This window comes from Brenneria sp. L3-3C-1 (assembly GCF_016456245.1).
Lineage (GTDB): Bacteria > Pseudomonadota > Gammaproteobacteria > Enterobacterales > Enterobacteriaceae > Brenneria.
In genome coordinates this window covers 1-115,343 of the sequence record NZ_JAEMHF010000011.1, presented here as the reverse complement: position 1 = coordinate 115,343, position 115,343 = coordinate 1, and the positions used below count along the sequence as shown (strand labels likewise).

General features: G+C 53.5%; 98 protein-coding genes, 1 rRNA gene and 1 pseudogene (1 of these 100 running past the window's edge). 54 read left to right on the top strand and 46 right to left on the bottom strand.

What is annotated here, in order from left to right:
* A protein-coding gene (codA, locus tag JG725_RS17930) for a cytosine deaminase (protein WP_199379216.1) crosses the window boundary here: on the bottom strand, nt 1-954 show its 5' portion. Its footprint begins 291 nt before the window's first position; the window shows 954 of its 1,245 coding nt (coding positions 1-954); the start codon lies at nt 952-954; its stop codon lies beyond the left edge, outside the window.
* A 205-nt stretch (nt 955-1,159) separates the two neighbouring features.
* Here codA and JG725_RS17925 point away from each other — a divergent pair, with 205 nt between their 5' ends.
* Together JG725_RS17925 and JG725_RS17920 are read left to right on the top strand one after the other, a co-directional pair.
* A complete protein-coding gene (locus JG725_RS17925) occupies nt 1,160-2,725 on the top strand; it encodes a PTS transporter subunit EIIC (RefSeq protein ID WP_172291155.1) in 1,566 nt (521 codons plus the stop codon).
* An 11-nt stretch (nt 2,726-2,736) separates the two neighbouring features.
* The gene (locus tag JG725_RS17920; RefSeq protein ID WP_172291156.1) at nt 2,737-4,086 is read left to right on the top strand and encodes an adenylosuccinate lyase family protein; all 1,350 of its coding nucleotides are present in this window, start codon (nt 2,737-2,739) and stop codon (nt 4,084-4,086) included.
* Nucleotides 4,087-4,202: 116 nt separating this feature from the next.
* Here JG725_RS17920 and JG725_RS17915 read toward each other — a convergent pair whose 3' ends face one another.
* The 5 genes from JG725_RS17915 to JG725_RS17895 form a co-directional block, all read right to left on the bottom strand.
* Nucleotides 4,203-4,655 (bottom strand): spore coat protein U domain-containing protein, encoded by a 453-nt coding sequence (locus JG725_RS17915; RefSeq protein WP_199379214.1) that lies wholly within the window; start codon nt 4,653-4,655, stop codon nt 4,203-4,205.
* On the bottom strand, nt 4,652-6,997 hold the full coding sequence (locus JG725_RS17910; RefSeq protein WP_233356475.1) for a fimbria/pilus outer membrane usher protein: 2,346 nt from the start codon (nt 6,995-6,997) through the stop codon (nt 4,652-4,654). The genes JG725_RS17915 and JG725_RS17910 overlap by 4 nt, the downstream gene beginning before the upstream one ends.
* A complete protein-coding gene (locus JG725_RS17905) occupies nt 6,994-7,686 on the bottom strand; it encodes a molecular chaperone (protein WP_172291158.1) in 693 nt (230 codons plus the stop codon). Before JG725_RS17905 ends, JG725_RS17910 begins: the two co-directional genes overlap by 4 nt.
* 50 nt (nt 7,687-7,736) lie before the next feature.
* Nucleotides 7,737-8,240 carry a spore coat U domain-containing protein gene (locus tag JG725_RS17900; protein WP_172291247.1) on the bottom strand — a complete coding sequence of 168 codons (504 nt, stop codon included), beginning with the start codon at nt 8,238-8,240 and terminating at the stop codon, nt 7,737-7,739.
* Between the two features lie 230 nt (nt 8,241-8,470).
* Nucleotides 8,471-9,583 (bottom strand): helix-turn-helix domain-containing protein, encoded by a 1,113-nt coding sequence (locus JG725_RS17895; RefSeq protein ID WP_199379212.1) that lies wholly within the window; start codon nt 9,581-9,583, stop codon nt 8,471-8,473.
* A 377-nt stretch (nt 9,584-9,960) separates the two neighbouring features.
* Between JG725_RS17895 and JG725_RS17890 the strand changes: the two genes are divergently transcribed.
* Nucleotides 9,961-10,371, top strand: coding sequence for an H-NS family nucleoid-associated regulatory protein (locus tag JG725_RS17890; protein WP_172291160.1), 411 nt, complete (start codon nt 9,961-9,963; stop codon nt 10,369-10,371).
* Between the two features lie 68 nt (nt 10,372-10,439).
* On the opposite strand, the gene JG725_RS17885 is transcribed toward JG725_RS17890, so the two are convergent.
* Together JG725_RS17885 and JG725_RS17880 are read right to left on the bottom strand one after the other, a co-directional pair.
* Nucleotides 10,440-11,987 (bottom strand): PRD domain-containing protein, encoded by a 1,548-nt coding sequence (locus tag JG725_RS17885; protein WP_199379210.1) that lies wholly within the window; start codon nt 11,985-11,987, stop codon nt 10,440-10,442.
* A 188-nt stretch (nt 11,988-12,175) separates the two neighbouring features.
* Nucleotides 12,176-13,732, bottom strand: a complete 1,557-nt coding sequence (locus JG725_RS17880; RefSeq protein ID WP_199379208.1) for a methyl-accepting chemotaxis protein — start codon at nt 13,730-13,732, stop codon at nt 12,176-12,178.
* A 605-nt stretch (nt 13,733-14,337) separates the two neighbouring features.
* On the opposite strand from JG725_RS17880, the gene nsrR reads away from it, so the two are divergent.
* The 4 genes from nsrR (at nt 14,338) to JG725_RS17860 (ending at nt 18,493) form a co-directional block, all read left to right on the top strand.
* Nucleotides 14,338-14,763 carry a nitric oxide-sensing transcriptional repressor NsrR gene (gene nsrR / locus JG725_RS17875; RefSeq protein ID WP_172291163.1) on the top strand — a complete coding sequence of 142 codons (426 nt, stop codon included), beginning with the start codon at nt 14,338-14,340 and terminating at the stop codon, nt 14,761-14,763.
* 41 nt (nt 14,764-14,804) lie between these two features.
* Nucleotides 14,805-17,234, top strand: a complete 2,430-nt coding sequence (rnr, locus tag JG725_RS17870) for a ribonuclease R (RefSeq protein WP_172291164.1) — start codon at nt 14,805-14,807, stop codon at nt 17,232-17,234.
* 57 nt (nt 17,235-17,291) lie between these two features.
* Nucleotides 17,292-18,023 (top strand): 23S rRNA (guanosine(2251)-2'-O)-methyltransferase RlmB, encoded by a 732-nt coding sequence (gene rlmB / locus JG725_RS17865; protein WP_172291165.1) that lies wholly within the window; start codon nt 17,292-17,294, stop codon nt 18,021-18,023.
* A gap of 71 nt (nt 18,024-18,094) precedes the next feature.
* Nucleotides 18,095-18,493, top strand: a complete 399-nt coding sequence (locus JG725_RS17860; RefSeq protein WP_172291166.1) for a DUF350 domain-containing protein — start codon at nt 18,095-18,097, stop codon at nt 18,491-18,493.
* 81 nt (nt 18,494-18,574) lie between these two features.
* Here the strand turns inward: JG725_RS17860 and bsmA are convergent, their stop codons facing one another.
* Nucleotides 18,575-18,874 carry a biofilm peroxide resistance protein BsmA gene (gene bsmA, locus JG725_RS17855; RefSeq protein WP_199379206.1) on the bottom strand — a complete coding sequence of 100 codons (300 nt, stop codon included), beginning with the start codon at nt 18,872-18,874 and terminating at the stop codon, nt 18,575-18,577.
* Between the two features lie 233 nt (nt 18,875-19,107).
* On the opposite strand from bsmA, the gene yjfP reads away from it, so the two are divergent.
* Entirely contained in the window at nt 19,108-19,863 is a 756-nt protein-coding gene (gene yjfP / locus JG725_RS17850) for an esterase (RefSeq protein ID WP_199379204.1), read from the top strand.
* Nucleotides 19,864-20,509: 646 nt separating this feature from the next.
* On the opposite strand, the gene JG725_RS17845 is transcribed toward yjfP, so the two are convergent.
* Nucleotides 20,510-21,253: a DUF4225 domain-containing protein gene (locus JG725_RS17845; RefSeq protein ID WP_199379202.1), complete on the bottom strand. Its 744-nt coding sequence runs from the start codon at nt 21,251-21,253 to the stop codon at nt 20,510-20,512.
* Between the two features lies 1 nt (nt 21,254).
* Nucleotides 21,255-21,722 (bottom strand): Hcp family type VI secretion system effector, encoded by a 468-nt coding sequence (locus tag JG725_RS17840; RefSeq protein WP_199379200.1) that lies wholly within the window; start codon nt 21,720-21,722, stop codon nt 21,255-21,257.
* Between the two features lie 434 nt (nt 21,723-22,156).
* On the opposite strand from JG725_RS17840, the gene rpsF reads away from it, so the two are divergent.
* Genes rpsF through rplI form a run of 4 tightly spaced genes read left to right on the top strand, consistent with a single transcriptional unit; the run spans nt 22,157 to nt 23,601 of the window.
* On the top strand, nt 22,157-22,549 hold the full coding sequence (rpsF, locus tag JG725_RS17835; protein ID WP_172291171.1) for a 30S ribosomal protein S6: 393 nt from the start codon (nt 22,157-22,159) through the stop codon (nt 22,547-22,549).
* A gap of 5 nt (nt 22,550-22,554) precedes the next feature.
* Nucleotides 22,555-22,875, top strand: a complete 321-nt coding sequence (gene priB / locus JG725_RS17830; RefSeq protein ID WP_199379198.1) for a primosomal replication protein N — start codon at nt 22,555-22,557, stop codon at nt 22,873-22,875.
* A 4-nt stretch (nt 22,876-22,879) separates the two neighbouring features.
* Nucleotides 22,880-23,107, top strand: coding sequence for a 30S ribosomal protein S18 (gene rpsR / locus JG725_RS17825; protein ID WP_005974788.1), 228 nt, complete (start codon nt 22,880-22,882; stop codon nt 23,105-23,107).
* Between the two features lie 41 nt (nt 23,108-23,148).
* Nucleotides 23,149-23,601, top strand: a complete 453-nt coding sequence (gene rplI, locus JG725_RS17820) for a 50S ribosomal protein L9 (RefSeq protein WP_172291173.1) — start codon at nt 23,149-23,151, stop codon at nt 23,599-23,601.
* 99 nt (nt 23,602-23,700) lie between these two features.
* Here rplI and JG725_RS17815 read toward each other — a convergent pair whose 3' ends face one another.
* Nucleotides 23,701-24,399: a LysM-like peptidoglycan-binding domain-containing protein gene (locus JG725_RS17815; protein ID WP_172291174.1), complete on the bottom strand. Its 699-nt coding sequence runs from the start codon at nt 24,397-24,399 to the stop codon at nt 23,701-23,703.
* 258 nt (nt 24,400-24,657) lie between these two features.
* On the opposite strand from JG725_RS17815, the gene fklB reads away from it, so the two are divergent.
* Nucleotides 24,658-25,278, top strand: a complete 621-nt coding sequence (fklB, locus tag JG725_RS17810; protein WP_172291175.1) for an FKBP-type peptidyl-prolyl cis-trans isomerase — start codon at nt 24,658-24,660, stop codon at nt 25,276-25,278.
* Nucleotides 25,279-25,349: 71 nt separating this feature from the next.
* On the opposite strand, the gene JG725_RS17805 is transcribed toward fklB, so the two are convergent.
* The 10 genes from JG725_RS17805 to JG725_RS17760 all read right to left on the bottom strand — a co-directional run bounded on the left by JG725_RS17805 (nt 25,350) and on the right by JG725_RS17760 (nt 36,772).
* Nucleotides 25,350-27,014, bottom strand: a complete 1,665-nt coding sequence (locus JG725_RS17805) for an alpha-keto acid decarboxylase family protein (protein ID WP_199379196.1) — start codon at nt 27,012-27,014, stop codon at nt 25,350-25,352.
* Nucleotides 27,015-27,246: 232 nt separating this feature from the next.
* Nucleotides 27,247-28,989 (bottom strand): nitrilase-related carbon-nitrogen hydrolase, encoded by a 1,743-nt coding sequence (locus JG725_RS17800; protein WP_172291177.1) that lies wholly within the window; start codon nt 28,987-28,989, stop codon nt 27,247-27,249.
* Between the two features lie 162 nt (nt 28,990-29,151).
* Nucleotides 29,152-29,784: an ANTAR domain-containing response regulator gene (locus JG725_RS17795; protein ID WP_172291178.1), complete on the bottom strand. Its 633-nt coding sequence runs from the start codon at nt 29,782-29,784 to the stop codon at nt 29,152-29,154.
* Nucleotides 29,774-30,940 carry a transporter substrate-binding domain-containing protein gene (locus tag JG725_RS17790; protein WP_199379194.1) on the bottom strand — a complete coding sequence of 389 codons (1,167 nt, stop codon included), beginning with the start codon at nt 30,938-30,940 and terminating at the stop codon, nt 29,774-29,776. Before JG725_RS17790 ends, JG725_RS17795 begins: the two co-directional genes overlap by 11 nt.
* Nucleotides 30,941-31,006: 66 nt before the next feature.
* Nucleotides 31,007-31,999, bottom strand: a complete 993-nt coding sequence (locus JG725_RS17785) for an acetamidase/formamidase family protein (RefSeq protein WP_172291180.1) — start codon at nt 31,997-31,999, stop codon at nt 31,007-31,009.
* A gap of 56 nt (nt 32,000-32,055) precedes the next feature.
* Complete coding sequence (locus JG725_RS17780; RefSeq protein ID WP_172291181.1) at nt 32,056-32,778, bottom strand: ABC transporter ATP-binding protein; 723 nt, start codon at nt 32,776-32,778, stop codon at nt 32,056-32,058.
* Nucleotides 32,775-33,500, bottom strand: coding sequence for an ABC transporter ATP-binding protein (locus tag JG725_RS17775; RefSeq protein WP_172291182.1), 726 nt, complete (start codon nt 33,498-33,500; stop codon nt 32,775-32,777). The genes JG725_RS17780 and JG725_RS17775 overlap by 4 nt, the downstream gene beginning before the upstream one ends.
* The gene (locus JG725_RS17770) at nt 33,500-34,528 is read right to left on the bottom strand and encodes a branched-chain amino acid ABC transporter permease (protein ID WP_370541772.1); all 1,029 of its coding nucleotides are present in this window, start codon (nt 34,526-34,528) and stop codon (nt 33,500-33,502) included. The genes JG725_RS17775 and JG725_RS17770 overlap by 1 nt, the downstream gene beginning before the upstream one ends.
* A 36-nt stretch (nt 34,529-34,564) precedes the next feature.
* Nucleotides 34,565-35,428 carry a branched-chain amino acid ABC transporter permease gene (locus tag JG725_RS17765; protein ID WP_172291248.1) on the bottom strand — a complete coding sequence of 288 codons (864 nt, stop codon included), beginning with the start codon at nt 35,426-35,428 and terminating at the stop codon, nt 34,565-34,567.
* Nucleotides 35,429-35,527: 99 nt separating this feature from the next.
* Entirely contained in the window at nt 35,528-36,772 is a 1,245-nt protein-coding gene (locus tag JG725_RS17760; RefSeq protein WP_172291184.1) for an urea ABC transporter substrate-binding protein, read from the bottom strand.
* 658 nt (nt 36,773-37,430) lie between these two features.
* Here JG725_RS17760 and JG725_RS17755 point away from each other — a divergent pair.
* The gene (locus JG725_RS17755) at nt 37,431-37,829 is read left to right on the top strand and encodes a DUF2502 domain-containing protein (RefSeq protein ID WP_199379193.1); all 399 of its coding nucleotides are present in this window, start codon (nt 37,431-37,433) and stop codon (nt 37,827-37,829) included.
* A gap of 145 nt (nt 37,830-37,974) precedes the next feature.
* Here JG725_RS17755 and JG725_RS17750 read toward each other — a convergent pair whose 3' ends face one another.
* Complete coding sequence (locus JG725_RS17750; protein WP_199379191.1) at nt 37,975-39,927, bottom strand: bifunctional 2',3'-cyclic-nucleotide 2'-phosphodiesterase/3'-nucleotidase; 1,953 nt, start codon at nt 39,925-39,927, stop codon at nt 37,975-37,977.
* Between the two features lie 209 nt (nt 39,928-40,136).
* On the opposite strand from JG725_RS17750, the gene cysQ reads away from it, so the two are divergent.
* Nucleotides 40,137-40,877 carry a 3'(2'),5'-bisphosphate nucleotidase CysQ gene (cysQ, locus tag JG725_RS17745; RefSeq protein ID WP_172291187.1) on the top strand — a complete coding sequence of 247 codons (741 nt, stop codon included), beginning with the start codon at nt 40,137-40,139 and terminating at the stop codon, nt 40,875-40,877.
* Between the two features lie 343 nt (nt 40,878-41,220).
* On the top strand, nt 41,221-41,427 hold the full coding sequence (locus JG725_RS17740) for a DUF1107 domain-containing protein (RefSeq protein WP_172291188.1): 207 nt from the start codon (nt 41,221-41,223) through the stop codon (nt 41,425-41,427).
* Nucleotides 41,428-41,563: 136 nt separating this feature from the next.
* Here JG725_RS17740 and JG725_RS17735 read toward each other — a convergent pair whose 3' ends face one another.
* Nucleotides 41,564-42,886, bottom strand: coding sequence for a hemolysin family protein (locus JG725_RS17735; RefSeq protein WP_172291189.1), 1,323 nt, complete (start codon nt 42,884-42,886; stop codon nt 41,564-41,566).
* 264 nt (nt 42,887-43,150) lie between these two features.
* Entirely contained in the window at nt 43,151-43,792 is a 642-nt protein-coding gene (gene msrA, locus JG725_RS17730) for a peptide-methionine (S)-S-oxide reductase MsrA (protein WP_172291190.1), read from the bottom strand.
* 304 nt (nt 43,793-44,096) lie between these two features.
* On the opposite strand from msrA, the gene JG725_RS17725 reads away from it, so the two are divergent.
* Genes JG725_RS17725 through JG725_RS17715 form a run of 3 tightly spaced genes read left to right on the top strand, consistent with a single transcriptional unit; the run spans nt 44,097 to nt 50,172 of the window.
* Nucleotides 44,097-45,872, top strand: coding sequence for an autotransporter assembly complex family protein (locus tag JG725_RS17725; RefSeq protein WP_370541771.1), 1,776 nt, complete (start codon nt 44,097-44,099; stop codon nt 45,870-45,872).
* Nucleotides 45,872-49,822: a translocation/assembly module TamB domain-containing protein gene (locus JG725_RS17720; RefSeq protein WP_199379189.1), complete on the top strand. Its 3,951-nt coding sequence runs from the start codon at nt 45,872-45,874 to the stop codon at nt 49,820-49,822. Before JG725_RS17725 ends, JG725_RS17720 begins: the two co-directional genes overlap by 1 nt.
* A 2-nt stretch (nt 49,823-49,824) precedes the next feature.
* Nucleotides 49,825-50,172 carry a gamma-glutamylcyclotransferase gene (locus tag JG725_RS17715; RefSeq protein ID WP_199379187.1) on the top strand — a complete coding sequence of 116 codons (348 nt, stop codon included), beginning with the start codon at nt 49,825-49,827 and terminating at the stop codon, nt 50,170-50,172.
* A 260-nt stretch (nt 50,173-50,432) separates the two neighbouring features.
* Here JG725_RS17715 and ppa read toward each other — a convergent pair whose 3' ends face one another.
* Together ppa and plsY are read right to left on the bottom strand one after the other, a co-directional pair.
* Nucleotides 50,433-50,960 carry an inorganic diphosphatase gene (ppa, locus tag JG725_RS17710; protein ID WP_172291193.1) on the bottom strand — a complete coding sequence of 176 codons (528 nt, stop codon included), beginning with the start codon at nt 50,958-50,960 and terminating at the stop codon, nt 50,433-50,435.
* Nucleotides 50,961-51,110: 150 nt separating this feature from the next.
* On the bottom strand, nt 51,111-51,734 hold the full coding sequence (gene plsY / locus JG725_RS17705; protein WP_172291194.1) for a glycerol-3-phosphate 1-O-acyltransferase PlsY: 624 nt from the start codon (nt 51,732-51,734) through the stop codon (nt 51,111-51,113).
* A gap of 107 nt (nt 51,735-51,841) precedes the next feature.
* Here plsY and folB point away from each other — a divergent pair, with 107 nt between their 5' ends.
* Together folB and bacA are read left to right on the top strand one after the other, a co-directional pair.
* A complete protein-coding gene (gene folB, locus JG725_RS17700) occupies nt 51,842-52,195 on the top strand; it encodes a bifunctional dihydroneopterin aldolase/7,8-dihydroneopterin epimerase (RefSeq protein ID WP_199379185.1) in 354 nt (117 codons plus the stop codon).
* 267 nt (nt 52,196-52,462) lie between these two features.
* Nucleotides 52,463-53,281 carry an undecaprenyl-diphosphate phosphatase gene (gene bacA / locus JG725_RS17695; RefSeq protein ID WP_199379183.1) on the top strand — a complete coding sequence of 273 codons (819 nt, stop codon included), beginning with the start codon at nt 52,463-52,465 and terminating at the stop codon, nt 53,279-53,281.
* Between the two features lie 60 nt (nt 53,282-53,341).
* Here bacA and JG725_RS17690 read toward each other — a convergent pair whose 3' ends face one another.
* On the bottom strand, nt 53,342-54,589 hold the full coding sequence (locus tag JG725_RS17690; RefSeq protein WP_199379182.1) for a multifunctional CCA addition/repair protein: 1,248 nt from the start codon (nt 54,587-54,589) through the stop codon (nt 53,342-53,344).
* Between the two features lie 106 nt (nt 54,590-54,695).
* Nucleotides 54,696-55,316, bottom strand: coding sequence for a TIGR04211 family SH3 domain-containing protein (locus JG725_RS17685; RefSeq protein ID WP_172291198.1), 621 nt, complete (start codon nt 55,314-55,316; stop codon nt 54,696-54,698).
* 300 nt (nt 55,317-55,616) lie between these two features.
* Between JG725_RS17685 and JG725_RS17680 the strand changes: the two genes are divergently transcribed.
* The 5 genes from JG725_RS17680 (at nt 55,617) to JG725_RS17660 (ending at nt 63,693) form a co-directional block, all read left to right on the top strand.
* Nucleotides 55,617-56,951, top strand: coding sequence for an inorganic triphosphatase (locus JG725_RS17680; RefSeq protein ID WP_199379180.1), 1,335 nt, complete (start codon nt 55,617-55,619; stop codon nt 56,949-56,951).
* Between the two features lie 53 nt (nt 56,952-57,004).
* Nucleotides 57,005-59,857, top strand: a complete 2,853-nt coding sequence (gene glnE, locus JG725_RS17675) for a bifunctional [glutamate--ammonia ligase]-adenylyl-L-tyrosine phosphorylase/[glutamate--ammonia-ligase] adenylyltransferase (protein WP_199379178.1) — start codon at nt 57,005-57,007, stop codon at nt 59,855-59,857.
* Between the two features lie 103 nt (nt 59,858-59,960).
* Nucleotides 59,961-61,394: a bifunctional D-glycero-beta-D-manno-heptose-7-phosphate kinase/D-glycero-beta-D-manno-heptose 1-phosphate adenylyltransferase HldE gene (gene hldE, locus JG725_RS17670; RefSeq protein WP_172291201.1), complete on the top strand. Its 1,434-nt coding sequence runs from the start codon at nt 59,961-59,963 to the stop codon at nt 61,392-61,394.
* Between the two features lie 15 nt (nt 61,395-61,409).
* Nucleotides 61,410-63,464: an NAD-dependent DNA ligase LigA gene (gene ligA / locus JG725_RS17665; protein ID WP_199379176.1), complete on the top strand. Its 2,055-nt coding sequence runs from the start codon at nt 61,410-61,412 to the stop codon at nt 63,462-63,464.
* Nucleotides 63,465-63,468: 4 nt separating this feature from the next.
* Nucleotides 63,469-63,693: a DUF3820 family protein gene (locus JG725_RS17660; RefSeq protein WP_172291203.1), complete on the top strand. Its 225-nt coding sequence runs from the start codon at nt 63,469-63,471 to the stop codon at nt 63,691-63,693.
* 32 nt (nt 63,694-63,725) lie between these two features.
* On the opposite strand, the gene JG725_RS17655 is transcribed toward JG725_RS17660, so the two are convergent.
* From JG725_RS17655 to garD, 3 genes are all read right to left on the bottom strand, one after another.
* On the bottom strand, nt 63,726-64,079 hold the full coding sequence (locus JG725_RS17655; RefSeq protein ID WP_172291204.1) for a FlxA-like family protein: 354 nt from the start codon (nt 64,077-64,079) through the stop codon (nt 63,726-63,728).
* A gap of 148 nt (nt 64,080-64,227) precedes the next feature.
* On the bottom strand, nt 64,228-65,763 hold the full coding sequence (locus JG725_RS17650) for a PAS domain-containing methyl-accepting chemotaxis protein (RefSeq protein ID WP_199379174.1): 1,536 nt from the start codon (nt 65,761-65,763) through the stop codon (nt 64,228-64,230).
* A gap of 518 nt (nt 65,764-66,281) precedes the next feature.
* Nucleotides 66,282-67,847 (bottom strand): galactarate dehydratase, encoded by a 1,566-nt coding sequence (garD, locus tag JG725_RS17645; protein ID WP_172291206.1) that lies wholly within the window; start codon nt 67,845-67,847, stop codon nt 66,282-66,284.
* A 485-nt stretch (nt 67,848-68,332) separates the two neighbouring features.
* Here garD and JG725_RS17640 point away from each other — a divergent pair, with 485 nt between their 5' ends.
* From JG725_RS17640 to JG725_RS17625, 4 genes are all read left to right on the top strand, one after another.
* Nucleotides 68,333-69,670, top strand: a complete 1,338-nt coding sequence (locus tag JG725_RS17640; RefSeq protein WP_172291207.1) for an MFS transporter — start codon at nt 68,333-68,335, stop codon at nt 69,668-69,670.
* 62 nt (nt 69,671-69,732) lie between these two features.
* Entirely contained in the window at nt 69,733-70,503 is a 771-nt protein-coding gene (garL, locus tag JG725_RS17635) for a 2-dehydro-3-deoxyglucarate aldolase (RefSeq protein ID WP_199379172.1), read from the top strand.
* Nucleotides 70,504-70,527: 24 nt separating this feature from the next.
* Nucleotides 70,528-71,439 carry a 2-hydroxy-3-oxopropionate reductase gene (garR, locus tag JG725_RS17630; RefSeq protein WP_330528040.1) on the top strand — a complete coding sequence of 304 codons (912 nt, stop codon included), beginning with the start codon at nt 70,528-70,530 and terminating at the stop codon, nt 71,437-71,439.
* A gap of 136 nt (nt 71,440-71,575) precedes the next feature.
* Complete coding sequence (locus JG725_RS17625; RefSeq protein ID WP_172291210.1) at nt 71,576-72,718, top strand: glycerate kinase; 1,143 nt, start codon at nt 71,576-71,578, stop codon at nt 72,716-72,718.
* A 59-nt stretch (nt 72,719-72,777) separates the two neighbouring features.
* Here JG725_RS17625 and barA read toward each other — a convergent pair whose 3' ends face one another.
* Nucleotides 72,778-75,555: a two-component sensor histidine kinase BarA gene (barA, locus tag JG725_RS17620; protein ID WP_172291211.1), complete on the bottom strand. Its 2,778-nt coding sequence runs from the start codon at nt 75,553-75,555 to the stop codon at nt 72,778-72,780.
* A 62-nt stretch (nt 75,556-75,617) separates the two neighbouring features.
* Between barA and rlmD the strand changes: the two genes are divergently transcribed.
* The 5 genes from rlmD to eno all read left to right on the top strand — a co-directional run bounded on the left by rlmD (nt 75,618) and on the right by eno (nt 83,530).
* Nucleotides 75,618-76,952, top strand: a complete 1,335-nt coding sequence (gene rlmD, locus JG725_RS17615) for a 23S rRNA (uracil(1939)-C(5))-methyltransferase RlmD (RefSeq protein ID WP_172291212.1) — start codon at nt 75,618-75,620, stop codon at nt 76,950-76,952.
* A 9-nt stretch (nt 76,953-76,961) separates the two neighbouring features.
* Nucleotides 76,962-79,193, top strand: a complete 2,232-nt coding sequence (gene relA / locus JG725_RS17610) for a GTP diphosphokinase (RefSeq protein WP_172291213.1) — start codon at nt 76,962-76,964, stop codon at nt 79,191-79,193.
* Between the two features lie 394 nt (nt 79,194-79,587).
* Complete coding sequence (gene mazG, locus JG725_RS17605; RefSeq protein ID WP_172291214.1) at nt 79,588-80,385, top strand: nucleoside triphosphate pyrophosphohydrolase; 798 nt, start codon at nt 79,588-79,590, stop codon at nt 80,383-80,385.
* Between the two features lie 126 nt (nt 80,386-80,511).
* Complete coding sequence (pyrG, locus tag JG725_RS17600; RefSeq protein WP_172291215.1) at nt 80,512-82,149, top strand: glutamine hydrolyzing CTP synthase; 1,638 nt, start codon at nt 80,512-80,514, stop codon at nt 82,147-82,149.
* Nucleotides 82,150-82,231: 82 nt separating this feature from the next.
* Nucleotides 82,232-83,530 carry a phosphopyruvate hydratase gene (gene eno, locus JG725_RS17595; protein WP_172291216.1) on the top strand — a complete coding sequence of 433 codons (1,299 nt, stop codon included), beginning with the start codon at nt 82,232-82,234 and terminating at the stop codon, nt 83,528-83,530.
* A 297-nt stretch (nt 83,531-83,827) separates the two neighbouring features.
* Here the strand turns inward: eno and JG725_RS17590 are convergent, their stop codons facing one another.
* Both JG725_RS17590 and JG725_RS17585 read right to left on the bottom strand, forming a co-directional pair.
* Nucleotides 83,828-84,571 (bottom strand): isopentenyl transferase family protein, encoded by a 744-nt coding sequence (locus JG725_RS17590; protein ID WP_172291217.1) that lies wholly within the window; start codon nt 84,569-84,571, stop codon nt 83,828-83,830.
* Complete coding sequence (locus tag JG725_RS17585) at nt 84,568-85,068, bottom strand: hypothetical protein (RefSeq protein WP_172291218.1); 501 nt, start codon at nt 85,066-85,068, stop codon at nt 84,568-84,570. The genes JG725_RS17590 and JG725_RS17585 overlap by 4 nt, the downstream gene beginning before the upstream one ends.
* Before the next feature lie 443 nt (nt 85,069-85,511).
* On the opposite strand from JG725_RS17585, the pseudogene JG725_RS17580 reads away from it, so the two are divergent.
* Nucleotides 85,512-87,078 (top strand): annotated as a pseudogene (locus tag JG725_RS17580) (MFS transporter).
* Nucleotides 87,079-87,121: 43 nt separating this feature from the next.
* On the top strand, nt 87,122-88,261 hold the full coding sequence (locus JG725_RS17575; protein WP_172291220.1) for a glycoside hydrolase family 105 protein: 1,140 nt from the start codon (nt 87,122-87,124) through the stop codon (nt 88,259-88,261).
* 63 nt (nt 88,262-88,324) lie between these two features.
* Here the strand turns inward: JG725_RS17575 and JG725_RS17570 are convergent, their stop codons facing one another.
* Nucleotides 88,325-89,305 (bottom strand): MBL fold metallo-hydrolase, encoded by a 981-nt coding sequence (locus tag JG725_RS17570; protein WP_199379170.1) that lies wholly within the window; start codon nt 89,303-89,305, stop codon nt 88,325-88,327.
* 200 nt (nt 89,306-89,505) lie between these two features.
* Between JG725_RS17570 and queE the strand changes: the two genes are divergently transcribed.
* Complete coding sequence (gene queE, locus JG725_RS17565) at nt 89,506-90,177, top strand: 7-carboxy-7-deazaguanine synthase QueE (protein WP_172291222.1); 672 nt, start codon at nt 89,506-89,508, stop codon at nt 90,175-90,177.
* A 64-nt stretch (nt 90,178-90,241) separates the two neighbouring features.
* Here the strand turns inward: queE and queD are convergent, their stop codons facing one another.
* Entirely contained in the window at nt 90,242-90,604 is a 363-nt protein-coding gene (gene queD, locus JG725_RS17560) for a 6-carboxytetrahydropterin synthase QueD (protein ID WP_172291223.1), read from the bottom strand.
* 416 nt (nt 90,605-91,020) lie between these two features.
* On the opposite strand from queD, the gene cysJ reads away from it, so the two are divergent.
* From cysJ to cysC, 7 genes are all read left to right on the top strand, one after another.
* Nucleotides 91,021-92,853 carry an NADPH-dependent assimilatory sulfite reductase flavoprotein subunit gene (gene cysJ, locus JG725_RS17555; protein WP_199379168.1) on the top strand — a complete coding sequence of 611 codons (1,833 nt, stop codon included), beginning with the start codon at nt 91,021-91,023 and terminating at the stop codon, nt 92,851-92,853.
* On the top strand, nt 92,853-94,604 hold the full coding sequence (cysI, locus tag JG725_RS17550) for an assimilatory sulfite reductase (NADPH) hemoprotein subunit (RefSeq protein ID WP_199379166.1): 1,752 nt from the start codon (nt 92,853-92,855) through the stop codon (nt 94,602-94,604). Before cysJ ends, cysI begins: the two co-directional genes overlap by 1 nt.
* Before the next feature lie 12 nt (nt 94,605-94,616).
* Nucleotides 94,617-95,351 carry a phosphoadenylyl-sulfate reductase gene (locus tag JG725_RS17545; RefSeq protein WP_199379164.1) on the top strand — a complete coding sequence of 245 codons (735 nt, stop codon included), beginning with the start codon at nt 94,617-94,619 and terminating at the stop codon, nt 95,349-95,351.
* Nucleotides 95,352-95,490: 139 nt separating this feature from the next.
* Nucleotides 95,491-96,933: a siroheme synthase CysG gene (cysG, locus tag JG725_RS17540; RefSeq protein ID WP_199379162.1), complete on the top strand. Its 1,443-nt coding sequence runs from the start codon at nt 95,491-95,493 to the stop codon at nt 96,931-96,933.
* A gap of 9 nt (nt 96,934-96,942) precedes the next feature.
* Complete coding sequence (cysD, locus tag JG725_RS17535; RefSeq protein ID WP_172291228.1) at nt 96,943-97,851, top strand: sulfate adenylyltransferase subunit CysD; 909 nt, start codon at nt 96,943-96,945, stop codon at nt 97,849-97,851.
* A gap of 11 nt (nt 97,852-97,862) precedes the next feature.
* Nucleotides 97,863-99,305, top strand: a complete 1,443-nt coding sequence (gene cysN, locus JG725_RS17530) for a sulfate adenylyltransferase subunit CysN (protein ID WP_172291229.1) — start codon at nt 97,863-97,865, stop codon at nt 99,303-99,305.
* Nucleotide 99,306: 1 nt separating this feature from the next.
* Nucleotides 99,307-99,930, top strand: a complete 624-nt coding sequence (gene cysC / locus JG725_RS17525; protein WP_172291230.1) for an adenylyl-sulfate kinase — start codon at nt 99,307-99,309, stop codon at nt 99,928-99,930.
* 63 nt (nt 99,931-99,993) lie between these two features.
* On the opposite strand, the gene JG725_RS17520 is transcribed toward cysC, so the two are convergent.
* The 3 genes from JG725_RS17520 to JG725_RS17510 all read right to left on the bottom strand — a co-directional run bounded on the left by JG725_RS17520 (nt 99,994) and on the right by JG725_RS17510 (nt 102,448).
* On the bottom strand, nt 99,994-100,716 hold the full coding sequence (locus tag JG725_RS17520; RefSeq protein WP_172291231.1) for an amino acid ABC transporter ATP-binding protein: 723 nt from the start codon (nt 100,714-100,716) through the stop codon (nt 99,994-99,996).
* Complete coding sequence (locus tag JG725_RS17515) at nt 100,703-101,467, bottom strand: amino acid ABC transporter permease (protein ID WP_172291232.1); 765 nt, start codon at nt 101,465-101,467, stop codon at nt 100,703-100,705. The genes JG725_RS17520 and JG725_RS17515 overlap by 14 nt, the downstream gene beginning before the upstream one ends.
* A 210-nt stretch (nt 101,468-101,677) precedes the next feature.
* Nucleotides 101,678-102,448 (bottom strand): basic amino acid ABC transporter substrate-binding protein, encoded by a 771-nt coding sequence (locus JG725_RS17510; protein WP_172291233.1) that lies wholly within the window; start codon nt 102,446-102,448, stop codon nt 101,678-101,680.
* A gap of 186 nt (nt 102,449-102,634) precedes the next feature.
* On the opposite strand from JG725_RS17510, the gene ftsB reads away from it, so the two are divergent.
* From ftsB to rpoS, 7 genes are all read left to right on the top strand, one after another.
* Entirely contained in the window at nt 102,635-102,961 is a 327-nt protein-coding gene (ftsB, locus tag JG725_RS17505; RefSeq protein WP_172291234.1) for a cell division protein FtsB, read from the top strand.
* Nucleotides 102,962-102,964: 3 nt separating this feature from the next.
* Nucleotides 102,965-103,681: a 2-C-methyl-D-erythritol 4-phosphate cytidylyltransferase gene (gene ispD, locus JG725_RS17500; RefSeq protein ID WP_172291235.1), complete on the top strand. Its 717-nt coding sequence runs from the start codon at nt 102,965-102,967 to the stop codon at nt 103,679-103,681.
* A 20-nt stretch (nt 103,682-103,701) separates the two neighbouring features.
* Nucleotides 103,702-104,199 (top strand): 2-C-methyl-D-erythritol 2,4-cyclodiphosphate synthase, encoded by a 498-nt coding sequence (ispF, locus tag JG725_RS17495; protein WP_172291236.1) that lies wholly within the window; start codon nt 103,702-103,704, stop codon nt 104,197-104,199.
* Nucleotides 104,200-104,201: 2 nt separating this feature from the next.
* The gene (gene truD / locus JG725_RS17490; protein ID WP_216660551.1) at nt 104,202-105,248 is read left to right on the top strand and encodes a tRNA pseudouridine(13) synthase TruD; all 1,047 of its coding nucleotides are present in this window, start codon (nt 104,202-104,204) and stop codon (nt 105,246-105,248) included.
* A gap of 127 nt (nt 105,249-105,375) precedes the next feature.
* Nucleotides 105,376-106,002 carry a protein-L-isoaspartate(D-aspartate) O-methyltransferase gene (locus JG725_RS17485; protein ID WP_172291237.1) on the top strand — a complete coding sequence of 209 codons (627 nt, stop codon included), beginning with the start codon at nt 105,376-105,378 and terminating at the stop codon, nt 106,000-106,002.
* Between the two features lie 276 nt (nt 106,003-106,278).
* A complete protein-coding gene (gene nlpD, locus JG725_RS17480) occupies nt 106,279-107,286 on the top strand; it encodes a murein hydrolase activator NlpD (protein WP_172291251.1) in 1,008 nt (335 codons plus the stop codon).
* Nucleotides 107,287-107,339: 53 nt separating this feature from the next.
* Entirely contained in the window at nt 107,340-108,332 is a 993-nt protein-coding gene (rpoS, locus tag JG725_RS17475) for an RNA polymerase sigma factor RpoS (RefSeq protein ID WP_172291238.1), read from the top strand.
* 103 nt (nt 108,333-108,435) lie between these two features.
* Here rpoS and proS read toward each other — a convergent pair whose 3' ends face one another.
* The 6 genes from proS to metN form a co-directional block, all read right to left on the bottom strand.
* Nucleotides 108,436-110,154, bottom strand: a complete 1,719-nt coding sequence (gene proS / locus JG725_RS17470; protein WP_172291239.1) for a proline--tRNA ligase — start codon at nt 110,152-110,154, stop codon at nt 108,436-108,438.
* 158 nt (nt 110,155-110,312) lie between these two features.
* Nucleotides 110,313-111,056 carry a tRNA (N6-threonylcarbamoyladenosine(37)-N6)-methyltransferase TrmO gene (gene tsaA, locus JG725_RS17465; protein ID WP_199379160.1) on the bottom strand — a complete coding sequence of 248 codons (744 nt, stop codon included), beginning with the start codon at nt 111,054-111,056 and terminating at the stop codon, nt 110,313-110,315.
* Nucleotides 111,053-111,466 carry an Rcs stress response system protein RcsF gene (rcsF, locus tag JG725_RS17460; protein WP_199379158.1) on the bottom strand — a complete coding sequence of 138 codons (414 nt, stop codon included), beginning with the start codon at nt 111,464-111,466 and terminating at the stop codon, nt 111,053-111,055. Before rcsF ends, tsaA begins: the two co-directional genes overlap by 4 nt.
* 117 nt (nt 111,467-111,583) lie before the next feature.
* Nucleotides 111,584-112,399 (bottom strand): MetQ/NlpA family lipoprotein, encoded by an 816-nt coding sequence (locus tag JG725_RS17455; RefSeq protein WP_172291242.1) that lies wholly within the window; start codon nt 112,397-112,399, stop codon nt 111,584-111,586.
* A 63-nt stretch (nt 112,400-112,462) separates the two neighbouring features.
* Nucleotides 112,463-113,116 (bottom strand): methionine ABC transporter permease MetI, encoded by a 654-nt coding sequence (locus JG725_RS17450; protein WP_172291243.1) that lies wholly within the window; start codon nt 113,114-113,116, stop codon nt 112,463-112,465.
* Nucleotides 113,109-114,140, bottom strand: a complete 1,032-nt coding sequence (metN, locus tag JG725_RS17445; RefSeq protein ID WP_172291244.1) for a methionine ABC transporter ATP-binding protein MetN — start codon at nt 114,138-114,140, stop codon at nt 113,109-113,111. Before metN ends, JG725_RS17450 begins: the two co-directional genes overlap by 8 nt.
* Before the next feature lie 180 nt (nt 114,141-114,320).
* Here metN and gmhB point away from each other — a divergent pair, with 180 nt between their 5' ends.
* On the top strand, nt 114,321-114,884 hold the full coding sequence (gmhB, locus tag JG725_RS17440) for a D-glycero-beta-D-manno-heptose 1,7-bisphosphate 7-phosphatase (RefSeq protein ID WP_172291245.1): 564 nt from the start codon (nt 114,321-114,323) through the stop codon (nt 114,882-114,884).
* 392 nt (nt 114,885-115,276) lie between these two features.
* Nucleotides 115,277-115,343, top strand: a 16S ribosomal RNA gene (locus tag JG725_RS17435); the annotation flags it as partial.

The window sequence follows — 115,343 nt, the reverse complement described above, 5'->3', positions numbered from 1 at the left end:
GGGATACCACGGATCTTTGATGGAATCCTGTCCGAAACAGACATTCATGCCCGCCCGATCCAACTCGGCCACCCGCGTAACGCCGCGTCGTTTGGGAAAGGTATCGAAGCGTCCCTGAAGATGAATGCTTTCCGTCGGGCAGGAAACAAAGTTGATGCCGGACAGGTTGAGTAAACGGAACAGCTTGGAGCAATAGGCGTTATCATAGGAACCCATCGCCACCGTATGGCTGGCCGTAACCCGGTGCCCCATCTGCCGGACTCTGGCTTCTTCCGCCAGCACTTCCAGAAAACGTGACTGCGCATCGTCGGTTTCATCGCAGTGCACGTCCACCAGACACCCGGTGCGTTCGGCCAGATCCATCAGAAACCTGATCGAACTGACGCCCTGCTCGCGGGTATTTTCGAAATGAGGAATACCGCCGACGACATCGGCGCCCATTTCAATGGCGCGTTCCATCAACCGGCGTCCGTCGGCAAATGATTCGATGCCTTCCTGCGGAAAGGCGACAATTTGCAAATCAATCAGATTGCGCGCCTCCTGCTTCACCTCCAGCATGGCTTGCAGCGCCGCCAGACTGGGATCGGTGACGTCAATGTGCGTTCGTACATGCTGAATACCGTGATCCCGCAGCATACCGATGGCGGTGTGCGCCCGGCGTTTGGTGTCGTCATGGGTGATGGTCGCCTTACGCTGGCTCCAGCGTTCAATGCCTTCAAACAGCGTGCCGCTCATGTTCCATTGCGGATCGCCGGCCGTCAGAACGGCATCCAGATGAATATGCGGCTCGACCAGCGGGGGAATAACCAACTGGCCGCCGGCATCGATCGCATCCTGATGTTCCGCGGCGGGCAATAACGCGGGCTGCGTCTCAATGGCCGCGATCAGGCCGCGATCAAGGGTAATGCTGAAGAGTCCGCTTTGCTGGCGAAGGACGGCATTGATTATTTTCATAAGAACTCCTGCTGTTTTGCCGGGTAAATTAGGCGACTGATGCACTAACAATATGCACATTATCGCGCAATGCGCTAAAAATTGTGAGTGATGTCATTATTTTCACGGGCAAAAGATGAGCTTTAAATCAGTCGGTATTTGACCTTGATGGCCTGTTTGTCGTTAGTGTCTTATAAGCCTGTAAATCCACACCAGGGATCTTATTATGAACGCCAATTTTAAAAACGAAATACAAACATTTGGACGCTCACTATTATTACCCATTGCAGTATTAGCGCCCGTCGGGATGTTAATGGGTATTTGCAGCGCGTTGGGACAGGCCTATATGATCGATAAGCTGCCTTTTTTAGGTAATGCTTATTTCAAGGCTATTCTGTCGTCCGTTGGTTCAATCAGTAGCGTGGTTTTTCAAAATATCCCGCTGCTGTTTGCCATGGGCGTCGCTTATGGCATGTCAAAAAAAGAAAAAGGGATTGCGGTTTTCTCATCGGTAATTGCTTATATGACATTGCTGATATCCATGCATGTCCATTTAAAACTGATGGGGCAATTGGTTGAAGGCAATATGGCTTTTGTCGGGCAGGGGATGGTGCTAGGGATCCAGACGCTGAAAATAGAGGCGTTGGGGGGCATTATCGCCGGCTTGCTGGCGGCGAAAGTCACCGATCGTTATTATCGCTTGCAGTTGCCGCTGGCCTTTGCGTTTTTCAGCGGTAAAAAGTCCGTGGCGATTATATCCATCGCCTTTACGATCCCCGTCGGGCTGCTGATCCCGTTCATCTGGGATGTGTTTACGGCGGGAATGAAAAGTATTTCAACCGTGATGATGGCGCCTCATATTGGTTCGGGGATCTATATGACGCTTAACCGGCTGCTGATCCCGTTTGGTTTGCATCATGTCCTCAGTTCCACCGTACGCTTTACCGAGGCGGGCGGAACCTATTTAATCGACGGGCAAACCTATGTCGGTATTTTGCCGGCGATGAATAAAATTCTTTTTGAGTTAGGCCCCAACCATCCGGCGTGGAATGAATTTATGCCGACGTTGTCGAGTTACCTTGCCTCGTCGCAAATGCTGACCACCTTATTCCGCGTGCCCGCCATTGGTCTGGCGATGTATCACATGGCGTATTTCAAGAATAAGAAATTTGCCAAAGGGATGATATTGACCGTGGTGCTTACCGCTTTCCTCGGCAACATCACCGAACCGCTTGAATTCTCCTTCCTGTTTATTGCGCCGAAACTGTTTATTGTCTATTCGATATTGTGCGGATTATTAACCATACCTCTGCAAATATTAGACGTCTCCATCGGCTATATTCGCGGTACTATTTTTGACTTCGGTATTTTCGGCCTGATGTATGAAAATACCCACTGGGTAAATCTGATCGTGCTCGGCAGTATCAACTTTGTGGTGTTTTATTTCTTCTTCCGCTGGGCAATTGGCAAGTTCGATATCAAAACGCCCGGTCGTGAAAATGAGATGGCGGACAGCACGCTATTAAATAACAAGGAATATGACAAGGTAGCCCAGTTGGTGATTGAGGGATTGGGCGGCAAAAGTAATATCAAACGGGTGGAAAATTGCGTTTCCCGTCTGCGCGTCGATCTCTACGATCAAAAACTGCTACGGATGGAGTCGCTTAAAGAGTCGGGATCGCTGGGGACGTTTATTCCGTCCAGCAACCATATTCACGTTGTTTTCGGGCCGCATGTCGAGTTTGTCCGTAACGCGGTAGACGATGTTCTGGCTGGAAATAACCAAGGTTAAGGGGAATAAACATGCGCGCACTGTATGACTCAAAAAGTAAAACCATTGACGATAAAGGAATGAAAAGTCTGTTTACCCATGAGGCGCGGGTACAGTCATGGCTTGATATTGAAGCCGCGCTGGCGCTGGCGCAGGCCAAAGCGGGGATGATCCCGCAACAGGCGGCGGAGAATATTGCCGCCAACTGTAAGCTGGAACGTATTGATTTGGCGGAGATCGAGCGTCTGTTGCAACAAATCGGCCACGGCTTTGTTCCGGTGATAAAGGTGCTGGTCAATGCCTGCGACGCCGAAAGCGGCAAGTATGTGCACTATGGCGTGACGACGCAGAATATCCAGCAAACGGCGCATTTGTATATCGTTAAGCAGTTCCATGAGCGACTGTTGCAGTTTGTGGACAGCGTGCTGCTCAACCTTGCCCGGCTGGCGAAAACGCATAAAGACACCTTGATGGCGGGGCGCACCCATGGCAAACATGCGTTGCCGATTACCTATGGCTATAAGGTCTCGGTGTGGATTTATGAACTACTGGGCGCGGTAGAGCGTATGCAGGAAGCGGAGAAACGGGTATTTACCGTGATGATGGGCGGCGCGGTCGGCGCTTTCCATGCCACCGGCGAACCCGGTCGTCGGGTACAGGATCTGGTGGCGGAGGCGCTGGGAATGCATGCAATGGCGATCCCGTCGCGTAATGCCCGGGTGTATCGGGCTGAATACATCTCGAATCTGTGTCTGTTGGCCACCACGCTGCATAAAATCGCCGAAGAGGTTTATCAGACCTCCAGCGAAGAGTTCGGCGAGGTTTCCGAAGCCTTTGCCAAAGGGACGGTCGGCAGCAGCACCATGCCGCAAAAGGTTAATCCCAAGCTGGCGAAAGGGATCATTGCCAATGCGCAAAGGCTGTATGCGGTATTGACCTCATCGCTGTATGTCTGCCCGCGTCCGTTCGAAGCGGATAGCTCCGCCTACTTTATTTTTGATGCCAATCTTCAGGAAAGTATTGAGCTGATGGCGGAAATTATCCTGCGGGCCGAAGAGCTGACCCGGACGTTGGTGATCAACAAGGAGCGGATGCGGCAGAATGTGGGGTTGACGCATGGGCTGATCAATAGTGAAAAAATCATGATGAAGCTGGTGGATAAACTGGGTAAGGATCCGGCCCACGAGTTGGTTTATCAGGTGGCGATGCGCAGTACCCATGAAAATATTGCCTACCATGAGGCGCTGGCGAGCAATCCGGTTATCGCGGCGAATTTCACCACGCAGGAGATTGCCGAACTGTTGGATCCGGCGGCCTATACCGGATTATGCGCGGTACTGGCGGAAGAGATGGCCGAACAGGTATTCAAGCGGATAGCGTAAGTCAGCGTGATTTTTTTCCGTAAACGGCATCAGGGGGGCAACGCTAAATAGCTTTGCTCCACTTTAGCCAGACCGTGCTGATTGCCTCAATAAGAGGACTTATTCGCGCACTGTACTTAATACACCAGATTGATGGTACGGGTATCGAGATACGTTCCTGGAACATCCTGAAAAGAGGGAGCCATACTGGCGTAAACCGTATAAGTGCGAGTTTCACTTGTATCGGCGACCAGCGTGTAGCTATCTGTCAGCGTTCCGGTGCTGCTGTCCCAGATTTGCTGGTTATTGCCCGATGTATAGAGCTGATAATGTGTAGTGTGATTTCCATTGGTCATTTGACGCTGGCCGCCCGTTTCGGCGCCATCAATCATTATCTGATAGCTAATGGCGCTGTCTGTGTCAGTGTCTGCCTGACATTTCACCGTGAAAGTAGCCGTACTTTGCAGTGATGTGCCGGTAATCCCTTCTATGGCGCCGAAATTTAATGCTGTCGTGCTGATCGCACAGCTATAGGCCAGCACTTCCACAGGAAGCAAGGTGAGAAGACACAATAATGTGGTTAATCTCATGGTTTTTCTCCGGTAAGGCAGGTCAATGGCCCGATCTCGGGGATCGTGTTGGGTTGAGGGTGATAATCAAAGGCGACGTGACAGGCGGGGTGCTCATTTCGCTGTACGCTAAGCGTGTTATGCGTGGCAAGGTTTTCAAAGAAAATAATGCCGTCATAGCCAATCACCTGTTGCATACCATTTTCATTCAGGATGGCGGTACTGCCCAGCGGCATAGGCTGATGGTTGGAATCAACCAACCTGATAGTGGCGCTGTTACTGCGGTGAACGGGAAATTTGGCCAGTACGCCGGCACGATCGCGGGGGGTGAGGTGGAGCTCGGTGTAACGCAGCGAGACATCCATCGGCACATCGTTGGGATCAATCGACAAATGATTATTTTCATAGGCGTTGAGCGCTTCAATAAACATCACGCCATTACGATCGGTCTTACCCAGAGGCCGATTTTCCTGTAATACGGTGATGCCGGATAATCCATCGGTATCGACTACGCCGAAGCTGTCATGAATAGTATTCGAGGCGAAAAAATGGCCGCCAAGGGTCGAAATTGCCCCTTGAGCGCTGGCGCGCACCGCATTTCCTTCCTTGCTTCGTTCGATCTCGGTACCCATCAAACCCCATGGCGATTTGTAATCTAACGCCATATTTTGTCGCGCTCGGCTTCCACTCTGATTGGCGATTTTCCAGCCGACATCGCCACGTTGTACCGCGGATTGCCGTGCCTGTACGGTTTGATAGTGATTACCGTTGCTTATACTGCTATTGGCGCTGATGGTGGCTCTGCGGCCAAAGGGGATGGAGAAGCCAATAAAAATACCGCTACCTTGTTGATTGTCGAAATCATGCAACACCGTGATATAACCATAAGAATCAAACGGTAATGAAGCAGAGTAGGTCGCTGAAAGCGTTGAAGTGGCAATGCGTTCCGATGTTAAATCATAGTCGTTATAAAAAGTGACCATTCTCTTGGCATAAATCAGGCTAAATGAACCCTTGCCGGGTGACACGGGAAATCCAATGCTGGCGCGTAGCGTGGTGCCAGGCATCGTGTCGTCGTTGGCGGCGGCAATATCATAAAAATGTTTATCAGCCTGTAGGATACTGATGCCATAGCTCATGGCAGGTAGAATATGGGAAAAGCCCAGCCCGTATTGGCTCCCCTGCCGGTTACCGAAATGGCTGGTCGCTAATGAAGATGAGAGGATGCCGTAGCGGCTGATTAACAGATCGGCGCCGATCCCGCCCATAGCCAGTTTTTCAGTACCTTCAAGATGGCTGGACAGCGTCAGCCCGCTGGTTATGCCTCGACGATAGCTCAGTGCAGCCGCGCTCTGCGTATAGTCACTGGAACGAGTGGCATAACGGCGGCGTACCAATCCGGTTTCCACGCCCAATGAGTCCAACCCTTTTTCGAGTAATGAGGCACCGGTATAAAAAGGCAGCGTCTGTTGGATTTGCCGACCGTTGGCGCTTTTAACCACCATAGCGATTTCCCCACCGCCACTTGTCACTGGTAACTGGGTAACTTCAAAGGGACCCGGTTCTACCCGGCTGGACAATTGATGTATACCGTTGACATAGATATCAACGGATGAAGGCACCGCGACCTCACCGGTAATTCCCGGGCGGGGAAACGTCACCAGATCCGGACGCAGGCTAAAATTGGTGGTCATCTGCATACCCGCCATGCGGATAGGGCGGGTCCAGGGTAAACCACTATTGATAAAATCGCCGACATTGTAGGTGCGCAGCTTTTCCACATCAGAAACGCTATATGTGCTATTCAGCCGCACGGTTCGGCGAAGATAAGGATTATTCGTCCGTATTCCGCTGGTTGAAAATACGCCATGATTGCCAAACAACCGTAAATCACCCGTCGTGCTATCACTCAATTGCCCGGCATAGTGGGTCATTTGAGTGTCATAATTCAATACCGCGCCATTATCACTGTGTGGAACTGAACCACTGTCTGGCTTTTGGGGAGCGTTCAACTGTTGCGCCACCAGATTCTGATTGGGGATTTGCAGATGGAGCGTTTGTGTTTCATTGTCTAATTGATAACGCCAGCCCTGAATAGTGCTTAGGTTGATTAATTCATCGTTCGTGGCGTTCTGAGAGGGCGGTAAACTCAGCCCTAACCGGGTGAGTTGCGTAACGGTAACAAACAGCTCTCCGTTATCCTCGACAAAATCATCAATGCCTTCACGCTGTTGTCCGTTTACTACCACGCTGAGCAACAGGTTTTGTCTGGCCGAGGATTCAGCCCAGGCGATGCCATTTAATCCTGGGCAGAACAGGCCGATGATGCTCAACAATAATCCCAACGGGCGAACAACATTCAATCTGTGATACCCACATTCAGCCACTGATCGGCATGACTTGTCGGGCTGGCGTTTTTCAGGTGTAAGCGCCTGCCGGGGGTTAACCGATGCAGACGATCGTCGATCAGCCAGTGGCGCTCGCTGCCGGCAAGAATATAAGGCAGACCCGGTCCCTTAAGTTTAAGCGCGATATTGCCGTCGGTATTCAGCGAAATGTTTGTCAACATGGCGTGCTGTTGACCATGATTGACGGCGATCAATACGGCCTGATCCTGACGTTTCTCAACCCGCCAGCGAATATCCGCAGTGGATAATGCCTGTGGTTGGGAAAACACCGGGATGGTAAAACGTAACGCCAGCTCGACTTTATTTCTATTGTTATCCGGGATTTGGTCAAAGATCACCCGATAAGCTTCTTCTGTTTGGCCCGCGGATTCACGTAATAACAAGCGGATGGTTTGGGATTGACCTGGAGCAATGGTCGCGAAAGGAGGGCTGATCGACAGTCTGGTCGTATCTTGGTAAGTATCACTGTTAACCGTTTGTGTCCAGGCATAACTGCGGATCTGGACCTGGGTGTTTTTATCGGAATGATTGGTTAGCGTGAAGCTGGCGGCCCGTTTATTCGCTGACAGTGTTTGACTGATCGGTACAATGGATAGCGCTTGCGCAAAGGTCTGTAGTGCAATGCACCACAGACCTGCAATCATTAGCGCCCTGAATATTAATCTATTACGGGGCATAATCGCTAACCTTTGTATTAGTAGTTAATGGTAACTGCGATAGTATCCGAGTAGGTGCCAACGGCGGAGGTGAGCTGATTCGCAGCAATCTCGCCGTAAACCGTCAACGTTTGTGTCGCCCCGGAACCTGTTCCGGCCACCGTATCCGTATCAATGGTATTGCCCCAGTTGGTGGTATGCGCAGCTTCCTGATACAACCCGTAGTTCAGTGTTGACCCGGCAACCGAGCCAGTTAAGGCACGCAAGGCTGTGGTGGCCCCGACGGCCGTCCCTGCGCCAAGACCCACCGTATAAGGTGCCGCATTAGAGCAAAGAATCGACAAGGTTGCGGTGGAATCAACGGCGACGCCTGAATAATCAGGGAAGGCGAGAGGCGTGGTTGAGATCGTACAGGCGGCGACCACGGTTGCACTGACCGCCATCGTGTCTGTTGCCGTAGCGGCAAGCGCTTGAGTAGAAAGCGCACCGCTGAGACACAGTGAAGATAATACTGTCATTTTAATCAATAGATTGTTGGACATGAGGATGCCTTGAAAACGCAAAAGAAAACTGAATGGATTTGGCGTAAAAACAAGGAGGCCATTTCTCACGTTTAGTCTAACCGTTATTTAAGAGGACATTGGGACTATACCGCTCCATACCCGGCCTTATGTACTGCAAAAACGGCCAATACCCATGATGCGTAATTAAGGTAATAAAAGATAAACGTTGGAAAAATGGCGTATCGTCTTTTTCCGATTTATTGCTTGCATCAGGAATGCTCAATTGCAGGTTGATATTGTAAATAGAGTAATATCGATAGTTTTTTCTGTTTTTCGGGATTTATGTTGGCTAAAAAAGCACATAGCCATCCAGGTAGATTGACGGCATTAAATAAATCGCTATAGACCGGATTGAGCCCGATAAAGTGTTCTTTATATTTTACCTCCCGATATTGATGAGGGGAGGTGCCGATAAATTTTCTGAATATTCTGGCTAATTGTTGTCCATCCCGCAATCCGCAGCGGCGGGCGATTTTATCGATAGGTAAGTTGCTATTAATCAATGCCTGTCGTGAGAGTTCAAGACGCAATAATAATAAAAATAAAGAGGGAGAATATCCCATTTGTAGTTTGAAGTGACGTCGAAAATTGCGTTCGCTCATGGCTAAATAACAGGCGGATTGGGCCGTATTTAAATCTTCATCAATATGAGTAAGCCACCAAAGTATAATGCGATGAGCGATAGATTGCGTGTGCGTGAAAACAGAATCTAACAGACACGAGGCATTATCCAGATGAGGCGGTTTTAAGGCGCCGGTAGTAAGGCCATCAGTGGTGATTTCCCCTCGATCTGAACGCAATAACAGTTGGGCCATTTCTTTTATATTGACGTGCTCACTGGCGGTATAGAATTTACCATCTTGTTGGAGGTCGGCATTCTGTTTTACGCGCAGCGTCGGATAGCATGCTATCAACCTGGCTATCAGTGATGAGTGGGTCGTGACCGTTCGTTGATTCAATACGCCGGAGGCCGCCAGCCAGAAGATGCCGGTGCCAAGAGCGATGACGCATCGTGATTGAAAGCAGATCTTACGCAACCAGTGGATAATCGAATCTGGCGGCGTTGAGATCGCCTGTTGAGGACCATGAGCGATAATGAGTATATCAATGTCTGCTTGCCGGGAAACTTGCACGGCTTGAGTTTCTACATTCATTAAGGTCGTTGAAGGGGAGGTGATCGAACCGCCGTATAAGGAGTAAATTCGAGTCACATAATGTATTTTTTCCCCGGGTGAATTTGGTTGATTTTTGTTAAGTGTTGTCAGAATTTCCAATAAGTTAATGACGTCCCCTAGAAAACAATCCGTGTAAGCCAGGATCACGATTTTCCTGATATCCACCTCAGCGCTGGATGATAAGCACGGGTTAGTTTTTGCAGGCCATAAAAGCCTACTATTCGCGTTCATGATAGAATGCTATTTTTTATAATATTCATTTTCAACAGAGTCCCAGAGTGTGTTCATGTGACACGGCACTGCCATTTCTGGACAGATAACTACATTTACTGTAGCAGAGTTATGAAATTAAGCGGTGTGACTAGGGGGAAGGGATTGTTGGTTGCCGTAAAGGATACTTATTGTATTTTGCATACGGGTGTGTTCTAAATCTTATCGAAAGAAAAACAGCCGCAACTTATTCGACATTAATAAGAAAAATTTCATATACCAATAATGTTTTTACAACTATCAGGATAGAAAAAATGACCGAAGCGCTAAAAATATTAAATAACATTCGTACACTGCGTGCTCAGGCTCGTGAGCTTGATCTGGCAACACTGGAAGAAATGCTGGAGAAGCTGACCGCTATTGTGGAAGATCGCCGTGAGGAAGAAGCCTCAATTCAAAAAGAACAGGCTGAACGTCAGGCCAAGCTTGAAGTCTTCCGCGCCAAGTTGCTGGAAGAAGGTATTGATCCTGTCGAACTTCTTGAAGTCATATCACAAAAATCGGCAAAATCCGCAAAGGTTAAACGTGAACCTCGTCCTGCCAGATATAAATATATTGATGAAAATGGCGATGAGAAAACCTGGACTGGTCAGGGACGTACTCCCAAGGCTATCAAAGAAGCACTTGATAATGGCAAGGTCTTGGAAGATTTTGAGATCCGATAACAAAAAGTCAGTAATCAGGAACGTTTCTCATCAGGAAACTTCCCTTTTAGTTATGAATAAAAATGTTATCAGATAAAAAAATCGGGGTAGCGCTGTTCCAGCCACAGACGGCGCTGTTGTTGATCCATTTCCTCGGTTTCCTGCAAAAACGCCTCAAGGGGAATTTTCTTTCTCGCCCGGGAAAGCCCTTGCTGGCTCAATAAGGCGATGTCGTCCCGGGTAAGATAAAAATTCACTTTGATATAATCCAGCCGGTAATATTTCAGATAGTTGGATATTTTATTGGTAAAGGTAATGAGTAAATCGCAGGGTAACTGGTTGAGCCGCTGTAGTTCGTTAATATTGACGCAGTCGACAATATCAATATGGAAATGGGATTTAAGCACCTCTTTGAAATAACCCACTTTGCTTTCAGATGAATTGGTTACGATGATAATGCGTTTTTTCGGTTCGCTGTAGAGGCGGTTTTGCAACTCGTATTTTTTCAGGATCAATACCAGCGTGGCCAGATGAATGGGGGAAAACGTCGTCTGGTAGTGCTGTTCGATCGGCGCGGTCGCCTGACAAACGCCGGTATATAACGTGGCATAACGGGTTTGTACGTCGTGCAGCTTTTTATCATCGAAATAGAGGTTGAATTTATTCTGTACGATGGCGGAATAAATAAACTGATACAGTTCGGAAAAGAAGTCATGGGTATTCTGAATTCGCGCCCGTAGTAAATGGGATAGGGTCGAACATAATTGCCGAACATGTTGGATCAGCGTGGGATCGTACACATTGAAAGGACGCCGGGTAAAGGTTAACGATGAAATCAGCAGGTTCAGAAACTGATTTTCATGCTGCTGTTCCAGCAGGGAAAAATCCAGCGACTGAATAAAATCAAGCTGGCGACCGGATGGGATCACATGGCCGCGCCGGATGCGGTGCAACGCAATGCTCATGTAGACCAGAAAGTATTTCTTGCTGTTATAACCCAGTTGCACCACCGGCTTCAGCCGCTGTTGGTAAAGGGCGGCGGCGGTCTCTATTTCAGGGGCGCACTGGGTTAAAAACTGCAAGGCAATGGATTTATTTATCGGTTCATTGGCAGTGTGGGGAACCAGGAGTTGGTTTTCTCCTATTTCCACCGTTTTCAAAATAATCAGGCAGATGGCGATACGCAGCAGGATTTCATCGCCGTCCAGCCGCGAGCCGAGTTTGGGAATACCGGTGATGGTGAGTTTGTTGGCCTGTAAAAAGCCGAGCAGCGCCTGATTGTCGTTTTTCAGCGTGGTGGGGCTGACGTGAAATTTCCGGTAATACTCGCTTTTATTCACCACATCTTGCAGACAGAGCGCCACGCTCAAATCCCGAATACGCTCTTCCGCCGTGGTGATATAACGGTTGAATTTAATGTGGTCGAGAAAATCAATATATTCCCGATAGGACATCGCCGTGGTAATGAACTGATTATCAATGTGCAGATGATAGGCGGGATGAAGTTGCTCATTGATCTCTTTCATCGTCCGTTTCAGCGTGGACAATGTCTTGCCAAATTTGGTTATCACCTCATCAATGGCCAGCGGGCTATATTCCTGCGCATATTTCAGAAAAGCGAGATCAAAGCTGTTCATCGTACTCTCATCGGGGGGATTAATCGGCGATTATCATCGGCGTGGCTTGATATAAAGGATAATTCACCTGGGGTATTTTGCCCTAAAAACGAAAGTAAAAACCATGATGCAGGCCGGATAATCGAATTTGTCCGGGAGCATTCGGGGGGCGGTCCCGAATGCTCCCGCGCCGTTATACCTGAAGCCGTTTATACCTGAAACAGCGCCATTGAACGCATAAGCTGCTGGGATTGCTCTTCCAGCGACTGCGTGGTGGCCGAGGAGGCCTTAACCAACTGGGCATTTTGCTGCGCCACTTTATCGATTTGCGTGAATGCGATATTCACCTGTTCAATACCCCGATGCTGCTCTTGCGTGGCGTTGGAGATATCCTTCATCAGCCGGGTAATGCGCATGATCTCTTCCGTCACCTCATCCATGGTTGCGCCGGCCCGCGAAGCCAGTTCCAGCCCTTCCGACACCCGTTCCTGTGAATCCAGTATCAGCGAGCGGATCTCTTTCGCCGCCTGAGCGCTGTGCTGGGCCAGATTGCGGACTTCCCCGGCGACCACGGCAAAGCCGCGTCCCTGTTCGCCCGCGCGGGCAGACTCTACCGACGCATTGAGCGCCAGAATGTTGGTTTGGAAAGCAATACCGTCAATCACGCCGAGAATGTCATTAATCCGTTTGGCGCTGGTGGCGATTTCCTGCATTTTCTCAATCACATAGCAGACGGATTCATTGCTGAGATCGCAGATGTCCGAGGCGTTGTTGGCGACCTGATGAGCCTGTTCGGCGTGCTCGGCATTCAGCTTCACCGTCGCGCTCAACTGCTCCATGCTGGCGGCCGTCTGCTCCAGCGCCGCAACGGACTCTTCCGTGCGCTGGGAAAGATGGGTGTTTTCCTCAAATAACTCGCGGCTGCCAAGATCGATCTGCGTACTGGCGTCACGAACCTGGCTGACCGAATCCAGCAATGCCCCTTGCATCCGGCCAATCGCGTCGCCGAGGCGACCCAGTTCGTTACTGCCGCCCTGCAACAGACGGCGCGTCAAATCGCCGTTGGCGACGTGCTCCAGTTGTTCAATAGCCTGTTCCAACGGTTTTAACAGCATATGCCGCAGCGCAACCCAGCCAAGCATCGCCAGCGCCACGGATAACAGGCAGGAGATGGCGATGAGCAGCAGCATTATCCGTTCATTGCCTTCGGACTGCGCCAGTCCCTGTTCAGAAAGCTGCTGCGCGTGCAGCCGGAAGTCCTGAATGGATTTATCAAAGGCGGCGCTCAGCGGGCCGAGCTGTTTTTCGAGTACCTCGTAGTATTCGTCGGTGTACTGTTTCTGAAGTGAACTCAGTACCGGCATCATGCCTTGTTCGAGATAAGCCTGATAGGTTTTCGCTACCTCCTGCGCCAGCCCATGCCTTTGGGTATCGGACTCAACCGACGCCATGACGCGATCGATTTCCTTCCGGGACTGGAGTAGAGCTGTTTCCACTTCTTCGGTTTCCTGCGTTCCCGCTTCAAGCTGGCCCATTTCAATTTTTCTCACCGCCAGCGTCGCCGAGGCTCTGGCCCTTAGCGTCTGGTTATATCCATTCATCAGACTGCCAAGCTCGATTCCCTGAGTTTGGTTCAGTACCAGCAGCGATTCCCTGTCTTTTTTAAGCGCCAGAATCCCCATGCCGCTGACGATAAGCAGCAGCAGGGTGGTGGATAACAGTAATGTCAGTAATCCGGCGCGAATGGAGATGTTTTTCAAGCCCATGGTTTCCTTATTCCTTGTGTGTGCAGCGTAAAGTGACAAAAGTCGTAAACTTTATCGCCCCATGGTATGACGCGTTTTTATGAGGCGATGAATAAAACAGAACATCACAGAAAATACGGGATCGGTGTAGTGCGAGCATCGTTGATGACTGTAAAACAAAGATAAAGTTAAAAATATATGTCAGCGCAGAAAATCCGTTAAACCAGCTTTGGTTAAGGGGTAAAGCGCCCGGCTTCATCACAGAATGGGCATCATCACCCTGAACCTTAGCGTTGTGCTCATGCTAAAAATCGGCTTAAAAACGATAATCCTTAGAGCAATGGTGTTGATATTTTTTCCGATTAGCGCTGATTTCTACTACTCTGTCGGGAGACTGACCGTTGGGAGACGGCGAGGCGCCTTCGGCTACCGCTTTTCAGCGGTATATACCGGTATTGTCGCTAAATAATTAGCCGTAGCGTTTGCGGCTGGTTTATTATCTGCGGATAAGATCAGTATTGTGTGTCTGCGGTGCGGTTCGGCGATGGGCCGGCGGCATCCTGACCTGTTTCTTCGGGCGTATTCGCTACGTCGTACAATGATACCCACCGGTATCCGAGGTTTATGTGCAGTTAACAAGTTTCACGGATTATGGCCTGCGGGCGCTGATTTATATGGCGTCTTTACCCGATGGCAAAATGACCAGCATTTCAGAAGTGACGGAAGTGTATGGCGTGTCGCGCAATCACATGGTCAAAATCATCAATCAACTGAGCCGAGGCGGATTTGTCAGGGCCGTGCGCGGCAAAAATGGCGGGATACGATTGGGGAAACCCGCAAGGTCAATCCGGGTTGGCGATGTGGTGCGTGAGCTGGAGCCGCTCTCGTTAGTTAACTGTAGCAGTGAGTTTTGCCACATTACCCCTGCCTGCCGACTCAAACAAGTGCTCCAGCAGGCGGTGCAGAGCTTTCTGCACGAGCTGGATCAATACACGCTGGCCGATATGGTCAAAGAAAACCCACCGCTCTACAAATTATTGTTGGTTGAATGAATTCTGTTCAGCCTCCTGCTGATGACAACGGAGGAACCGCAATGTCACAAGACCCGTTTCTGGAACGAGAAGCAGAAAAATACGAATCCCCCATACCGAGTCGTGAATATATTCTGGCGCATATCGCCAAACGCGATACCCCGATTAACCGGGAAGAACTGGCTGCCGATCTTCAGTTAACCAGCGAAGAGCAACTCGAAGCGTTACGTCGCCGCCTGCGGGCGATGGAACGTGACGGTCAACTGATTTTTACCCGCCGTCAATGTTACGCGCTGCCGGAAAAACTGGATCTGCTGCGCGGCACGGTGATCGGCCATCGCGACGGTTTTGGCTTCCTGCGCGTGGAAGGGCGCAAAGACGATCTGTATTTGTCCGCCGAAGAAATGAAACGCGCCATTCATGGCGATGTGGTGCTGGCCCAGCCGTTGGGCGCAGACCGCAAAGGACGGCGCGAAGGCCGCATCGTGCGCGTGTTGGAGCCGCGTACCGGGCAGATTGTCGGGCGCTACTTTGTCGATGCCGGCGTCGGTTTCGTCGTTCCGGACGACAGCCGCTTAAGCTTTGATATCCTTATTCCGAAAGAAGAGATCAACGGCGCCAGGATGGGGTTTGTGGTGGTGGTGGAACTTACCCAGCGCGCCACGCGACGCACGAAAGCCGTCGGGAAAATCGTCGAGATCCTCGGCGATAACATGGGCACCAGTCTGGCGGTGGACATCGCTTTGCGCACCCACGACATCCCGCATACCTGGCCGCCAAAAGTCGAAGAGCAGGTCAAAGATCTGTCCGAAGAGGTGCCTGAAGAGGCGAAAAAAGGTCGGGTGGATTTGCGTAAGCTGCCGCTGGTGACCATTGACGGCGAAGACGCCCGCGATTTCGATGATGCCGTGTACTGTGAGAAAAAACGCGGCGGCGGCTGGCGACTGTGGGTGGCGATTGCCGACGTCAGCTATTATGTGCGTCCCAATACGCCGCTGGACAACGAAGCGCGCGCGCGCGGCACCTCGGTGTATTTCCCGTCGCAGGTGGTGCCGATGCTGCCGGAAGTGCTGTCGAACGGGCTATGTTCGCTTAACCCGCAGGTTGACCGCCTGTGTATGGTCTGCGAGATGACCGTGTCGGGGCTGGGAAAACTCACCTCGTACAAGTTTTATGAAGCGGTAATGCGTTCGCACGCCCGTCTGACCTACACCAAAGTGTGGAACATTCTGCTGGGCGATCAGGAACTGCGCGCACACTACCAGCCGTTGGTGGGCGGACTGGAAGAGCTGCACAAGATGTTTCGGGTGTTGGAACGGGCGCGTGATATTCGCGGGGGCATCGCGTTTGAAACCGAAGAAGCGAAATTCATTTTCAATGCCGAGCGACGGATTGAACGGGTCGAGGCGGTGGTGCGCAACGATGCGCATAAGCTGATTGAGGAGTGCATGATTCTGGCGAATATCGCGGCGGCGAGATTTGTCGAGAAAAATGAGGAGCCGGCGTTATTCCGCGTCCACGATCGGCCGAGTGAAGATCATGTCCTGGCTTTGCGCAGCGTGTTGGGCGAACTGGGACTGACGTTAAAAGGCGGAATGAAGCCGCAGCCGAAAGATTACGCCGATCTGATGCTGGAGATCGCCGGTCGTCCCGATCGTGAAATGCTGCAAACCATGCTGCTGCGTTCGATGAAGCAGGCGGTGTACGATCCGGAAAACCGCGGGCATTTCGGTCTGGCGTTGACCTCTTACGGTCACTTTACCTCGCCTATTCGCCGTTACCCTGACCTGTCGTTGCACCGCTCAATCAAGTATCTGCTCAGTTCCCGTAAAGAACGCTGGACGCCGACCGGCGGCTGGCACAGCGATATGAACGAGATGCTGCAACTGGGGATGCACTGTTCGATGACCGAGCGCCGTGCCGATGAGGCGACGCGGGATGTGGCCGACTGGCTGAAATGCGACTTTATGCAGGATCACGTCGGCGAGGTGTTCACGGGGATCATCGCCAGCGTGACCGGTTTTGGTTTCTTTGTGCGGCTGAACGATTTGTTTATCGACGGGCTGGTGCATGTCTCCACGCTGGATAACGACTACTATCGTTATGATAATATCGGGCAGCGTTTGATCGGCGAATCACGTGGTCAGGTTTATCGTCTGGGCGATGAAGTGGAAATCCGTGTTGAAGCCGTCCATATGGATGAGCGCAATATCGATTTTGCGCTGGTCTCCAGTACACGTAAGCCGCGTGGCGAAGGCAAGACCGCGCGCGATCGGGCCAAGAAGCCGGATAACCGCGAAGCCAGACCGAGTCGCCGCCGTAGCGCCAAGCCCGCGGCGAACTTCGAACCGGATGCCGCTTTCCGCAAAGAGGGCGATCGTAAGGCTAAGCCGGCTACGGCAAAAGCGAAGCCAAAAAAGAACGCCGAGAAAACGCGTAAGATTGCATCGGCAACCAAAGCCAAACGCGCGAAGAAGAAGTCCGCGGAGTAAGGCAACTATGAGGGCCGTTTATCGCGGCCCGGTATTTACCCTGTTTGAAGAGTATCAATGAGCGAAATTATTTACGGTATTCATGCTGTCAAAGCGTTACTGGAGCGGGATCCTCAGCGCTTTCTGGAAGTTTTCATCCTCAAAGGCCGCGACGATCGCCGCGTGCAGCCGCTGGTGGCTGAATTGGAAACGCAAGGGATTGTGGTTCAGGTGGCTAACCGGCAATGGCTGGACAGCCAGGTCGAGGGGGCGGTGCATCAGGGGATTGTCGCCAGAGTGAAAGAAGGGAGGCAGTACCAAGAAAACGATCTGCCGGCGTTGCTGGATAGCCTGGATAAACCTTTTCTGCTGGTGCTGGATGGCGTCACCGATCCGCATAATCTGGGCGCTTGCCTGCGTAGCGCCGATGCGGCGGGAGTCCATGCGGTGATTGTCCCGCGCGATCGTTCCGCGCAGCTTAATGCCACCGCGAAGAAAGTCGCCTGTGGCGCGGCTGAAAATGTCCCGTTGATCCGCGTGACCAATCTGGCCCGTACTCTGCGGGTGTTGCAGGATCACCGTATCTGGATCGTCGGCACGGCGGGAGAAGCGGACCATACGCTGTACCAAAGCACGCTGAACGGCCCGCTGGCGCTGGTGATGGGGGCGGAAGGCGAAGGTATGCGCCGTTTAACCCGCGAGCATTGCGATGAGTTGATCAGCATCCCGATGGCGGGCAGCGTCTCTTCATTGAACGTTTCCGTCGCCACCGGCGTATGCCTGTTTGAAGCGGTGCGTCAGCGCGGCTGACGGCCGGTCGTGGTCCGTCGCGCCACGTTATCGTTATTCAGAACAACGACAACCCGAAGGAAATTTACCGCATGACAATCGTTACCGCTTTACTTGCTTTTGCTTCTTACTTTTTCATTGGGTTTGTCATGGTGCTGGCATTCCTGTTTATTTATACCCGCGTTACGCCGCATGATGAGTGGACGCTGATTAAAGCCAATAATAGCGCTGCGGCGGTGGGCTTTGCCGGCGCGCTGATCGGCTATGTCATCCCGCTGGCCAGTGCGGCGGTCAATTCTGTCAGCCTGTTGGACTACATCACCTGGGGGATTGTGGCGCTGGTGATCCAACTGCTGATTTATGGCGCCGTGCGCCTGTACCTGCCGGGACTCAGTCAGCATATCCGCGATAATGAAGTGGCCTCGGGCGTGTTTCTCTGCGCTGCGTCATTGAGCGGCGGGATCCTGAATGCGGCATGTATGTCTTATTGAGGCGGTGCCGGTAGGGTATAACAGCGTGAGCGGGGGTGATAACATCATGGTTATTGCCCCCTGTGCTTTATAAGAGAAATATCAGCGATATAACACCGCGCGGGAGAACCAGGTGCCTGGAAGCGTTGTTTTTTCAGATTTCATCACAATGGTGTAGTAACGGGCGCCTTTTTCATCCGCCCGGCGCTGAATCGCCCGATCCGCATCATCCGGGCTACCGCGCACGGTGACGGATACCGTTCCGATTTTTTTCAGTGCGGCGGTTTGTGCGTAGTTAATCAATTGAGCCTGTTCTGTCGGCGGCGGCAACGGCGCGCCGGAAAGCGTGCCGCATGCGGTAACGAACAGCGAGAAAATCATCGCCGGTAAAGCTTTCAGCATTGCACGCCTCTCCGTGACCTCTATCAGTCCGCTGAGTGTAACGCGCTTTATCTGTCGGGGGTAGAAGGGCATTCCGTTAATGGCTGTATTCGCAGGCTTTGCACTACGCCACATTGCAATTTTTGCGCTAAAACCTTGCGAATTTGTGTTTAAAAAGAATGTATTTTTGATGCTATGGTGTTTTTGCTGTGGCAGATGTTCAAAACATGAGATGACGAGTAGAGAAACAGGACATGGTTGAAATTTCACTGGATACCGTTAATGGTATTGATGTTTTGCATGCCGCTCCGGGGGGAAAACACTCGGTTCCCTTGCCGACCATTTTTTTCTTTCACGGCTATCTGTCTTCAAAAGAGGTCTATTCCTATTTTGGCTATGCGCTGGCGGAGGCGGGCTTCAGGGTGATTTTGCCGGATGCCGCCATGCACGGCGCGCGTTTTGATGGCGATGAGGCCCGGCGGCTGCGTCATTTCTGGGATATTCTTCAGTCCAACGTTCATGAACTGCCCGGTTATGTGGATGCCTATCGGCAGCGCGGGTTGATTGCCAACGAACGCATTGGCGTGTGCGGCGCTTCTCTGGGCGGAATGAGCGCGCTGGGGTGTATGGCGCGTTACCCCTGGATCTCCGCCGTCGCGGCCTTTATGGGATCGGGGTATTTTTCAACGCTGTCGCGCGCGTTGTATCCACCGGCGACGGCTGGCGAGAAAGGGACAGAGGAAATATTACAGCAACTGTCGGCGACGCTTGCCGAGTATGATGTTTCCTCTCGTCTGGACGCCCTGGCCGATCGCCCTTTGCTGTTATGGCATGGCGACGCCGACGATGTGGTGCCGGCGCAGGAGAGCGCGCGTTTATATCAGGCGCTGAAAGCAGGCCGCCAGGATCGCAATCTGACTTATCTGACCGAGGCCGGCGTGACGCACCGTATCACGCCGGCGGCGTTACAGGCGGGAGTTGATTTTTTCCGGCGTCATCTGACCGAATAACCGGCGTGTATCACTTATTGAAAGATAAATCTGGCAGCAGACAACTGCCAGAAGACGTTAAAGGTTTCTTTTATTTTCTAAATAATATAAAAATAGACATACAAAAAAAGAGATATAGTTAACGCTTACGTTTGAATTTATAGGAATATCGAGAAGTGTAAAAAAAAGTGCGTTTTTTAAGTCATATCTGAAAGCGATTAGATGATACGAACCAAGTAAAATAAAATAAGTCTGCTTTTGTAAAATAGAGCAAAACAGATTATGGATATGGCTATGTATACATAGACAGGCCAATTATATGAGTGAATTATTATATTATTCATTTTTTTATTTTATATTCATCCTGTATGTAAATATTAGATAACCTTCCAAAAATATTTAAACATTTCTCTTGTGTTCCAGGTAATATAAATATATACCTACTCCCCAAAAAAACAAAGATAGATATCTAACCTCTGTACCATCATAAATGAAAATATCGAGGTAACTGAAGAGAAATGACTCTGTTATTCCATACTTAAAAGTAATTAAGTGAAAAGACGATAACAATACTAAAGCAACTCTGCTTCTGCGAAATAAGATAAAGCAAAGGATGGATATCAGTAGATATACATAAACAGGCCAGGTGGAAGATATGATGATGATACTATTCATTTTTGTATAATATGTAAATATCAGTGAGCGTAACAGAATCTACTGTGAATTCAGTGGGTAAAGATACTGGCCCCATAGTCTTCCAATTCCGAACAAAATCACTATTAATATATCTAAAAAGTCGGAAAGTATCTTCTCTTACAACATTTCTGAATAATCCATAAGCGGAGATCCCTAAATCAACGCTGACATAGGCTAAATCTGCATGGTTTCCGTTTTGGCCTATTGATTGAGCAATAGCGCGATAGGCGTCCCGCGTCCAGCCCGAGCGGTTTTCCCTAAACAACAGGTAATAGCCGTTTTCATACAGATTATTTAAGCCGTGAGAGACATTTAGCGAGCCAAAGCTGGCGCATAGATAACCCATTGAGGCGCCACAGACGGCAATACCGGCCATAACCTGTGTTCCCCCGCCGATAAAGCCAACCTGCTTTAATATGATATTAAAAGCTTGTGCTTTTTTCTCTTTTTCAAAAACATAATACTGCATCATCTTTTGCGTCGATAAACCAAATTTTTGTTTTTGCAGATTTTTTATTTCTTTATCGATAACGCTAATGGCTGCGTCTTCCGTCAGGCAAAAGTTAACCACCTCATAGTCTAATTGACTTGTCAGCGCGGCGATTTCCTTTAGAAACCCCCGGCGGGCCTCAAAGCCGTGGATGTATAGCAGCGCCAGCTCATTAGTCAGCCGGTTCAATTGCGCTATTTTCCTTTCCAGAGCGATGGCTGACATCTTATCGCCAAAAACAATAGGCGCTGGTGCCCGCTTTGCAGTGTTCCCACTCTATACAAGCGTATTTAAATGAGGCGCTTTCCTGCGGCGGCATTTCATTTTGCGTCATTGAATGCGGAGCCGATAGCTTTAATTCGACAATCCGGGCATCCCGCAGTTTTATCACAAAGTACTTCTCCATTCCGCCGGTTTCAGAAATCCGATAGAACGCGAATTCACATTGCAATACTTCATAGTTACTTAGCGCCATCGCTAGCAAGGGGGAGGATTTATCGATCGGTTTTCTTATTTCCAGAGGATGGAGCGAAACGTTGTCATGGTGTTCAAGGGCGCTGATTAAATCATAAATAAAAACTTCATCTTCATGGCCTTGCTGATATTTATTACCGATTGATGGCAGGCTACCGCAGCCGGAAGAAATCAGCCCCTGTTTATTGCCGTTAATTGAAGCGTAAATTAAATTCGCCATGTTAAAGTCCGTTTTAATGAGCGTTTCTAAAAATATCCTTATTCTGAAACCAGGATGTTATCTGCAAAAATATGGCTTGTAAAGAGTCGTTGAGCAGTAAAAATACATTATAAATTAATAATTAAATAGCTAATTAATATGTTTTTATTGGCGCTGGCGTTAAGCGTTACCGATTATTTTAATGAGAATAAATTATGTCTTTTAATTAAGCGAATAACTTATCTTTATTAATAATATTAGCGGGTTCGTCTACTACTGACTGACCCGCTTCGTTTACAACCGCGTTGCTAAGCCAAACGCCGTCTTGCTATTGCCGCGGCGGGGCACTATACTTACGCGTCATTTTTTCAGCCGCACACACATACACGTTCCTTGCTTCCATGGGCCGCGGTTGACCCTGACAGGAGGCTGAATAATCCGTAAGGAGCAATTCGATGCGTCATTACGAAATCGTTTTTATGGTTCATCCTGACCAAAGCGAACAGGTTCCGGGCATGATCGAGCGCTACACCGGTGCTATCACGGGTGCAGAAGGCACGATTCATCGTCTGGAAGACTGGGGCCGCCGTCAACTGGCTTACCCGATCAACAAACTGCACAAAGCGCATTACGTTCTGCTGAACGTTGAAGCGCCGCAGGAAGTGATCGATGAGCTGGAAACAAACTTCCGCTTCAACGACGCCGTTATCCGTAGCATGATTATGCGCGTTAAACACGCGGTAACCGAAGCATCTCCGATGGTTAAAGCGAAAGACGAACGCCGTGAGCGTCGTGAAGATTTCGCCGATGCCGGCGATGATGCGGATGCTGGGGATTCTGAAGAGTAATTGTCGTGGTGACGACCAATCGTCTGGTGTTGTCGGGCACGGTGTGCAAGACCCCCATTCGTAAAGTCAGTCCTTCGGGTATTCCTCACTGCCAGTTTGTGCTTGAGCACCGATCAACGCAGGAGGAAGCCGGATTTAGCCGGCAAGCATGGTGTCGTATGCCCGTGATTGTCAGTGGACCAACGTCACAAGCATTTACCCACAGTATAACGGTCGGCACGCAACTCACGGTGCACGGGTTTATTAGCTGCCATCAAGGGCGCAATGGCCTGAGTAAAGTGGTGTTACATGCCGAGCAGATTGAATTGATAGATTCTGGAGACTAGCCAAATGGCACGTTATTTCCGTCGTCGCAAGTTCTGCCGTTTCACCGCGGAAGGCGTTGTAGAGATCGACTATAAAGACATCGCTACGCTGAAAAACTACATCACTGAAAGCGGCAAGATTGTTCCGAGCCGTATCACCGGTACTCGTGCAAAATACCAGCGTCAGCTGGCTCGCGCTATCAAGCGTGCGCGTTACTTGTCTTTGTTGCCGTACACCGATCGTCATCAGTAATCGGCCGCTGTCTATTAACAAGACTTTGAGAGGATAAGGTAATGCAAGTTATTCTGCTTGATAAAGTAGCAAACCTGGGTAGCCTGGGCGATCAGGTAAACGTTAAAGCGGGTTATGCTCGTAACTTTCTGGTTCCGCAGGGCAAAGCCGTGCCGGCAACCAAGAAAAACGTTGAGTTCTTCGAAGCACGCCGTGCCGAACTGGAAGCCAAACTGGCTGAGGTTCTGGCCGCTGCTGAAGCTCGCGCCGCCAAGATCGCTGAACTGACCAGCGTCACCATCGCGTCTAAAGCAGGCGACGAAGGTAAATTGTTCGGTTCCATCGGTACTCGCGATATCGCTGATGCGGTAACGGCTGCGGGTGTCGAGATCGCGAAGAGCGAAGTTCGTTTACCGAACGGCGTTCTGCGTACTTTGGGTGAGCACGAAGTGAGCTTCCAGGTACACAGCGATGTGTTCGCTACGCTGAATGTCGTTGTCGTTGCTGAAGCGTAATTAACGCTAGTCGTTATTAACACTTTAGTTAACGCGTGAAACGCCGGCCTTGTGCCGGCGTTTTGCATTTCTGCGGCGGCTGAAACGAAACGATAAACATCAGCGGGTGCGGGTAAACGCCCCATCGGCGTTACGGGTGAATCTGACAACCTGATTATCCGTGGTTTCTATTTCCAGCACCGCCACTGCGCCTTGCGTATTCAACTGCAATTTGACTTCCTGACCCACTCGCAGATTGCTGAGCGGTTTATCATCGCCTTCCACCTGGGCCATGGCGAAAACGTCGCCGACCGGTAGATTGTTATCGCGAAACAGCTGCGCCAATGTCTGGCCGGAGGCAACTTCATAGTTGCGCCAGGGAATTTCCGTATTCTGCGGCTCAGGTTGAACTGGAGGCGCGGGCGGGATGGCGGGCGGTTGCTCTGCCGGCGGCCTGTTGTCAATAATTTCCGCCTGCATCGGCGCGGGTTGCTCACTGGCGACAGGCAGCGGTTGCGGGGATTGTACCGGGGGCGGACTGTAAGGCCACAGCAGCGTCAGCAGTAAGACGCCGATAGCCACCAGGATCCAGCGGCGATGGAAGAGAGGAAGCGGCTCCATCCAACGGTAACCGTCAGGCAGATGCCAGACTTTGTTGAACGCGGCTTTAATCCGCTGGCCGGATGATGATGGCAATGGACGATTCTCCCCCTCATCGCCGGATAGCGCTGGGGGCCGATGAACAAAACGCTGGCAGAGGCGTAATAACGCTTGATAACCCCAGGTAACTTTCCGCTTCCTGGGCGCAATTCTGCCCATGGTGACCTCTCTTGCGACGCTATAATAATAGAAATACGCTTTAGTATATCGGTAACAAACGGATCATGACCAGCTAACTCTTTGATGCTTAAGGTAACGGCAGTACAGAATTCTCTGATTTTATAGTATAGGTCAGCCAGCCCGGACTATGCCGCTTATCGAAAGATAAAAGTTCTTGATCCGCACTCAGGATTTTACCCTAATCTCTGGCGCTGTTATGCTGCGCTTTCGGTTTTTTACAGTTTAAAAGGAACATCCATGACAACCCCTTCTTTTGATAGCGTGGAAGCGCAGGCAAGTTACGGCATCGGTTTACAGGTCGGTCAACAATTACAGGAGTCTGGTCTTGAAGGTTTGATCCCTGAAGCGCTGGTTGCCGGTTTGCGCGATGCGCTGGAAGGCAATGCGCCGGCCGTACCTGTGGATGTGGTTCACCGGGCGTTGCGTGATGTTCACGAGCGTGCGGACGCCGTGCGCCGTGAGCGCCAGCAGACATTGGCCGTTGAAGGGCAGCAGTTCCTGGCTGAAAATGCTCAAAAAGAAGGTGTGAGCAGCACAGAGTCAGGTTTGCAGTTCCGAGTACTGACGCAAGGCGAAGGGGCGATTCCCGCCCGTCAGGATCGCGTGCGCGTTCATTACACCGGCCGGCTGATTGACGGCAGCGTGTTTGATAGTTCGGTGGCGCGCGGTCAACCCGCTGAGTTTCCGGTTAATGGCGTGATCCCCGGCTGGATTGAGGCTTTAACCCTGATGCCGGTCGGCTCCAAATGGGAGCTGTATATTCCGCACGATCTGGCTTACGGCGAACGGGGCGCCGGCGCGTCGATCCCGCCGTTCAGCGCCTTGATTTTTGAAGTTGAGCTGTTGGAAATTCTTTAAGCTTAATAAGATAAAAGCAAAGGCGCTGCTGAGCGCCTTTTTGTCATCAAGCAGAAAAAGAACCGCCACGATTAATGCACGCTGTTGCGTTGTTCAAGCGAGCGGGACACGGCCTGTAGCAATTCCGGCATGTCCATTTTAGGCAAAATGACCTCAACCAGCGACAGGCGGGGGGTTTTGTTTATATCATGCAGCGTCTGAGCCAGTTGCGCCGGCGATGTTGTTTGCCGGGAGAGGATGTTATCGTTGCCGCCCAGCGCGGCAGGCAGTAGCGTCCAGTTCCAGGCCGCGATGTCATTATAGCGTTGCTGCGGGCCGTGTACCGCTCGTTCGATGGTATACCCCTGATTATTGAGTACAAAGATCGCCATCTTAAGATCGTTGCGGATGATGGAGCCAAGTTCCTGCGCCGTGAGCTGGAGCGAACCGTCGCCGATCAGCAGCACGACTCGCCGTTCCGGGGCGGCCATTTGCGCGCCGAAAGCGGCGGGTAATGTATAGCCGATAGATCCCCACAATGTCTGCGTGATAAATTGGCAACCTTGCGGCAAAGTCAGCGCGGCGGCGCCGAAGCAGGCGGTTCCCTGTTCGGCGACGATAATATCGCCGGGACGAAGGAACCCCTGAATTTGTTGCCAGAACTCACGTTGTTCGAGTTTATCCTTGTTATCCGAAGCCGGGAGCGCCGGTGGCGTCATCGCCGGATGTCGCCAGCGAGATGAAAACGCCGAGGTTATCTTCATTAAGGCTTCTATCGCGGTCAGCATAGGGATATTGGAAAAGGTTTTATGTCCCACTCGGGCGACAGCCGGCTGAATATCAATACTTTTTTCCGTGGGGATCCGCTGGCTGAATCCGGCGGTAATGGTATCGGTAAAACGCACGCCGACACAGACGATCACATCCGCATCCTCAATCAGCGATCTTATTTTTTCACCGCTGGCGCGACCGGCATAGGTGCCGGTGAAGCAGGGATGCTGTTCGTTCAGGGTGCTTTTACCCATCAGTAAGGTTGAGTGTGGGAAAGTCATACCATCCAGCCAGCGTTGCAACGGTTTTGCGGCGCCGAAACGTTCCGCAAGAAAATCCGCCAGCAGCGAGAGTGAATTGGCCGTGCTGAGCATCTCTGTAGCCGCATTCGTGAAGGCTTGCAGAGATTCGTCGGAACATTCGGGTTCTGGCATCGGCAAGGGATACGGGCGATTTTCGGTTGGCGCGGAAGCCACATCCAGCGGGAGTAATAAGTAAACTGGTCGGTGTTGGCGGAGCGCTTCTCCAACCACCCGGTCGATTTCCGTGGTTGCGTTGGTGAGGGTAAGACTGGCGGATGCGGCGGTGACTTCCTGCGCCATGCGCAGAAAGTGGCCGAACTCGCCATCTCCCAATGTATGGTGTAGCAATTCACCTTTATGCTGCGATAGGAGATCGGGCGCGAAAGCGATATGAATAACCGGTACGTATTCCGCGTAACTGCCGGCAGTGCCATTAATCGCGCTGAGTTCGCCGACGCCAAAGGTGGTCAGCAGGGCCGCGGCGGGTTTGCATCGCGCATATCCGTCGGCGGCATAAGCTGCGTTCAGTTCGTTGGCGCATCCAACCCAGGTGATATGCTTATGGTTAAGAACGCGATCGAGAAATTGCAGATTGTAATCGCCCGGTACGCCGAAAAGATGGTTGATCCCGGCTTGAGCAAGACGATCCAGTAAATAATCACCTATCGTATAGCGGCTGAGCATTGTTTCCCCCGCGTGTAATGACATTCTCCACTTGCAAGTATTAGCGATATGTTAAAAAAAACTAATATTTTTCCTTTATGAAAATGGCAATAAAGCGTTACATCCGGCGAAAACTTACGGGTAAGCGGCATGTCTGATGATTATGTTTAATGAGTCGCCGGTACGCCTCGTCTGAGTTGCCTGGGCGTTACGTTGAATGAGGCGCTCGGCGAGCGCCTCGCAAGATCGCGGATTAGCGGTGGTCAATCAGCATTGGCCGGTAATGATGTACCTGGCGCATTGCCACCAGATCCTTGCGCCTGACCGCATTTGTCGGCGTCGGACTACCGGCTGGCGAAGCGGTATCGATGGTCAGCGTAGCAATGCCCGATTCCTGCCATAGCACCTGTTCGTGCCGGGGAAACGTGAAGGTTTCCGGCCCGAAGACCCCGCTGTATCCGCCATGCCGATGCGCGCTATCCACGCTGTTGGCAAAGGCCAGATACAGGTTGTTTTCACCGGCCCGGGTGCGGAACAAATGCCAATGCAGGGGATCGGCGCCTACCGGAATCGGGTAACTCTGGGGAACCCGGCTACCGGCGTGACCGCTGACGAAACCGTCGCTGAGCGCAGCGGAACAGGCCACGATGTCGCAGCCCAGCAACGCGAGAATACGGGCGGACTCGGGAAACAGCGCATCGTGTCCCAACAGCAGGCCTATCCGGCCTACCGCCGTATCAAATACCCGCCACTGTTCGCCGGGGATCGCCCATGCCTGATGGGCAAGTGGCAGATGCATCTGCCGGTAGTGGCCGATCATGCCTTCCGGCCCCAGCAACACCTGGGTGTTGTAGTATTTCTGTTCCTGCTGTTCAGCCATGCCGACGACCAGATAAACCCGTAGCGTCATCGCTAAGCGGATCAGCGACTGTAGCGCTGGCGCATCCAGCGTTTGGGCGTGCGTTTCCGGTGCGGCGTATCCTGTCAGCGCCATTTCAGGAAAAACCACCAGTTCGCTGTGTTGTTGGCTGACGGCCTCCCGCGCCAGCGCCACGATCCGGGCGAGGTTGTCCTCAAGGCGATCGGTGGGGGCAAACTGACAGACGGTAATACGGCTTGATTTCCCCGCCGGCAAGGGATGGTGGCCGTACAGGCCGAAGAAGTCGGCGGGATTCCACAGAAAGCTGTCGCTAAGCAGCGCATGATAATCCTGCGGTCGGCGCTGAGTGAAAACCGGTTCACCCAAAACCTGACGCTGGCGGCTTAGCCGGATATCAATCTCGCCATAGGCAATGCCGTCGCCGTTATCCACCACGTCAATCAGCGTGCCGTCCGGAGCAATAATGGCGCTGCCGCCGCTGAATTGCACACCGCGTTCCAGTCCCCAGCGGTTGCTTTCCAGCAGATAGCAGCCATTTTCCATGGCGCGGCTGATCCAGTAAGGGGCGGGCGTGCGTTCCGCCAGCCAATTGCTGATGTGACAGATGATATCCGCGCCGTCCAGCGCCAGCAGCCTGGCGGTTTCGGGGAAATGGATGTCCATGCAGATCAGCATGCCGATCTTGCCGAGCGGCGTCTCAAAAACCTGGTGCCCGACGTCCCCCGCCGCCGCCCACTTGGGTTCGGAAATATAGGGATGACTTTTGCGGTGGCGGCCAATCACCCCTTGCGGGCCGATCAGCAGCGCGCTGTTGTAATACAGTTGGGTTTGAGCATCCACCTCCGGCATACCCAGCACGATATAACATTGATAGCGCTGCGCCAGCTCGCTAAAACGCGCCGATGTTTCGCCGGGCACGGTTTCCACCTGGGCGGCAATTTCCTGGCGGTCATACCAGCAATAGCCGGTTGTCGCCATCTCTGGCGTGGTGATCAGTTTGGCCCCCTGACGGGCGGCTTGTTCCACCAGATCCAGCAGACGGGCGATGTTGGCTTGTTTGGCGAACATCACCGGCTCAAACTGGATGGCGGCAGCAAGAAAAGGAGGTGTTGACATGGCGAATCCTCACTAACGGTTAATGGCGCCGCGACGGTGAGCCGGATTGGCGTCGCAGCATAAAAATCAATGCGTAACGAATATCGATCGCTCGGCTTTTTTGTGGCGCGCCATCCCTGGCCGCCACCCGGATGGGCCGTCGCCAGGGGCGGCGTCAAAAACTTATCCCGGAAGTTTTTTGACCGGCGCGGTGAGGGAAAAAATATCATTGGCCTGAATGAGCACGCTGGACATCTCCTCTACCGTGATACGTTTATCCATCGCCTGATGACGCAGTATCTCGTAGGCCCGCTCCTCGCTGATGCCGTGTATGCGCATCAGGATTGCCTTGGCCTCGCTGACCTGCCTGAGTCCCAGCATCTTTTTTTCCAGTCGTTCAATGCGTTCCATCATGCGTTGACGCTGTTGCCGGTGGTGCAGCGCCATAACCATCGAAGAGAGCAAGCCGGAGGCGCGGATCGGGGTGGTAATCGTCGCGCCGGCCCCCATGCTCAGCGCCTGATCGATGAACGTCGGGTTTTCATAGGCGATGATCGAGATCAGCGCGTGCCGGGCGTGATCCAGCCACGGCACATCCGGTTCGGGTTGATCTGACTGGAGGGCAAAGAAAATGAGATCGGTGTCGGCGGGAAGCTGCTCCGGTATCGGCCAAAACGCCTTGACCTTGAATCCCATGCGACGGAGATGTCGGGTCAGCGTTTCACCATCTTCATCATCGGGATGCAGCACCACGCAACGGATCCCCCGGCTGAGGAGCAGGGCGGTGGTGCTGTCGCGGGAGTCATTACGGCGCATTGGGATACTCCACTTTTGTCAGTTTGGTCACCCAGTCTCCCTGAACCTGATTGGTCATATAGGGATCGGGCGCCACGATGCGACGGGATTCTCGTACGATGGTGAATTGCCCCGCGTCGTTGACCTGTCCGATACGGGGATAAAGCCCGGTATGCTGATTTAGCGGATCAATCCTGATTCGCCCCTGCGGCGAATCGAATTCGCTGCCCCGCAGAGCGGATGACAATCGCGGGATCGTGTCGCTGCCGCATTCCCTTACGGCGTTGGCGAACAGGTGCACCTGGCTGTAGGTTGCTTCCCAGTTCATATCGGTTGTCAGATTCGGGCCGAACATCTGGTGAAATTTGTCCAGCGCGGCAAGATTGGCCCGGGTTTGCAGGCTCTGGAAGTAGGGCGAGGACGTGAAATGCCCTACCGCCAGTTCGGCGCCCATCATGGCGATTTCGGTTTCCGAGGTATTCAGACTACCGATCGGCGTCCGCCCGGGATCAAGCCCGACCTCATGATAGGCGCGATAAAGGTAGGGAACGGTCTGGCCGATGACCGTGCTGAAGATAAAATCCGGTTGTTTTTTACGGATCTCTTCCAGTACCGGCAGAAAAGCCTCATAGGGCGCATTGAGGTCAAGATAGCGTTCACCGATAACGGCGCCGTCATCCCGTTGCAACAGTAATTCCTGCATGTTGCGGTTGCATTCGTAAGGAAAAACGTAACGGGAACCGATCATATAGACTCGGGCGCCGAAATGACTGGTGAGATAATCTTCCAACTGGACGCAGTTCTGGTTGGGGGCGGCGCCGCCGTAAAAGATGTTCTCGGAGAATTCAAACCCTTCGTATAGCTGGGAATAAAACAGCAGCCGCTGGTATTTTTCCACGATCGGGGACATGGCTTTGCGGCTGCTGGAAGTATAGCCGCCGAAGATCACATTGACATGGTGTTCGACGATCAACTGCTCCGTCAGCGTCCGAAAGCGCGCATTGTCGGAATGCGGATCAAGATGAATGGCCTGTAACGGGCGACCGTTGATACCGCCGCTCTGATTGATTTCTTCGATTGCCAGGGTTGCCCCGCGCAGTTGCGATTGCTCCTGCGCGGCGGTAACGCCGCTGGACGAGTAGAGTAAACCGATTTTTATTGGTGTGGCCGACCCCATATTGACTCGCTTAATGTTGATAACGGGACTTATCCCGGCGCGTATTCGCCGGAATACCGGAAGTAATTAATGCGCCAGCAGCGTTTTGTTCAGCATCGCGCCTACGGTGTATTTCGGGTCCACCATATTACCCAGCCTGACTTTTCCGCACTGGCTGAGCAGCATATAGGCGTCCCACTGCTCGAAGCCAAAATCTTCAACCAGCCAGTAGATGAGATCCCGATAGGCGATGCGGGTGGCGTCTTCCAAGGGTCTGGCGCTGCCAATACTCATGATGGCGGTGTCGTTTTCCATACGCGGCCAGCTGATCTGCCAGTTCTTGATCAAATCCACCTTGATGGTGGTGACTGACGGATATTCCACCGCGGTTCCGCAGATTTCACCGTCCCCCTGACAGGCATGGGCATCGCCGATGAACAGCCGTCCTCCCGGCGAGCGTACCGGCAGGTAGGTGATGCTGCCGGGGCCGATATCCGGCACATCCATATTGCCGCCGTGATTATCCGGCGTCAGGGAGTTGATGGAGTCGATTTCCGGCGACACGCTCAGGGTGCCGATATGGGGTTTGTAAGGCAGCGTGTGACGCTTGCTCCAGTAGACTTTTTCATTGTCCAGTTTGATCCGGCGGACCTTTTCCGGTAACGGATCGTTGAGCATCGCCGTCAGATCGGTTCCGGTCAGTCCGCCAAAATGCGGGATCATGGCGCAAATGCCGTGCGGATCCTCGCCTCTGGGCTGCATGGATTCGATGTACACGGCCAGCACGTCGCCTTTTTCCGCGCCATTGACCATAATCGGGCCGTTTTGCGGGTTGAGAAACGGCATTTTCAGCAGTTGGCTGGGGATGTCCTGTTCGGACTGAATGGCGCCTTCAAAGGCGTCACGGGTATCGACAATCACCCGATCGCCCGGCTCTATGGTCAACACGGGGGTGGAGTAGGGGCCGATGGTGTAGTGAAATTCCTGCTGCCTCTCTTCGGTCAGATGATGCGTAACCGGTTGACGCTGCGCGCCCACACCGCGTTTGGTCATGATGGAGTCGTCCAGCCATTTTTTCATTGTCTATTCCTCCGCGAAAAATGAGAGCGGCGCCACCAGTGCGGCACCGGTAAAGGTCACAGCGCCAGATAGCGGCGCATCAAGAGATCATCGGATAACTGCTTCTGGTTCAGGGTGTCGATCACCCGCCCTTTATCCATCACGCAGCAACGTTGGGCGGCACGCTGGATCATGGCGATATCCTGCTCGACCAGGATCACCGCGACCCGTAGCTCGCGGGCAATGCGCACCAGCGTATCGGCAATAATATTGACGATGGAGGGCTGTACGCCTTCCGACGGTTCGTCCAGCAGCAGCACTTTCGGCGAGCCGACCAGCGCTCTGGCGATGGCCAACTGTTGCTGTTCGCCGCCGCTCATGGTGCCCGCTTTTTGCTTTAGCCGTTGGCGCAGGATGGGGAAGTAGTCCAGTACCCTTTCCAGCAGATCGCTGGCGAATTCCCGGTGCTCGCGCACGAACTGCATGCCGACCTGCAAGTTCTCCGCCACGGTCAGGCCGGAGAACACTTCACGCCCCTGCGGAACATAGCCGATGCCCAACCGGGCGCGGCGTTGCGGCGTGGCATGGGTGATCTCCGTCTCGCCCAGCAGGATATGGCCTTGATTAACGGGAACCATGCCAATCAGCGAACGCATCAGCGTGGTTTTTCCCACGCCGTTGCGGCCGATCACGCCCAGCACTTCGGCGCTGTATAGCTGAAGCGTGGCGCCGTTCAGCACTAGCCCGCCGCCGTAGCCGCCGGTAATGTCATTCACCTGCATTAATACGTCATTACTCATCCGGCTTTCCCCAAATAGATATCCGTTACGTCATCCCGGGCCAGTACCGCGTCGGCCGCGCCGTCGGCAAAGACCTGTCCCCCGTGTAGTACCGTCACTCTGGATGCAATCTGCCGAACAAAGGTCATATCGTGTTCCACCACCATCAGCGTCAGGCCGTCCTGGCGCATCTGTTTAATCAATTCGCCGGTCAGATAGGTTTCTTCCACCGACAATCCGGCGACGGGTTCATCCAGCATCAGCAACTCGGGTTGCAGCGAAACGGCCATGGCGATTTCAAGCCACTGTTTTTTCCCATGCGACAGGTTGCCGGCCCGTTGGCGATACTCGTCGGTCAGATTGAAACGGTGCAGCAATTCATCCATGCTCGCCGGCTGGTGGCGCGCTTCCGGCCGCAGGTGACGCAGGGACAATCGCAGATGCTGCTCTACGCTCAGATCGGGAAAGATGCCCGGGATCTGAAACTTGATGCTCATGCCCATGCGAATACGCTGAAACGGCGGCAGGGCGTTAAGACGCTGGCCGAAAAAGCGGATTTCTCCGCTGCTCGGCGCGTGCTCGCCGGTCAGCAGTTTGAAAAAGGTGCTTTTGCCTGCCCCGTTGGGGCCGATGACGCAGCGGATTTCTCCCCGACGGATCTGCATATCAACCTGATTGATGACCTGCGCGCCGCCGAAGCGCTTACCCAGCCCCTGAGTTTCCAGAATGATGTCCTGTGTCATCAGGAGCCCTCCGTGTTGCGTTCGGACGGAATGATCCGGCGTATTCTGTCGCCCAGCCAGGGCAGGATGCCGTTGGGAGCGGCCAGAACGACAAACAGCAGAATGGCGCCCAGCAGGATCATGGCGTACTCGCTGCCGTAAACGGCCAGCCATTGGGATAGCCAGACCAGCAGGGCGGTGATGACGATAGTGCCGAAGATATTTTTACGTCCGGCGGTGGCGACCCAGATAACCGGCATGGCGGCGGCGGTCAGCCCCATGGAAGACGGGGTGATATAAGATCCCCACAGGGTATACAGCACGCCGGACAGCCCCGACAACATGCCGCCCAGCACGAAAATCAGTAGCTGATAGCGGCGGATATCAATGCCCAGCATCTCTGCCCGGCGGGGATTTTCGCGGATAGAGGCCAGCGTCAGGCCGAAGCCGGAGCGTAATAACCGCCGTACGCCCCAGTAGGCTAGCGCCAGCAGCACGATAATCAGGTAATAAAACGCATTGCCTTCCAGAATCAGCCGTTCGCCGTCAAAGCCCGGCAACGAAAGCGGCGGCATGCCGGACATACCGTTAAATCCGTTCAGCCGGGCGCTGCCGATAGTCCACTGCGGGCCGGCGGTCTGTGACATAAAGGTTTCCAGCACCAGCGTAAAAGAGAGGGTGACAATGCCGATGAAAATGCCGGTCACGCCGCCATAAAACATCATGTAACCGAGCGCGGCGGCGACGGCTGCCGCCAGCAGCAGCGCCAGTAGAAATCCCGACCAGGTGGACAGCACGCCATCGCCGAAATTCAGCGTGAATACGCCGTAGGCATAACCCGCCAGGCCGAAAAAGGCCGTCTGACCGAAGGACAGGATCCCGCCGTGGCCCCACATGGCGGCCAACCCGATGGCGCAGAACGTCCACAGCAGGAAGTAAGCGAAATCGCCGATCGTGCCGCTGTCGACGCCCAGCGGCAATAACAGGGCCAACAGCAGGACAAGCCCCGCCGTCCAGGGGACGATTTGACGCTTCCTGGACGGGGCAATCGATACATGGATGGATGATGAGGTCACGGTCGGCTCCTAGCGGTTACGGGTAAACAAGCTGCCAACCCCGTTAGGCAGCAGGCGAATGACCAACATGGCGGTAACCAGCAGACCGATTTGTCCGGCCAGTTGCCCATACCAGGCGTTCAGCCCGGTCTGGATAGCCCCCAGGGTCATGGCGGCGGGAATGGTGCCGACCAGCACATTGGCGCCGCCAACTACCACGGAAACAAAAGCCTGCACGATAAAGCTGCTGCCCATGGTGGGGACGGCGGTGAGCGTCGGGGCGTATATGGCGCCCGCCAGCCCGGCCAATCCGGCGCCCAGCGCGAATGTCTGGGTATAGAGGCGGTCGGTTTCCAGCCCCAGACAAGCCGCCATGCGGGCATTCTGGATAGTTGCACGGGCGCAGACGCCATAATTGGTATGAAAAAACAGCCAGTACAACAGCAGCAGAATGGCGATGGCGAAAAGCGGCAACAGCGCCCGATAAGTGGCGAAAGAGTATCCTCCCAGCATAAAGGATCCAAAAGGCGTGGACAGCCCTTCCAAAGACGGCCCAGCCAGCAGCAGCATACTTTGCTGCACGATCAGACTGATCGCCCAGGTCGCCACCACCGAGTCATACAGCCGGTGATAAAGGTGGCGCACCACCAGCCGCTCGATGACCCCGCCGGCGAAAGCGGCGGCCAATGAACCGGCCAGCATCGCAAGCGGCAGCGGCAGGCCGGATTTGTTCAGTGAAATCGTGACGTAGGCGCCGCACATGATGAATTCGCCATGCGCCAGATTAATCACCCCCATCATGCCGAAGATCACCGCCAGACCCAGCGCGGCGAGCACCAGATAGGCAAAGTTGTCTCCGAACTGATAAATCACCGAATAAAGAAAGGAGAGCATCTGCTGAAAATCCTTAGTGCCCTGCGCGACACCGTCAGAAAGGGATAACATCAGGGAGGCGCCGTTTGGCTGGCGCTTCCCCGACCGTAAGCCGCCAGGTTATGCTTTGGGCGGATTAGACGGCGTATACTGGCTGGTGTCCGGTTTCACCGGCAGATTACAGCCCGCCTCGCCCAGCCAGTAAGGTTTGATGTCAGGCCAGACTTTGGGGATCTCGACGGAGTGATCTTCTTTGACATGGGCCAGATAGATGGTGTGGCTCAGATGATGGCTTTTAGGATCGATACAGACCTTGCCGGACGGGCCGTCGGTACAGATATCCCCGCTTTCCAGCGCCTGACGCACCGCGACCTGATCGGCGCTGTTGGCGCGCTCGACCGCGAGTTTGTACAGGTAAACGGCGTCATAAGCGTTGGCGGCTTCCTGATTGATGTAAGGTTCGTTCGGGAATTTGGCGCGGAAACGCTGCTTAAAGTCATTACTCGCCGGCGTATCCACTTCTTCCATATAATTCGCGGTAATGTACATATCTTTCAAGGCGGGCGCCTTAAAGCGTTTATGCTCGTAGGCCTGAGCCACATTGACGGAGCTGGCCATCGGCAGATTGAGTTTTGCCGCCGCCTGCTGCTCGTAATAGGAAGACTGATTGGTGCCCACCAGTAGCGTCATGACAAAGTCGGGTTTGGCCTGTTGGATATTCTGAATGGTTTGCCCGAACTGGGATACGCTGAGCGGAATAAACTCTTCACCGACCATGGTGCCGCCGTTCTCTTCAACAATCTTCCGCACCCATTCCGCTGAAATCTGGCCGAAATTATAGTCGGCGGCGATGGTGTAAACCTTTTTGCCGTATTTTTCCATCATCCAGGGAATTAGCGTGGAAAATTGCTGTTCAGGCACGGCGCCGGTAACGAAAACGTTGGTATCGCAAACCCCGCCTTCATACTGGTTGTTATACCAGTAGAGTTGTTTTTCCCGATCCATGATTGGGCGGATGGCTTCACGCGACGCGCTGGAGAACGCGCCGAAAATAACATCGACTTTATCTGTTCTGATTAAACGGCGGGCCATTTGCTGGAAGCGGGTATTATCGGATTGCGTATCATATTTTATCAATTCAACCGGGCGTCCGAGAATACCGCCCTGGGCATTGATTTCTTCGATAGCTAATTCGGTGGCATGGATCTTGGGAATAACCGGAAGAGCAAAATTACCGGAAGCATCTTCCAATAAGCCAATCTTTATCGGTTCATCTGCTGCGGACGCCACACCTGAAAAGGTCACTGCAAATGCGGAAGCGATCGCAAGTGTCAGAGCGGCGTAATTACCTTTTATTCTGGACATAAATACCCCTGGTGTTGGTCTGGAAAGAAGCAAAAAAAAAGAGCCCTGCATAGTCTGAAGACCTTGCATGGGCTCTATTGCCTTCACCACAAACCGACATCATTGGCGGTCTTGCGGAGAGTGAAATCTACTATAAAAAGTAAATCAAAGTGTTGTCAATGGTTAATTTTCCAATATAAATCATAGAGTAAAAACATATTCCGTCGCACTGTTACTGAACAGGCCTGCACGAATTTTGTGCAGATGAATAAGCAAAAAAGACATACTGCTAAGGTCTGATTATTTATAAAATATCACTATTATTTTATTGGCGTCGGCAACGTTAATAGCGATAAGAAATCATTATTGTTAATGGAATGCACTGGATAAGGGATAAAGAAATTTTTCACTTCAACATTCAATAACGGGTTTATTTTGTCAGTATCCGGCTGCGGTTTCATTATTTAGTACGCTTAAACGCGGTGAGTCCATTATTCGGCGCTGTCTTGGCAAATACGATACGCCAAGGCAGTGTGTTAACCCTGTTTGTCGACGGTGTGTCAGTAAATCGTTAAGAAGCGTAAAGCAAGGAAAATGGGCGGTTGTCTGATAGTGGATGCGCATCATTCCCCGTATATCTTCGCCTATCCGCAGTAGCGGCTAAGGAAGGAGTAACCCTATGTTTAAGCCACTGTTAGTCAGTACCCTGTTGGTTGGGATGTTCGCCATGACGCCCGCGGCGCAAGCCGACAGCATCAGTATCGATATACTGCCTGGCGTGACGCTGAATATCGGCGATCGCGATCGCCGCGGTTATTACTGGGATGGCTATGACTGGCGAAGCGAACGCTGGTGGCGTGAACACCGTGGCGCTTATCGTGGCGAACGTAATCGGCATGGTCACTATTGGGATGGCTGGCGCTGGCGTGATGTAGGCTGGTGGCGCGAACATCAACGCGGCCCGCGGCACTTCGACGATCGCCGCGCGTATCGTGAGCATTACCGGGACGATCGCGGCCCCCGATGGCATAAAAAGCGTGACCGGGATGATTGGGACGATGACTGGGATGATGATTAAAATGCGCCCGGAGCCGTTATTTGATCACCGATAACCCACCAATAACAACCACGTCCCGCAATGGGCGTGGTTGAGGCTGCCGATAAAATCATGGGTTGTCACCGCTCCCGACTCTCTTTTTAACCGGGCGGGGAGCAAGCCGGTATCACGGCTTGTTTTGCAGATCGAGACGATAAACGGCAAACCCGGCGTCGTCATTGCCGAGGGCCGTCATCGGGTATTGGGCTTTTTGGTTAATAAACGCCGCCGCCTTAGCGGATGGCGAGGTTTCAAAGCGGATATCCAGCGGCGTATCGCTGCTGATAGGCGCCAGTCGCCAGTTATTGTCCGCCTGTGGGTTGACCGCCCCCGACTTTTTGGTTTCCGCGCTGATATAAGCCGTCAGTACGGCGCGGTTTTCATCCGGCGAGGCAAAGGCGACGTATTTTTCCCCGGTGCCGGCGAACTTCTCGCCATAAGCGCGATAGTTGTTGGTGGCAATGAGGAACGTGTCATCGGGATCGATGGCTTTACCGCCAAACGTCAAGTTTTTGATGCGCTGCGCCTTGTCGTTGATTAAGGCGCATTCGCCGTCATAACGTGCGGGCTGGGTGACATCAATCTGATAATCCACGCCGTCGATAACATCAAAATTATAGGTACGGAAACCTTCCCAGTTGAGTAATTGCTGGGGTTGGTTATTGCGGATATCGATCTGGTTAAACTGTCCCGCCGAGCATTCCAGCCACTCCCGAACCGCTTTACCGCTGACTTTAACCACCACCAGCGTGTTGGGATAAAGGTAAAGATCGGCGGCATTACGGAAGGTTAACCGGCCTTTTTCCACTTCCACGTAACTGGCCGGGTCGTTTTTACGTCCGCCGGCTTTAAACGGCGCGGCGGCGGAAAGCACCGGCAAATCGGCCAGATCGGGATCGCCCTCAATAAAGTGTTCAACATAAGCGCGCTGGGCATTGTTGACGATCTGCACCGTCGGATCGTCCTGGATCAGCGAAAGATAGCTGTACATATTATCGGCTGATTGACCAATCGGTTTGCCGACGAACTCGCGGGTATCCCGGTGGGCGTCAGACAACACATCGACCAGCTTCCGATCTTCCGCGGCCAGCGATTTTTTTTGCGCCTTGTCGTAAATTGGTCTGGCTTCCGCTTTCGCCTGCTCGACGCGCCATACGCCGCTGTGGTTATTTAATACCAGATCCACCACGCCGAGATGATCGCCCCATTGGCCCGGCATCACCGCGGGAATGCCGTTGAGCGTGCCTTGCGTGATGTCCGCGCCTTTAATCGCCGCAAAGTCTTTACTGGGGAAAACGGCATGAGCGTGGCCGAACATGATGGCATCAATGCCTGGAATTTGGCTGAGATAGTAGACGGAGTTTTCCGCCATGGCTTTGTAAGGTTCCGCGGAGAGGCCGGAGTGAGGAATGGCGATCACCAGATCGGCGCCCTGTTTGCGCATTTCCGGCACCCATTTTTTGGCGCTTTCGGTGATATCCTCAACCGTGACATGACCGGCCAGATTCGCCTTGTCCCACACCAGGATCTGCGGTGGAACGAAACCAATGTAGCCGATGCGTAAGATATGGGATTTACCCTGGCGATCGATGACCGGCTTCTCTTCTATCCGATAAGGCGTGAACAGCGGTTTGCCGGTTTTGGCGTCCAGCACGTTGGCGTTCACATAGGGGAATTTTGCCCCTGCCAGCGCCCGATGCAGGTAATCCAGGCCATAGTTGAACTCGTGATTGCCAATGTTGCCCACGGAGTAATCAAGCGTATTGAGAGCCTGATAGACCGGGTGGATTTCACCGGCGGTCAACCCCTTGTCCGCCATGTAATCCCCTAAGGGACTTCCCTGGATAAGATCGCCGTTATCCACCAGTACACTGTTCGTCGCCTGTTGGCGGGCGGCATGAATCAGGCTGGCGGTACGCACCAGACCAAATTTATCGGTTGGCGTATCTTTGTAGTAATCGAAATCCATCATATTACTGTGCAGATCGGTGGTTTCCATCACCCGCAAATCCACGATAGCGGCGTGGGCTGTGGTGGCGATCAGCGTAGCAAGCAGGCTTAATGCCAGCGAAGGCTTCATGACTCAGCTCCTTGGAGAAAATATATTGTGCGGGCTATATCTCATATAATGATGAATTCAGGGTGAATTATCATCACAAAATGTGATGCTGGCCTAGAATGACGGCAATAATGGTCGATTGTTGCATCGTTGTATAATGATAAGGATGAAGCAGGTGTGACGCGATGGTTATCCGTTCCACTACATAACCGGTAACGACGAGGTAGAAAATGCTAGAACACATTTGCCAATTGGCCCGCGATGCTGGTGCCGCCATTATGCAGGTCTATGAGGGGCGCCAGCCCATTGAGGTCGCCCATAAGAAAGATGATTCGCCGGTGACGGCCGCCGATCTGGCGGCACATCAGGTGATCAAGGCAGGACTGGCGGCGACGTTTCCAGATATTCCGTTGCTGTCCGAAGAGGCTCCTCCGCCGTGGTCGGAACGCCGGCACTGGCAACGCTATTGGTTGGTCGATCCGCTGGACGGCACCAAAGAGTTCCTCGGCCGTAATGGGGAGTTTACGGTGAATATCGCGCTGATTGAAAACGGTCAGGCGGTGCTGGGCGTGGTGTATGTTCCGGTGACCGGCGTGATGTATGCCGCCGCCGGGGGGAAAGCATGGAAAGAAGAGAACGGGGAACGCCGGCAGATCAATGTGCATGATGCGCGTCCGCCGCTGGTGGTGGTGAGCCGTTCGCACGCGGATCAAGAACTGAAAGACTATCTCAGTCAGTTGGGGGAACATCAAACGGTCGCTATCGGGTCGTCGCTGAAATTTTGTCTGGTAGCGGAAGGCAAGGCCCAGCTTTATCCTCGTTTTGGGCCAACCAACGTGTGGGATACGGCGGCCGGACATGCGGTTGCGGCGGCGGCCGGCGCACAGGTTCATGACTGGCAGGGGAAACCGCTGTCTTACACGCCGCGGGAGTCGTTCCTGAATCCCGGTTTTCGCGTATCGCTATTCTGAGCTTCCCTTTCTTTCTCTTTCAGTAACCGATGCAGCAGGCAGACAGCCTGCTGCACGTCCTACGCCGCGTCTATTCGTCGGCTGCCCGGCTAGTCCGTCATGCGATGGGGGGCAGCGCGCAAATACCTACTTTTTGAATGTTTATACTAATGGAAGGCAGATTGCATAAACACTCATCTGTAAAAGAGTGTAAAAGCAGTGAAGAATCCTGCCGAATAGGGAACTAAATATCGTTTTATTGTACTAATCTATCAGTATCCGTTATCTCATTAGCGCGTTGACTCTCTGGCCGCGTTGGTCATGGAAAGCGCGTAGAAAAATAAAACGGGAGGAGAGTAAAACGATGAGGATCTTCGAACGTTACAACCCGATGAAGGTCGCCAAGTATGTGAAAACGCTGTTTCGTGGGCGATTGTATATTAAAGGCGTTGGGACTTTTGAGTTCGATTACGGCAAAATTGTATTGCCAAAGACGCAAGACAGACAGCATCTGCTGGTGATGTCTGAAGTTAATCGTCAGGTTATCAGGCTACAGGCCGAAATGGGCTGACAGCGCAAGCGGATATGCCGAACCGATGTTTTACGGCATTCATCATCGATAGAAGAGGATGTTGGGTTGGATAGTATTCCGACTCAACTTGCCAGCGCCATACCGAGGTATGGCGCTGGCTTATTTTCGCCTAAAATTATTTTTTCTCATCTTTTTTGGCAATGCCGGCGACGGATTTGTCTTCCAGACGGGTCACCAGCAACTGGTCGATCTTATAGCTGTCGATATCCACCACTTCAAATTTGAATCCGGAAAAGCGCACAAAATCGGTGCGTTTCGGGATCTTGCGCAGGGTGTACATCATAAAGCCGCCGATGGTTTCATAGTTTCCGGAATGAGGGAAATCGTCGATACACAACGCCCGCATCACATCCTCTATCGGCGTACCGCCCTCGATTAACCAGGAATTTTCATCACGGGCGACGATCTGTTCTTCCTGCCCCTGACCGACTAAATCACCCATCAAGGTGGTCATGACATCGTTAAGGGTAATAATACCGACCACCAGCGCATATTCGTTTAGAATAACCGCAAAGTCCTCTCCGGCGGTTTTAAAACTTTCCAGTGCTTCAGACAGCGTCAGCGTATCGGGCACGATCAGCGCAGGGCGGATTTGCACGCCGCTGTGCAACTCAAGGCTTTGGTTTCCCAACACCCGGATCAGCAGATCTTTTGAGTCGACATAGCCGATAATCTGATCGATGTGACCATCGCAAACCAGGAATTTGGAGTGCGGCTGCTGGGCGATTTTCTCTTTGATTTGCGCTTCCTGTTCATGCAGATCAAAAAAAACCACGCTTTCACGCGATGTCATGGAGGAGGGAACTGTGCGCGACTCCAGCTCGAATACGTTTTCGATCAGCTCATGCTCCTGCTTACGCAACACCCCCGCCAGCGCGCCCGCTTCCACCACGGCGTAAATATCGTCAGAGGTGATGTCATCCTTGCGCACCATCGGCAACTTAAGCAGCCGGAAAATCACGTTCGCCAGACCGTTAAACACCCACACCAGCGGGCGAAAAACAAAAAGACAGAAGCGCATGGGGTTGATAATGCGGATAGCGACGGCCTCCGGCGCGATCATCCCAATGCGTTTCGGCGTGAGATCGCCAAATAGAATAAACAGGCTGGTCACCAGCACGAAAGAGCAGATGAAGCTGACTTTGTCGGCCGATTCCGGCGACATGAACTGTTCAAACACCAGGGCGAAGGTGGGAGAAAAGGCGGCATCGCCGATAATCCCTGCCAGAATGGCGACCGCATTGACGCCAATCTGAATGACGGTAAAGAAAATCCCCGGCGTTTCCTGGAATTTTAATACCATATCGGCATTGAGGTTTCCCTCGTCGGCCATCAGCTTAAGTTTTATTTTACGGGACGCGGCCAGTGATATTTCGGAAAGTGCAAAAAATGCGCTGATGGCAATAAGGGCAATAATAAGTAGTAGACTGTTTAACATAGTATTCTCGCTTTGGCCCGCAATGGGGGAAGGCGATCCTCAGAAAGGCAAATCATCTCAGATAACGCACAACAAGCCGTTAACAGGGCCAGGCGTTGGCCCAAATTATTTTTAATATACCCGTCATCTTTCAAGTCGCGGATGCGTTGGCCGGACAAATTCGTCGCCGACGAATTTGTCACTCGGCTGCCGCCTTTCCGCGCGTTGAAATTTATTGGATATAGCGGGGCATTATAACAGGAGCGGTGAAATTACCGCCAGATCTTAACGCAGGGGAGGGAGGCAGACGCCAATGCCGCCTAAGCCACAGTAGCCGCCCGGATTTTTATGCAGGTATTGCTGGTGTTCATCCTCGGCGAAATAGAACGGGCCGGCAGGGACGATTTCGGTGCTGATTGTCCGGTTATCGCCGCTGTCGATCATCGCCTGCTGGAAGCGCCGGTAGCTATCTTGTGCTTCTTGCTCCTGCTGCGGCGTGAGGGGATAAATACCAGAGCGATACTGGGTGCCGATATCGCCGCCCTGACGCATCCCCTGGGCGGGATCGTGATTTTCCCAAAAAAGCCGCAACAGTTGGGCGTAATCGATCGTCTGGGGATCAAAAACGACGCGTACCGCTTCGGCATGGCCGGTTTTCCCGCTGCACACCTCACGGTAAGTGGGGTTGGGCGTATAGCCGCCGGTATAGCCTGCGGCGGTGCTGTAGACGCCGGGTTGCTGCCAGAAAAGACGTTCTGCCCCCCAGAAACATCCCATCGCAAAGAGCGCCACCTCCATGTTGTCCGGCACATGCGTCATGGAGTGTTCGCTAACGGCATGCAGTCTGGCGACCGGCATCGGCGTGATGCGCCCGACCAAGGCGTCGGACTGTTTGATCCGCTGCGTTTTATCAACATTGTGTACCAATTTGTCTACTCCCGGGAATGACGGTGAAAGTCAGGTGATTGGCGAATGATTGAATGTAGAGCATAACCGAGAAGTTTCAGCCTGTCTTGATAACTCACTCTTGTTTAATGTTAAGGTTATGTGTATCCGCGACGCGGCATTTTAGAATTTACAGGTTAAAATCTATATTTAAAGGAAAATAGTAATATTTCCCGCTGGTTTGGAACCCCGGTTGTATGAGGCGCGGTTATATAACGATGGGGATATAAAAGCAACGCGATGGATTTAATATGACAGAACGAGGTTATCAGGGAGCTAAGTGACTATTTTTACAGGACAAAAAAACAGCCTTTCAGGCTTTTGTGCGCCACGTTGCCGTGCCTTGGGATTATTGTGCGTACTGCTATTTCCGGTTGAGAGTTTTGCCGCCAATGTGCGTTTACAGGTCGTTGGATTGGAAGGCGCACTGCAAAAGAATGTGCGGGCGCGTTTATCCACCATTGCCGTCGATGAAGTCAATGCCGATGGCCGCTTCCGATCGCGCGTAGACGATGCGATTCGTCAGGGATTACGCGCGCTGGGCTATTATGACCCGCAGATTGCCTTTGAATTCCGTCCGGCGGTAAACGGCGGACGCCCGGTTCTGATTGCCAGCGTGACGCCCGGCGAACCGGTGAAAATCGCCGATGTGAACGTGGTTCTGCGCGGCGGCGCCCGCGAAGACGCGGATTTTCAGCAACGGGTGCGGGATGATAGCCCGCGGATCGGTACGGTGCTGAACCACGGTGATTACGACAGTTTTAAAAATTCGCTGAATAGTCTGTCGCTGCGTAAAGGCTATTTCGACGCCCATTTTTTGCAGAGCCGGTTAGGCGTCATGCAGGAAGCGCGTCAGGCATTTTGGGACATCGATTTCGACAGCGGCGAACGCTACCGTTTTGGCGAGGTTAAATTCCAGGGCGCGCAAATCCGTGATGATTACCTGCAAAATCTGGTGCCCTTTCATAGCGGCGATCCCTACAGCAGTGAAAATCTCGGCGAGTTAAACCGCCGTCTGTCGGCCACGGGCTGGTTCAACTCAGTGGTGGTCTCGCCGGATTTCAGCCAGTCGAAGGAAAACAAGATCCTGCCGCTGGATGCGGTGGTAACGCCCCGAACCCGCAACAGAATAGAAACCGGGGTTGGTTACGCCACTGACGTCGGGCCGCGTTTTAAAACGACCTGGAATAAACCCTGGCTGAATTCTCGCGGACACAGTCTGGAAAGCAGCCTCAGCGTGTCCGCACCGGAGCAGTCGCTCGATCTGAGTTACAAAATCCCATTGCTGAAGAACCCGTTAGAGCAGTATTACCTGTTGCAGGGGGGATTCAAGCGCGAAGACCTCAATGATACCCAATCCGACTCCACCACGCTGAACGTGGCGCGCTACTGGGATTTGTCCAGCGGTTGGCAGCGGGCCATCAACCTGCGTTGGAGTCTCGATCACTTTACTCAAGGCAGCGTGACGGACACCACCATGTTGCTCTATCCCGGCGTAAGTATTAACCGCACCCGCCAGCGCGGCGGGCTGATGCCGGTATGGGGCGACAGCCAGCGCTACTCGATTGATGTTTCCGATACCCTGTGGGGGTCGGATATTGATTTTGCGGTTTTCCAGGCGCAAAACATCTGGATCCGCACGCTTGAGGAGAAGCACCGGTTTGTCGCCCGCGGCAATCTGGGATGGATTGAAACCAACAGTTTCTCACGCGTTCCTCCTTCCTTGCGTTTCTTCGCCGGGGGCGATCGCAGCATCCGCGGTTACAAGTACAAATCGATATCGCCGCGCGACAGCGAAGGGAAATTGACCGGGGCGTCTAAACTGGTCACCGGATCGCTGGAATATCAGTACAACGTGAGCGGAAAATGGTGGGGGGCCGTGTTCGTGGATTCGGGTGAGGCGGTCAACGATATCAAACAGGATGACTTTAAAACCGGGGCGGGGGTGGGCGTTCGCTGGGCATCCCCGATTGGCCCGGTGAAGTTTGATCTTGCTATGCCGATTGGCGATGCAGAAAAAAATAACGTGCAATTCTATATCGCGTTGGGGCCGGAACTATGATGTTGTTGAAAAACGCGAACTTGATGAAAAAAATCGGCATTGGCGCGATCGCTTTCCTGTTGTTATTACTGACGGCGGTGGTGCTGCTGGTGGGAACCACGCCGGGGTTGCACCTGCTGCTGAACGGCGCGACACGCGTGGTGCCGGGGCTGGATATCGCCAGCGTCAGCGGCGGCTGGCGTGATCTGACGCTGAGGAACGTCAGCTATCAGATGCCGGGGGTAACGGTTAAGGCGGGCGAGTTTCACCTGTCGCTGGCGCCTGGCTGTTTGCGACGCAGCCAGCTTTGCATCAACGATTTGTCGGCGCGAAATGTTGATGTGGCGGTGGACACCGCATCACTGCCGGCGGCGGACGAAGCGCCGCCGTCCAGCGAGCCGCTGACCGAGTTGTCCGCGCCGTTTCCGATCGCTTTGCGTCAACTGACCCTGAATAACCTGCGGGTCACCGTAGATGACACGGCAATTTCCCTGGCTGAATTCCGTACCGGCATGCAATGGGAAGGGCGGAAGCTGACGCTGCTGCCGACTAAAATCAGCGCGTTACTGGTGGCATTGCCGAAAACGCCCGTCGACGTGCTTGAAGATGGAAAAGTTACGGCGGCGGAAGTCGCGGCGGTGGTGAAAGAGACGGCGGCCGACGTTCGTCAATCGGTTGAAAACGGCGCGTCGCAAACGATTCAGATTGATAAGACCTTATCAGTTCCTAAACCGCGTTCGGAAACGCCGGCCGATCGGTCCGCCGCGGAAACCCTGGCCGGCTCCGCTCAGCAGGACGACGCGTTGCCTGAACAACCGCTCGGCGAGCGGTTGGCGGCGCTGTTCGCCAAACCGTTATTACCCGATTTGCCGCAGTTCACGTTGCCGCTGGATCTGAATATTACCGAAATTCACGGTGAACAACTGCGGCTGACGGGCGATCAGGACATCCTGATTTCCGATCTGCGGATTCAGGCGTCAACACAAAATCAGCGCCTGCGTCTGAGCCAATTTGTCGTGCAATCGCCACAGGGTGGGCTGAACGTTCGCGGCGAGGCGACGCTCAGCGATAGCTGGCCGGTCTCCCTGACGGCAAATGGCGTGCTGAATGTTGATCCGCTGAAAGGCGAAACGTTGAAGCTGACCGTTGACGGCGGTCTGCGCGAGCAATTGAATGTGGCGCTTAATTTGTCCGGCCCGCAGCGGGCGCAGTTAAATGTGCAGACTGAACTGGCGCAGGCGGGGCTGCCGCTGGAACTGACGCTGCAAACCGAGCAGGTGCGCTGGCCGTTGACGGGGGAAGCGCAATATCAGGCAAACGATCTGCGCTTGCGGGTGAGCGGTAAGGCGACGGATTACGCCGTCTCGCTGCGCAGCGATATTCGTGGCGCGGACTTGCCGCCGGCGACGCTGTTGCTGGACGGCAAAGGCAACGAGCAGCAATTTAATCTGGCCCGACTGCGTTTATCCGTCCTGCAAGGCAATGCGGATCTGAGCGCCGTGGTGGACTGGAGTAAGGCCATCAGTTGGCGCAGCGAACTGATATTGAGCGGCATCAATACGGCGAGGCAGTGGCCCGACTGGCCGGCGAAAGTGGACGGCAAGGTGACGACGCGCGGCAGCGTGTACGGCGGCAGTTGGCAGCTACAGGTGCCGGAACTGCGTCTGGACGGCAACGTGAAGCAGAATAAGCTGACCGCCCGCGGCGAACTGCGGGGAAATGCGGCCGGTCAGTGGCAAATCCCCGGGCTTAATCTGGCGCTCGGGCCTAATCAACTGAATGTTAAAGGCGAGTTGAGCGATAAGTGGCAATTGGATGCCGATATCAATGCGCCGTCGCTTACCGGCATGTTGCCCGGTCTGGCGGGGCGCGCGAACGGTACGCTGAAATTGCGCGGCAACCTGCGCGAACCGCAAATTCTGGCGGATATCACGGCATCGGGACTGCGCTGGCAGGCCATGTCAATCAGCCGCATCAACGTTGAGGCGGACGTACGCTCTGAGCAACAGATTCAGGGGCAGCTTCGGGTGCGGCTTGAGCAACTGCGTCAGGAGAGTCTGAATATCGCTTTACTGACGCTGAATGCCGACGGCAATGAGAAGCAGCATCAGCTGCGTTTGACGATTGAAGGCGAGCCGGTATCCGGGCAACTGGCGCTGTCCGGCAGCTTCGATCGTCAGGAACAGCGCTGGCGCGGTACGCTGAACAATACCCGCTTTGACACGCCGGTCGGCGAGTGGCGTTTGACGCAGGCCGTGGCGCTGGATTACCTGAATGCTCAGCAAAAAATCACTATCGGCACGCATTGCTGGCGCAATCCTCATGCCGAGCTTTGCGTCCCTCAACCGATTGAAGCCGGGCCGAGCGGTCAGGCGAGTATCCGGTTAAATCGCTTTGACTTAGCCATGCTCAAACCCTTCCTGAGTGAGGATACGGCGCTGGCGGGAACCTTCACCGGCGGCGCTGACGTTAGCTGGCAGGCCGGGCAAAGTTTACCGCAGGCGAAAGTGACGCTGGTGGGCGACGGCGTCAATGTCCGGCAAAATGTCCAGGGTAAAACGCTGCCCGTGGCGTTCGACACTTTAACCCTGAACGCCGGGATCGACCGCGGCCGCGCCCAGCTTGGCTGGCTCATCGCCATTCAGGATAACGGCCGTTTCAGCGGCGATGTGCAGATTACCGATCCGCAGGTCAGACGTAATCTCAGCGGCAATATTGCCATCAGTAATCTCTCTCTGGCGTTTCTCAACCCGGTGTTGCAGAAAGGGGAGAAAGTGGCCGGGATACTGAACGCCAATTTGCGTTTGGCGGGGAATGCGCAACGGCCGCAGATCTTCGGCCAAATGGTGCTGGATCGATTGGATGTCGACGGCAGTTGGATGCCGATCGATCTGACCACCGGGCGGCTGGCCGTGAGTTTCAACGGCATGTCCTCAACCTTGCAGGGTTTCCTGCGAACGGATAACGGGCAGTTGACGTTGGGCGGGAATGCGGACTGGGCGCAACCTGATGCCTGGCGGGCGCGTATTGCCGCCAAAGGGCAGCGGATCCGGGTGACGGTGCCGCCGATGGCGCGTCTGGACGTTTCGCCCGACATTGTGTTCGAGGCCACGCCGCAGTTGTTCGCGTTGAATGGCTCGGTCAGTATTCCCTGGGCGCGGATTGTGGTTAATGAACTGCCTGAAAGCGCGGTGGCGGTTTCGTCGGACGAGGTGATGTTGGATGAACAGCGTCAGCCGCTGGAGCAGGCTTCCGCCTCAATACCGATCAATAGCAATCTGACCATCCGTATCGGCAATGATGTGCGGCTGGATGCCTATGGACTCAAGGCGCGTTTGCAGGGCGACCTGAAAATGGTGCAGGATGAACGCGGGCTGGGGTTGAATGGGCAGATCGATATTCCTTCCGGCCGTTTCAAGGCTTACGGACAGGATCTTATCGTCCAGAAAGGGCAGTTGCTGTTCTCTGGCCCGCCGGAGCAGCCTCTGCTCAATATTGAGGCGGTGCGTAATCCCGATAATACGGCGGATGACGTGACCGCTGGCGTTCGCGTCACCGGGATGGCGAGCGCGCCTAAGCTTGAGGTTTTCTCCGACCCGTCCATGTCGCAGCAGGAAGCCCTGTCATATCTGCTCAGGGGCGAAGGGCTTGAGAGCAGCGGCGCCGATAGTGCGGCGATGACGTCGATGCTTATTGGTTTAGGGGTTGCACAAAGTGGTCAAGTTGTGGGTAAAATCGGCGAGGCGTTTGGCGTAAGTAATTTAGCTCTGGATACACAGGGCGCTGGCGACGATTCTCAGGTGGTTGTCAGCGGTTATGTCCTTCCTGGCCTGCAAGTTAAATACGGTGTTGGCATATTTGATTCTTTGGCGACGTTGACGTTGCGTTACCGTTTAATGCCGAAACTATACTTGGAAGCGGTGTCTGGTATCGATCAGGCATTAGATTTGCTCTATCAGTTTGAGTTTTAGCGATGCGAATTATTGTCTACGGAAGTTTACGGCGCAAACAGGGGAATAGTCACTGGATGACCAATGCTCAATGGTTGGGGGATTGTCAGCTCAAGGGCTTTGAGTTGTACGATCTCGGCCATTATCCGGCGGTGGTGCCCGGTGACGGGGAAATTTATTGCGAGGTGTACCGCATCAGCTCGTCGATACTGACGGAGTTGGATGCGCTCAAGCGGGACGGTCACGAATACCAGCGTGAGCTGATCGCCACCCCTCTGGGGAACGCCTGGATCTATCTTTACAATCACTCGGTGGAAAGGTTGCCGCGTATCACCAGCGGGGATTGGCTAAAACGTAATGAAGAGGCATAACCGGTCGGCGCGCTTTTTTATGTGATCCATGAAAAAACACCGCTTTACGCGGTGTTGAGGTTGCTGACAAAGTCTGGTGAGCGGCGATAATGGATGGATCGTAAAGACGCTGCAAGTACGTCCCTGTAAGCTCGAACCGCGCCATCCCTGGCGCGGACGCTTTACTCTTCCATTCCATTATCACCGTTCGATAAAGGGTGATAGGTTTGTCAACGGTCTGAACACCGCTTTACGCGGTGTTTTTCATGTGTCTGCGTGTCTTATTTCTTGGCGCGTTCGAAAGAGGCGACGATTTCCGCTTTTGCGGCTTCGGCGTTATCCCAGCCTTCCACTTTAACCCATTTGCCTTTTTCCAGATCTTTGTAATGTTCAAAGAAATGGCCGATTTGCGCGCGCAGCAGTTCCGGCAGATCGTCGACGTCTTTAATGTGGTCGTATTCTTTTGTCAGCTTGCTGTGCGGTACGGCAACCAGTTTCGCATCCTCACCGGCTTCATCGGTCATTTTCAGGACGCCGACCGGACGGCAACGAATGACGGAGCCCGGCTGTAACGGATAAGGGGTTGGCACTAAAACGTCGACCGGATCGCCGTCCAGCGACAGCGTATGGTTGATGTAGCCATAGTTGCATGGGTAGAACATGGCGGTAGACATGAAACGGTCTACAAACAGCTCGCCCGTATCCTTATCAATCTCGTATTTGATCGGATCGGCGTTAGCGGGGATTTCAATTACTACGTAGATATCTTCCGGGAGATCTTTACCAGCCGGGACATTGTTCAGACTCATGTCGGTTTCCTTCTCTTCTCAAACCTGAAATAGCGTGGCGGTCATTATAGCCAACTCACAGAGAAAGTCGCCGATTTTTAGGGGAGCGGGTAGGGCCGCAAGCGCGTTGTCAGACTTGTCCGACGCATTCTGATACCGCGTCGTCGGGCATCAGTCTCTACTCGCGGTGGTATCTTTTTTCTTGCGCAGTTTATTCCAGATTTTGTCTTCCTGCCCGCGCCACAGACGCTGAATGTTGTCGTGATGGCGCACCAGTATCAGGCAGGACAGCATGGCGACCGGGAAAGTAAACTGCGGTTTAAACCACCAGACATAGAACGGCGCGATAAGCGCGCTGATGATGGCGCCCAGCGACGAGTAACCGCTCAGCAGCACGGTAAGTAGCCAGGTGCCGGTCATCAAACCGGTAAGGTCCCAGCCGATTGGCGCAATGGCCCCGAGGGCGGTGGCGACGCCTTTGCCGCCGCGAAAATGAAAAAAAACCGGGTAGATATGACCGAGGCAGGCGGCAATGGCGGTCAGACCGAGGTACAGCGGGGGAATGCCCAGCGCGTAAGCCGCCCAGACAGGCAGCATTCCTTTCAGGACATCGAAGACCAATACCGTGGCGGCGGCGGATTTCCCGCCGATACGCAGTACGTTGGTGGCGCCAGGATTTCCTGAACCATGTTCGCGAGGGTCTGGCAGCCTGGCGATCCGGCAGACCAGAATCGCACTGGAAATCGAGCCACACAGATACGCGATTATTATCATACCAAGCGCGGTTGCACTCATAACGCGGTTCCGTTTAATAAGGGTCGTTTTACTGTTCGCATCTGTGGATAATACGCATATTCCGTCGGAAGTGGTATCCGACAACGACAAAAACAGAGAACGGCGTGATGGATATCGTATTTATTGAGGAACTTAGCGTAATTACCACCATTGGTGTTTACGATTGGGAACAGACCATCGGGCAGAAGCTGGTGTTCGATATCGAAATGGGCTGGGATAACCGTCAGGCTGCGGCCAGCGATGATGTTAACGACTGTTTAAGCTATGCCGATGTCAGCGAAGCGGTGATTACGCTGGTGGCCGGGCAGCGTTTTGCTCTGGTTGAACGGGTCGCGGAAGACGTGGCGCAGATGCTTATGCAGCGTTTTCCCATCCCCTGGTTACGCATAAAGGTCAGTAAGCCGGGCGCGGTGGCGCAGGCGCGTCAGGTCGGCGTGGTGATTGAGCGCGGGACGCGATAAATCTGATTTAACGGCGTGAATACTGATTTACCGGCGACTAAACAGTAAGCTAGGGCGTTGATAAGACGTGTAGGGCGGCTCGCTAAGCGGCGCAGCCGCTTTTTTATGGCGGGCTATCCCTGCCCGCCACCCTTACGGGCCGTCGCTTCGCGACGTTGAAAAACGCTCCCGGCGTTTTTTTATGGCGGGCTGTTGCGGATCCTGCTGTATGAAGCTTTTTATGGTCTAGGCTTTTTATTTTTAATAACAAGAGGCAAAGGATTTTAGATGACGGACCTGCATTCATTGTTCATCGCATTTATTCTGGGTGTGGTTGAGGGGTTGACCGAGTTTTTACCCGTTTCCTCTACCGGTCACATGATTATTGTCGGTCACTGGCTGGGGTTTGCGGATGAAAAAGCCAAGACGTTTGAGGTCATTATTCAGCTAGGCTCTATTCTGGCGGTGGTGGTGATGTTCTGGCGTCGTCTGTTTGGACTTATCGGTATTCATTTTGGTCAGGTTCCGCATGAAGGGGTTGGCGCCGGACGCTTAAAACTAAGCCACATTCTGTTGGCGATGATTCCGGCGGTGGTGCTCGGTCTGGTTTTTCACGATGTCATCAAATCGTTGTTTGAACCCAAAAATGTGATGTATGCGTTGGTGGTCGGCGGTTTCCTGCTGCTGGCGGCGGAATGGTTGAAGCCAAAACAGCCGCGAGCGGTCGGGCTGGATGATATTAGCCATCGTCAGGCGTTTATGATCGGTTGCTTCCAATGTTTGGCGCTGTGGCCGGGGTTTTCCCGCTCGGGCGCGACGATTTCCGGCGGGATGCTGATGGGCGTCAGCCGTTATGCCGCCTCGGAGTTCTCCTTTATTCTGGCGGTTCCCATGATGATGGGCGCCACGGTGCTGGATCTCTATAAGAGCTGGCATTTTCTGTCGCTGGCCGATCTGCCGATGTTCTCCGTCGGTTTTGTAACGGCCTTTGTGGTGGCGCTGATCGCCATTAAAACCTTTTTGCAGGTCATCAAACGTATTTCTTTCGTTCCTTTCGCGATTTACCGCTTCATCGTCGCGGCGGTGGTTTATATGGTGTTTCTGTAAATCTGACCTGACGGTATAAAAGAAAAAGCCACGCGGCGGCGTGGCTTTTTGCTTTTCGGCTTATAGCGCCGGCGGAGAATTGCCCGGCTGTTGCGCTTTCCACTGTTCCAGCGCCTTGCTACGGCGGCGGCTGAGTTCGTTGCGGATCTCGATGCCCTGATAGCCGTCGGCGACGACGGCGGCGCTGGTGATGCCGCTGGCCACGCGAAATGCTTCGCGCAGGTAGTCTCCTTGTGGATACGCGGTTTCTTCAAAGCCGGTGCGCCCGCGGGCGTCGGCTTCACTGGTGATGGCCAACTGCTCCAGCCGCTGTGGTTTGCGCCAGACGTCAAGGGCGTCAAACAGCTTCAGCAAGGTTTTGGGCTGTAATAGCTGCACCGTATGCACCAGATCGTGATATTCCGCGACCAGTTTCGCCAGATCCCTGATGTGATTGGGCACGCGCAAACGCTGACACAACGCCTCCACCAGCTTCACGCCCGCCGGACCATGACCGTGATGGCGGGGCCACAATTCCGGCGGCGTCAGCCCTTTGCCAAGATCGTGGCACAGGGTGGCGAAACGCACGTCGATATCCGGGCTGAGGCGGGCGGCAATCGCCAGCGTCATCAATGTATGGATGCCGGTATCAATTTCCGGATGCCATTTTGCCGGCGCAGGCACGCCGTAAAGTTTGTCGATTTCAGGAAACAATACCGCCAGCGCGCCGCAGTCTCTGAGCACCTGGAAATAGACCTGGGGATCGCGGGTAGCCAGCGCCTTCTCGGTTTCTTTCCACACACGTTCCGGCGTCAGATAAGCCAGTTCTCCCTCGCCGGTCATTTTTTGCATCAGCGCCAGGGTTTCTTCCGCAATCTGGAAACCCAGATAGGCGAAACGGGCTGCGAAACGCGCCACGCGCAGTACTCTAAGCGGATCTTCACTGAAAGCGGCGGAAACATGGCGCAGAAGGCGATTTTCCAGATCGCGGCGTCCGTGATAGGGATCGATCAACTCGCCCTGCTCGGTACGGGCGATAGCGTTAATGGTCAGATCCCGGCGGAGTAAATCCTGCTCCAGCGTCACGTCGGGTTCCGCATGACAGACAAAACCGGTATAACCATTACCTGACTTTCGTTCGGTGCGCGCCAGCGCATACTCATCGCGGCTGACCGGATGCAAAAAGACCGGAAAGTCTTTGCCTACCTGCTGATAGCCCAGCGCCAGCATTTGTTGCGGCGTGGCGCCGACAACCACCCAGTCCTTCTCGGTGACGGGCAAATCAAGCAGGCTGTCCCGTATAGCACCGCCGACAAGGTAAATATTCAACGTCAGGACTCCCGAATAGGCATAAGTGATATTTATTACATCTTAACATCTTTGGTTCACATTATGACCCGGGTATAAAAATGCCTGCGATAGGCAGGCATCGGTTTTAACCCATCCAACGGTCATTTTTCTTTCTACGCGGGATAAGATGCGGCAGCAACAGGCCCAGCAATAGCCCGACGCCGGCAACCCCGCCGCCGTACATAAACCATTGCAGAATGATGGTGCGCTGTTTGTCGTCAAGCTGGACGTTGGCGGCGCTGACTTTCTTCTGCGCCACGATAAGCTGATTCTTTAATTCCTGATTTTCGTTGCGTAAGCCGTTGATAATCTCATCGCTGGCGGCGACTTTCTGCTGCATGTCCGCCGTACGCTGGTTCCAGGTTTGATCGATGTTGTTCAGTTTTGCCGTCAGATCACTCACCTGACTTTCCAATTCGGGAACGCGGGTGCGCAGGCTTGGCGTCTCGCTGAGCTGATCGAGCGGGATCCAACTGGTGCGGTTTTTGTCATCGCGGATTTGCGCATAGCCCGCGCCCTGATTAATGCTGAGCACCGTCACTTGATCGCCGGCGTTCAGCGTGCCGACGATACGGTATTGATTACCTGGTCCGCTATGGATATAGGTCAGTAACTCATCGGAAACGTAGCGTTTTTCTTCGGCGTGAACCGTCGCGCTTAAAATGAAGGTCATTAAGGTAAAAAAAATCAGGCATAATTTCTGCATAAGATCATCGTGTTGCGTGAGTTATGGGATGATAGTAGAGGCTTAAGTCTGACGAGGCAACGATTAAACCTGAATGAGAACTATCTTACTCTTGGCCTGACGGCCGATTTCCCGGTCTGGTTGCGGGTGTTTGTTGACCGCGATAGTTTTGCCGATCTGACTTTAGACCCTGGCGCGAGGCCGGTCGGATAACGGCGCGGGCGCTGACCGCCTGGACATGGCGCGTGCCGCAAAAGTGGCAAGGTGAAGTAAAATGTTATTTACTGGCGTGATAGGCGCTTAACCCAGGTAATAAATGTTATGAGTGAAGAAATTGAACTGAAATTTATTGTTCATCCTGGCGGTGTTGATTCGCTGCTCAAACAGTTAACGGACTGGCAGAGCGAGTACAGCTACTCCGAACATCTGCGTGCGCAGCGGCTGACCAGTATCTACTATGAGACGGCGGATAACTTTCTGCGTCGAAATGGCATCGGTCTGCGGATCCGCGGTGAGAATGAGCGCTATGAAATGACGGCGAAAACCGCCGGTAAAGTGGTCGGCGGGCTGCATCAGCATCCGGAATATAATCTGGCGCTGGAAAAAGCGGAGTTGGATCTGGGGTTGTTACCCGCGGATATCTGGCCTGAAAACTGCGATGTCGCCGCGCTCCAGCGGTCGCTCAAGCCGCTGTTCAGCACGGATTTTACCCGTGAAAAGTGGGTGGTCACTTATCATCAAAGCGTGATTGAAGTTGCCCTCGATCGTGGTGAAATCCGCGCCGGCGATCTCAATGAGCCGCTGTGTGAGCTGGAGATGGAGCTTAAGCTGGGACATCCTTCGGATCTGCTGGAGCTGGCGCGGGAGATTGCCGGATTTGGGGGCCTGCGCCAGGGTAGCCTCAGCAAAGCCGCCCGCGGATATCATCTGGTGAAAGGCAACCCGCCGCGCGAATGTCGGCCTGTCGGCATCCTGAGGCTGGAGCCTAAAACCAATATCGATCAGGCGATAGGCGCCGCGCTGGAGTTCGCGCTGAGTCATTGGCAATACCATGAAGAGCTTTGGGTGGGCGGCAATGCCGATGCTCGCAACGCGCTGCCCCAGGCTGGCGCGTTGATGCGCGAGATGTTGGTTTTGGTCGGCGGCGTGGTGTCGCGTAAGGTGACCACGATTTTCCGCGCCGCGCTCGCCAATCTGGAGGCCATGGTTGAAGGGCCGGGGGAGGCGGAAACCCTTTGCTACCGCGTGGAGTATCTGCAAAGTAAGCTGGTGCTTACTTCCTGGTTGATTGAAGCGGGATGGCGTGACTATATGGATAATAAAGATCGCATCAAGTTACAAGGTTCTTATAAACGCTTTGCCGATATCATGCTGGGCCGCAGTTCCGCCGATCTGAGAAGCACATTCAACAATACCCTGAGCGAAGTGCAATACACGCAGCAACTGCCCCGTTTACAGCGCAATATTTGCGCCTTTCAGCTGTTATCCGGCGCTTATCCGACCGAACAGGTAGACGCGTATATCGGACGCTGGCGGGCGCTAATTCAGGCTATTGAGCAATTGGCCGTCGATCACACGCCGTCCCCCTATCTGGAAAGTTGCCGTAAACAGGCGTTGGCCCAGCCGCCGTTCTGGTTGCACAGCGCCGGGAATTAATCGTTAACCGCGTTCACCCGCCGTTGACGGCGGGTGGCAGATCAAGGATCCCCATGTCGATACGTCCTTTGCCGTCTTTACCTCCTTTATTGGCGGAGCAGTCTCAGCAGGTTTTATTGCGTATGCGGGAAACCATCGCCGACGTCGATCCCGTAGCCGAGAGCGATGTTGCCGTATTGGCGTTAAGCGATTTTGTCAGTGATGCGCTGACGCGTTATCCCGACTGGCGGCGGGAGCTTCACCGGCAACCGCCGCAGCCGGAAGAGTGGCGACATTATCCCGACTGGCTGAACACGGCGTTGATTGGGATTGAGGACGAAACGGCGCTAATGAAAGCGCTGCGGCAATTTCGCCGTCGGCTATTGGTGAGGATCGCCTGGTCGCAGACATTGCGGACCAGCACCACGGAACAGACGTTGCGACAGCTGAGCGAACTGGCGGAAACGTTGATTATCGCCGCGCGCGACTGGTTGTATCAGGCTTGCTGCCGGGAGTGGGGCACGCCGGTCAATGCGCAGGGAACAGCCCAACCGCTGTTGATTCTGGGAATGGGGAAGCTGGGCGGCGGCGAACTGAATTTTTCCTCTGATATTGACCTGATTTTCGTCTACCCGGAGAGCGGTCAGACGCAGGGCGGGCGGCGCGAGCTGGATAATGCGCAGTTTTTTACCCGTTTGGGCCAGCGGCTGATTAAAGTGCTGGATCAGCCCACGGTCGATGGCTTTGTGTATCGCGTCGATATGCGTTTGCGCCCGTTTGGCGACAGCGGCCCGCTGGTGCTGAGCTTCGCCGCCATGGAGGATTATTATCAGGAGCAGGGAAGGGACTGGGAACGCTATGCGATGGTAAAAGCCCGCCTGCTGGGGGGGATGGACGATAGCTACAGCCAGGAACTGCGCAGGACTCTGCGGCCCTTTGTTTTCCGCCGCTATATTGATTTCAGCGTGATTCAGTCGCTGCGCAACATGAAGGGCATGATTGCCCGGGAAGTCCGGCGGCGGGATTTACGCAACAATATCAAGCTGGGCGCCGGCGGCATTCGTGAAATCGAATTTATCACCCAGGTTTTCCAACTTATACGCGGCGGCCGCGAGCCGGGACTACAAGAGAGATCGCTGCTGCCTGCGCTGCATCATATCGGGGCGCTGGGATTACTGGCGCCGCCCCAGGTTATCGAACTTGCTGAGGCATACCGCTTTCTGCGCCGCCTGGAAAATCTTTTACAGGCGATTGCCGATGAGCAAACGCAAACCTTGCCCGACGATGAACTGAACCAGCAGCGGTTGGCCTGGGGCATGGGATTTGACGACTGGGCAAGATTGCAACAGGCGCTATTGCAACACACGTTGTCGGTACGCCGCGTGTTTGATGATTTGATCGGCGATGATGCGCCGGACGGCGACGATATTCCCGAACACGGCAGCTACTGTAGTCTGTGGCATGACCGGCTGGATGAGGCCGATCTGGCGTTGTTGACGCCGCATCTGACGGAAGCCGTGCGGGAGAAGTTGCTGCGTACGGTCGTTGACTTTCATCAGGATGTGGCGAAACGCACTATCGGTCCGCGGGGGCGTGACGTGCTCGATCAATTGATGCCTAATCTACTGGCGGAGGTGTGCGCCCGACAGGACGCCGATACCCTTTTATCGCGCCTGACGCCGCTGCTGTTGGGTATTGTGACCCGCACCACCTACCTGGAACTGCTGCTGGAATCGCGGCCGGCGCTGGCGCAACTGGTTCGGCTGTGTGCGGCTTCGCCGATGGTGGCCGGTCAGCTGGCGCGTTATCCGTTGCTGCTTGACGAACTGCTCGACTCCTCCACTTTGTATCAGCCGACCGCGCCGGAAGCCTATGCCGATGAACTGCGTCAGTACCTGATGCGGGTGCCGGAAGAGGATGAGGAGCAGCAACTGGAAGCGGTGCGCCAGTTCAAGCAGGCGCAACTGTTGCGTATCGCCGCCGGGGACATCGCCGGCGTCTTGCCGGTAATGAAAGTGAGCGATCACTTAACCTATCTGGCCGAAGCGATTATTGCGGCGGTGGTGCAGCAGGCCTGGGGGTTGATGGTCGCCCGTTACGGTCAGCCGGCGCATTTGCAGCAGCGCGAGGGCCGTGGTTTTGCGGTCATCGCCTACGGCAAGCTGGGCGGTTGGGAGTTGGGCTACGGCTCCGATCTGGATCTGGTTTTCCTGCTGGATTGTCCGCCCGATGTGATGACGGACGGCGAGCGCAGCATCGACGGCCGCCAGTTTTACCTGCGGCTGGCCCAGCGGGTGATGCATCTGTTCAGCACCCGCACCTCATCGGGCATTTTGTATGAGGTGGATGCGCGCTTACGCCCGTCGGGGGCGGCAGGGATGCTGGTCAGCACCGTGGAGGCCTTTGACGACTATCAGCGTAACGAAGCCTGGACCTGGGAACATCAGGCGCTGGTGCGGGCGCGCATGGTGTACGGCGAGAGCGGGGTACAGCGGCAGTTTGAGGCCATTCGCCGCGCCATTCTCTGCCGCGAACGCGATGCGGAGCAGTTGAAAACCGAAGTGCGCGAAATGCGTGAGAAAATGCGGCAGCATTTGGCGAACAAAGACAAAGCGCTGTTCGATCTGAAAACCGACGCCGGCGGGATCACCGATATTGAGTTTATCGTCCAGTATCTGGTGCTGCGCTATGCTTCACAAGAAGCGCGCCTGACTCGCTGGTCGGATAACGTGCGGATACTGGAGATGATGGCGCAGTACGGCGTGATGGAGGAAAGCGAGGCCGACGCTCTCAAGCTGGCTTACGTCACGCTGCGCAATGAGCTGCATCATCTGGCGTTGCAGGAGATATCCGGCCGGGTGAGTCAGGACAAGTTTACCGCTGAACGTCAGCAGGTTCTGCTGAGCTGGAACCGGTGGTTGGGTTGAGAGAAGCCTCGCATTCCGTTCAACTGGAATGCGCTTTTTAATAGCAATAATCCGGCCTGTGATATTATTGCGCGCATTATGCGAAATAAGCCTGGAGTATGGAATGAAAGTTACGCTGCCTGATTTCCGCCGTGCGGGGGTGTTAGTGGTTGGGGATGTCATGCTGGATCGTTACTGGTATGGGCCAACCAGCCGTATTTCACCGGAGGCGCCGGTGCCGGTGGTCAAGGTGGACACGATTGAGGAACGCCCGGGCGGTGCGGCGAACGTGGCGATGAATATCGCCTCTCTGGGGGCGGGTTCGCGGCTGGTCGGCCTGACCGGGATCGATGACGCCGCCCGCGCCCTGAGCGCCAAACTTAACGAAGTCAATGTGAAGTGCGATTTCGTTTCGGTGCCGACGCACCCGACGATTACTAAGTTGCGGGTGTTATCCCGTAACCAGCAACTGATCCGGCTGGATTTTGAAGAGGGCTTTGAAGGCGTCGATCCACAGCCGATGGTCGAGCGTATCCAGCAGGCGTTGCCGAATATTGGCGCGTTGGTACTGTCCGATTACGCGAAAGGGGCGCTTACCCACGTACAAACCATGATCCAGACGGCGAAAGCGGCGGGCGTGCCGGTATTGATCGATCCCAAAGGGACGGATTTTTCCCGCTATCACGGCGCGACCCTGCTGACGCCCAACCTGTCGGAGTTTGAGGCCGTCGCCGGGCGCTGCAAAAATGAAGATGAGCTGGTGTCCCGCGGTATGCAACTGGTGGCCGATTATGCGCTATCCGCCCTGTTGATTACCCGTTCCGAGCAGGGAATGACGCTGTTGCAACCGGGTAAGGCGCCGTTGAATTTACCGACGCAGGCGCAGGAAGTGTATGACGTGACCGGGGCCGGCGATACGGTTATCGGCGTGCTGGCCGCGGCGCTGGCTGCCGGCAATTCGCTGGAAGAAGCCTGTTTTCTGGCCAACGCCGCCGCTGGCGTGGTGGTGGGCAAGCTGGGGACATCGACGGTAACGCCGATCGAACTGGAAAACGCCATTCGCGGCCGCTCTGACACCGGGTTTGGCGTGATGAGCGAAGCGCAGTTGAAAGAAGCGGTGGCGCTGGCGCGCCAGCGCGGCGAAAAAATCGTTATGACCAACGGCTGTTTCGATATTCTGCATGCCGGGCATGTTTCCTATCTTTCGAATGCCCGTAAGCTTGGCGATCGCCTGATTGTGGCGGTGAACAGCGATGCTTCAACCAAGCGCCTGAAAGGGCCGACCCGGCCGGTTAATCCGTTAGCGCAGCGCATGATTGTGCTGGGGGCGCTGGAAGCCGTCGACTGGGTGGTGCCGTTTGAAGAAGATACGCCGCAGCGCCTGATTGCCGAGGTGTTGCCGGATATTCTGGTAAAAGGCGGCGATTATCAGCCGCATGAAATCGCCGGCAGCGAAGAAGTGTGGGCCAACGGCGGCGAAGTCAAAGTGCTGAATTTTGAAGACGGCTGCTCCACAACCAATATTATTAATACGATTAAGGCCGGGCAGGCTGAATAAACGACTGAAACAGGTATGAATCCATTGAATCAAGAGCCAACCGAAGTACGTGAGGCAACCTCACGGGTGGCGGAACTGCGCACCTTATTGCGTCATCATGAATACCAGTATCACGTGGAGGACGCGCCGGAAATTCCGGATGTTGAATACGATCGGCTGATGCGTGAGCTGAAAAGTCTGGAAGAGACCTATCCCCAACTGGTGACGGCGGATTCCCCGACGCAACGCGTCGGGGCGGCGCCGCTGGCGGCGTTCGAACAGGTGCGTCATGAAGTGCCGATGCTGTCGCTGGATAACGTATTTGATGAAGACAGCTATCTGGCGTTTAATAAACGCATCGGCGATCGGCTAAAAAATGCGCAAGATCTGACTTTTTGCTGTGAGCTGAAGCTGGACGGTCTGGCCGTCAGCCTGCTGTACGAAGAGGGCGTGCTGGTGCGCGCGGCGACGCGCGGCGACGGCGCCACCGGCGAGAACATTACCAGCAATATCCGCACCATCGGCGCGATCCCGTTGAGTCTTAAGGGAGAGAACATTCCGCGCCGTCTGGAAGTCCGTGGCGAAGTGTTTATGAAACATGACGGTTTCGAAAAACTGAACGACGAAGCGCGACGCACCGGCGGTAAAGTTTTCGCCAATCCGCGCAATGCGGCGGCAGGTTCGCTGCGACAGCTCGATCCCCGTATCACCGCTAAACGCCCGCTGACCTTTTTTTGCTATGGCGTCGGCCTACTGGAGGGCGGCTCGCTGCCAGATAGTCACTGGCAGCGACTGATGCGGTTCAGACAGTGGGGATTACCGGTCAGCGATCGCATCAAACTCTGCACCGGCAGCCATGAAGTGCTCGATTTTTACCGCCGTATCGAACAGGAGCGCGGCTCGCTGGGTTTTGATATTGATGGCGTGGTCATCAAGGTGGATGATTTGGCTTTGCAGGAGCGTCTGGGGTTTGTCGCCCGCGCGCCGCGCTGGGCGGTGGCGTTTAAATTTCCGGCGCAGGAGCAGCTAACCTGGGTTCGCGACGTTGAGTTTCAGGTCGGTCGTACCGGAGCGATTACGCCGGTGGCGCGTTTGGAACCGGTGGCGGTGGCGGGGGTGATGGTCAGCAATGCGACGCTGCATAACGCGGATGAAATTGAACGTCTTGGCTTACAGATTGGCGATCGGGTGATTGTCCGCCGCGCCGGCGATGTGATTCCGCAGATTGTCGGCGTGGTGGAATCGGAGCGGCCGGAAAACACCCGGCCGATTGTGTTCCCAGTGGTCTGCCCGGTGTGCGGGGCTGATGTGGAGCGCGTTGAAGGTGAGGTCGTTACGCGCTGCACCGGCGGCCTGATTTGCGGGGCGCAGCGCAAAGAAGCGCTAAAGCACTTTGTTTCCCGCCGGGCGCTGGATGTGGATGGCATGGGCGACAAAATCATCGACCAGCTGGTGGAAAAAGAGTACGTCGAAACCCCCGCCGACCTTTTCCGGCTGAGCGCCGGTATATTGACCGGCCTCGATCGAATGGGGCCGAAATCGGCGCAGAATCTGGTTGGCGCCCTGGAGAAGGCCAAAAGCACCACGCTGGCGCGATTCCTGTATGCATTGGGGATCCGGGATGTCGGGGAAGCGACCGCCTCCAACCTTGCCGCGCATTTCGGCTCGCTTGAGGCGCTATTCGCCGCGGACGAAGCGTCGCTGCTGGAGGTGCCTGACGTGGGCAAGGTGGTCGCCGCCCATGTGCGTCACTTTCTTGAGGAAGAGCATAACCGGAAGGTGATCCGCGAGTTGACCGCGCCTGACGGCATCAATATTCACTGGCCTGAACCGCGGGTGGTGAAAGCGGAAGAGATCGACAGTCCGTTTGCCGGCAAGACGCTGGTGCTGACCGGGTCACTGAGTATTCTCTCCCGCGATGAAGCCAAAGATCGGCTGACGGCGTTGGGTGCGAAGGTCAGCGGCAGCGTATCGAAAAAAACGGATATGGTGATTGTCGGCGAAGCGGCAGGCTCCAAGCTGGCAAAAGCGCGGGAACTGGGCATTCCGGTTATCGATGAAGCTGAAATGATACGTTTGCTGGGAGAGTAAACCGGTGGAAAAAGAAGATCTGATTGAGATCGCCAATATGCCGATGCCGTTTGGCAAATATCAGGGGCGTGCGCTGATCGATTTGCCGGAAGAGTATCTGCTGTGGTTTGCCCGTAAAGGGGAGTTTCCCAACGGGCGACTGGGGGAACTGATGCAAATGACGTTGGCGATCAAGATAGAAGGTCTGCAAGGGCTGGTTAAGCCGTTGAAAAAAAATAATAAGGCATGATTGTTACCTCATGCCTTGTTTATCGTTCGAATTTAGATGTAAACATTAATCTGGTTTTCTTCCGTCGGGCGATTAACGCCGTCGGCTTTAATGCCAGTACTGGTGCTTGTGGTATTTGTTTCATCTACGGTTTGCTGTGCTTGTACGTCTTGTTGGGCTTGAGCAGCCTCAAGCTGGGCTATCTGCGCCTGAATGGCTTCAATTTGTGCCTGTAGCATTTGACTCTCTGTTTCAATCTCTTCTGCGCTACCGGAAGAGTTTAATACATTTGTCAATTTCTCTGTCAGTTTTTCAAGTTGTTGAGTTAATTTATTTATTTTTTGCGTGTAGTTTTCACTGCTGGTCGATGAACTACTCACCGATGAAATTGCGCTTATACCTGACATTTTTCCTCCTGATAAATGTGCACAAACAAAGTTGTGCTCATTTATTATCGTCCTGTTATTCTTTTTCCTTGAAAGAATTTTGATATTAAAAGCCAACTATACTGTTAAGTTAGTTATGTCATATGTAACTAAATGTGTCTTCTGCGGATTAACTTCCATAAACATTAATGGCGCTATTTAGGCGCATAGCCTGATGATTCAGCCTTTCCGCCGCTTCCGTTGACTGTGCGACCATATCCGTATTTCGTTGCGTCATTTCTTCAATCTGCGCAATGGAGGTGTTGATTAAGCCCAGCGCGGAGGTTTGTTCGCGGGTGGCATGGCTGATCTCTTTGATCATGGCGGAAACGTGCTGCACTTCATGCACAATATCGCTGATATGTTTGCCTGCATTTTCCACCATATGGCCGCCTGATTTGACGCTTGCCACGTTGGCGTCAATCAGCGTTTTGATCTCTTTCGCGGCAGAAGCGGAATGCTGCGCCAGATTGCGGACTTCGGCCGCCACGACGGCAAATCCTTTGCCCTGAACGCCGGCGCGGGCCGCTTCAACGGCGGCATTCAAGGCGAGTATGTTGGTCTGGAAGGCAATGCTGTCGATTACGCCGATAATATCGACAATTTTATTACTGGCTTCGGAAATGGAATCCATCATGTCGATGGTTTCCTTCATGATCTCCCCGCCTTGTACGGCGGTGCGGCTGGCGGTTTCCGCCAGTTGCGTTGCCTGGCCGGCGGTTTCCGCGCTTTGCTGAACCGCGGCGGTAATTTGCTCGATGGCCGCGGCGGTCTGCTGTAGGTTGGCGGAAGTTTCCTCGGTGCGGGTATTCAGCGCGAGATTGTTGTCGGCCAGCCTGTGACTGACGTCGGTCATGCCCTGAACCTGCGTACCGACATCATCGACCAGAGAATGCAGGTTGAGTCCGAACTGGTTGATGGCCCGCAGCAGCAGGCCGATTTCATCAACCCGGTTCAGGTGTACCGACTTTCCTTTCCGACCGGAAACGATATGTTGCGCCTGTTTTAGGATCATGTTCAGCGGCTGGGCAATCTGCCGTTGTAGAAAGCGATCAAGCAGAAAGATTAAGGGGAGCGTAAGGATAAGCAGCCAAAGCGGGCTGACGCCGCCGAGAGAAAGTAATAGGGGAACAATTCCCGCCATCAGGATTGCCAGGCGCAAGCGCCAGCGAATAGGCAGTTTCTGTAATATCGACAGCGGGGAAAATAGACCGGTTCGAATCACCAATCCTTTGTAAAACCGCCGGCTCCCGGCCTGCTTTTTCCTCACTGCTTCATACAGCGGCTTCGCGGCTTTAATTTCATCGGCGCTTGGCGTATTACGCACGGAAATATAACCGGTGAGTTGATTTTGATGGTACACCGGCGTGACGTTGGCGCGCACCCAGTAATGATCGCCGTTGTTACGTCTGTTTTTTACCAGTCCGGTCCAACTGTCGCCTTGTTGTAAGGTAAACCACATATCGGCAAAGGCTTCAACGGGCATATCCGGGTGGCGTACAATATTGTGCGGTTGATGAATTAATTCATCCTCGGAAAAACCGCTGACGTTGATGAATGCGGAGTTGGCATAAGTGATATGGCTGTGAACATCTGTTGTGGACATTAATGTCGTGTCCATGTCTAACAGATACTCCTGCTGTGTGACAGGTGTATTTAATCTCATCAGAAACCCCGGTAACTTTTATTGCTGTTAATGTATTCAATTAGATACGCTGATTTTTTTGGGGGCCATATGCTATTGGCTTTTATTGGATAAGTAATAATAAACGATAAGCTTTTCTTTTTGAGAATCATTTACCGAATACAATTACCCGGTTATCAGCTTGTATGAATTTATGATGATGAGGTTCCCGCTGTCAATTGATTCATTTTATTATAAATAAATCATTGGTGGGGGATGATTATTCAAGGCGGTGGTTTTAAATGATAAATCTATTCAACAAAACGGTAAATAATGATATTTACCCGGATAGTCAAATACATTGGTTTTGTTAAATTTTATTGGGTGGTTATTTAAGTTTCTGGTATGGAATGTTGCTGATTGTGGTTTCTTTCTACTTTTCGGCCCGTGTTTTTAAAGGGAGGTATTTATTAAATTGATCTCCAGTCAAAAACCAGTTTTTTACTTAATAAATAAAATGGCCAGAATCGATTCTGGCCATAGGAACAGTAAGACGTCAATCAGGTTACCGGCGCCGGGTTAAAGACGGCCAATTGGTTGTGAAGCCCCCATTGGTCGGACCAGGTTTTCTTCCTGCCGCTGGCGATGTCCAGAATGAAGTGGAAAAGTTGCCAGCCAACGTCTTCAATCGTCGCATCGCCTGTCGCGATGGTTCCGGCGTCAATATCCATAAGATCGTACCAGCGATTTGCCAGCACCGTGCGGGTCGCCATTTTGATGACGGGAACGGCCAGTAAGCCATAGGGTGTGCCGCGACCGGTGGTAAATACCTGTACGGTGATGCCGGAAGCCAGTTGCTGCGTACCGCAAACAAAGTCGCTGGCCGGCGTTGCCGCATAAATCAGGCCGCGTCTGGTGGGGCGCTGCCCCGGCGACAGCACTTCGACAATGGCGCTGGTGCCTGATTTTGCAATAGAGCCCAGCGCTTTTTCCACCACGTTGGCCAGGCCGCCCTTTTTGTTGCCGGGCGAGGGATTGGCGCTGCGGTCAGTCTGGCCGTTATCAAGGTAGCTGTCGTACCAGGCCATCTCTTCCAGCAGCCGTTTGCCGACCTCTTGGTTAATGGCCCGCGGCGTCAGCAAATGAATGGCGTCACGCACTTCGGTCACTTCTGAAAACATCACGGTGGCGCCGCAACGTACCAGCAGATCGGATGCATAGCCGACCGCCGGGTTCGCCGTCACGCCGGAAAAGGCGTCGCTGCCGCCGCATTGCATACCAACCACCAGCTCGGAGGCGGGACAGGTTTCACGCCGACGTTTGTTCAACTGTTGCAGATGCCGATCGGCCATGGTCAGAATATCATCCACCATTGACTTAAAGCCGACGTGATGCTCATCCTGCAAACGTACAATGCTGCTGTCATCCAGCGAGATAGCTTGTACATCCGGCGTGCCTTCCAACAGGCGTTCCGGCTGTAATTTTTCACAACCCAGGCCGACAACCAGCACTTCGCCGCCAAAGTTGGGATTTCGCGCCAGATTATGGATGGTGCGTATCGGCACTACCGCCGCCGGGGCATTGATGGCGACGCCGCAGCCATAGAGATGATTAAGCGCTACGACGCCGTCGACGTTCGGATAGCGAGGCAGTAAATCCCGTTCGATGATTTTAACCACATAGTCAACCACACCGGCGACGCAATGTACGCTGGTGGTAATGCCGAGCAGGTTTTTCGTGCCAACGCTGCCGTCCGCATTGCGATAACCCTCAAACGTATACCCCTCCAGCGGGGGGAGATCGGCCGGGACTTTGGTGGCCAACGGCAAGGTTTCCAGCGCCGGGGCTTGGGGTAATTCCACCAGCGATTCATCAATCCAACTGCCCTGAGGGATATCCCTTAAGGCATAACCGATGATTTCGCCATAGCGAATAATGGGGCCGGATTTGGCAATATTGACCAGGGCGACTTTGTGCCCCTGAGGGATATGCTCAATTAATGTTAATCCAGTATCAAATTGGGTGCCGGCGCGTAAGCCATTGTCATTAACAATGATTGCAACATTATCGTCATCATGGACTTTAATGTAAAAGGCCTGCACGGAATTCTGTTTGTTCTGTGACATAATGTCTCCAGTTAATATTTATTCAGAAAACCAAGAAATTCTCGTCTTTTTAGTATGGGTAATCCACGTTTTACCAACATGATATCTGATTATTGTATCGCGCCGCATTGTGCAATTGAATAATCTTCGCCGGTTATAATATGGAATAATCAGGCGAATTGCCTACTCTCTGTGATCTCACTCACTTTTTATATGCCGCCACTATGGATGGAAAAGAATAGTGTGATATTAATCGCAACTTCATGTGCATAACGCAAGAAATACCGCTAATTTCTCATGAATTATTGTGCATTTTAACAATGCTATTCTGTGGCGTCATTTTTATACTGATTGCGAATTGTCATGCTCGTGGCGAAATCTGCTAATGAATGTTTTTATTTAACATGATTTGCGTCTGAAAATTAAAATAACTCAAATTATCAATGAAAAATATCACTTTAGCGTGTTTGAGTTAACATACTAATAACGATAGAGAAGGGGTGTTTATGAATTCCGATGCCGTCCTTATAAATAAAAAGAAAACCTATGTCCGTTACATCATATTGTTAATTATATTTACCGTTACCGCCATAAACTATGCGGATCGTGCAACATTATCGATAGCCGGTTCGGCCGTAGCGGCGGAATTACAGTTGGATGCGGTGCATATGGGGTATATTTTTTCCGCATTTGGCTGGTCATACCTGGTGATGCAAATCCCCGGGGGTTGGTTGCTGGATCGCTTTGGTTCAAAAAAAGTTTACGCCTACAGTATCTTTTTCTGGTCATTGTTCACTTTCCTGCAAGGATTCGTCGATTGGGTTCCCTTAATCTGGGCCCCCATTACGCTGTTTGCGCTGCGTTTCATGTTAGGTTTTTCTGAAGCGCCGTCCTTCCCTGCGAATGCCCGCATCACGGCCGCCTGGTTTCCCACCAAAGAACGCGGCACCGCATCGGCTATTTTCAATTCCGCGCAGTATTTCTCTCTGGCGATTTTCTCTCCCATCCTGGGTTGGTTAACTTACCAATGGGGTTGGGAACACGTCTTTTTGGTCATGGGGGGATTGGGATTCGTTTTAACCATTGTATGGGTGAAATTTATCCATAATCCAACCGATCACCCTGGCATCAGCCCGCAGGAATTTGAATATATTTCTAAAGGCGGCGCTGTTGTTGATATGGATCACAAGAAAGGCGACAGTAAAAATAGCGATGGCCCTAAATGGGACTATATAAAACAGCTTCTCTCCAATCGTATGATGCTGGGGGTATTTCTCGGACAATACTTTATTAATAGTATTACCTGGTTCTTCCTGACCTGGTTCCCTATTTATCTGGTGCAGGAAAAGGGAATGTCTATTTTGAAAGTCGGTCTGATCGCCGCCATTCCGGCGCTGTGCGGTTTTATCGGCGGGGTATTGGGCGGCGTGGTATCCGATGCGTTGTTAAAACGAGGTTTTTCGTTAACCGCGGCGCGTAAAATTCCCATCGTATTAGGTATGTTGCTGGCATCCAGCATTATTCTTTGTAATTACACCGACAGTAATGTGCTGGTTGTGTCATTGATGGCGCTGGCTTTCTTTGGTAAAGGATTCGGCGCGTTAGGCTGGCCGGTGATTTCCGATACCGCGCCTAAAGAAATTGTCGGCCTGTGCGGCGGCGTATTTAATGTGTTTGGCAATGTAGCATCTATTGTTACGCCACTGGTTATTGGTTATTTAGTCAAAGAATTACACTCTTTTAACAGTGCTCTGCTTTTTGTCGGTATCTCCGCAATAATGGCAATGCTGTGCTATTTGCTGGTTGTGGGTGAAATCAAACGTATGGAATTAAAGAAAAGCTGATAACTGATGATTGTTTCCGTCATTTATTGGCTGTCGCAATACGAATTAAACAGAAGGTTATTATGAGTAATACGCTATTACCTAACCGTTTTCGTCAGGATTTACGTCAGGGGAAAACCGTGATTGGTTGCTGGTGCGCGCTGGGCAACCCGATTTCAACCGAAGTGCTGGGGCTGGCCGGATTTGACTGGCTGGTTCTGGATGGCGAACACGCGCCCAACGATATCACCACGTTTATTCCGCAGTTGATGGCATTGAAAGGCAGCAACAGCGCGCCGGTTGTCCGTCCGCCATGCAATGAGCCGGTGATCATCAAACGTTTGCTGGATATCGGTTTCAATAATTTCCTGATCCCGTTTGTGGAAACGGAAGAAGAGGCGGTCAGGGCCGTCGCGTCTACGCGTTATCCGCCCGCCGGTATCCGCGGCGTCTCTGTTGCCCATCGCAGTAATAGGTATGGAACAGAGCCTGATTACTTCGCCACCATTAACGACAACATTACCGTCATGGTGCAGATAGAGAGCCAGCAAGGGGTCGACAATCTGGATGCCATCGCGGTGGTTGACGGGGTGGACGGTATTTTCGTCGGGCCAGGCGATCTCTCCGCCGCGCTGGGGTATTTGGGGCAACCCAACCACCCGGAGGTTCAGCGCGTCATTCGTCATATCTTCGACCGTGCCGCCGCACACGGCAAACCCAGCGGTATCCTGGCGCCGGCTGAGGCCGATGCCCGGCGATACATGGAGTGGGGGGCGACTTTCGTTGCCGTCGGCAGCGATTTGGGCGTTTTCCGCGGCGCCACGCAGGCGTTGTGCGACAAGTTTAAACCGTGATCCCACGGTTAATCGCGAGTGTTAATTACATCAGACAATGAGGTTACAACGATGAAAATTGGTTTTATTGGACTCGGCATCATGGGAAAACCGATGAGTAAAAATCTGCTGAAAGCGGGTTACTCATTAGTCGTGATGGACAGAAATCTGGAAGCGGTGGCCGAAGTGGTTGCTGCCGGCGCGACGGCGGCGGAAACGCCGAAATCAGTGGCGGCGCAATGCGACATCATTATTACCATGTTGCCCAACTCTCCGCATGTAAAAGAGGTGGTGCTGGGCGAAAACGGCGTTATTGAAGGCGCGCGCGCCGGCAGCATCGTGGTGGATATGAGTTCGATCGCGCCGCTGGCCAGCCGCGAAATTGCGGCGGCGTTGGCGGAAAAAGAGATCGCCATGCTGGATGCCCCGGTCAGCGGCGGCGAGCCGAAAGCGATCGATGGCACGCTGTCGGTTATGGTCGGCGGCGACAAATCGCTGTTCGATCGCTGTTTTGAGATCCTCAAGGCGATGGCCGGTTCTGTCGTGCATACCGGTGATATCGGCGCCGGTAACGTCACTAAGCTGGCGAACCAGGTGATTGTGGCGCTGAACATCGCGGCGATGTCGGAAGCACTGGTATTGGCGACGAAAGCCGGCGTTAATCCTGATTTAGTGTTTCAGGCGATTCGCGGCGGCCTGGCGGGAAGCACCGTGCTGGAAGCCAAAGCGCCGATGGTTCTGGATCGCAACTTTAAACCGGGTTTCCGCATTGATTTGCATATTAAAGATTTGGCGAACGCACTGGATACATCGCACGGCGTGGGCGCGCAGTTGCCGCTGACCGCCGCGGTGATGGAAATGATGCAGGCGCTGAAAGCGGACGATCTGGGATCGGCCGATCACAGCGCATTGGCCTGCTATTACGAGAAACTGGCTAAGATTGAAGTTACGCGATAAGGCCTATGTGAGCGTTGTCGGATCGGCATACACGGTTGTATGCCGGTCTGGATATCGGGGTAATCATGCTGATAAACGCCGATTCAACTGCGCGGATTATTGATGAAATCGGAACGTTTATGAAATCGGATCGCTTATGAAAATAGTTATCGCACCGGATTCTTATAAAGAAAGCCTATCTGCACAAGAAGTTGCTGCGCAAATTGAAGCAGGGTTTCGTGAGATCTTTCCTGATGCCTGCTATGTCAAATTGCCGGTTGCGGATGGCGGCGAAGGCACCGTTGAAGCCATGGTGGCGGCAACGCACGGAGAGATTGTCAAGGTTAAGGTTACCGATCCGTTAGGCGATAGTGTCGAGGCATTTTTTGGTCTGTCTGGCGATGAAAAAACGGCGTTCATCGAGATGGCCGCCGCCAGTGGATTAGAACGGGTTCCCGCGCAACAGCGTAACCCGCTACTGACCACCAGCTATGGTACGGGCGAGTTGATTCGCTGCGCGTTGGATCATGGCGTGAAACATTGCATCATCGGCATTGGCGGCAGCGCGACCAATGACGGCGGCGCGGGCATGGTTCAGGCGCTGGGGGCGAAGCTGCTTGACGCATCCGGCGAACAGATCGGGTATGGCGGCGGACAGCTCGACAAGCTGGCGAGTATTGATATCGGCGAGTTGGATCCGCGTATTAAAGACTGTCGTTTTGAAGTGGCCTGCGACGTCACCAATCCACTGACCGGCAAACAGGGCGCGTCCGCGGTTTTTGGCCCGCAAAAAGGGGCGACAGACGCGATGATCGAACAGTTGGACAATGCGCTGAAGCATTACGCCGCTGTCATCCGTAACGATTTGGATATGGATGTCGAGCATGTTCCCGGCGCAGGCGCCGCCGGCGGAATGGGCGCCGCGCTACAGGCTTTTTGCGGCGCTGAATTGCGGCAGGGGATTGAGATCGTCACCGAAGCGCTGGGGCTGGATGAACTGGTTCGGGATGCGTCTCTGGTGATTACCGGCGAAGGCCGTATTGATAGCCAGACGATCCATGGCAAGGTGCCGATTGGCGTTGCCCGGGTAGCCAAACGCCACCATAAACCGGTGATCGGTATCGCCGGCAGCCTGACCGCTGATGTCGGGATTGTGCATGAGCATGGTCTGGATGCCGTGTTCAGCGTCCTTTACAACATCTGTTCATTGGAAGAAGCCCTGGATAATGCCGCAGAGAATGTGCGTATGACGGCGCGTAATATTGCGGCGACGATTAAGCTGTCGAAAGATTTATCGTAACGATTTATTCCGCGCCGCGATGCGTGTTCAATGGCGGCGGAATGCGTCTGCTCCGGCGTTCATCCTGAGGGGGCGCTTGTTAGCTGCGACCGCGCCGCCTCGTTGACGTTGTCGATTTCGTCCAGCAGTTCCAGCCACTCCGGTTCCAGCGCCTTGGCATCGACCCCTTGGCGCAGCTGTTGTTCCAGATAACAGCAGATTTGTTTCAATCGCGGTACGCCGCTGTAGCTGCAACTGCCATGCAGCTTGTGGATCAGCGCGACGATGTCGTCGTTGGGCTGGCCTTTCAGCAGGTCTGCAACCTGTTGACGTACCTCTGGCAGAAAGTCCAACAGCATCTGCAACAGTTCCCGGGCCAGCTCCGGTTTATTGGCCGCCTGCCGCTGCGCCAGCGTCCAGTCCAGAGACGGTTGGCTATCGTCGCGTTTATCCGGCGGGGCAATGACGCCTTTGGCGGGAGAATACCGGAACAGCACTTTTTTCAGCATCTGCTCGTCAATCGGTTTTGCCAGATAATCATCCATACCGGCCTGTAATAGCTGCTCGCGTTCATTGCTCAGGCTATGGGCGGTAACGGCAATAATCGGCGTTTGGGCATGATGGGGGAGTTGGCGGATTAATTCGCTGGCGCGAATGCCGTCCATCTCCGGCATCTGAATATCCATGAGCACGATATCGATATCGTGCTCTCTGGCCTGAGCAATGGCGTCCATGCCGTTTTCGCACAGAATGATGTTTTCCACCTGTTCTTCCAGCAGGGTGCCGATCAGTTTCAGATTGGCCGGATTGTCATCCACGGCCATCACCCTTAGCGGCAGGCGTGCCGGGGCGGGTGACGGCGGCTGAAGCGCCATGATATTTTCCGGCAGAAACGACAACGGGAAAAGCGAACTGTTTTGCAGTAGCGGCAACAGACGGGGCGCGGAGATCGGCTTGCTCAGGCAGGCGTGAACGCCGAACATTTTCAGCTGTTCCGCATCCATTTGAGCAAGACTGGGCAGCGCCAGGATCACGCAGGGCGCGCGCCGACAGACGTCGCGTAATCTGGGCGTATAGTCGAACAAGGTGTTGCGGTAATGCACGGGAATGCCTAACAGCAGGATATCGAAAGATCCTTCAGGGAGCTGTTCCAACGTCGGGCTGTAGCTTACGGTAAATAGCGTCTGACTGAGGATATCCAGCGTGGCCTGCGCCGCCGCCGGATTGGATTCGATATACGCCAGATGCTTGCCGTCCTGCATTCTGTCTGTGTTATTGGCGGGCGCGGCATGGGGGTTCAACGACAGGTTGATATGCAGCCAGAACGTCGATCCCTTATTTAACTGACTATGGAAGCTGATATCGCCGCCCATTTCTTTGACCAGTCGCTGAGTGATAACCAACCCCAGTCCGGTTCCGCCATGACGTCGCGAAATACTGGTGTCGGCCTGACGGAATGCCTGAAACAGCTGCGACTGCTGGCGTTCGGCAATGCCGATGCCGGTATCGCGAATCTGGATTTCCAACTGAACCTGATGGTTTTCCCGGCGGCGTTTTTCCACCCGTATATCAATATTGCCCTGTTCGGTAAACTTAATGGCATTACCCAACAGATTGGTGATGATTTGCTGAATACGCAGCGGATCGCCGATAAATTGCTCCGGGACGTCATGCTGAATATCGAGCGTGAGCTCCAGCCCTTTTTCATGCGCGGTATGGGCCAGCAGCATCACCACTTCGTCCAGCGTGTTATGTAATGAGAAGGGAATGTTTTCCAATACCAGCTTGCCCGCCTCCAGTTTAGAGAAGTCCAGCACATCATTAATGATGTTCAGCAGGTTATTGGCGGAGCGCTCTATGGTCAGCAGATAATCGGTCTGGGTCGGATTCAGCGAGGTTTTCAGGGTCTGGCGGGTAAAGCCTATGACGCCGTTCAGCGGCGTTCTTAACTCGTGCGATATATTAGCCAAAAACTCGGATTTGATCCGCGCGGCTTCCTGCGCCCGTTTTTTGGCAAGATCCAGTTCGACGTTCTGGATCTCCATTTGTTCCAGCGTTTCCCGCAGATCGTAGGTCGCCTGATCGATATTTTGCTGCATCTCCTCGTGGTAGGCGGTCAACGACATCGCCATCGAGTTAATGCCGTTTTTCAGCATATTCAGCTCACCCAGCATATAACCTTCAACCCGGCTATCCAGTTGTCCGCGCCGGATTCGATCGACCGTTTCGACCATATTGCGAATCGGCGCGGTGACGTCCCGCATCAGACGATAGGCGAACAGAATGGAAACGCCCATACACAGCAGCAACAGTAAGCCGGCGATAAAAATTTCCTGATATTGCTGGAGTTTGATGGCGTTGGTATCCAACTCAACGGCAAGATAGCCAACCGACGCCATAGCGCCCGGCAGCGGCGGCGTTAAGTCGTCATCAATAAGCTCGTTGTCAGCCAAAATCGGCATATACAGGATCAGCGAGTTCTCGGTATGGTGCAGAGACAACCTGTTGTTAGCGGTCGCCTCGCGGGTCAGGTGTTGCAATAACGTGTTCTGACGATTATTGGTCGTCACGGTCAGCTGATTTTTATTATCAAAAACGCTGATGGTTCTGACGATATTGGAATGTTGGCGGTGAAGCGTATTGATCAGCGTTTGAATCGTGTCCTGCTGGTGTTTGGCAATGGCGTAAGCGCTATTGATCGCCAGTGGTTCAATAATACTGGTCCCTGCGTCAACCAATTGCGCCTGCAATTGGTTATAGCGGTGAATGACAAAAAAGGTACTGATCAGCAGACCGATCATCAACGTCGGCGCCAAAATCAGTATCAACATGCGCGCACGCAGACTGTGTTTGGTCATAAGGGTCCAATGTGGGAGAATTAAGCTTAAAAATTATTGTATTGATAAAACGATCGTAAATTATGGCGCAATTCTACTCTCCAAACCGGCGCGTGGCGACCCGGCGAATGCTAACCGTGACGGCGGACAGCCTTGACCCTTTCGGTCAGGGCGTGGCGCGTCATCAGGGCAAGACGATTTTTGTCGGCGGCGTGCTGCCGGGTGAACGAGCCGACGTTCAGTTGACGGAAGAAAAGCGTCAGTTTGCTCATGCTAAACTTATACGTTTACTGACGCGCAGCCCGCAGCGGGTTGAACCACGATGTCCGCATTTCAATGTGTGCGGCGGGTGCCAACAACAGCATGCCGATAGCGCGCTGCAACAGCAGAGTAAGGCATCGGCGCTGGTACGCCTGATGGCGCGGGAAACCGGGGCGGCGTCATCGCCTGTCGCGCCGATTGCCGGGCCGTCTTATGCCTACCGGCGGCGGGCGCGGCTTGCGTTATACTATCAGGCGAAACAGCAACGCCTGTTGATGGGGTATCGTCAGGCGGGTTCGCACGATCTGGTCGATGTCCGGGCCTGTCCGATATTGCGGCCGGAACTGGAAAAACTGCTGACGCCGTTGCGTGACTGCCTGAGCCGCTTGCAGGCGGTAAAACGATTAGGGCATGTGGAACTGGTGCAGGCGGATAACGGCCCGCTGCTGGTCCTGCGCCATCTGGATCCGTTGAGTCAGAGCGACTGTCAGGCGTTAGGTGATTTTGCGCAGCGACAGGGAGTGTCGGTTTATCTGGCGCCCGAGGCGGGAGCCCTGACCTGCCTGTCCGGCGAAGAGCCGGTATACCATGTTGCCGGGCTAACGCTGGCATTCAGTCCGCGGGATTTTATTCAGGTCAATGATGCGGTTAATCAGCAAATGGTCAGCCAGGCGCTGATCTGGCTGGATGTTCAGCCACAGGACCGAATCCTGGATCTGTTCTGCGGGATGGGCAATTTTACCCTCCCGCTGGCACAGCGGGCGGCGAGCGTGGTTGGCGTCGAAGGTGTGATGGCGTTGGTGGAAAAAGGGCGAGAGAACGCCCGGCGCAATTCACTCGCCAATGTCACATTTTTTCACCAAAATCTTGAAGATGATGTCGCCGCGCAGCCGTGGGCCGCCCAAGGTTTTGATAAGATATTGTTGGATCCGGCACGCGCTGGCGCCGCAGGGGTGATGACGCAGATTGTCAAACTGGCCCCGCAGCGGGTGGTTTATGTTTCCTGTAACCCCGCCACGCTGGCGCGCGACAGTAAAATCCTGCTCGCCGCCGGTTATCGGCTGGCGAATGTTACTATGCTGGATATGTTTCCACATACCGGCCATCTGGAGTCGATGGCGCTGTTTTTGCGCGATTCCGATGGGGCGGTAAGGTAGGGAGAAATTATGGTTGCGGTAAGAAGTGCGCATTTGAATACGGCTGGCGAGTTTGTACCCGATGCGTGGATTGCTTCGCTTGGCATAACCAGTCAGCAGTCATGTGAACGTTTAGCCGAAACCTGGCGTTACTGTGAACGGCAGACACAAGATCATCCCGACGCCATGTTGCTGTTGTGGCGCGGTATCGAAATGGTGGAAATCCTGTCCACGCTGAGCATGGACAACGACAGCATGCGCGCGGCGCTGCTGTTTCCATTAGCCAATGCCGATGTGGTGGATGAAACCACATTGGCGGAAACCTTCGGCAAAAGCATCGCTGAACTGGTGCACGGCGTGCGCGACATGGATGCGATTCGTCAGCTAAAGGCCACGCAGAATGATTCCGTCGCCTCTGAGCAGGTCGATAACATCCGTCGTATGCTGCTGGCCATGGTGGAAGATTTCCGCTGCGTGGTTATCAAGCTGGCGGAGCGCATCGCTCATCTGCGGGAAGTGAAAGACGCCCCGGAAGAAGAGCGGGTGCTGGCGGCGAAAGAATGTACCAATATTTATGCGCCGTTAGCCAATCGGCTGGGTATCGGGCAGCTCAAATGGGAACTGGAAGACTTTTGCTTCCGCTACCTGCACCCTGAAGAGTACAAGCGTATTGCAACGCTGCTGCATGAGCGCCGTATCGATCGCGAACAGTATATCGATGACTTTGTCAAAACGCTGCGCGTCGCAATGAAAGAAGAGGGTGTGCAGGCGGAAATTTACGGCCGTCCTAAGCATATCTACAGTATCTGGCGCAAGATGCAGAAAAAATCGCTGTCGTTCGATGAACTGTTTGACGTGCGCGCGGTGCGGATTGTGGTGGAGCGTTTGCAGGATTGCTACGGCGCGCTGGGTATCGTGCATACCCATTATCGTCATCTGCCGGACGAGTTCGATGACTATGTCGCCAATCCGAAACCGAACGGCTACCAGTCCATTCATACGGTAGTGCTGGGGCCAAGAGGCAAAACGCTTGAAATTCAGATCCGTACCCGGCAGATGCATGAAGATGCCGAACTGGGCGTGGCGGCGCACTGGAAATATAAAGAAGGCACGGTCGCCGGCGGCCGTACCGGCTATGAGGGGCGGATTGCCTGGCTGCGTAAGCTGATCGCCTGGCAGGAAGAAATGGCGGATTCGGACGATGTGCTGGATGAAGTTCGCAGCCAGGTATTTGACGATCGCGTGTACGTGTTTACGCCGAAAGGGGATGTGATCGATCTGCCCGCTGGCTCGACGCCGCTGGATTTCGCCTACCACATTCACAGCGATATCGGTCACCGTTGCATCGGCGCGAAAATCGGCGGGCGGATTGTCCCGTTCACCTATCAGTTGCAGATGGGCGATCAGATCGAAGTGATCACCCAGAAGCAGCCCAACCCGAGCCGTGACTGGCTGAACCCTAACCTGGGTTACATCACCACCAGCCGCGGGCGTTCAAAAATTCACAACTGGTTCCGTAAGCAGGATCGCGACAAGAACATTCTGGCCGGCCGTCAGATTCTGGACGATGAGCTGGAGCATTTGGGGATCGGCCTGAAAGCCGCCGAGAAACTGTTGCTGCCGCGTTATAACGTGAATTCGCTGGATGAGTTGCTGGCGGCGATCGGCGGCGGGGATATTCGCCTCAATCAGATGGTGAATTTCCTGCAATCGCAGCTTAAGCAGCCCAGCGCCGAGGAGCAGGATCGCGAAGCGTTGCGTCAACTGACGCAGAAATCCCAGCCGCCGGCTACGCGTAGCAAAGATAACGGCCGGGTTGTGGTTGAAGGCGTCGGCAACCTGATGCATCACATCGCCCGTTGCTGCCAACCGATCCCGGGGGATGAAATCACCGGATTTATTACCCGCGGCCGCGGAATATCCATTCACCGGGCTGACTGCGAGCAACTGGACGATCTGCGCAGTAATGCGCCGGAGCGTATCGTCGAGGCGGTGTGGGGAGAAAGCTACTCCAGCGGCTATTCGCTGGTGGTGAGGGTCATCGCTAACGATCGTAGTGGGTTACTGCGGGATATCACCACCATTTTGGCGAATGAAAAAGTCAACGTGCTGGGCGTCTCCAGCCGCAGCGACACTAAACAGCAACTGGCCACCATCGATATGGAAATGGAGATCTACAACTTGCAGGTGCTGGGCCGGGTGTTAGCCAAGCTCAATCAACTGCCGGATGTGATTGATGCCCGCCGCCAGCAGGGGGGATGACTAGAGTCTTCGGCTTTTCAAACCGTAGGTTATAAAATCTTGTTTATGTTGTTGCGGTGGAAGGTTTCGTGCGTGTTGAGTGACGTCGTTTTTTGTGGCGCCACCACCACGCCCGACTGAGGGATGCTCAATTGCCGCATCCCTCAGAACCCAGGCTTTGGGCGGGAATTGTGCCGCTGCGCGGTTCCTTCGGCGCCCATGTCCGCTTATCGAGCCGCCAGTGACGCGTTCCCGACGCGGCACTGGCTTTCGCCGCGTCCATGCGGCTCACTCGGCGGTCATGTTCACCTCAGCACAATTTTTACGCCCGGAAGAACAAAACGGTGAAATATTCTGGTTCCATTGCCGTTGTTATTAACTTAGTTCGGGCATAGCCCTCATTATCAGGAATACTATGACTTCACCCGCTATTGAGCGCCTGCTCGCCATTATGAAAACCCTACGCGATCCGCAAAACGGCTGCCCGTGGGATCGTAAACAGACATTCGACACCATCGCGCCTTACACGCTGGAAGAAACCTACGAAGTGCTGGATGCCATCAGCCGCAAAGATTTTGATGATTTGCGCGGCGAGTTGGGCGATCTGCTTTTTCAGGTGGTGTTCTATGCGCAGATGGCGCAGGAGCAAGGGCTGTTTGATTTTTCCGACGTCTGTAACGCCATCAGCGACAAGCTGGAGCGCCGTCATCCGCATATTTTCGCCGATGCTCAGCTTGCCGACAGCGAGGCGGTGCTGGCGAACTGGGAACAGACAAAAGCGCAGGAGCGGGCGCAAAAAGATCGTCATTCGCCGCTGGATGATATTCCCGAAGCCTTGCCCGCGTTGATGAAGGCCCAAAAAATTCAGCAGCGCTGCGCGTCTGTCGGTTTTGATTGGGACAGCCTGGGGCCGGTTGTCGACAAGGTGTACGAAGAGATTGATGAAGTGATGCATGAAGCCCGGCAGGCCGTGGTTGATGAACAAAAACTGGGTGAAGAAATCGGTGATTTATTATTTGCCACGGTCAATCTTTCACGTCACCTGGGGCACAAGGCGGAGCGTGCGTTGCAGGAAGCCAACCGCAAGTTCAGCCGCCGTTTTCGCCAGGTAGAACAGATCGTTACATCGTCTGGCAAAACGCTGGAACAGGCAACGCTGGAAGAGATGGAAGCCGCGTGGCAGCAGGTTAAACAGCAGGAAAAAAGCCATTAAAGACCCTTTGTCTTTCATGTCGCCACGATGAGTAAAACGAACATTTGTGGCGCTCATCAGGTTCCGGTATACTACTTTCCCGTCTTGGTCTTCCATCGTCTTTAAACCTAAACTCTCAGGTTCAGCATGACAACTAATTATATTTTTGTGACCGGCGGGGTCGTTTCCTCTCTGGGTAAAGGCATTGCCGCAGCCTCTCTGGCGGCTATTCTTGAAGCCCGTGGCCTCAACGTTACCATCATGAAACTGGACCCGTATATCAACGTGGATCCGGGCACGATGAGCCCGACACAGCACGGCGAAGTGTTCGTCACCGAGGACGGCGCGGAAACCGATCTGGATTTGGGTCACTACGAGCGCTTTATCCGCACCAAGATGTCGCGCCGTAATAACTTCACCACCGGCCGAATCTACTCTGATGTACTGCGCAAAGAGCGCCGTGGCGACTACCTGGGCGCCACGATTCAGGTTATCCCCCATATTACCAACGCGATTAAAGAGCGCATCCTTGAAGGCGGCGAAGGGCATGATGTGGTGCTGGTTGAAATCGGCGGCACGGTAGGGGATATCGAATCTCTGCCCTTCCTTGAGGCGATTCGCCAAATGGCGGTTGAAGTGGGCCGCGAGCATACGCTGTTTATGCACCTGACGCTGGTTCCTTATCTGGCGGCGGCCGGTGAAGTGAAAACCAAGCCGACTCAGCACTCGGTCAAGGAGCTGCTTTCCATCGGTATTCAGCCGGATGTGCTGATTTGCCGTTCTGACCGTACCGTGCCTGCCAACGAGCGTGCAAAGATTGCTTTATTCTGTAATGTGCCGGAAAAAGCAGTAATATCCCTTAAAGACATTGATTCCATTTATAAAATCCCGGCGCTATTGAAATCACAGGGCCTGGACGATTATATTTGTAAACGATTCAGCCTTGATTGCCCGGAAGCGAACCTGTCCGAATGGGAACAGGTCGTGTACGAAGAGGCGAATCCGGGCGGCGAAGTGACCATCGGCATGATTGGCAAATACGTCGCGCTGCCGGACGCTTATAAATCCGTCATTGAAGCGCTTAAGCACGGCGGGTTGAAAAACCGTCTGACGGTGAATATCAAGCTTATCGACTCGCAGGATGTTGAAACCCGCGGCGTCGAGATGCTGAAAGATTTGGATGCTATTCTGATCCCGGGCGGGTTCGGCTACCGCGGCGTTGAAGGCAAAGTGATGGCGGCGCGTTATGCCCGCGAAAATAATGTGCCTTATCTGGGCATTTGCCTGGGAATGCAGGTTGCATTAATGGAGTTTGCCCGTAACGTTGCCGGTATGAATGAGGCAAACTCGACCGAGTTTGTGCCAGACTGTAAGTACCCGGTGATTGCGTTAATCACGGAATGGCGCGATGAAGATGGCAATATTGAAGTACGTGATGAAGCGAGCGATCTGGGCGGCACCATGCGCGTCGGCGGGCAGCAATGCCATTTGACCGAAGGCAGCCTGGTGCGCCAGCTTTACGGTGAACAGACGATTGTTGAACGTCACCGCCATCGTTATGAAGTCAACAACATGTTGTTGAAGCAGATTGAAGCGGCGGGATTACGTGTTGCTGGTCTTTCCGCCGACCGCAAACTGGTGGAGATCATCGAATTGCCCGATCATCCATGGTTCGTGGCTTGTCAGTTCCACCCGGAATTTACATCGACGCCGCGTGATGGACACCCACTGTTTGCCGGATTTGTCAAAGCCGCCGGCGCGTACCAAAAGCGTCAGGTGAAGTAAGGGTTTTGTCAGCAACGCGCGATCTGAAGATCGCGCGTTGTTCGTCTGAGGTTTTAGTTTAACTTGTACTGAGGAAAATCTAATGTCCAAAATTGTTAAAGTCATCGGTCGTGAAATCATCGACTCCCGCGGAAATCCAACTGTTGAAGCTGAAGTGCATCTGGAAGGCGGTTTTGTCGGTCTGGCTGCCGCGCCATCAGGGGCTTCCACAGGTTCGCGTGAAGCGCTGGAACTGCGCGACGGTGACAAATCCCGTTTCCTGGGCAAAGGCGTAACCAAAGCCGTTGCTGCGGTAAACGGTCCGCTTGCTCAGGCTATTCTGGGTAAAGACGCGAAAGATCAGGCGAACATCGATAAAATCATGATCGACCTGGACGGTACTGAAAACAAATCCAAATTCGGCGCCAACGCGATTCTGGCTGTTTCTCTGGCCAGCGCCAAAGCCGCCGCGGCATCCAAAGGCCAACCGCTGTACGAACACATTGCTGAACTGAACGGCACGCCGGGCAAATTCTCTATGCCTCTGCCGATGATGAACATCATCAATGGCGGCGAGCACGCGGACAACAACGTTGATATTCAGGAATTCATGATTCAACCTGTTGGCGCGAAAACCGTTAAGGAAGCGATTCGTATCGGTTCTGAAGTGTTCCACACGCTGGCAAAAGTGCTGAAAGCCAAAGGCATGAACACTGCCGTCGGCGACGAAGGCGGCTATGCGCCGAACCTGGAATCCAACGCTGCGGCACTGGCCGCCATCAAAGAAGCGGTAGAAAAAGCCGGTTATGTACTGGGTAAAGACGTGACTCTGGCGATGGACTGCGCGGCTTCTGAGTTCTACAACAAAGAAACCGGTAACTACGAACTGAAAGGCGAAGGCAAAACCTTCACTTCTCAGGAGTTCACCCACTATCTGGAAGGTCTGACCAAAGAATATCCGATCGTCTCTATTGAAGATGGTCTGAATGAGTCTGATTGGGACGGTTTTGCTTATCAGACCAAAGTTCTGGGCGACAAAATCCAGCTGGTTGGTGACGACTTGTTCGTAACCAACACCAAGATCCTGAAAGAAGGCATCGACAAAGGCATCGCCAACTCCATCCTGATCAAATTCAACCAGATCGGTTCTCTGACCGAAACTCTGGCGGCGATCAAGATGGCGAAAGATGCCGGCTACACGGCGGTTATCTCTCACCGTTCTGGCGAAACTGAAGACGCCACCATCGCCGATCTGGCGGTAGGTACTGCGGCCGGCCAGATCAAAACCGGTTCCATGAGCCGTTCTGACCGTGTTGCCAAGTACAACCAACTGATCCGTATCGAAGAAGCGCTGGGTAACCGTGCGCCGTTCAACGGTCTGAAAGAAGTAAAAGGCCAGTAATCTCGGCTTGCCGCGTACGCGGAGGCTAGGCTGACCGCTAACCTGGCAAACGTATAGCGCGGTTAATCGTAAATCCGGAAGCGTTAGTTCGCTTCCGGATTTTTTTATGTCTTATGCCGGGTCGGTTCTGAAGGTATCCTGCCGTCTGAAGGCTTTCCGGATTGGAAAATGACGCTAAAAACGGTTCACGGCTTCTCTATGAAAGAACCCGCGACGCTGATGTGCTACGCGCGGGAGGATGGGCTGAAGCTGTCATGGGAAATCTGAAACTGCATATTACATTAGAAAAATTTGTATTTAAGACGCGGTGCGGGACGGCAAACGATCAACCTCGCAGGCCTGCCATGACCATGAGGAAGGAATCCCCGGGTAATTTTTTTCCTGCCATAAGGCGTGTTCAAAATACTCATCGGTGATGAGATCGATTAAAAAATATTTTTCCTTATCGCTTATATTATCAAGAGCATGAAAGTTAAGACCTTTGTCTCTGCCGTACTGGATTATCACACGATAACCATCGATATCCTCCAACGGTTGAACGGTTTTATAGGTATCAAAGAAAAGGCTGGTTTCTTTTAGTATGGATGGCCTGCCATTATCTGGAAAGAACATACTGTAAACTCTTTTTTTGGCTTTTTCGTGGAATTGGTCGCTAGGCGGCGTTTGGAATATTTTTATGCGCCAGGAAAAATTCGACCAGTAATTATCACTCATTATTTTTACTAATAAGGAGACCGAACCTCCCTCAATAATAATGCCGGGACGTTGTGTAGATAAAAATGATATTTTCTCTTTCAAACGGGTATTGGCTTCTTCCGCTGAAATAATACCTTCATTCAGGGAGTTTTCAGACAGATATATTCTGTCTGTGCCTTGTAACTCATTCATCGTTGGCGCGCCGCTGCCGGTCATTATCTCCGGATAACCCTGAAAGCGATCCAAAGCGATGACAGGATAACCCATTGTTTTTGCTATGCTGACCGAATAAGATGTTTTCCCTGTGGATGTCGGTCCCCATATCAGGTAAAGTGTTTTTTTCATGCGTTCCTCACTTTATAATGCTCATTGTTTCTTGTGTATAAAAAACCTTTCATTACACGATATAAATTCTCAGACGACCCTTCTCTCCAGTTGCCATAAGTTTCTATTTTGCTGTTATAACATTGGCCTTCCAGAAAAAAACACCATTCCTTATCTTGCTTATTATAAAATATCCTCTTTGTACAGGGTAAGCGCCGTACTACAATGACTTTTTCATTCTCATTGCCTGGAGGAGGAATAAAATAAGGGGAGAAAATACAAAGTATATCCGTTTGTGTGTGGAGGATTTTTGTATCCGTCGCTGTCGCTAAGGTTAATTTCTTTTCTCTACATGAGAAATCAATGCTTTCATTCTCTGACAGGACAATATCGGTATTAAGCAGAATATGACTAAAGGGTAAAAAATATAGATTCTCATAGGAAACCAGCTCGGATATTGCGACAAGCTCAAAAAAATCAGGTTTGAACCGGAAATCCTTGTTGTGTTTTGAATTCATAACGAATCTCAGCGCTCCATGGCACATTACAACATTTAATTAATTAATTATTTTTAATTAATTAAACTCCATTGACTCCATAATGCAACTTATGCATTCGTGGTAAATAAGAAAATTCCTATAAAATTTCAGGTGATTGTCGACGCTGACATGATTGCCGTCCGGCGTGCCGCCTGATTCCCTCCCTTACGTTCTGTATTTTTCGCTTTATTTCCTGTGATCGGAGTAGATGAACCATTGGTTCTTATAATGTAAAATGGCTTTTTATAAAATGTTTGAAGCCGATCGGGTCATTCTTCCTTGTGGTGCCAATGCGTGTCGCCCAGTGGCAAAAGCGCAAAGGTTTTCACGCTTGCCGGGCGTTAAGTTAACGCCGTGGCGGCAGTAGATGTTTTGACCAGCCATGACACCTTCATAAATAAAATGATTGGGGAAGGATGGGAATGAAAACACGTAAAATCGGGTTAGCTAATTATTTAGCCTATGGCTCGGGTGATTTCCTTGGAGCAGGCACTACTGCGCTGACGGCTGCCTGGCTACTTTATTTTTACACCACATTTTGTGGACTGACGCCAATTGAGGCGACCTTTATTTTTGCGATGGCGCGCGTGCTGGATGCGGTTGTCAGTCCGTTAATGGGGTTTCTGACCGATAACTTTGGTTCAACCTGGCTGGGCAAACGCTTCGGCCGCCGGAAATTTTTTATTCTGCTCGGTATCCCTTGCGTGTTCAGCTACAGCTTTATGTGGGTAGGGGATATGGGGTACTGGTATTACCTGCTGACCTATCTGCTGTTTGATGTGATTTATACCATGGTGCTGGTGCCGTATGAAACGCTGGTGCCGGAAATGACCGACGATTTCAAACAGAAAACCAAATTCTCCGGCGCGCGTATCGCGCTGGCCCAGCTTTCCGCCATTCTGGCCGCCTTCCTGCCCGGTATTCTGCTGGGGTACTTCGGTAAGGACAATGCGGTTTCGTTCTTCTATTCCAGTCTGGTGTTCTCCGTTATCTGCGCCGTGGTGCTGACGCTGGTGTACCTATTTACCTGGGAACGGCCGCGCGATCAGATGTCGGAAGCGTCGCTGCGGGCGGAAAAAGAGCGTCAGTCCCTCTCGCTGGTCGACAGCCTGAAGCGTTTGAACGTCGAACTGTTATCGACCCTGCGTATCCGCATTTTTCGTCAGCATCTGGGTATGTATCTTGGCGGCTATATCGCGCAGGACGTCTTCAACGCGGTGTTTACCTACTATGTGGTCTTTGTTCTGATGCAGAGCCCGACCATGGCTTCCAACCTGATGGGCACCATGGCGATCCTGCAATTTATTGCCGTCATCGGCATGATCCCGCTGTGTATTCGTTTCGGCCCCGCGCCGTCTTACCGTCTGGTGGTGTGCCTGTTCGGGCTGAGCGCCATCTCTTATAGCATCCTGTGGTACAGCGAACTGCATGACGCTTTTTCGCTGCTGCTGCTGATTTCTGCGGTGGCCGGATTAGGACGCGGCGGGATCAACTACGTGCCGTGGAACACCTACACCTATATTGTATATTGCCGATGTGGATGAAGTGATTACCGCACAGCGCCGCGAAGGTATTTTCGCCGGGATTATGACCCTTACCCGCAAGGCTTCCCAGGCCGGCGCGGTAATGCTGGTGGGGATTGTATTGCAGCTCTCCGGCTTTGTCTCCGGACAGGGCGTACAGGCGCCGGGGGTTAGCCACACTATCCTGATGATCCTGAGTTTCGGCACCGTGGGGGTCCTGGTGCTGGGCTTTTTGGTTTCCCTGCGCTTCAAACTCAATCTTGAGACGCATAGCGTACTGCGGGAAGAGACGCAGAAAATGCGCGAGGCGGGGCGTCCTGTTCCCGAGCAGATCACGCCGCAGGCGCGGGCGATCGTCGAAATGCTGGCGGGTCGGCCTTATGAGTCGCTATGGGGCAACAACAATATCGGCTACCTGAATCGCCATAAGGTCGACAAGCCCGCGGCGCAGGTTACGCAACCCTAACTGTTTTGATGTGTTGAATGTTCACTAAATTGGATGAATGACGATGACCGTATTCAGTGTAAAACATAGCCCGCTTCTACGTCAGCCAGAGCACTTCATTTCCCGTGAAGCGTTGAAAGCGCTGATTTGCCGAATCACCGACAATCTGGTGCATATTGAAGATAAAACCGGGGAGTTTCTGTTACGGCTGGACGACGGCCGGGTGATTGACACCAAAGGTTGGGCCGGTTGGGAATGGACGCACGGCATCGGTTTGTACGGTATTTATCAGTTTTACCAGCAAACGGGCGACGAACAGATGCGGGCCATCATCGACGACTGGTTCACCGCTCGTCTGGCGGAAGGGACGCCGACCAAGAACGTCAACACGGTTTGCCCTTTCCTGACGCTGGCCTATCGCTATGAAGAAACGCGTGACGCCAGTTGGGTGCCGTATCTGGAGCGCTGGGCCGAGTGGGTGATGTATGAGATGCCGCGCACGCAAAAGCAGGGGCTACAGCATATTGTTTATAACAATGAAAATACCGAACAACTGTGGGACGACACGTTGATGATGAGCGTGTTGCCGCTGGCAAAAATCGGCAAGCTGTTGAACCGCCCTGAATTCGTGGAAGAGGCCACCTATCAGTTCCTGCTGCACGTTCAGTATCTGATGGATCGCCAGAGCGGTCTGTGGTTCCACGGCTGGACGTTTGAGGGCCGGCATAACTTTGCCAAAGCTCGCTGGGCGCGGGGCAACAGTTGGCTGACCGTGGCGATCCCCGAGTTTATCGAACTGCTGGAACTGCCGGAAGGGAATGCGACGCGTCGTTTCCTGTTGCAGGTGCTGGAAAGCCAGATTGACGCGCTGGCGAAATATCAGGATGACAGCGGCCTGTGGCATACGCTGCTCGACGATCCGCAATCGTATCTGGAAAGCTCGGCGACGGCCGGCTTTGCCTATGGCATCTTAAAGGCGGTACGCAAGCGCTATGTGGATAAACGCTATGCGCCGGTGGCGGAGAAAGCGATCCGCGGCGTGATTGGCAATGTGAACGCCGAGGGGGAACTGGTTCAGGTGTCGTTCGGCACCGCGATGGGGCAGGATCTGGATTACTACCGCCAGATCCCGCTCACTTCTATGCCCTACGGACAGGCGATGGCGATCCTCTGCCTGTCGGAATACCTGCGCGTTTATCTGTAAACACGGTAAATCAATAACCCTATCCGGCGGCGGGCCTCCGATCGGAAGCCCGCCGTAGGGTAATTAATTCAGTCCCGACAGGCTATAGTTCGCGGCCACCCAGCGGTAAGCGTTCGCGTTGCCCTCATGAGCGGGGGCGGTTTTGACGTGGCCGATCCCCGGGAAGGGCAGATGCGCGCCAGCGATCCAATATCCCTGAGCGGCGGCCTCAGCCAGTATTTTATCGCGGGATTGGGTCGCTTTATCCATATCGGTATCAAAGCTTATCGTCGTGGCGGGTAAGGTCATCTGTACGGCTTCCGCGTGAATGATGTCTCCCCATGCCAACAGTTTGTGGCCTTCGCTTTCAATCAGAAAAGCCGTGTGTCCTGGCGTATGTCCCGGCGTGGGGATGGCGGTGACGCCGGGCAATAATACCGCTTGCTGCGCGGAAAATGTTTTCAGCTTGCGATCGTTGCTGATGAGATTAAACGCATTTTGTACGCGCTGGAACGTGGCTTTTCTGCTCTCTTCCGCCTGCTTCAGGTTGTCCGGATTGAGCCAGAAATCCGCCTCTGGCTGGCTGACGTAAACCGTGGCGTTCGGGTAGGTCAGTTTATCATCCTGTACCAGACCACCGAAATGGTCGCCGTGCAGATGGGTCATCAGCACCGTATCCACCTGCTCGGGTTTATAACCCGCCGCAATCAGGTTCGGCTGCACTTTCCCGACGCTTGGGTTGCTTTGTTTGCCATTGCCTGTATCCACCAGAATCAGGTTTTTTCCGGTATTGATCAAATACGCGTTAATCGACGTTTCCACCGGCGAGGTCAGCGACTTTTCCGCCAGCAGTTGGTTTATTTTTTCCGGCGAGGTACGGGCCAGCAATTTATCCATCGGCATGGTATTGGTGCCGTCGGACAGGGCGGTAATCTCAAACTCGCCCAGCATCATCCGATAATAGCCTGGTTGGGTTTTAACCTGAGGCGGCAGTTGCGCCGTGGCGATAACGGGGACGAAAACGAACGCCAACAACACTAAAGAGAGAGATCTCAATCGATTCATATTTTTCGTTCCTGGTTAATGAGTTAGCATTGAAATGGTTGATGAAGTATACATCTTGCCTGTTGATTATTAACCGGGGTGCAACATTACTCAAATTAAACCTTGGCATTATCGGTTAAACGGTAGCCGCTGCGGCGGGTTTGGCGTGTCGCCGGCTATCTGCGATAATGCGTTTTTAAGTAACAGGTATAGTGAAAACCATGCAGTACCCGATTAATGAAATGTTCCAGACGTTGCAGGGCGAAGGCTATTTTACCGGCGTGCCGGCGGTATTTGTGCGCCTGCAAGGGTGTCCGGTCGGCTGTAGCTGGTGCGATACCAAACATACCTGGGACAAACTGGCCGAGCGGGAGATCCCGCTGGATCAGGTACTGGTGAAAACGCGGGAAAGCGATGGCTGGGGCGCCGCCAGCGCCGGGGATGTGGTAGCGATGATTGAACGCGAAGGCTATACCGCGCGGCATATTGTGATCACCGGAGGCGAACCCTGTATCCACGATCTGGCTCCGCTGACGCTGTTGCTGGAAAAACAGGGATTTAGCTGTCAGATAGAAACCAGCGGCACCCATGAGGTGCGCTGTTCGCCAAAAACCTGGGTGACGGTCTCCCCCAAGGTGAATATGCGCGGCGGCATGGCGGTTATCGATCAGGCTTTGCAGCGGGCGGATGAGATTAAACACCCGGTTGCCCGGGAACGTGACATCGACGCGCTGGATGAATTGCTGGCCCGGCTCACGGATGATAAACCGCGTATTGTGGCGCTACAGCCGATCAGCCAGAAAGAAGACGCGACCAAATTGTGCATTGCCGTCTGTATTGCCCGTAACTGGCGGCTTTCCATGCAAACGCATAAATATTTGAATATTGCCTGACGGCGAACGGCGCGAAGAGGAAACCGTTCGCGCCGTCTGAAGAGAAGATGTCGTTGGACGGCGCTTACTCGCCTTTATAGATACAGCCCGCGGTGCAGGTCTCTTTTACCATTACCGCGCTCAGTTCGGGCAATGACGGTTTCACCTGTTGCCAGATCCAGTGGGCCAGCACTTCGCTGGTCGGATTCTCCAGACCGGGAATATCATTCAGATAGTGGTGATCCAGCCTTTCCCAGGTCGGTTTAAACGCCGCTTTTAATTCGGCAAAATCCATCACCCAACCGGTATGGGGATCAACATCGCCGGTAATTTCCAGCCGAACCATAAAGGAATGCCCATGCAGGCGTCCGCATTTATGCCCTGCCGGAACGTGGGGCAGACGGTGAGCGGCTTCAAACTGAAAATCTTTAAATAGTGTGGTTGCCATGTCGGGCTCTCATTTCTTTGCAATAAATAGCTTTCAACAAACCGCTATTCAAAAATAGTTTTCAAAAAAACGGTTTTCAAAAATAGTATTCAAAAAACCGTCGCATACTACCGGAAAGTGCATCGGTAAGCTATGTATCGCCGGCAGAGACGCTCCGCGAAGCGGGTTCGTCGTCACTGCGAATATCCATCCGTATTATTCTATTTATAATTCAATAAGTTATTTAATTATCTCTAGCTATAACACTTTAATCAATAAGGATTATCAGAAAAACCACTTAGTCATTTTGGTTATTTAATATTTCCATCGTTTCTTTAATTGTTAAGATGCAGGTGGTTACCCTTATGTTCCATTCATCTTTTTACTGCATGAATTTGTATTAGCCCGGTCACAAGCACAAGGAAATAGAGATCACCATGACAACTCCGGTTTCTCCGACTTCGTTGCTCCCGTTGAGTGCGGAGCAATTAACGCGTTTACAGGCGGCAACCGGTGATTTTTCACCCACGCAGCTTGCCTGGTTGTCCGGTTATTTTTGGGGGCTGTTGCAACAGCCCGGCGGGCAATCGGGCATCGTGGCAGGCGCCGCCGGCGTCGCGTCATCGTCGGCGGTTCCGGCGTCAGTACCCGGCATCACCCTGATTTCCGCCTCTCAAACCGGCAATGCCCGTCGGGTTGCCGAGCAACTGCGGGACGACCTGTTGAACGCCAAACTGACGGTCAGTCTGGTGAATGCCGGCGATTATAAATTCAAACAAATCGGTCAGGAAAAACTGCTGTTGATTGTGACCTCGACGCAGGGTGAAGGCGAACCGCCGGAAGAAGCCGTGGCATTGCATAAATTCCTGCTCTCCAAAAAAGCGCCATCGTTGAAAGAGACCGCGTTCGCCGTATTGGGTCTGGGCGATACCTCATACGAGTTTTTCAGCAAGGCGGGCAAGGATTTTGATAACCGCCTTGCCGAGCTGGGTGCGGAACGGCTGCTGGATCGCGTTGATGCCGACGTGGATTATCAGGCGGCTGCGGAGCAGTGGCGGCGTCAGATCGTGGATATTTTGCAGGCGCGTCTGCCGGCACAGAGTGAGGCGGCGGTACAGGCCAGCACCCGTGGCGCGCTGGACGAGATTACCAGCAGTCCTTACAGCAAGGAATCGCCGTTATCGGCGCTGTTTTCCGTCAATCAGAAAATCACCGGCCGTAATTCGGAAAAAGATGTGCGTCATATTGAAATCGATCTCGGCGATTCCGGTCTGCGCTACCAGCCGGGCGATGCGCTTGGCGTGTGGTTTGACAACGATCCCGCCCTGGTTGCGGAATTGCTTGAACTGCTGTGGCTGAAAGGCGATGAGCCGGTGACGGTAGATGGAAAAACCCTGCCGCTGTCGCAGGCGCTGAAAAGCCACTTTGAACTGACCCAGAACACGGCGCCGATTGTTGAAAAATATGCCGCTCTGTCGCGGGATGAAACCCTGCTGGCGCTGGTGAGCGATAAGCCGGCGTTGCAGCAGTTCGCCCAGCGTACACCGCTGGTGGATATGGTGCGGCAGGCGCCCGTCGAACTGACGGCTGAGCAGTTGACGGATCTGCTGCGCCCGCTGACGCCCCGTTTATATTCCATTGCCTCTTCTCAGGCGGAAGTGGAAAGCGAAGTGCATATCACCGTCGGCGTGGTGCGCTATGACATTGACGGACGGGCCCGCAGCGGCGGCGCCTCCGGCTACCTGGCCGACCGCCTGAATGAAGATGATGAAATCCGGGTATTTATCGAACATAACGATAATTTCCGGCTGCCCCCCGACCCGGAAACGCCGGTCATCATGATCGGGCCGGGCACCGGTATCGCGCCATTTCGCGCTTTTATGCAACAGCGGGAGGCGGAGGGCGCCGGCGGCAAGAACTGGTTGTTCTTCGGCAATCCGCACTTTACCGAAGATTTTCTCTATCAGGTTGAATGGCAGCGCTATGTTAAGGATGGCTTGTTGACCCATATCGATCTGGCCTGGTCGCGCGATCAGGCGCACAAAATTTACGTACAGGACAAACTGCGTGAAAAAGGCGCGGAAGTCTGGCGCTGGCTTCAGGATGGCGCGCATCTTTATGTTTGCGGCGATGCCAACCGCATGGCGAAAGATGTCGAGCAGGCGTTGCTGGACGTGGTGGCCGAGCACGGTGACATGGATACCGAGCAGGCCGACGAATTTTTAAGTGATCTGCGCCTTGAGCGCCGTTATCAGCGAGATGTGTATTAATGAGCGAAAAGCTATTTTTAGATAAAAAACAGGCTGTAGGTGAAAAGCATCCCGGCCCGTTGGTGGTGGAAGGGAAACTCGCTGATGCCGAACGTCTTAAGCAGGAAAGCAACTTTCTGCGCGGCACCATCGCCGAGGATTTGCAGGACGGCCTGACCGGCGGTTTCAATGGCGATAACTTTTTGCTGATCCGTTTTCATGGCATGTATCAGCAGGACGATCGCGATATCCGCGCCGAACGCGCCGAACAGAAACTGGAGCCGCGCCATGCCATGATGCTGCGCTGCCGCTTGCCGGGCGGCGTCATCACGCCCGCGCAATGGCTGGGTATCGATAGGTTTGCCGCCGAAAGCACGCTGTACGGCAGCATCCGCCTGACCAACCGTCAGACGTTCCAGTTTCACGGCATTCTTAAACCCAATGTAAAACCCGCGCACCAGTTGCTGAATAGTCTGGGTCTGGATTCGCTGGCGACGGCCAACGACGTTAACCGTAACGTGATGTGTACGTCGAATCCGATCGAATCCGAGTTGCATCAGCAGGCGTATGACTGGGCGAAAAAGATTTCCGAACATCTGCTGCCGCGTACGCGCGCCTATGCCGAAATCTGGCTGGATCAGGAGAAAGTCGCCACCACGGATGAAGAACCGATTCTGGGCGCCACCTATCTGCCGCGTAAGTTTAAAACCACCGTGGTGATCCCGCCGCAGAACGATGTTGATCTGCATGCCAACGATCTCAACTTTGTCGCCATCGCCGACAACGGCCGGCTGGTGGGATTCAATGTGCTGGTGGGCGGCGGGCTGTCGATCGCCCACGGCGATAAAGCGACCTATGCGCGCACCGCCAGCGAACTGGGCTATATTCCGGTGGAACAGACGCTGGCGATTGCCGAAGCGGTGGTGACGACACAGCGTGACTGGGGCAATCGCACCAACCGCAAGAACGCGAAAACCAAGTACACGCTGGAGCGGGTGGGCGTCGAGACGTTCAAGCAGGAAGTGGAAAGACGCGCCGGCGTGAAGTTTGAAGCCGTGCGTCCCTATGAATTCACCGGGCGTGGCGATCGCATCGGCTGGGTAAAAGGCATCGACAATAAATGGCATCTGACGCTGTTTATCGAAAACGGCCGTATTCTGGACTATCCCGGTCGGCCGTTGAAAACCGGTCTGGCGGAAATTGCTAAAATACATAAGGGCGATTTCCGGCTGACGGCGAACCAGAATCTGATTATCGCCGGCGTGCCTGCGCGCAGTAAGGCGAAGATCGAGGCGCTGGCGCGGGAGCATGGGCTGATTGACGACGGGGTGACGGAACAGCGCAAAAATTCCATGGCCTGCGTGTCCTACCCGACCTGTCCGCTGGCGATGGCGGAAGCGGAACGTTTCCTGCCGGAGTTCGTGACCAGGGTTGAAGATATCATGCAGCGGCACGGCGTGGGCGACGAGCACATTATTCTGCGCGTCACCGGGTGCCCCAATGGCTGCGGCCGGGCGCTGCTGGCGGAAATCGGGCTGGTGGGGAAAGCCATCGGGCGTTACAACCTGCATCTGGGCGGCAACCGCGCGGGTACGCGGATCCCGCGTATGTACCGCGAGAATATCACCGAGGCGGAAATCCTCAGTGAAATCGACCAGCTTGTCGGGCGCTGGGCAAAAGAGCGCAACGAGAATGAAGGCTTTGGCGATTTCACCATTCGCGCCAACATCATTAAACCGGTGCTGGATCCCGCCCGTGATTTCTATGACTGACAGGAGACCCTGATGTCTGAGCTTAATCTTGAGGCGCTCAACGCCTTACCGAAAGCGGAGCAGGCGGCCGAACTGGCGGCGGTTAACCAGCGGCTGGAAGCGCTGTCGGCGCAGGAGCGAGTCGTCTGGGCGCTGGAAAATCTGCCGGGGGAATATGTACTGTCTTCCAGTTTCGGCATTCAGGCCGCCGTCTCTTTGCATCTGGTGACGCAGCAGCGGCCGGATATTCCGGTGATCCTGACGGATACCGGCTATCTCTTCCCGGAAACCTATCAGTTTATTGACGCCTTGACCGATCGGCTGAAGCTGAACCTTAAGGTTTACCGCGCCTTATTGTCGCCAGCCTGGCAGGAAGCGCGCTACGGCAAACTGTGGGAACAGGGCGTTGAAGGCATCGAACAGTACAACCAGATGAACAAGGTCGAGCCGATGAACCGGGCCTTAAGCGAACTCAAGGCGCAAACCTGGTTTGCCGGTCTGCGGCGCGAGCAGTCCGGCAGCCGCGGTCATCTGCCGGTGCTCGCGGTACAGCGCGGCGTATTCAAGCTTCTGCCGATTATCGACTGGGATAACCGGCAGGTATACCAGTACCTGAAACAAAACGATCTGAGCTACCACCCGCTGTGGGATCAGGGCTATTTGTCGGTGGGCGACACGCATACCACCCGTAAGTGGGAACCCGGCATGAGCGAAGAAGAAACCCGCTTTTTCGGTCTGAAGCGCGAATGCGGCCTGCACGAAGGGTGAACGGTGAAACCGGGCGGTTGCCCGGTTTTTTCTGGTGTTATTCCATTACGGAACTTGTCATTCCAATTTGGCATTTCATAAGTGTTCCTTGCTCACCGTATAGTCGCTTTATCACTTTTTGATATTTGTTAAGGCATTTGTGAACTATCTACCTTTATTCGCCGACCTTCGACATCGTCCGGTGCTGGTGGTTGGCGGTGGCGATGTCGCCACCCGCAAAATCGATCTGCTGCAACGTGCGGGTGCCGAGGTAAAGGTGGTCGCACAGTCGCTGTCGGAGCATTTGGCCGAGCGGCATCAGGCCGGCCAGATCCACTGGCTGGCGCAGCGTTTTACGCCTGAGTTGCTGTCGGGCGTGTTTCTGGTTATCGCGGCGACGGATGACGCCGAGCTGAATGCCGCCGTCTCCGAGGCCGCTAATCAGCGGCATTTGCTGGTGAACGTGGTTGACGACCAGCCGAAGTGCTCGTTTATTTTCCCCTCAATTGTCGACCGTTCCCCGCTGATGGTGGCGATCTCTTCCAGCGGCCAGGCGCCGGTGCTGGCGCGGTTGCTGCGTGAAAAACTGGAAGCTCTGCTGCCGGCCAGCCTGGGGACGATGGCTCAACTGGCCGGCGGCTGGCGCGAGCGTATCAAGCAACATGTGCATACGATGAGCGGTCGCCGCCGGTTCTGGGAGCGCCTTTTTTCCGGGCGTTTCGCCAGTCTGGTGGCCGCCGGGCAAGTATCGCAGGCGGAAACGGAACTGCAACGGCAGCTTGAACAACAACAGCATGAGCAACAGCAGCCGCTGGCGGAGCGGGGCGAGGTGACGCTGGTCGGCGCCGGGCCCGGCGATGCCGGCTTGCTGACGCTGCGCGGTTTACAGGTTATTCAGCAGGCGGATGTGGTGTTGTATGACCATCTGGTCAGCGACGAGGTGCTGGAACTGGTGCGCCGGGATGCCGAACGCATTTGCGTCGGCAAACGCGCGGGCGCGCATTCCGTGCCGCAGGAAGAGACCAACCGCATGCTGATCGCCCTGGCGCGGCAAGGTAAACGGGTGGTGCGCCTGAAAGGGGGCGATCCGTTTATTTTTGGCCGTGGCGGCGAGGAATTGCAGCAGGTGGCGCAGGCCGGTATCGCCTTTCAGGTGGTGCCGGGGATTACCGCCGCCGCCGGCGCCACGGCTTACGCCGGCATACCGTTGACGCACCGGGATTACGCCCAGAGCGCGGTGTTTATCACCGGTCATTGCCGGCCCGACGGTCAGGCGCTGGAGTGGGCGACGCTGGCGCGCGGCCGTCAGACGCTGGCGATTTATATGGGAACGGTAAAAGCGGCCGATATCGCTCAACAATTGATCGCCCACGGTCGCGCGGCCGAAACGCCGGTGGCGGTGATCGGCCGGGGAACCCGGCACGATCAGCAGGTACTGATCGGCACGCTGCAACAGTTGGAACAATTGGCCCATCAGGCGCCGACACCGGCCTTGCTGGTGATTGGCGAAGTGGTGAATTTACACCACCAAATCGCCTGGTTTGGTCGGCAAACGCTGACGGCGCGGCAAGACGGCCGGCCGGCGGTAGTGAATTTGGCTTAAGGAATGGTTATGGACGAGAAACGACTCACGCATTTACGGCAGTTAGAAGCCGAGAGTATTCATATCATCCGCGAGGTTGCGGCGGAGTTCGGCAATCCGGTGATGATGTATTCCATCGGTAAAGATTCCTCGGTCATGCTGCATCTGGCGCGTAAGGCATTTTTCCCCGGATCGCTGCCGTTCCCGTTGCTGCATGTGGATACCGGCTGGAAATTTCGTGAAATGTACCAGTTTCGCGATCGGACGGCACAAGCCTATGGCTGTGAGCTGCTGGTTCACCGCAACCCACAGGGGGAAGCGCTGGGCATTAATCCGTTCATCCACGGCAGCGCCAAGCATACCGATATCATGAAAACCGAAGGGTTGAAGCAGGCGCTGGATAAATACGGCTTTGACGCCGCATTCGGCGGCGCCCGCCGCGATGAGGAAAAATCCCGCGCCAAAGAGCGTATTTATTCGTTCCGCGACCGCTTCCACCGCTGGGATCCCAAAAACCAGCGCCCGGAGCTATGGCATAACTACAACGGCCAGATCAACAAGGGAGAAAGCATCCGCGTATTCCCGTTGTCGAACTGGACTGAGCTGGATATTTGGCAGTACATCTATCTGGAAAATATCGATATCGTGCCGCTGTATCTGGCGGCGATGCGTCCGGTGCTTGAACGGGACGGCATGTTGCTGATGGTGGATGACGATCGTATCGATCTGCAACCGGGCGAAGTGATTGAACAACGCATGGTGCGTTTCCGTACTCTGGGCTGCTGGCCGCTTACCGGCGCCGTCGAATCAAACGCCAAAACGCTGCCGGAAATCATCGAGGAGATGTTGATTTCCACTACCAGCGAACGTCAGGGACGGATGATCGACCGCGATCAGGCCGGTTCAATGGAACTGAAAAAGCGTCAAGGGTATTTCTGAGGAGTCGTCGAATGAGCCAGGTTGTAAACGAGAGTGTGATTGCCAAACAGATTGCCGAGCAGGGGGGCGTTGAAGCCTATCTGCATGCTCAGCAGGACAAAACGCTGCTGCGTTTTTTGACCTGCGGCAGCGTCGACGATGGAAAAAGTACGCTGATTGGCCGTTTGCTGCACGATACCCGCCAGATTTATGAAGATCAGCTCACCACGTTGCACAGCGACAGCAAACGGCTGGGCACGCAGGGCGAGAAACTGGATCTGGCTTTGCTGGTGGACGGCTTACAGGCGGAGCGCGAGCAGGGCATCACTATCGATGTGGCTTACCGCTATTTTTCCACCGAGAAACGCAAATTTATTATCGCCGATACGCCGGGGCATGAGCAGTACACCCGTAATATGGCGACCGGGGCGTCGACCTGTGAACTGGCGATCCTGCTGATCGATGCGCGTAAAGGCGTACTGGATCAGACGCGCCGCCATAGTTTCATTGCGACGCTGCTGGGCATCCGCCATCTGGTGGTGGCCGTCAATAAGATGGATTTGGTGGATTATCAGCAAACGGTATTTGAGCAGTTCAAGCAGGACTATCTGGATTTCGCCCGGCAGTTGCCCGCCGATCTGAATATCACCTTTGTGCCTATCTCCGCGCTGGATGGAGACAACGTCGCCACGCCGAGCAGCGCCATGAGCTGGTACAGCGGCCCAACGCTGCTGGATGTACTGGAAACCGTCAATGTGGCGCAGCGCAGCCTCAAACTGCCGATGCGTTTTCCGGTGCAGTATGTGAACCGCCCCAATCTCGATTTCCGCGGCTATGCCGGTACGCTGGCGTCCGGCATCGTCCGTGTGGGGCAGCGAGTGAAAGTGTTGCCGTCGGGCGTCGAGTCCACCGTCAGCCGGATTGTCACCTTTGATGGCGACCTGCAACAGGCGCAGGCCGGCGAAGCCATCACGCTGGTGCTGGCCGATGAGATCGATATCAGCCGCGGCGATCTGCTGGTTGAAAACACCGAAACCCTGAAAGCCGTGCGCAATGCGCTGGTTGACGTGGTGTGGATGGCGGAACAGCCGCTGGTGCCGGGGCAGAGTTATGACATCAAGATCGGCGGCAAGAAAACCCGCGCCCGCGTGGAGAATATCCAGTATCAGGTTGACATCAATTCCCTGACGCAACGGGTGACGGAAAATCTGCCGCTGAACGGAATCGGACTGGTTGAACTGACCTTTGATGAACCGCTGGCGCTGGACAATTATCAGCACCACCACGTTACCGGCGGCATGATCTTTATCGATCGCCTGAGCAACGTCACCGTGGGCGCCGGACTGGTACGCGAAGTCATTGAACAGACCTATCAGGAGCCAGGCGCTTACGGCGCGTTTGAACTGGAACTGAATGCGCTGATTCGCCGCCATTTCCCGCATTGGGGCGCCCGCGACCTGCTGGGAGGGAAGTAACGTGACTCAACGCCATCCATCCTCAGCCGCCGATGAAAATGTGGTCTGGCATCCGCACGCTGTGTCACGCAAAGAGCGCGAGCGTTTGCATGGGCATCAGGGCGTGGTGGTCTGGTTTACCGGACTGTCCGGTTCGGGGAAATCGACGCTGGCCGGCGCGCTGGAGCAGGCGTTGCATCAGTATGGCGTCAGCACCTATCTGCTGGATGGCGATAACGTACGCCACGGTCTGTGCCGCGATTTAGGCTTTACCGATGCCGATCGGCGGGAGAATATCCGCCGCGTCGGCGAAGTGGCTAAATTGATGGTCGATGCCGGTCTGGTGGTGCTGACGGCGTTTATCTCGCCTCATCGCGCGGAACGTCAAATGGTGCGGGATCTGCTGGCCGAAGGGCAGTTTATCGAGGTGTTTGTCGATACGCCTTTAGCCACCTGCGAAGCCCGCGATCCGAAAGGGTTATACAAAAAAGCCCGGGCGGGAGAACTGCGCAACTTCACCGGCATTGATTCGGCGTATGAAGCGCCGGATGCGCCGGATATTCATCTGGACGGCGAACAAGGGGTGGAGAATCTGACCAGCCGACTGTTGGCGCTGCTGAACCAGCGGGCAATTATCACTCTCTGACCTCTCCGTCAATGCCGCCAGCCCGTGGGAAACAGGGCTGGCATCCGTTTCAATCCTCGCGGGTTAAAGCACTTTACTCAAGAATGCCTGCGTTCTCGGATTGCTGGGGTGAGTAAAAATATCCTCGGGTTTACCCTGTTCCTGAATAATTCCCTGATCGATAAAAATCACCCGATCGGCGACGTCCCTGGCGAAAGCCATCTCATGCGTCACGATGACCATGGTCATGCCTTCCTGCGCCAGCGTTTTCATGACCGCCAGCACTTCACCCACCAATTCCGGATCCAGCGCCGACGTCGGTTCATCAAACAGCATGATGGCCGGCTCCATCGCCAATGCCCGCGCAATCGCGACCCGCTGCTGTTGCCCCCCGGACAGACTGTTTGGCCAGGCGTCGATTTTATCCAGCAAACCGACTTTTTGCAGCAATGCCTCAGCGCGTTCGACGGCCTGTGCCTTGGATAATTTCTTTACGCCCATGGGCGCCATAATCAGGTTTTCCAGCACGGTCATGTGAGGAAACAGATTGAACCGCTGGAATACCATGCCGACGCTTTCCCGCATGCGGTTTAAATCGGTTTTTTGATCGTGAATGGCGAAACCGTTGACCGTGATCTCCCCGCCTGACAGCGTTTCCAGGGCGTTGATGCAGCGCAGGAACGTGCTTTTTCCCGAACCGGACGGGCCAATCATGCAAATCACCTCCTGAGGGGCGATCTCACAGGAAATACCGCGCAGGACATGGGTATCGCCAAACTGTTTTTGCAGATTATTAACGTGAATCACTTTTACCGAACCTCATTTCCAGGTGCCGCACCAGCAGTGAAAGCAGGAAAGTAATCACCCAGTAGACGACGGAAATCGTCAGATAGGGTTCCCAATAAGTGGCGTAGGCGCCGGACACCGTTCGGGCGGCATAGGCCAGATCGGCCAGGCCTATCGCCGAGGCCAGCGAGGAGTCTTTCACAATCGCGATGGCGTTATTGCCCAGTGGCGGCAGCATGCGACGGAACGCCTGCGGCAGTATCACTTTACGCATGGTACGGCCGTAGCTCATCCCCAGCGAGCGGGAAGCTTCCATTTGACCGCGATCGATTGACTGAATCCCCGCGCGGAAAATCTCCGACACGTAGGCGCCGGCATTCAGGGTTATCGCCACGATACAGGAGAGAAAAGCGCCATAGTCTGAACGTAATGTACGGGCGAAATCGACGGACATTATGTTGCTGGTGACCAGCAGGCCATCGCGCGGGTTAATGAATAAGGGCACCAGCGCGAAATGCACCACCATGATTTGTACGAATAGCGGCGTGCCGCGGAATGCGCTGATATAGATACGCACCGGCCATTGTACGCCATAGTGCAAAATGTACTTCCACGGGCCATGTGGCGCTTGCGCCAGACGACCCAGGCCAAGCGTTAATCCCCAGCAGGTGCCGAGAATAACGCAAATAAAGGTGCATTTGATGGTCATCCAGGCACCTTGCGTAAACAACGGCGCGTATTCCTGAATGATCTCCCAACGAAATCCCGTCAAGATAGATTTCCTTTACTGAATTGACTTGCGTGATACGGCATACCAGCCGGTTAAGCACTGAAATACTCGATAAAGCCGCCATAAGCCACCCTCAGCATACTGCTGAAATCAGCCCTAAGCGACCGGTACGCTGTTATTGAAACCGGAAGGATCATTTCCCCTGCCGATTAATGCTAAGCAGCAATGATGCGCGGTGCGCCTGAGTACCGATTACTCGGCAGGCAGAACCGGCACCTGACTGTCAAACCAGGTTTGATAGATGCTGGCGTAGGTTCCGTCCGCAATAATTTTTTTCAGACCGGCATTAATCTTATCGCGGAGTTGATCATTGCCTTTGGCAACGGCAATACCGAAATATTGGCGTTCGAATTTTGCATCGGAAACCAGATTAAATTGTTTTTCAGGATGGGTTTTAATGTAAAACTTCACCACACCAACATCGCCAACGGCGGCGCCGATGCCATCTTCATACAACTCCTGCAACATTAACGGGGTATTATCAAAACGTTTAATCGCCGTGCTGTTTTTCCCCAGTACGTCAGAAACCACCACGTCGCCGGTGCTTGAGTTGACCACGCCGACTTTGTGATTTTTTAATGCCGCAATAGAGTCGACCGTAGAACCTTTAGGCACCACGATAGCCTGCTCCGCCGGGAAGTAAGGTGAAGAGAAATCAACCATTTGCTTACGCTTATCGGTGATGGTAATCCCGGAGATAATAATGTCGCGATCGCCGGAGTTCAGGGTGGCGAAGATCCCCTCCCACGGCGTATTAATCAGTTTGATATTAAAATTTTCCGCTTTGGCAACGGCTTTAATGATATCGATGTCGAAACCTTCCAACTCTTTTTGCGCGTTTTCAAATTCAAACGGACGATAAGTCCCTCCGGAGCCTACAACATAGGTGGGTTCTGCGGCAATCGCTATACTGGACAGGGCTGCGGCGAACATGGCGCCAATCAGTAACAGTCGTTTATTCATGGTATCTCCCGGTGTAAAGTTAAATTTTTTCTTTTTTTATGCACTTTGGCTGCATAAAAATACACAGATTGCGGCAAGGGTTCAATGTTGAGGTGCATGACAGCGCGAATCTTATCGTCTGGAGCCAGACAGTATGGAGTCGGAACGAAAGTTGTGGGATGATTAGGCGGCTTTTCAGGGGGCGGGATGGGAAAACTTACGCTGTTATTATTGATAATACTTGGCTGGCTTCAGTATTCACTGTGGCTGGGTAAGAATGGTATTCATGATTATGTGCGGGTTAAAGATGATGTTGTTGTCCAGCAGGGGAACAATGCCAAGCTGAAAGCCCGCAATGAACAACTGTTCGCGGAAATTGATGACCTGAATGGCGGGCAGGAAGCGATTGAAGAGCGTGCGCGCAATGAACTGGGCATGATTAAGCCCGGTGAAAGCTTTTATCGTCTGGTTCCGGAATCCGGGAATCGTACTGCAACTTCCCCGCCATCGTTACCTAACAATACATCACACTAACCCATGCTAAAACAGATTGTTTCCCCGCCAGAGGTCGTTGCCGTCTTACCTGCCGCCGGTAACGGCAGCAGAATGCAAAGCGACCGGCCTAAACAATATTTGACCATCGGTCATAAAACCATTCTTGAACATGCCGTCGCCGCATTATTGTCTCATCCCCGAATTAGCCGCGCGATCGTCGTCGTCAGCCCGGACGATCGTTGCTTTCACGCCTTGCCTATTGCCGGCGATCCTCGCGTCAGCGTGGTGAACGGCGGCAGTCAGCGCGCGGATTCGGTCCTGGCGGGGCTACAGACGATCGCTGATGCAAAATGGGTGCTGGTGCATGACGCGGCGCGGCCTTGTCTGCATCCAGACGATCTTGAACGGTTGTTGAGTATTACCGCGCAGAGTGATGTCGGCGGAATTCTGGCGACCCCGGTTCGTGATACCATGAAACGCGGCGCGGGAACGGTGATAGCGCATACGGTGGACCGCGGCGAACTGTGGCATGCCCTGACGCCGCAGCTGTTTCCATTGGCATTGCTGAAAACCTGTTTGCAGCAGGCTTTGCATGAAGGCGCTATCATAACTGATGAAGCTTCCGCGCTGGAGTATTGTGGTTATCATCCACAAATTGTCAGTGGGCGCGCTGATAACATTAAAATAACCCGTCCGGAAGATTTGGCGCTGGCTGAATTCTATTTAACCAATTTGCACCACAATTATTCTACTGGATAAAACGATAAGGAGAAGGCTCGATGCGTATCGGTCACGGTTTTGATGTTCATAAATTTGGTGGAGAAGGTCCGCTGGTGATCGGTGGTGTGCGAATTCCTTATACTCAGGGGCTGCTGGCCCACTCTGATGGCGATGTCGTGTTGCATGCGGTGACGGATGCTCTGCTAGGGGCCGCCGCGCTGGGCGACATCGGCAAGCTGTTCCCCGATACCGATCCGGCATTTAAAGGCGCCGACAGCCGCGGTTTACTGCGTGAAGCATGGCGTCGTATCAACGAAAAAGGTTATCGGCTGGGCAATCTGGATGTCACGATTATCGCGCAGGCGCCTAAAATGGCGCCTCATGTCCCGCAGATGCGGGTCAATCTGGCGGAAGATTTGCAAAGCCACATGGATGACGTGAACGTAAAAGCCACGACCACCGAACAGCTCGGGTTTACCGGCCGTGGCGAAGGCATCGCCTGTGAGGCCGTCGCGTTGTTGGTGAAAAATGAAGCCGGTGAAATCGTCGCATGGTAGACATGATAAACAGTGAATCGCTGACCTGGCTGCATGGCAAGCCGCCGGCGTCGGGCGTGCTGAAATCCACTGCCGAAGATTTCGTGGTCGTAGAAGATTTAGGATTTCAGCCGGACGGCGAGGGCGAGCACCTGCTGGTGCGTATCCGTAAGCGCGGCTGCAATACGCAATTTGTGGCGGAGGCGCTGGCGAAATTCGTCCGCATACCGCAGCGGGCGGTGAGCTATGCCGGCCTGAAAGATCGCCATGCCGTCACGGAACAGTGGTTTTGCCTCCATCTTCCCGGTAAACAAACCCCTGATTTAACGGCATTCGAACTGGAAGGCTGCGAGGTGCTTGAATCGGCGCGTCATCGCCGTAAATTGCGTATTGGCACATTGCAGGGTAATGACTTTACGCTGATCTTGCGTCAAATAAGCGATCGGGCGGCGGTCGATGCCCGTTTGCAACAAATCGCTCGGCACGGCGTGCCTAATTACTTCGGCAGCCAGCGATTCGGCCGGGACGGAAATAACCTTGAGCAGGCTCGTCTGTGGGCCAACAACGACATCCGGGTTAAAGAGCGCAATAAACGCAGTTTTTATCTTTCCGCCAGCCGCAGCGCGTTGTTTAATCTGGTCGCCAGTACCCGGCTGGCGCAACAGCGGGCGAAAACCGCGATGTGCGGCGATGCATTGCAATTGACCGGCCGCGGCAGCTGGTTTGTCGCCACGGCGGATGAGTTGGCTGATTTGCAGGCGCGGCTGGATGCGGGCGGGCTTCAGGTCACCGCGCCCCTGCCGGGTGACGGCGCGTTAGGCACGCGGGAAGCCGCGCTGGTTTTTGAACAGGAATGCCTTATCGGACAGGAAACGTTGCTGTCTTTATTGCAGCGTGAGCGGGTTGAACCTGCCCGGCGCGCCATATTGCTGTATCCGCAGCATATGCGCTGGGATTGGCAGGATGATGTGACGCTTGAACTGAAATTCTGGTTGCCCGCAGGGAGTTTCGCCACCAGCGTGGTGCGTGAAATACTGAACCAGCAGCCCGATACGGATCGTATTGTCTGATGTGCTGCGGTTTATTTTTTATTGATCGAATGGCAGCAATAATGATGACGGCGGCGGCAAGTTTGACCCTATGCGGGAAACAGAGTGTATTGACGACAAGGTTAACCAAAACTGAGGTTAGCGGGGAATGGTGAACAAACGCATGCAAACGTTGCTGACGCAGTTGCGTCAGCAAGGAATACAGGATGAGCGTCTGCTACAGGCGATAGAAGCCGTACCCAGGGAACGCTTTGTTGATGAAGCTTTCGAGCATAAAGCGTATGAAAATACCGCGCTGCCGATAGGCTCCGGTCAGACGATTTCGCAGCCTTATATGGTGGCGAAAATGACGGAGTTATTGTGTTTAACACCGGTTTCCCGCGTATTGGAAATTGGCACCGGCTCGGGCTACCAAACGGCGATTCTGGCGCATTTAGTCAAGCATGTCTGCTCCGTTGAGCGTATTAAAGGACTCCAGTGGCAGGCCAAGCGTCGTCTTAAACAGCTTGATTTGCACAACGTCTCCACCCGCCACGGCGACGGCTGGCAGGGTTGGGCGTCGCGCGGGCCGTTTGACGCCATTATCGTGACGGCGGCGCCGCCGGAAATTCCTCAGGCGTTGCTGGATCAATTGGATGAAGGCGGGGTGATGGTGTTGCCGGTGGGCGATCGGTCGCAAATGTTGCAGGTGGTGCAGCATCATGCGGGAGAGTTTATTATCCAAACAGTTGAAGCAGTTCGGTTTGTTCCGCTGGTCAAAGGCGAATTAGCCTGATACGGTTGCGATGCGTTGGTTTTGTTGTTAGGAAGTTAAGATTTTAATACAACTGTTGTATGGTGCGAACTTACTGATATTGCTAGCATCAGATAATGATTTTTGTCTCTCCGGTTTTGCTTATGCGCCAGTGATGAAGACATGGCGATCTTTCTCGTTCTGATTGACGAACAAAACGCCCGATCTCAGATGCGCGATAATGGATAAGAGACACAAATGTCTGAATTTATTACCGAATTTTATAGTTATAGGGGAGTAAGGCGCATGGGGAGCCGAATGATGAATTTGCGTCAGATTGCTGCTTGTACGGTTGTTATCTTAGGGCTGGCGGGATGTTCTAACCATAACTCCCAATCCGCGCCGATCAGCAGCGTTGGCGGAAATACGGGCAGTAGCAGAAGCGGAATATTGTCTGCTCCCCCATCACAGGTAACGACATCGGGTGAACCGGTTACCACTCGCGATGGCCGAATCGTTTACAACCGCAGCTATGGCACTATTCCGAAAGGAAGCTACGGCGGCGGCAGCACTTATACCGTCAAACGGGGCGATACCCTGTTTTATATCGCCTGGATTACCGGCAACGATTATCGGGATCTTGCCCAGCGGAACAATATTCCAGAGCCTTACAGCCTGAATGTCGGTCAGACCTTGAGTCTGGGTAATGGCGCTGGCGGAGGTTTAAGCAGCGGAGGGGGTATGCTGGCGGCGACGGATGCAACCACCAGCGGTGTGCCTGTTCCGCCTTCCAGTAACCAAATACAAACTACGCAGGTTGATTCTCAGTCAACTAACGCGTATTCTGGTAATTCGGGTGAACAGAATGTAGGTAAAATGTTACCTACGACAGGAGCAGCAGCAACCGTTCCTGTTACCGCACCAGCGGCTGTCGCCAGCAGCAATACGGCTGCTGTCGGCAGTTGGCGTTGGCCCACCGAAGGGAAAGTCATAGATAGTTTCTCCGCAGCTGAAGGGGGAAATAAAGGGATTGATATCGCCGGCTCACGTGGGCAATCCATCATTGCTACCGCCAGCGGGCGTGTGGTATATGCCGGCAACGCTCTGCGAGGTTACGGTAATCTGATAATCATCAAGCATAATGATGACTACCTTAGTGCCTACGCCCATAACGAAAATATGCTGGTCCGGGAGCAACAAGAGGTCACGGCGGGGCAGAAAATAGCTACCATGGGTAGTACCGGTACCAGTTCAGTTCGTTTGCATTTTGAAATTCGTTACAAGGGGAAATCCGTAAACCCGCTGCGTTTTCTTCCGCAGCGATAAATCGGGCAGAGTATCTCGGTATTCTGCCATGGGATCACGGGTAGGAGCCACTTATGAGCCAAAGCACGCTGAAAGTTAACGAGTTACATGAAGATGCTGATTTCGAAGAGAATGGACTTGACGTTTTTGACGACAAAGCGCTGGCAGAGGAAGAAACCAGTGATAATGACTCGACTGACGAAGAGTTATTAGCGCAAGGGATCCCACAGCGTGTTTTAGACGCGACACAACTCTATCTGGGAGAAATTGGCTACTCACCGCTTTTAACCGCTGAAGAAGAGGTTTATTTTGCCCGACGCGCGTTGCGTGGCGATACCCCGTCGCGCCGTCGGATGATTGAGAGTAACTTGCGTCTGGTGGTAAAAATTGCCCGCCGTTACAACAATCGGGGGCTGGCGTTGTTGGATCTGATCGAAGAGGGAAATCTTGGTCTGATCCGCGCAGTTGAAAAATTTGATCCGGAAAAAGGGTTCCGCTTTTCAACTTACGCCACATGGTGGATCCGGCAGACGATAGAACGGGCAATTATGAACCAAACCCGGACTATCCGCTTGCCAATCCATATCGTTAAAGAGCTGAATGTCTACCTGCGTACAGCACGCGAACTTTCTCATAAACTGGATCATGAGCCGAGCGCGGAAGAAATTGCCGAACAGCTCGATAAGCCGGTTGATGATGTTAATCGTATGCTGCGTCTGAATGAGCGCATCACTTCCGTTGATACCCCGCTGGGCGGAGATTCGGAAAAAGCGCTGTTGGATATCCTGGCGGATGAAAAAGACAACGGTCCGGAAAACACCACTCAAGATAACGATATGAAGCAGAATATCGTTAAGTGGTTGTTTGAACTGAACGCTAAGCAGCGTGAAGTGCTGGCTCGTCGTTTTGGTCTGTTGGGATACGAAGCCGCGACATTGGAAGATGTCGGACGGGAAATCGGACTGACGCGTGAACGTGTCCGGCAGATTCAGGTAGAAGGCCTGCGTCGTCTGCGGGAGATCTTGCAGGTGCAAGGGCTGGATATTGAAGAGCTGTTCCGTGAGTAATTTCTGCCGCAAGATGCTGGCGAAAAAAAATGGTGGGGAAACCCACCATTTTTTTTATTACTTTTTTGGCCCTTCCCGAAGGAAAGGCCTGACGACGTGAAACTTAGCGAACAATATTTGTCAGCAGAAAATCGATGATTTCGCTGGTTTTAATCATTTGCTTTTCACCGCCGCGGCGGTTTTTATATTCAATCTCTTCATTGTCCAGATTACGGTCGCCGATCACGATGGTGTGCGGCACGCCAATCAACTCCATATCGGCAAACATCACGCCCGGACGCTCTTTTCGATCATCCAGCAGCACTTCGATACCTTTTGCCCGTAATTGCTGATAGATATCTTCAGCGACTTCTTTCACGCGGAAAGATTTGTGCATGTTCATCGGCAAAATCGCCACGTGGAAAGGGGCGATAGCATCAGGCCAGATAATGCCGCGGTCATCGTGGTTTTGCTCAATGGCGGCGGCCACGACACGGGTGACGCCGATGCCATAGCAGCCCATCAGCAGCGTCTGGTTACGCCCGTCTTCTCCCTGCACCGTGGCTTTCAGGGCCTCAGAATATTTGCTGCCTAATTGGAAAATATGGCCGACTTCAATACCGCGTTTAATTTGCAGCGTGCCTTTTCCATCCGGGCTGGTATCTCCCTCCACAACGTTGCGAATATCCGCAACCAGCGGCAGAGCGACATCACGTCCCCAGTTGATGCCGAAATAGTGCTTGCCATCAATATTGGCGCCGGCGCCAAAATCACTGATTGCCGCAACGGTGCGGTCAATCACGACGGGGATCGGTAAATTAACCGGCCCTAATGAACCTGGGCCTGCGCCCACCATCGCCCGGATCTCTTCTTCCGTGGCAAATGTCAGCGGACTGGCGACCATGGCGAGTTTTTCAGCTTTGACTTCATTCAGCTCATGATCGCCGCGTACCAGCAAAGCAACCAGTTTATGACCGCTCTCCTCCGTCGCTTTCACCAACAGCGTTTTCACCGTTTTCTCAACCGGCAGTTTGAATTGCTCCACCAGTTCAGCGATGGTTTTGGCATTCGGCGTATCAACCAGACGAAGTTCTTCGGTTGCTTCAGCACGGCCTAACTGTGGAGCAACGGCCTCTGCCAATTCAATATTCGCGGCATAGTCGGAACCGGTAGAGAAAACGATATCGTCTTCACCGCTGGCCGCCAGCACCTGGAATTCATGGGAAGCATTACCGCCGATAGAGCCGGTATCAGCCTGAACGGCTCTGAAATCCAGATCCATACGGCTGAATATCTTACTGTAAGCGGCGTACATCGCATCGTATGTCGCCTGCAATGATTCCTGTGAAGTATGGAAAGAGTAGGCGTCTTTCATCAGGAACTCGCGGGAGCGCATCACGCCGAAGCGAGGCCGGACTTCATCACGGAATTTGGTTTGAATCTGGAAAAAATTCAACGGCAATTGTTTATATGAACTGATTTCATTACGAATCAAATCGGTGATGACTTCTTCATGCGTTGGACCGAGTACGAATGGGCGTTCTCCGCGATCGACAAAGCGTAGCAGCTCCGGGCCGTATTCTTCCCAACGACCGCTTTCCACCCAAAGATCCGCGGGTTGAACGACGGGCATCGACACTTCGATCGCGCCGGCGTTGTTCATTTCTTCACGCACGATGGCTTCAACTTTTTTCAGAACCCGTAAGCCCGTTGGCAACCAGGTATAAAGGCCGGAGGCCAGTTTGCGGATCATTCCGGCCCGGAGCATCAGCTGATGGCTGATAACTTCCGCATCGGCAGGCGTCTCCTTCAGGGTGGAGAGCAGATATTGGCTAGTACGCATGGTGTTTTAAGTTCCGTCAGAACGAAAAATGGCATCAAGCTGCGGTGCAGCCGAAGACATAAAAAGTGGCTTAGTTTATCAGTGTGGGCCGTTCGTCAAAAGAGAGTCAGAAGAATTTTATGGCCGCAGGCGTCGTAAGCGCGGTTAAAAAACGTTTTTTATGGCGGGTTATCCCTGGCTGCCGGCTTTCGAGCAGCGATTGTTTCGAGACATAACACTTCGGTGCGTTGCGCAGACACCCGCCAGCGCACATTGAATTCCAGCAGTGAAACGGCATATTCCCGCTCGATATCCTCGTCTTTGCGATAAGCCGGGCGCGGATCCTGAGCCAAAACCTGGGTAATGAAACGTCTTAAATGGGGATATTTTTCCTGATATCCGATCATTTGCTGTTCCGCCAAAGAGGAGAAAACCACCGCCATTTCGGCGCGTGGGGGCGACTGTGCAAAACCAGCCAGTGCGTGAGGCTGACTTTCGGCAAAGGGCAGATAGGGCTTGATATCAATAACTGGCGTTCCGTCGACAAGGTCGAGGCTTCCCAGTTCCAGCGTTACCGCGTTTCCTTTGGCATGGATCTTTTTCAGCTCAACCAACGACATGCCGACGGGATTGGGCCGGAAAGTCGAACGTGTGGCAAAAACGCCCATGCGCGCATTCCCGCCTAATCGGGGAGGACGAACGGTGGGACGCCAGCCGCTTTCCATCGTTTGATGGAAAATGAACAGGATCCAAATATGGCTGAATTCAGCGAGCCCGCGCACACATTCCACCTGATTATAGGGCGGTAATAACCGAAGTTCGCCTCCACCGTCTTCAATCAGCCCCGGCTGCCGCGGAATGGCGAATTTTTCTTTATAGGGCGAGCGGATAACACCGATCTGATTGAAAACAAATTGGCTCATTGAGCAGAAACTTTCAATGCCGTGCCCTGACAGACGGCCTGACGATAGCAGCCGGCGACTTCGCTGATAATCTGGCATTCATGAAGCAGAACGGCGTTGGCTTTCATGGCGGATGCGCGATTCTGCATTCTTTTACGGGCATTGGCCAGGTTTGGCGGCGCGTCCTGAGCGCTTACCTGACAAGATGAGCCGGAGACTTCGCCCATATCGCGGAACGGTTTGCCCACCAGTTCTTCAGCGCTTTTATATAATACTGCGGGCGTTGCAGGACGAGGAACCGGCTTGGGTTTGGTAACCAGCTCGTTTTTTGATTCATTGACGGGCTGTTGAGGCTCGGGAGCCGGGGACTTCTGCAATAGGGAACATCCTGTCAGCGATATTGCCAACAGCATAAGAGGTAGAGCGCGCATAAAATTTCCTCTGCTTTTTCTTTAAAGAGCGGATATTGAAGCAAGCTATTGCACAAATAACAAGACGGGCCGTAGCCCGTCTCAGTGATATATTTTACAAAAGTGATAATAACGAACTTACCAGCCTTTAACCGCACCGCCGTTAAAGATTTTGTTGGCCGCCTCGTTCACTTCATCTGATTGATAAGCCTGAACGAATTTTTTCACATTTTCAGCGTCTTTATTATCTTCGCGTGAAACCAGCAGATTCACATAAGGAGAATCTTTTTCTTCGACAAATAAACCATCTTTGGTGGGCGTCAGGTTAATTTGGCTGGCATAAGTGGTGTTGATGATAGCCAATGCGATCTGCGCATCATCCAGTGAGCGTGGCAACTGCGGTGCTTCCAACTCGACCAGCTTAAGATTTTTGGGATTTTCAGTCACATCCAGAACAGTCGGTAACAGGCCGACATTGTCTTTCAGTTTAATCAGCCCGACTTTTTGCAGCAGCAGCAAAGAGCGGCCCAGATTGGTCGGATCGTTTGGCAGCGCGACCTGAGCGCCATCCTGCAACTCATCCAGCGCGTTTATTTTCTTTGAATAACCGGCAATGGGGTAAACGAAGCTGTTGCCAACGGAGACCAACTTATAACCACGATCTTTAATTTGTTGATCCAGATAAGGTTTGTGCTGGAAAGCATTCAGATCGATATCGCCTTTGCTCAATGCTTCATTGGGCAGCACATAATCATTAAACGTGACTAACTCAACATCCAAACCGTATTTATCTTTTGCAACTTTTTGAGCCACTTCGGCGACTTGTTGCTCCGCGCCAACGATGACGCCCACTTTAATATGATTCGGATCTTTCTCTTCCTGACCACATCCCGCCAACGCCAGCGCGCCGATCAATGCGCCGATGGTCGCAATGGATTTCAATTTAATCGCCATATCCTTACCCCTATATAAAGTCTTTATGGCATGGGCGTAGACAGCCCATGCATGTTTTAACGCTTACTTATGCGTGACGGCTTTTACTATCCGATCGCCGCAGAATTGAATCAGATAAACCAGAATAACCAGCAATATTAATACCGTATTCATGACCGTCGCGTTATAACCAATATAACCATACTGATAACCAATTTGACCTAAGCCCCCGGCGCCAACGGCTCCGCCCATAGCAGAATAGCCTACCAGCGTGATAAGCGTGATGGTTGCGGCATTAATCAGGCCCGGCAGCGCTTCCGGCAACAGTATTTTCCTGATGATTTGCATGGGGGTGGCGCCCATCGCTCGCGACGCTTCAATCAGGCCGGTTGGAATTTCCAGCAGGGCGTTCTCGACCATGCGGGCGATAAAAGGCGCGGCGCCGACGGTGAGCGGAACGATCGCCGCTTGCAGACCGATGGATGTGCCGACGATGATGCGGGTAAAGGGGATCATCCAGACCAGCAGAATAATAAAAGGTATGGAGCGGAAAATATTCACCAGGGCGGAAAGACTCCGGTAAAGTTTAGGGTTGGCGATAATTTGCCCCGGCCGGGTGGTGTAAAGCAGCACGCCGACCGGCAAACCCAGTACAAAACCAAAAAAGCCGGAAACCAATGTCATTGCCACGGTTTCCCACACGCCGCGGGCCATTAGCCACATCATGGCTTCAGACATAACCTAACACCTCAACATTTGTATGGTGATCCTGTAGAAATTGTATCGCCGCCGACGTATCCGCTTCCTGCCCGTGCATTTCCGCCAGCATGATGCCGAATTTAACGCCGCCGGCGTAATCCATTTGCGCGCTGATAATATTGTTATTGATGTTGAAACGCCGGGCGACTTCAGACAGCAGCGGGGCATCCACGGACTGGCCGGTGAATTCCATACGCAACAACGGCACGCTGCCTTCCCGCTGCGTCGGCGTCAGACGGGCAACATAGTCGTCGGGGATGTCCAGATGCAGCGTTGACTGAATGAATTTCTGCGCCAAGGGGGTTTTGGGATGCGAAAATAGTTGTCCTACCGTGTCCTGCTCAATCAGACGTCCGCCGCTGATTACCGCAACCTGATCGCAAATGCGCTTTACCACATCCATTTCGTGAGTGATCAATAGAATCGTCAGATTCAGCCGGCGGTTGATATCTTTGAGTAACGCCAGAATGGAGCGGGTTGTCGCGGGATCCAGTGCGCTGGTTGCTTCGTCGCATAATAAAACTTTTGGATTACTGGCCAATGCCCGGGCGATAGCCACCCGCTGCTTTTGTCCGCCGGACAGGTTGGCTGGATAAGCGTCGTGCTTGTCTGACAAATCGACTAAATCCAGTAATTCGTTTACCCGGCGCGTAATCTCTGCTTTTGGGGTGTTATCAAGTTCAAGCGGCAGGGCGATATTGCCAAAAACCGTGCGGGAGGAGAGCAAATTAAAATGTTGAAAAATCATCCCGATCTGACGACGAGCCTGAGTCAACTGGCTTTCTGAAAGCTGAGTCAGCTCCTGTCCATCAACCAGCACCGAACCTTCGGTTGGGCGCTCCAGTAAATTGACGCACCGAATCAGCGTGCTTTTGCCTGCGCCTGATGCGCCGATGACGCCATAGATTTGCCCGGCGGGAACATGAAGGCTGACATCCGCAAGGGCGGTAATTGCTTGACCGTTTTGCTGGAAAACCTTGGTAATATTAGAAAGTTCAATCATATTTTTTATTGTAAGCGCCTATGGCTGGATAAATCCGATTTTATTCCATCAGAAATAGTAGTTGGATGTTAGGGAGTCTAGACGTCCGAGTCAATTGGGATCGTCATTACCTGAACATTCTCTCTGGCAATAAAAACATGCGATACTAACCGACAATTTACGCCATCGGGAGCAAAGTAAGTGGCACAAAGTGTTCCAGCAGTTTTTCTTGATCGTGACGGTACGATCAATATCGATCATGGTTATGTACATGAAATCGATCAATTCCAATTTATTGAGGGCGTCATTGATGGCATGCGCGAACTAAAAAACATGGGGTTCGCGTTAGTGTTGGTGACCAATCAATCAGGTATTGCCCGCGGTAAGTTTACTGAAGATCAGTTTATGCAACTGACGGAGTGGATGGATTGGTCTCTGGCCGATCGTGGCGTGGATTTGGATGGCATCTATTTCTGCCCGCATCATCCCGATCAAGGCAGTGAAGAGTATCGACAGGTTTGTGACTGTCGAAAACCCGAGCCCGGAATGCTGCTTTCCGCACAGCGTCATCTGAATATCGATATGGCCGCGTCCTATATGGTTGGCGATAAAGTAGAAGATATGCAGGCCGCGGTTGCCGCAGGCGTAGGGACAAAAATTCTGGTGCGTACCGGCAAACCGATAACCGAACTGGGGGAATCTCTGGCTGATGGCATTATCAATAGCCTGGCTGAATTACCGCAGTGGATAAAAAAGCGCATTTAATCGACCAGATGAATGAAAGTTGCGCAAACAGTAGAAAGTTCGAGATATTTGCTTGCGCTTCTGAATCGGCCCCCTATAATGCGCCTCCATCGACACGGCGCTGTGAAGTAAATCACATACTGGCCGGTGAAGAAGAAAGGGAAAACGGTTAAAATAAACGTTGACTCTGCAAGAGGAACGCGTAATATACGCCACCTCGCGTTAGCGGCTCAGGCCACAGCGCACTGCTCTTTAACAATTTAATCAGACAATCTGTGTGGGCACTCACAAGACAATATCGGCAAACGATATAAAAAGTCTTGAAGAGTGACTGACAGTAAATTCATTACGAATAAACAGTTATTAATTCTTTGAGCATCGCTTTCCGAGTGGAAGCAAATCAAACAAATCTTAAATTGAAGAGTTTGATCATGGCTCAGATTGAACGCTGGCGGCAGGCCTAACACATGCAAGTCGAGC

Coding starts and splice junctions, on each gene's coding strand:
- JG725_RS17925 (WP_172291155.1), top strand. CDS start 1,160: ATGAACGCCAATTTTAAAAACGAAATACAAACATTTGGACGCTCACTA.
- JG725_RS17920 (WP_172291156.1), top strand. CDS start 2,737: ATGCGCGCACTGTATGACTCAAAAAGTAAAACCATTGACGATAAAGGA.
- JG725_RS17915 (WP_199379214.1), bottom strand. CDS start 4,655: ATGAGATTAACCACATTATTGTGTCTTCTCACCTTGCTTCCTGTGGAA.
- JG725_RS17905 (WP_172291158.1), bottom strand. CDS start 7,686: ATGATTGCAGGTCTGTGGTGCATTGCACTACAGACCTTTGCGCAAGCG.
- JG725_RS17900 (WP_172291247.1), bottom strand. CDS start 8,240: ATGTCCAACAATCTATTGATTAAAATGACAGTATTATCTTCACTGTGT.
- JG725_RS17890 (WP_172291160.1), top strand. CDS start 9,961: ATGACCGAAGCGCTAAAAATATTAAATAACATTCGTACACTGCGTGCT.
- JG725_RS17885 (WP_199379210.1), bottom strand. CDS start 11,987: ATGAACAGCTTTGATCTCGCTTTTCTGAAATATGCGCAGGAATATAGC.
- JG725_RS17880 (WP_199379208.1), bottom strand. CDS start 13,732: ATGGGCTTGAAAAACATCTCCATTCGCGCCGGATTACTGACATTACTG.
- rnr (WP_172291164.1), top strand. CDS start 14,805: ATGTCACAAGACCCGTTTCTGGAACGAGAAGCAGAAAAATACGAATCC.
- rlmB (WP_172291165.1), top strand. CDS start 17,292: ATGAGCGAAATTATTTACGGTATTCATGCTGTCAAAGCGTTACTGGAG.
- JG725_RS17860 (WP_172291166.1), top strand. CDS start 18,095: ATGACAATCGTTACCGCTTTACTTGCTTTTGCTTCTTACTTTTTCATT.
- bsmA (WP_199379206.1), bottom strand. CDS start 18,874: ATGCTGAAAGCTTTACCGGCGATGATTTTCTCGCTGTTCGTTACCGCA.
- yjfP (WP_199379204.1), top strand. CDS start 19,108: ATGGTTGAAATTTCACTGGATACCGTTAATGGTATTGATGTTTTGCAT.
- JG725_RS17845 (WP_199379202.1), bottom strand. CDS start 21,253: ATGTCAGCCATCGCTCTGGAAAGGAAAATAGCGCAATTGAACCGGCTG.
- JG725_RS17840 (WP_199379200.1), bottom strand. CDS start 21,722: ATGGCGAATTTAATTTACGCTTCAATTAACGGCAATAAACAGGGGCTG.
- rpsF (WP_172291171.1), top strand. CDS start 22,157: ATGCGTCATTACGAAATCGTTTTTATGGTTCATCCTGACCAAAGCGAA.
- rpsR (WP_005974788.1), top strand. CDS start 22,880: ATGGCACGTTATTTCCGTCGTCGCAAGTTCTGCCGTTTCACCGCGGAA.
- rplI (WP_172291173.1), top strand. CDS start 23,149: ATGCAAGTTATTCTGCTTGATAAAGTAGCAAACCTGGGTAGCCTGGGC.
- JG725_RS17815 (WP_172291174.1), bottom strand. CDS start 24,399: ATGGGCAGAATTGCGCCCAGGAAGCGGAAAGTTACCTGGGGTTATCAA.
- fklB (WP_172291175.1), top strand. CDS start 24,658: ATGACAACCCCTTCTTTTGATAGCGTGGAAGCGCAGGCAAGTTACGGC.
- JG725_RS17805 (WP_199379196.1), bottom strand. CDS start 27,014: ATGCTCAGCCGCTATACGATAGGTGATTATTTACTGGATCGTCTTGCT.
- JG725_RS17800 (WP_172291177.1), bottom strand. CDS start 28,989: ATGTCAACACCTCCTTTTCTTGCTGCCGCCATCCAGTTTGAGCCGGTG.
- JG725_RS17795 (WP_172291178.1), bottom strand. CDS start 29,784: ATGCGCCGTAATGACTCCCGCGACAGCACCACCGCCCTGCTCCTCAGC.
- JG725_RS17790 (WP_199379194.1), bottom strand. CDS start 30,940: ATGGGGTCGGCCACACCAATAAAAATCGGTTTACTCTACTCGTCCAGC.
- JG725_RS17785 (WP_172291180.1), bottom strand. CDS start 31,999: ATGAAAAAATGGCTGGACGACTCCATCATGACCAAACGCGGTGTGGGC.
- JG725_RS17780 (WP_172291181.1), bottom strand. CDS start 32,778: ATGAGTAATGACGTATTAATGCAGGTGAATGACATTACCGGCGGCTAC.
- JG725_RS17775 (WP_172291182.1), bottom strand. CDS start 33,500: ATGACACAGGACATCATTCTGGAAACTCAGGGGCTGGGTAAGCGCTTC.
- JG725_RS17765 (WP_172291248.1), bottom strand. CDS start 35,428: ATGCTCTCCTTTCTTTATTCGGTGATTTATCAGTTCGGAGACAACTTT.
- JG725_RS17760 (WP_172291184.1), bottom strand. CDS start 36,772: ATGTCCAGAATAAAAGGTAATTACGCCGCTCTGACACTTGCGATCGCT.
- JG725_RS17755 (WP_199379193.1), top strand. CDS start 37,431: ATGTTTAAGCCACTGTTAGTCAGTACCCTGTTGGTTGGGATGTTCGCC.
- JG725_RS17750 (WP_199379191.1), bottom strand. CDS start 39,927: ATGAAGCCTTCGCTGGCATTAAGCCTGCTTGCTACGCTGATCGCCACC.
- cysQ (WP_172291187.1), top strand. CDS start 40,137: ATGCTAGAACACATTTGCCAATTGGCCCGCGATGCTGGTGCCGCCATT.
- JG725_RS17740 (WP_172291188.1), top strand. CDS start 41,221: ATGAGGATCTTCGAACGTTACAACCCGATGAAGGTCGCCAAGTATGTG.
- JG725_RS17735 (WP_172291189.1), bottom strand. CDS start 42,886: ATGTTAAACAGTCTACTACTTATTATTGCCCTTATTGCCATCAGCGCA.
- JG725_RS17720 (WP_199379189.1), top strand. CDS start 45,872: ATGTTGTTGAAAAACGCGAACTTGATGAAAAAAATCGGCATTGGCGCG.
- JG725_RS17715 (WP_199379187.1), top strand. CDS start 49,825: ATGCGAATTATTGTCTACGGAAGTTTACGGCGCAAACAGGGGAATAGT.
- ppa (WP_172291193.1), bottom strand. CDS start 50,960: ATGAGTCTGAACAATGTCCCGGCTGGTAAAGATCTCCCGGAAGATATC.
- plsY (WP_172291194.1), bottom strand. CDS start 51,734: ATGAGTGCAACCGCGCTTGGTATGATAATAATCGCGTATCTGTGTGGC.
- folB (WP_199379185.1), top strand. CDS start 51,842: ATGGATATCGTATTTATTGAGGAACTTAGCGTAATTACCACCATTGGT.
- bacA (WP_199379183.1), top strand. CDS start 52,463: ATGACGGACCTGCATTCATTGTTCATCGCATTTATTCTGGGTGTGGTT.
- JG725_RS17685 (WP_172291198.1), bottom strand. CDS start 55,316: ATGCAGAAATTATGCCTGATTTTTTTTACCTTAATGACCTTCATTTTA.
- JG725_RS17680 (WP_199379180.1), top strand. CDS start 55,617: ATGAGTGAAGAAATTGAACTGAAATTTATTGTTCATCCTGGCGGTGTT.
- glnE (WP_199379178.1), top strand. CDS start 57,005: ATGTCGATACGTCCTTTGCCGTCTTTACCTCCTTTATTGGCGGAGCAG.
- hldE (WP_172291201.1), top strand. CDS start 59,961: ATGAAAGTTACGCTGCCTGATTTCCGCCGTGCGGGGGTGTTAGTGGTT.
- ligA (WP_199379176.1), top strand. CDS start 61,410: ATGAATCCATTGAATCAAGAGCCAACCGAAGTACGTGAGGCAACCTCA.
- JG725_RS17655 (WP_172291204.1), bottom strand. CDS start 64,079: ATGTCAGGTATAAGCGCAATTTCATCGGTGAGTAGTTCATCGACCAGC.
- JG725_RS17650 (WP_199379174.1), bottom strand. CDS start 65,763: ATGAGATTAAATACACCTGTCACACAGCAGGAGTATCTGTTAGACATG.
- garD (WP_172291206.1), bottom strand. CDS start 67,847: ATGTCACAGAACAAACAGAATTCCGTGCAGGCCTTTTACATTAAAGTC.
- JG725_RS17640 (WP_172291207.1), top strand. CDS start 68,333: ATGAATTCCGATGCCGTCCTTATAAATAAAAAGAAAACCTATGTCCGT.
- garL (WP_199379172.1), top strand. CDS start 69,733: ATGAGTAATACGCTATTACCTAACCGTTTTCGTCAGGATTTACGTCAG.
- JG725_RS17625 (WP_172291210.1), top strand. CDS start 71,576: ATGAAAATAGTTATCGCACCGGATTCTTATAAAGAAAGCCTATCTGCA.
- barA (WP_172291211.1), bottom strand. CDS start 75,555: ATGACCAAACACAGTCTGCGTGCGCGCATGTTGATACTGATTTTGGCG.
- rlmD (WP_172291212.1), top strand. CDS start 75,618: ATGGCGCAATTCTACTCTCCAAACCGGCGCGTGGCGACCCGGCGAATG.
- relA (WP_172291213.1), top strand. CDS start 76,962: ATGGTTGCGGTAAGAAGTGCGCATTTGAATACGGCTGGCGAGTTTGTA.
- mazG (WP_172291214.1), top strand. CDS start 79,588: ATGACTTCACCCGCTATTGAGCGCCTGCTCGCCATTATGAAAACCCTA.
- pyrG (WP_172291215.1), top strand. CDS start 80,512: ATGACAACTAATTATATTTTTGTGACCGGCGGGGTCGTTTCCTCTCTG.
- eno (WP_172291216.1), top strand. CDS start 82,232: ATGTCCAAAATTGTTAAAGTCATCGGTCGTGAAATCATCGACTCCCGC.
- JG725_RS17590 (WP_172291217.1), bottom strand. CDS start 84,571: ATGAAAAAAACACTTTACCTGATATGGGGACCGACATCCACAGGGAAA.
- JG725_RS17585 (WP_172291218.1), bottom strand. CDS start 85,068: ATGAATTCAAAACACAACAAGGATTTCCGGTTCAAACCTGATTTTTTT.
- JG725_RS17575 (WP_172291220.1), top strand. CDS start 87,122: ATGACCGTATTCAGTGTAAAACATAGCCCGCTTCTACGTCAGCCAGAG.
- JG725_RS17570 (WP_199379170.1), bottom strand. CDS start 89,305: ATGAATCGATTGAGATCTCTCTCTTTAGTGTTGTTGGCGTTCGTTTTC.
- queE (WP_172291222.1), top strand. CDS start 89,506: ATGCAGTACCCGATTAATGAAATGTTCCAGACGTTGCAGGGCGAAGGC.
- queD (WP_172291223.1), bottom strand. CDS start 90,604: ATGGCAACCACACTATTTAAAGATTTTCAGTTTGAAGCCGCTCACCGT.
- cysJ (WP_199379168.1), top strand. CDS start 91,021: ATGACAACTCCGGTTTCTCCGACTTCGTTGCTCCCGTTGAGTGCGGAG.
- cysI (WP_199379166.1), top strand. CDS start 92,853: ATGAGCGAAAAGCTATTTTTAGATAAAAAACAGGCTGTAGGTGAAAAG.
- JG725_RS17545 (WP_199379164.1), top strand. CDS start 94,617: ATGTCTGAGCTTAATCTTGAGGCGCTCAACGCCTTACCGAAAGCGGAG.
- cysD (WP_172291228.1), top strand. CDS start 96,943: ATGGACGAGAAACGACTCACGCATTTACGGCAGTTAGAAGCCGAGAGT.
- cysN (WP_172291229.1), top strand. CDS start 97,863: ATGAGCCAGGTTGTAAACGAGAGTGTGATTGCCAAACAGATTGCCGAG.
- JG725_RS17510 (WP_172291233.1), bottom strand. CDS start 102,448: ATGAATAAACGACTGTTACTGATTGGCGCCATGTTCGCCGCAGCCCTG.
- ftsB (WP_172291234.1), top strand. CDS start 102,635: ATGGGAAAACTTACGCTGTTATTATTGATAATACTTGGCTGGCTTCAG.
- ispD (WP_172291235.1), top strand. CDS start 102,965: ATGCTAAAACAGATTGTTTCCCCGCCAGAGGTCGTTGCCGTCTTACCT.
- ispF (WP_172291236.1), top strand. CDS start 103,702: ATGCGTATCGGTCACGGTTTTGATGTTCATAAATTTGGTGGAGAAGGT.
- truD (WP_216660551.1), top strand. CDS start 104,202: ATGATAAACAGTGAATCGCTGACCTGGCTGCATGGCAAGCCGCCGGCG.
- JG725_RS17485 (WP_172291237.1), top strand. CDS start 105,376: ATGGTGAACAAACGCATGCAAACGTTGCTGACGCAGTTGCGTCAGCAA.
- nlpD (WP_172291251.1), top strand. CDS start 106,279: ATGATGAATTTGCGTCAGATTGCTGCTTGTACGGTTGTTATCTTAGGG.
- rpoS (WP_172291238.1), top strand. CDS start 107,340: ATGAGCCAAAGCACGCTGAAAGTTAACGAGTTACATGAAGATGCTGAT.
- proS (WP_172291239.1), bottom strand. CDS start 110,154: ATGCGTACTAGCCAATATCTGCTCTCCACCCTGAAGGAGACGCCTGCC.
- tsaA (WP_199379160.1), bottom strand. CDS start 111,056: ATGAGCCAATTTGTTTTCAATCAGATCGGTGTTATCCGCTCGCCCTAT.
- rcsF (WP_199379158.1), bottom strand. CDS start 111,466: ATGCGCGCTCTACCTCTTATGCTGTTGGCAATATCGCTGACAGGATGT.
- JG725_RS17455 (WP_172291242.1), bottom strand. CDS start 112,399: ATGGCGATTAAATTGAAATCCATTGCGACCATCGGCGCATTGATCGGC.
- JG725_RS17450 (WP_172291243.1), bottom strand. CDS start 113,116: ATGTCTGAAGCCATGATGTGGCTAATGGCCCGCGGCGTGTGGGAAACC.
- metN (WP_172291244.1), bottom strand. CDS start 114,140: ATGATTGAACTTTCTAATATTACCAAGGTTTTCCAGCAAAACGGTCAA.